Origin of the sequence: Arthrobacter sp. AK01 (assembly GCF_021109375.1) — a bacterium.
Lineage (GTDB): Bacteria > Actinomycetota > Actinomycetes > Actinomycetales > Micrococcaceae > Arthrobacter.
The window spans coordinates 1-85,157 of record NZ_JAJOHP010000016.1 but is presented as its reverse complement, the minus strand read 5'-3'; the positions used below and the strand labels follow the sequence as shown (position 1 = coordinate 85,157).

The window sequence follows — 85,157 nt, the reverse complement described above, 5'->3', positions numbered from 1 at the left end:
ACCCCACCCCCCCCTCCCCGCTCCCCCCGCCGGCCCCCGGGCGCCCCCCCCGCCGCCCCCCCCCCCCCCCCCCCCCCCCCCCCCCCCCCCCCCCCCCCCCCCCCCCCCCCCCCCCCACTCCCCCGGGTCGCCGCGCAAAAGTGCGTTAACGCGGGTCAGGCCCCGCACTCTAGAGGGCGGGGCCTGACCGTCAAAGCGCTGACAACCGTTTTTTAGCGGAAGTCGTTGCCGAGATCGTAGTCATCCAAAGGGATGGCGTGGAACTCGGGAGCGCCGTCGCCACCCAGGGCGTCATAGGAGAAGTCGGTGAAAGCGCTGGGGCCGGTGAACAGGCTTGCCTTTGCTTCCTCCGTCGGCTCCACAGTGACCTCTGTGTAGCGGGGCAGACCCGTACCAGCCGGGATGAGCTTACCGATGATGACATTTTCCTTCAGGCCGAGCAGAGGATCGCTCTTGCCTTCCATGGCCGCCTGCGTCAGGACGCGGGTGGTCTCCTGGAAGGAAGCTGCCGACAGCCAGGACTCGGTGGCCAAGGAAGCCTTGGTGATACCCATGAGTTCCGGACGGCCCGAAGCCGGGGACTTGCCCTCGGATACGACGCGGCGGTTCTCGTCTTCGAAGCGGGCACGCTCTGCAAGCTCACCGGGGAGCAGGTCGGAGTCGCCGGATTCGATGACGGTCACGCGGCGCAGCATCTGGCGGACGATAACCTCGACGTGCTTGTCGTGGATACCAATACCCTGGCTGCGGTAAACGCCCTGAACTTCGTCCACGAGGAACTTCTGTGCAGCACGCGGACCCATGATGCGCAGAACCTGCTTCGGGTCCACGGGACCGTTGATCAGCTTCTGGCCGACGCTGACGTGCTCGCCATCCTCGATGAGGAGACGTGAACGGCGCAGCACCGGGTAGGCAATCTCTTCGGAACCATCGTCCGGAGTGATCACCAGGCGCATCTGGCGCTCGGACTCTTCGATGGTGATGCGGCCGGCTGCTTCAGCAATCGGTGCGACACCCTTCGGAGTACGGGCTTCGAAGAGCTCCTGGATACGGGGCAGACCCTGGGTGATGTCGTCGCCACCACCGGCGGATACAGCACCACCGGTGTGGAACGTACGCATGGTCAGCTGGGTACCGGGCTCACCGATGGACTGTGCGGCAATGATGCCCACGGCCTCGCCGATGTCAACGGTCTTGCCAGTGGCCAACGAACGGCCGTAGCACAGTGCACAGGTACCGACCTTGGACTCACAGGTGAGGACCGAGCGGACCTTGACCTCAGTGATGCCTGCAGCCAGCAACTGGTCGATAACGACGTCGCCGCAGTCGGTGCCGCCGGCAGCCAGGACATTGCCCTTGGCGTCAACGACGTCGACAGCCAGCGTACGAGCGTAGGCGCTGTTCTCGACGTTCTCGTCCAGGACGAGCTCACCGTTGGAATCCGGCACGGCGATCGGCGTGAGCAGACCGCGCTCGGTACCACAGTCCTCTTCGCGGACGATGACGTCCTGCGAAACGTCCACCAGACGACGGGTCAGGTAACCCGAGTTGGCGGTACGGAGAGCGGTATCGGCCAGACCCTTACGGGCACCGTGCGTGGCGATGAAGTATTCCAGCACCGACAGGCCCTCGCGGTAGGAGGACTTGATCGGGCGAGGGATAATCTCACCCTTCGGGTTGGCCACAAGACCACGGATACCCGCGATCTGGCGGACCTGCATCCAGTTACCACGTGCACCGGAGGACACCATGCGGTTGATGGTGTTCATCGGAGACAGGCTGTCACGCATCGCCTGGGCGATTTCGTTGGTTGCCTTGTTCCAGATTTCGATCAGTTCCTGGCGACGCTCGTCGTCGTCGATCAGGCCCTTGTCGTACTGGCCCTGGATCTTTGCGGCCATGTTCTCGTAACCGGCCAGGATGGCAGGCTTGGAAGTCGGCACCTCGATGTCGGAGATGGCAACCGTGACACCCGAACGGGTGGCCCAGTAGAAGCCGGCGTCCTTGAGGTTATCCAGCGTTGCCGCCGTAACAACCTTCGGGTAGCGCTCTGCGAGGTCGTTGACGATCCGGGACAGTTCGCCCTTGTCTGCAACAGCCTCAACCCAGGGGTAATCCTCAGGCAGCGTCTGGTTGAAGATGACCTGGCCCAGGGAGGTCTGGACGAGAGCCTGCTGACCGGGCTCCCAACCTTCCGGAGCTTCCCAACCTGCGTAAGGCACAAAGTTGTCCAAACGGATCTTGACCTGGGAGTTCAGGTGCAGATCACGGGCGTCGTAAGCCATGATGGCTTCCGAAACCGAGGAGAAGATGCGGCCTTCGCCGGCAGAGCCGACGCGCTTGGTGGTCAGGTGGTACAGGCCGATGATCATATCCTGCGAAGGCAGGGTCACCGGACGGCCATCGGACGGCTTCAGGATGTTGTTCGAGGACAGCATCAGGATGCGTGCTTCGGCCTGGGCTTCCGGGCTCAGCGGCAGGTGGACTGCCATCTGGTCGCCGTCGAAGTCAGCGTTGAAGGCGCCACAAACCAGCGGGTGAAGCTGGATTGCCTTGCCTTCCACAAGCTGCGGTTCGAAGGCCTGGATGCCGAGGCGGTGCAGGGTAGGTGCACGGTTGAGCAGCACCGGGTGTTCAGTGATGATCTCTTCCAGCACGTCCCAAACCTGCGGACGGTAACGCTCGACCATGCGCTTTGCCGACTTGATGTTCTGGGCGTGGTTGAGGTCAACCAGGCGCTTCATCACGAACGGCTTGAAGAGCTCCAGGGCCATCTGCTTGGGCAGACCACACTGGTGCAGCTTCAGCTGCGGGCCGACGACGATGACCGAACGGCCGGAGTAGTCAACACGCTTGCCGAGGAGGTTCTGGCGGAAACGACCCTGCTTGCCCTTGAGCATGTCGCTCAGGGACTTCAGCGGACGGTTGCCCGGACCCGTGACCGGACGGCCACGACGACCGTTGTCGAAGAGGCTGTCAACAGCTTCCTGAAGCATGCGCTTCTCGTTGTTGACGATGATCTCCGGAGCACCGAGGTCAAGCAGGCGCTTGAGTCGGTTGTTGCGGTTGATCACACGGCGGTAGAGGTCGTTGAGGTCGGAGGTCGCGAAGCGGCCACCGTCCAGCTGGACCATCGGGCGCAGTTCCGGCGGGATCACCGGGACGGCGTCAAGGACCATGCCGAGCGGGCTGTTGTTGGTGGTCAGGAACGCGTTGACAACCTTCAGGCGCTTCAGGGCACGCGTCTTGCGCTGGCCCTTGCCATTCTGGATGGTGTCGCGCAGGGACTCAGCCTCAGCCTGCATGTCGAAGGTCTCAAGACGCTTCTTGATGGCTTCGGCACCCATGGAGCCTTCGAAGTACAGGCCGTAGCGGTCACGCAGTTCGCGGTAAAGGCCCTCGTCGCCTTCAAGGTCGGCGACCTTGAGGTTCTTGAAGCGGTCCCAGACCTGCTCAAGGCGCTCGATGTCGGCGTCGGCGCGCTTGCGGACGTTCGCCATCTGGCGGTCAGCAGAGTCGCGGGCCTTCTTCTTGTCGGCAGCCTTGGCACCCTCGCCTTCAAGACGGGCAAGCTCGTCTTCAAGGTCGCGGGCGATCGTGGCGATGTCGCTGTCGCGGTTGTCCACCATCTGCTTCTTCTCGAGGTCATGCTCAACCTGGAGGTTCGGCAGTTCGGCGTGACGGCTTTCGGTGTCAACGCTGGTGATCATGTAGGCAGCGAAGTAGATGACCTTCTCAAGGTCCTTCGGTGCCAGGTCCAACAGGTAGCCCAAGCGCGAGGGAACGCCCTTGAAGTACCAGATGTGGGTTACAGGCGCAGCCAGTTCGATGTGGCCCATGCGCTCACGGCGCACCTTGGCGCGGGTGACTTCAACGCCACAACGCTCGCAAATGATGCCCTTGAAGCGGACGCGCTTGTACTTGCCGCAGTAGCATTCCCAGTCGCGGGACGGGCCGAAGATCTTCTCGCAGAAGAGGCCGTCCTTCTCGGGCTTGAGCGTGCGGTAGTTGATGGTTTCCGGCTTCTTGACCTCACCGTAAGACCATCCGCGGATGTCTTCCGCGGTGGCGAGGCCGATCTGCATGAGGCCGAAGGAGGATTCGCTGGACATATGGTCCCTGTTCTCTCTTGTTCTCTAAATTCTGAAGTCTTGGTTACGGGAAGAGGGAGTTGTTCCGACGGACAGCTGTTCAGGCGGTCCGTCGGAACAGCTGCTAGACCTCTTCTACGGAACTGGGCTCTGCACGAGACAGATCGATGCCCAGTTCTTCCGCAGCCGTGAAGACTGCGTCATCAGAGTCACGCATTTCGATCGTGGTTCCGTCGGTGGAAAGGACTTCCACGTTCAGGCACAACGACTGCATTTCCTTGATCAAGACCTTGAAGGACTCGGGAACGCCAGGCTCAGGGATGTTCTCGCCCTTGACGATGGCTTCGTAGACCTTCACACGACCATGGATGTCATCCGACTTGATCGTGAGGAGTTCCTGAAGGGTGTAAGCGGCACCGTAAGCTTCGAGCGCCCACACTTCCATTTCACCGAAGCGCTGGCCACCGAACTGAGCCTTACCACCCAGCGGCTGCTGCGTGATCATGGAGTACGGGCCGGTGGAGCGCGCGTGGATCTTGTCGTCCACCAAGTGGTGGAGCTTCAGGATGTACATGTAGCCGACGGAGATCGGGTCCGGGAACGGCTCGCCGGAGCGGCCGTCGAACAGACGGGTCTTGCCGGAGGAATCGATCAGGCGGTCGCCGTCACGGGTCACATTGGTGGAGTCGAGCAGGCCCGTGATTTCTTCTTCGCGGGCGCCATCGAACACCGGGGTGGCAACGGTGGTCTGTCCGGTTTCACGGGGCAGGTTCGGGAGGTTCTTGACCCACTCCGGCTCGCCTTCGATCTTCCAACCGGTCTTGGCAACCCAACCGAGGTGGGTTTCCAGGACCTGGCCAACGTTCATTCGACCCGGAACACCAAGCGGGTTCAGGACGATGTCCACCGGGGTACCGTCTGCAAGGAAGGGCATGTCCTCGATCGGGAGGATCTTGGAGATAACACCCTTGTTGCCGTGACGGCCGGCGAGCTTGTCGCCGTCGGTGATCTTACGCTTGGCTGCTACGTAGACGCGGACCAGCTGGTTCACGCCCGGGGGCAGTTCGTCGTCGTTGTCGCGATCGAAGACGCGCACGCCGATGACCGTACCGGACTCGCCGTGGGGCACCTTCAGGGAGGTGTCGCGGACTTCGCGGGACTTCTCGCCGAAGATAGCGCGGAGAAGGCGCTCTTCCGGGGTCAGTTCGGTTTCACCCTTCGGGGTGACCTTTCCGACCAGGATGTCGCCGGCTTCAACCTCGGCACCAATGTGGATGATGCCGCGCTCGTCCAGGCCTGCAAGGACTTCCTCGGACACGTTGGGGATGTCACGCGTGATTTCCTCGGCACCAAGCTTGGTGTCGCGGGCATCAATTTCGTGCTCCTCGATGTGGATGGAGGAAAGAACATCCTCAGCAACAATGCGCTGCGACAGGATGATGGCGTCCTCGAAGTTGTGGCCTTCCCATGACATGAATGCCACGAGCAGGTTCTTACCGAGGGCGAGCTCACCCTGGTCCGTTGCGGGACCGTCAGCGATGATGCCGCCAACTTCCAGGCGCTGGCCTTCGTTGACCAGGACACGGTGGTTGTAGCAGTTGCCCTGGTTGGAGCGGGCGAACTTGTTGATGCGGTAGTTCGTCTCGGTGCCGTCGTCGTTGATCATGACAACCAGCTCGGCGGAAACCTCGGTGACCACACCTGCCTTCTTCGCGATGACAACGTCACCGGCGTCGACGGCTGCTGCGCGCTCCATGCCGGTGCCCACGAAAGGAGCCTCGGAACGGACCAGCGGCACGGCCTGGCGCTGCATGTTGGCACCCATGAGTGCGCGGTTTGCATCGTCATGCTCAAGGAACGGGATCAGGGCAGTTGCCACGGACACCATCTGGCGCGGGGAAACGTCCATGAACTGGACTTCGCCGGCGGGAACCAGAACGGGCTCGCCTCCACCACCACGGGCACGGACAAGGACGGTCTCTTCGGAGAACTTCTTGTCAGCATCCAGCGGAGCGTTGGCCTGTGCGATCAGGACCTCGGCTTCGTCGTCGGCCGTAAGGTACTGGACCTCGTCGGAAACGACACCTTCGGACACCAGGCGGTACGGCGTCTCGATGAAGCCGAACGGGTTGATGCGGCCGTAGGAAGCCAGCGAACCGATCAGACCAATGTTCGGGCCTTCAGGAGTTTCGATGGGGCACATACGTCCGTAGTGGGACGGGTGAACGTCTCGAACTTCCATGCCTGCACGGTCACGGGACAGACCACCCGGGCCAAGTGCCGACAGGCGGCGCTTGTGGGTCAGACCCGAAAGCGGGTTGTTCTGGTCCATGAACTGCGACAGCTGGGACGTTCCGAAGAACTCCTTGATGGCTGCGACAACGGGACGGATGTTGATCAGCGTCTGCGGCGTGATGGCCTCGACGTCCTGCGTGGTCATGCGTTCGCGGACGACGCGTTCCATGCGGGAAAGACCGGTGCGGACCTGGTTCTCGATCAGTTCGCCCACGGCGCGGATGCGACGGTTGCCGAAGTGGTCGATGTCGTCGACGTCGACGCGAAGTTCGTGGTCTTCGCCGTCGCGCTTGCCCATGAGGGTCTTCTCGCCGGCGTGGAGCGCAACGAGGAACTTGATCATGGCAACGATGTCTTCAACGTGCAGGACCGAAGCTTCCTTGTCGCCAAGGGAGCGGTCGATGCCGAGCTTGCGGTTGATCTTGTAACGGCCAACCTTGGCAAGATCGTAACGCTTGGCGTTGAAGTACAGGTTGTCCAGCAGGGACTGGGCAGCCTCGACTGTGGGCGGCTCGCCCGGACGCAGCTTGCGGTAGATATCCAGAAGCGCGTCTTCGCGGGTCTCGGTGGCGTCCTTCTCCAGCGTCGCACGCATGGAGTCGTACTGGCCGAACTCTTCCAGGATCTGGCCTTCGGTCCAGCCGAGGGCCTTCAGGAGAACCGTTACCGACTGCTTGCGCTTGCGGTCGAGGCGGACGCCGACCTGGTCGCGCTTGTCGATTTCGAGTTCGAACCATGCACCACGGGACGGGATGATCTTCGCAGTGAAGATGTCCTTGTCACTGGTCTTGTCAGCGGTGCGCTCAAAGTAGGCGCCCGGCGAACGGACCAGCTGGGAGACAACGACACGCTCGGTGCCGTTGACGACGAACGTTCCCTTTTCAGTCATGAGGGGGAAGTCGCCCATGAACACGGTCTGCTGCTTGATTTCGCCCGTGTTGTTGTTCATGAACTCGGCCTTGACATACAGCGGTGCCGAGTAAGTGGCGTCACGGTCTTTGCATTCGGCCATGGTGTACTTCGGGTCAGCGAACTCCGGCTCGGAGAAGCTCAGGGACATGGTGCCCTGGAAGTCCTCGATAGGGGAGATCTCTTCGAAGATGTCGGCAAGTCCGGAGGTAGTGGCGACGCTGAGGTCGCCCTCCTCGACAGCCTTCGCTACCCGCGCCTGCCAGCGTTCGTTTCCGACCAGCCAGTCAAAGCTGTCCGTCTGCAGGGCGAGAAGATTCGGAACATCCAAGGGTTCGTGAATCTTTGCGAATGAGAGGCGGCGGGTGGCACCATCGGTGCTTGCCGTGTTAGCGGTTTCGTTATTAGAGGTGCTCGAGGCGACCAAGAGGGATCCTTCCACAGACCTTCAGGCGTTTTCAGATCTCCCCCGTTTGCATCCCGCAGAGTGCTCCGCAGGATACTTATTCCGGTTCCGCTATATGACCCGGACCCAGCTTGCTCATGGTTGTGCACGTTGAGGAACGGCACGTCAATGTCGCAGCTGAGAGGTAAAGCCCACCGCTATATGAAGGCTGAAGGTTAACAGGGAAGACGCAAATATCTACAATACGGCAAAGCAGCCTTCCTGTCTACCCCAGATCGTCCGTGATTGCAAGCACCGTTGCTGCAGGCACCTAAGCGGGTACCCAGGCACGGCTCCGGCGTGGAATCGCCCGATGGAATGCGCGGACCGGCACAACCGTTGAATGGGTAGGCTGGCGCATGCCCCGCGATAGCCTTGCAACACCACTCCCGGATCGGAAGAGAGATCATGACCAACTCCGCTGACGACAATGACGTTGTCATCCTTGCCGCTTCCCGTACCCCACAGGGTCGGCTCAACGGTCAATTGGCGGGGTTCACCGCCGTCGACCTCGGCGCGCATGCCATCACCGCAGCCCTGTCAGCCAGCGGCGTCAAAGCAGAACAGGTGGACGCCGTCATCATGGGCCAGGTCCTCCAGGCAGGCGCTGGCCAAAACCCTGCCCGCCAGAGTGCGATCGCAGCGGGCGTTGGCTGGAACATCCCGGCGGTGACCATCAACAAGGTCTGCCTGTCCGGGCTGACGGCCGTCATTGACGCCGCGCGGATGATCCGCAGCGGGGATGCCACCGTGGTTGTTGCCGGCGGCCAGGAATCCATGACCAGGGCTCCCCACATACTGCCGGGCTCCCGTCAGGGTTGGACCTACGGTGCAATCCAGGCCCTGGATGTCGCCGCCCACGACGGCCTCACGGATGCCTTCGATGGACAATCCATGGGCCTGTCCACGGAAACCAAGAACGTCACCCTCGGTATTGACCGCAAGGCCCAGGATGAGGTGGCGGCTGCATCACACCAGCGCGCCGCGGCCGCCATCGCAGACGGAACGTTCGACGTCGAAATCGCTCCGGTGCGCGTCAAACAGCGCAAGGGCGATCCGCTGGTCCTCACCACGGACGAAGGCGTTCGACCCAACACCACAGTGGAAACCCTGGCCCCGCTGAAGGCAGCTTTCGCCACGGACGGCACCATTACCGCGGGAAACTCCTCTCCCCTGTCCGACGGCGCCTCCGCACTGGTGCTGACCAGTCGCCGCTTCGCCAAAGACAATGGGCTGGATTACCTGGCAGTCGTGGGAAAGCCCGGCCAGGTTGCCGGGCCTGATAACTCCCTGCACTCCCAGCCCTCCAACGCGATAGCCCAAGCATTGAAGCGGGCCGGCTGGACCGCAGAGGACTTGGACTTCATCGAGATCAACGAGGCCTTCGGTTCGGTTGCCGTCCAGTCCCTCAAGGACCTGCGCTATCCCTTGGAGAAGTGCAACATCCATGGTGGAGCCATTGCCTTGGGCCACCCCATCGGGGCGTCCGGCGCACGGCTAGCACTGCACGCAGCCCACGAACTCAAGCGCAGGGGAACGGGTAAGGCCGCAGTTTCCCTGTGCGGCGGTGGCGGCCAGGGCGAAGCCCTCCTCCTGTACCGGGACTGACGGGGAACTACCGCGACTGATGGGAAACGACGTGGATGAACCTGTAATGGACGGCGCCGAACGGTTCCTGGCCGACGCCGCCGCCCGCGGACTGGCCGTAGACGTCGTCGAACGTCCTGCAGCCCGCAGCCTGGAAGAGGCTGCGGGCATCCTGGGCATCAGCCCTGCCGACATTGTGAAGTCCCTGGTGGTCAAGCACCGCGACGGCAGCTTCCTGTTCGCGCTCATCCCCGGGGACCGCCAGATCTCGTGGCCAAAGCTGCGCGGGTTGGTGGGCGTCAACAAACTCTCGCTCCCCCACGCCGATGTTGCTTTGGCTGCCACCGGCTACGAACGCGGCACCATCACGCCCTTGGGCAGCACCACCCCTTGGCCGGTCTACGCTGACGCCAGCATCACGGGGCGACGCATCTCCATGGGTGCCGGCGCCCACGGCCGCAGTGCCTTCGTGGACGCCGATGCACTCACCGCCGCACTGGGCGCCGTGGTAGCTGACATCAGCGAACCCAACTAAGTAGCGGTTGAGTGCGTAGTGAGCCCTTAAAACGCACTCAACTGCGATCTACTTGGGGGCCGTTAAAGGCAGGAAGCCCCGCCCGGTTCCTTTGACGGAACGGGGCGGGGCTTCCACAAGCAAGTCGAGTTACTTGAGGGTAACCGTTGCGCCAGCTTCTTCGAGCTGAGCCTTTGCCTTCTCTGCGGCTTCCTTGGTGGCGCCTTCGAGAACAGCCTTCGGTGCACCGTCAACCAGGTCCTTGGCTTCCTTGAGGCCGAGGGAGGTGATGGCGCGAACTTCCTTGATCACTGCGATCTTCTTGTCGCCAGCAGCTTCGAGAACGACGTCGAATTCGGTCTTCTCTTCAGCAGCTTCAGCAGCACCGCCGGCAGCGGGGCCAGCAACTGCAACAGCAGCAGCCGTAACTTCGAAGGTCTCTTCGAAGAGCTTGACGAACTCGGAGAGCTCGATGATGGTCAGTTCCTTGAAAGCTTCAATGAGCTCTTCGTTGCTGAGCTTCGCCATGGTGGCGTCCTTCCATTAGTTGGTGCAGATGCGGACCATGCCGCTCCATGCACCAGAGTTTGATTGGGGGGAGAACTTAGTTCTCTTCGGTTGCAGCTTCAGCGGCTTCGGCCGGAGCCGCAACCTCTTCGGCAGCAGCCTCAACAGCAGCTTCTTCGGCCGGAGCTTCTTCAGCGGCCGGTGCAGGTGCGCCGCCCTCTTCTTCAAGCTTGAGGCGCAGAGCATCGATGATGCGTGCAGCAGCGGATGCGGGAGCCTTGAGGACACCAGCAACACGTGCGAGCTGCAGCTCGCGGGACTCGAGGGCTGCCAGTGCGGCAACTCCTGCTGCGTCCAATGCCTTGCCTTCGAAGACGCCGGTCTTGATAACCAGATGCTTGTTGGCCTTGGCAAAGTCCGTCAGGCTCTTGGCAGCAGCAACAGCGTCACCCTTGATGAAGGCGATTGCAGTGGGGCCGGCAAGCTGATCGTTGAATGCTTCAACACCAGCTTCCTTGGCTGCAATTGCACTCAGGGTGTTCTTGACGACCGAGAACTTGGTGTCCTGGCCGAGCGCAACACGCAGTTCCTTGAGCTGTGCAACAGTGAGCCCGCGGTATTCGGTCAGGACAGCCGCGTTCGATTCCTTGAAATCGTTGGTGATCTCTGCAACTGCGGAGATCTTGCTAGGCGTTGTCATAACCCTCCTTCCGGGGAATAAAGCCGGTCTTCCGGGTCCCCGCTCACGAGAGCTAAAACTAAAAAACGCCCCGCGCAGATGTACGGGGCTTGGCTCAACACAGTGTGATCCGTGGAGACTTGCTTCGTTCACCTGCGCCGGCCGCCCTACGTTCAGGGTCCTTCGTCAAGGAATTCACTGTGGCCTCAGGGGCGTAGCTGCAGAATTGAGCTGTGCTCGAAAGAGTGGATTCCCATCAACCGACGGTCTTTGGTACTTCAAGGTTACGGGACAGTGTTCCCCAAACCAAATCGAGGGCCGGGCTAGTCAGATGACGTCGTGCCCGTGCTCCGGCCCGGAAGTTCCTTCTGCCACAGTCCCGTGACCCCCGCGGTGGTGAAACCGAGCTGCTTGTTCACGGTGAGGAGGTAGCGGTTTTCAGGAGCGTTCCACGTGTAGATCACCCGGGCATCGGGAAACTGCTCGCTGAGCCGTTCCATGTTCGAGACCTTGATCAGCAGACCAAGCTTGTTGCCGCGGTGTTCCTGCAGGACCAGCGTGTCGTCCTGGAAAACCACGTCCTGGCGGTGGGCCAGGACGCTGATGGTGGTCAGGCCCACGAGCCTTCCGCTCTCAACATGCTCGACGGCGGTGACCACCGTGCGTCGGCCCTGCGCCAAGGCCGCGTCTTCCGTTTCGCGAAGGACAGCGGGGTCAAAGACCATTCCGCTGGCCTCCACTTCAGGGGCCTCGTCCTCCCCCTCGTCCCGGACAACTTCACCAGCAGCGTTCTCCAACGCCGCCACGGCCTCGAGCCAGGGTTCCGGGCAGCGGTCAGTCCAGTGGTGCAGTGCGTATCGGCCGCCGTTGGCTTCCTCGGCCTCAAGCTGCAAGTCACCCACGAGCTTGGAATCCAGCGGCAGCGCGCAGGAACTGAACTGTTCAATGTGCTGGAGGGTATAGCCGGCGCGCTTGGCGAAGTCCACCTCCCTGCTGCTGACGGGAACAAAGCCCGCGCCGCTGCCGGGAATCAGCTGGTCCTCGGGTACCTCGGTCAGCGATGTTGCCGGATGGTTCGTGTCCACCAGGATCATGGTGCGGCCTTCTGCCCGGGCCAATTGTTCGGCCGCTTCAAGCAATTGGCGCCCCACCCCTTGGCTTTGGAACTCGGGCAGGATGTCCAACGTGAACTCGGCCAGGTCCATGTTGTCTGCCAAAGGCAAAGCAATGTCCACGGTGCCCACAATCGCGCCGTCCACCTTGGCCACCAGGATGATCTGGCGTTCATAGGGGTCTGAGAACTCAAGCAGCTTTTCCAGTGGCGTGTAGGCGAGGTCGTCGCTCCCCCACGTTTCCATACGTACCCGGCGGCCTACTTCCACAGCATCCAGGAAGTCAGTGGCGTCGGGGCTGTCCAGGGTGTCAGGCACCCACAGCTGCTCGACTTGAACGGTCTTCGCCTCGTCTACAGTCATTCCAGCCGTTTCTGCCATTCGCCTTCAAAGCCGGAAGGCTTGAATCCAAGGGCGATATTTATGGCCAGCATATGCCGGTTTTCATTGGCGTTCCACGTCATCACCGACGTGGCGTCAGGCCACAGCTCCTTCGCACGACGAAGATTGGCGATCTTGACCACCATCCCCAGGCGATGGCCCCGGTGTCCTGGCGCCACCAACGTGTCCTCCTGGTAGATCACGGCAGGCAACGCCCCCCGGTGCGTGAGGACCGTGTAGGCCGCCAGTTCACCTGTGGCATCGTGACGCGCAACCGCCACCACCGAGTCAACACCGCTCGCCGCCCAGGTGGACTCCTCCTGACGGACGCGTAGGGCATCCCATTCCTCGCCTTCCCAGCCAAGGCCAGCAATGGGAACCTCGGTGCTCATGAGGCTCTTGAGGCGTGCGAACACGTCGACAAGTTCCTCTGGGCACTTGTCCTGCCAGGCAATGACGCTGTAACCGCCAGCCCGCCGTGTTGCCTCAACATCGAGCACCCGCAGGACTTCCTCCTCGACGGGGAAGGGCAGCGTGCTGTTGGTTTCGACTTGTTCCAGGGAATACCCATGATGAAGGGCGAACTGTGTGGATGCGGAATCCACGGGGACACCGCCTGTTCCTGACTTCGCATCCAATAACGCGGCGCCTTCCAACACCGGCGCGATTGGCTCCTCGCAATACGCGTCAAAGGAGATACGGCCCCGCCCGCGCGCCAGCTGTTCCAGCACCCCCAGTATCCTGGACCCGAAGCCGCGCCGCCGAAAAGGTGAGTCGACAAGGACGTCCACGCCCGCCGTCGTCGTGTTTTCGCTCAGTGGCAGGGTCAGCGTTCCGCTGCCCACCACGGCGCCGTCACGATACGCCAGAAAAACCTGCCGCTCTTCGTACGCGTTGCCCTGCCAGAAGTGGACAGCCTCGGCCAAGGTGGGGCTGCGGTCCTGATTTCCCCAGAGCTCACGTTGGTGGGCCACGAGCAGCCCGTGAAATACCCGGAAGTCGGATGCATTACCTGCGTCAGGACTTTCGGGGACGGCAATCCGCTTTACCGACAACCCGCCATTGACGGAAGAGTTCGACGACGACACGCACCACAGCCTACGGCGCTCCTTCTCCTGCGAACAGGTCAGGACAAGAAAACCAGGCAAGAAAAAAGGACCGCCCGGCAATGCCGGACGGTCCTTCCCTCAGAGCCAGTGCTCGCGAAGCTTACGCGTCGGTGAGAACCTTGGTGACGTTCGGGTCCACGGTGATGCCCGGGCCGAACGTGGTGGCAACAGTTGCCTTCTGGATGTAGCGGCCCTTGGAAGCGGAAGGCTTCAAACGAAGCACCTCTTCCAGTGCAGCTGCGTAGTTCTCGGCCAGCTTGTTGGCGTCGAAGGAAACCTTGCCGATGATGAAGTGCAGGTTCGAGTGCTTGTCGACGCGGAAGTCGATCTTGCCGCCCTTGATGTCGTTGACAGCCTTGGTGACATCCGGGGTAACCGTACCGGTCTTCGGGTTCGGCATCAGGTTACGCGGGCCGAGGACCTTACCGAGGCGGCCAACCTTGCCCATGAGGTCAGGGGTTGCCACTGCGGCGTCGAAGTCGGTCCAGCCGGCTGCGATCTTTTCGATCAGGTCATCGGAACCAACGAAGTCGGCGCCGGCAGCGATTGCTGCTTCAGCCTTGTCGCCGGTTGCGAAGACGAGGACGCGGGCGGTCTTACCGGTGCCGTGCGGCAGGTTGACGGTGCCACGAACCATCTGGTCGGCCTTACGCGGGTCGACGCCCAGGCGGAAAGCGACCTCAACGGTTGCGTCGAACTTGGAAGGGTTGGTGTCCTTCGCGAGGGTGATGGCTTCGATCGGGGCGTAGACCTTGTCTGCCTCGATCTTGGCTACGGCTGCCTCATATGCTTTGCTGCGCTTTGCCATGCTGCTGTTTCTCCTTGTGCAGTTGTGGTCTGCGGACCGCGCTGGGCCCTGCCACAGTCGTGGATCCGGCAAGGATCCTGCGACATTTCAATGTTTCAGATGCCGGTTGCCCGGCGGGTGAAGGCTGGAATTAGCCTTCTACGGTGATGCCCATGGAGCGGGCGGTGCCTGCGATGATCAGGGCGGCTGCCTTGATGTCGTTGGCGTTAAGGTCTTCCATCTTGGTGGAAGCAATTTCCTCGACCTGTGCCTGGGTCAGCTTGGCAACCTTGACGGTGTGCGGGGTAGCCGAACCCTTGGCAACGCCTGCAGCCTTCTTGATGAGCTCTGCAGCCGGCGGGGTCTTGGTGATGAAGGTGAAGGAACGGTCTTCGTAGACCGTGATTTCGACCGGGATAACGTTTCCGCGCTGGGATTCCGTTGCGGCGTTGTACGCCTTGCAGAATTCCATGATGTTGACACCGTGCTGGCCAAGTGCAGGACCGATCGGCGGAGCCGGGTTAGCGGCACCTGCCTGGATCTGCAGCTTGATGAGGCCGGTGACCTTCTTCTTGGGAGCCAATGTAGGGTCCTTCTCTCAATAGCTTCCTGGGACACAGGAGCGCGTCCCAGGTTTTTGGCCGCCATGGCGAGGCGGCCGGCCGCTCCCGAACTGCTAAGCAGGCAGGACTGGAGCGAAATTTTGGAATCAGCTAGATCTTGGTGACCTGGTTGAATGCGAGCGTCACCGGGGTTTCGCGCTCGAAGATCGAGACCAAGACCACCAGGGTCTGGGACTCGGGCTTGATCTCGGAGATCGTTGCCGGAAGGGTCTCGAACGGACCTTCCTTGACGATGACCGACTCGCCGACCTCGAAGTCGACGGCCACGGGAGCCTGGTTCTGCTTGTTGACCGGCTTGCCCTGCTCTGCCTGCTCTTCTTCGAAGACCGGGGCGAGCATGGAGAAGACCTCGTCAAGGCGCAGCGGGACGGGGTTGTGGGCGTTGCCCACGAAGCCGGTGACGCCCGGGGTGTGGCGGACGGCGCCCCAGGAGGCGTCGGTCAGGTCCATACGGACCAGGACGTAACCGGGAATGCGAACGCGGTTGATCACCTTGCGCTGCGCATTCTTGATCTCGACGACTTCTTCCATGGGGACCTGGATTTCGAAGATGTAATCTTCCATGTCCAAGGTCTGGATACGGGTCTCGAGGTTGGCCTTCACGCGGTTTTCGTAACCGGCGTAGGAGTGGATGACGTACCAGTCACCTTCCTGGCGGCGCAGCTTGGCCTTGAATTCTTCAGCCGGATCAGCCGGCGCTGCAGCAGCAGCGGCTGCCAGGTCGTCGCCGTCGGACTCTTCCGAAGCGTCGTCTTCGTCTGCAACATCGCCGGACGCGTCATCAGACTCATCGTCAACGTCAGCTTCGAAGTCCTCTTCGGAATCGTCGGCGTCGGCAGATTCGGGCGCAGCAGAATCAACCTCGGACTCTTCCGCAGCCTCAACTGCAGCGCCCTCAGTTTCTTCCAGCTCAGTCTCGTTTACCTCGAGCTCCTGCTCAGACACTTGGTCTCCTGCTTCCTCATTGCCTAACATGCCTATTTAAATGGCTCAATTCCGCAAACCCCGCAAAATTCCTGAACTACCAAGGAATTTCGCACAGTTTGCGGACAGATCCGCTTAGCGGTCCGTAGCGCCTGACCCACCGAAGACCCAGCTGACTCCCGTGCCGAAGGCCAGGTCCAGAAGGGTGACGATGAGCATCATGATGGCCACGAACACCAGCACCACGAGCGTGTAATTGATCAGTTCCTTGCGGGTGGGAGCAACGACCTTCTTGAGTTCACCAATGACCTGGCGGACGAAGAGAGCAATACGGGCGAAGAAGCCACGATCGGCTTTCTTGGCGGGACGGCCCTTCGAGCTGCTGGCAGCTGTTTCGGTCACCTGGTCCTCACTCACCTTGCAAAGTCGTTGACCCGACTCTGATCAGAGCCATGGTTGCTGCGCTTGTCCCGGCGTTTCCGCCGGGACAGCTTGCGCAGGGCAGACAGGACTCGAACCTGCAACCTGCGGTTTTGGAGACCGCTGCGCTACCAATTGCGCCACTACCCTATGGATCAAATCCATGTTTCAGGCCGCACTTCAGCCTGTGGTGCTTTTCAACACCGGTGAACCAGTCTACGCAAGAATTTCGCGATAGTCGAACCGGCTCAATTCCGGCCCTCCCAGCGCCAAAAACCTGTGACCAGCATTATCAGTCACAAAGTCCGGCAGTCGCCCGGGAGGTCCGCAGAACAGCATAAGGTAGTTTACGTCGAATCCCATCATCCAGCCCACGAGCTGCCTGCGAAGAACGGTACATAGATGTCTGCCGGAACAACTACCGCCCGCATTTCACAGCGAATCTCCGCCATTGCCGAGTCCGCCACCCTTGCCGTTGACGCCAAGGCCAAGGCACTGAAGGCCGCGGGACGTCCCGTGATCGGTTTCGGTGCCGGGGAACCCGATTTCCCCACCCCGGATTACATCGTCCAGGCTGCCATTGAAGCTGCGGGCCAGCCGAAGTACCACCGCTACTCCCCCGCCGGTGGCCTCCCTGAGCTGAAGAAGGCCATCGCGGAGAAGACCCTCCGGGACTCGGGCTACCAGGTTGACCCCTCCCAGGTCCTGGTGACCAACGGTGGCAAGCAGGCTGTCTACAACACCTTCGCTACTTTGGTGGATCCGGGCGACGAGGTCATCATTCCCACCCCGTTCTGGACCACCTACCCGGAAGCCATCCGCCTCGCCGGCGGCGTGCCCGTTGAGGTCTTCGCCGGCCCGGAACAGGGATACCTGGTGACCGTCGAGCAGCTGGAAGCAGCCGTGACCGACCGGACCAAGATCCTGCTGTTCGTTTCCCCGTCCAACCCCACCGGTGCCGTGTACAGCCCGGAACAGGTAGCGGAGATCGGCAAGTGGGCCGCGTCCAAGGGCCTGTGGGTCGTCACGGACGAAATCTACGAGCACCTGACCTACGACGGCGTGGAGTTCACCTCCATCGCCACCGCCGCACCGGAACTCGGCGACAAGGTTGTCATCCTCAACGGTGTGGCCAAGACCTATGCCATGACCGGTTGGCGTGTGGGCTGGATGATCGGCCCGGCTGACGTCATCAAGGCTGCCACCAACCTGCAGTCCCATGCGACGTCCAACGTCTCCAACATCATGCAGGTCGCCGCCGCCGCTGCCCTCACGGGTCCGCTGACCGCCGTCGACGAGATGAAGGTGGCCTTCGACCGTCGCCGCAAGGCGATCGTTGCCGGCCTCAACGCGATTGAAGGCGTTGAATGCCCGACGCCGACCGGCGCCTTCTACGTGTACGCGGACGTCCGCGGGCTGCTGGGCAAGGAATTTGAGACCTCCAACGGTCCTGTCCGTCCTTCCACCTCTGCTGAACTCGCCACCCTGATCCTCGACGAGGTTGAGGTGGCCGTGGTTCCGGGCGAAGCGTTCGGTCCCTCTGGCTACGTCCGTCTGTCCTACGCATTGGGCGACGAGGACCTCGCCGAAGGTGTCCGCCGCATCCAGGAATTCCTGGGCAAGGCCAAGTAGCAACAAGCGAACGAAAACGCTCTTCCACCGTGACAGGTGGAAGAGCGTTTTCGTTTAAGGCGCGGGAGGTGGGAGAGCGATCGGGAAAACGCGACGGGAGGTGGGAGAGCGTCAGAGGAGGCGGCGCTCGGCCGCCCATTTGGTGAGTTCGTGGCGGCTGGAGAGCTGGAGTTTCCTGAGGACTGCGGAGACGTGCGTTTCCACAGTCTTGATGGAGATGAACAACTCCTTGGCGACTTCCTTGTAGCTGTATCCCCGCGCAATGAGCCGCATGACTTCGAGCTCACGGGCAGAGAGTTTATCCAGCTCATCGTCCGCAATATCTGCCGGGGCGGTGCCAAAGGCGTCCAGCACGAAACCGGCCAGCCGGGGCGAGAACACAGCGTCGCCGTCGGCCACCCTGATGACGGCGTCGGAGATCTCCTTGCCGGAAATGGTCTTGGTGACGTAGCCACGTGCACCGGCACGGATCACGGAGACGACGTCCTCGGCCGCGTCAGAGACACTAAGCGCCAGGAAGCTGGTGGTGCCCAGCAGCGCGGCCGAGCCGGCAATGACCTCCCGGCCGCCGCCGCCCAGTCCACCTGGAAGGTGGACATCCAGGAGCACCACCTCCGGACGCGCCTCCGCAATGACGGCAATGGCCTGTTCCACCGTCCCGGCTTCGCCGACCACATTCATGCGGGCATCGAGGTCGGCCTTAAGCCCGGACCGGAAGATCGTATGGTCATCCACGATCACCACACGCACGCTGCGTCCTGGATCACCGTCGGGGTTGGTGTTCATTGCTTCGCATCTCCATTCCGCGATTCGTTGTTCCGCTGTTCACCGGCGTCGCCATTGGCCGACGGCAGTGCCAGGCGTACTTCAGTGCCGTCGTCGCTGCTGTTGATGGTTGCAGTGCCGCCATGCCGCTTCATACGGCCAATAATCGATTCCTTGACGCCCAGCCTGTCGTCCGGGACAGCTTCGGGATCGAATCCGGGCCCCCGGTCCTTGATGAAGATCTCCGTGCTGCCGGCCGTACTTTCCAAATACACCGACACCGTTCCGCCGCCATGCCGTGCGGCGTTGAGCATCGCTTCCCGCGCCGCCTGCACCATGGCCTCATGCCGGTCCGTCATCTCGGTATCGCCGACAGTCACCACCTCCACAGCATGGCCGTGCAAGTCTTCCACCTCTGCTGCGACGGCCTTGATCCGATCGGCCAGGAGGCCCGATTCCTTGGCGGCATCGCTGAAGAGCCAGGCCCGAAGTTCGCGTTCCTGCGCCCTGGCCAGGCGGACCACGTCCTGCTCGGAACCGGCCCTGCGCTGGATCAGTGCCAGGGTCTGGAGAACGGAGTCATGCAAATGCGCCGCGATTTCAGCGCGTTCAGTCTCGCGGATGCGGCCTGCCCGCTCGGTTTCCAGGTCCTTCCAAAACTTGAGGCCCCACGGCAGCAGGACCAGGGCAACGCCGCCAAGGACGGCCACGGACGCCAGCAGTGCCAGCCATGTCTGCTCCCAGGATCCCGAACCGGACACCATCACCAGAACCCCTGCCACCACCAACGCCAGGCCGGCCGCCAGGCGGACCCATCCGCCGGCTTGGTCGGCCTTGGTCTTGTCCACCAGGCCGGCCCTGCGGGTTTCGTCGAGCTGCATCCAGGCAATCGCGGCACCCCCCAGGATGGCCGCCGCCGGAATGAGGGTACCCAAAGGAACGTCGACGCCGAACTGGCGGGCGATCAGTATGGCCGCCACCAGGAGCAGTGCCGCGCCCAGCAGTATTTCCTTGCCGTACTGGATCCGCCGGAAAGAGAACCACGAAGCCAACGAATTCTCACCGCCACTGGCGGCCCAGTTCCAGGAGGAGGAAGCGTTGCCAAAAGCTGCAGGCCCAGCGGGAGGAACCGAACCCGGGCCCGGGACGGAACCGCCGCCTTGGACCGGCGCACGGGGAGGGACAAAGCCGCCGCCCGCAACAGAACCATGGACCGGCGGTGGGCCGGCCACCGACGGCGACGTTCCGGCGTCGTACGCTTGCGGGGCCCGACCGCCTCCAACGCTGGGAACCGACACACCAGCGGGCCCACCAATGGGCGCCGATACGGGCGGCAGGCTCACCGCAGGAGCAATGGGCGACGCCGGCCGGCGGGCGTTGCGCTTGGCGTTCTCATCCGCCGTAGGAACCATGGTCCAAAGCCATGCATAAAAGGCCACGCCTGCCCCGCCGGCGAAACAGGCGAGGATCATGCCGAGCCGGACGAACTTGACCGGCCAGCCCAAATGATCGGCCAGCCCGCTGCAGACGCCCGCAATCATGCGGTCGCTGCTGCGGACCAGCACTGGGCGTTGTACGGCGGTTGTCATGTACCAATCCAAACACGGATCAGGGTGACCCGGACCGGAAACCAGCGTTGTTCGGGGGTCGCTCAGGGAACATTCAGGGTATCCCCCAGTAGAGGGAAGGGGCGGCCGGGCGGCAGGATCGAAGTATGAACGCGAACAGCATGAATCCAGAGGAACCTGGAACGCCAGGCACGGCCGGCAGCTCCGGCTCCGGCACCACCACAGGCGCTCCCACCGGCGCCGCCGGTTCCGCTTCCGGGGCACCGGGAGAGCCTACTGCCGGCGCTTCTGCGGGGACTGGTCCCGCGGCCGGCAGCTACCCGCCGGCCGGCGACGAACCGGCCGCCTCCCAGCAGAACTTCTTCGACTGGATCCGCAACCAAGGCATCCGCCGTGGACCGGACCGCTGGATCGGCGGCGTGGCAAGCGGTGTAGCCCACCGCTTCGGCATCGACCCCCTGATCGTCAGGGGCATCTTCATCGTCCTGGCACTCTTTGCCGGTGTGGGCGTACTGCTCTACGGCATTGCCTGGGCGCTCCTGCCCGAACCGGACGGCCGAATCCACGTCCAGGAAGCTGCCGCGGGCCGCTGGTCCGGAGGCATGACGGGTGCGTTGATCACGTCGATCATCGGACTGCCGAGCCTGGGCCGCGGATTCTGGGGCTGGGGTTGGGATGGCCTTCCCGGCCTGTTCTGGACCCTTTTCTGGATGGGCGGCGTCTTCTACCTCATCTACTTCCTGGTCCAACGCAGCAAAGCCTCGAAGGGAACTCCGCCCGTGAGCCAGCAGAACTATTCCCCGACACCCGGCCAAGCGGCTTACGGGACGCCTGCTTCCTACGGGACGCCTACCGCCTACGGGTCTACGGCGACGGCCAACACTGGCGTGCCTGCCTACGGTGCAGCGGCACCCGGCACCAAGCACCAGGGACGGCCCAACCCCACTGGCGGCTACGGTGCCCGGCCGGTTCCGTCGTCGGGACCCTTCAGCCCCTCAGGACCCTCCGGTCCCCGTCCGCCGTACGGCCCCACTCCCCCGCAAGGCTGGCAGCCAAAGCCTGCCGTTCCCAAGCGCAAGGGCCCGGGACCCGCAATCGTGGCAGTCTCTGCCGGCGCAGCATTGCTGGCCGGCGGTACCTTGAAAGCGCTCGACGCCGGCAATGTCATTGACCTGGGTAACTCCGCCAACGCCGTTGTCTGGGCTACCGGTGCGGCCGTCCTGGGCCTGGGCATCCTCGTCGCGGGGTTGCGGGGCCGGACGTCAGGGTTCCTTGGCTTCCTGGCAGTGGTTGCCCTGATCATTGGCGGAATCTTCAACGTCATCCCCAGAGACGGAGACCGCTTCACCTTCCACGACGTGAATTGGGCGCCAACGAGTCTGGAACAAGCACGCCTGGGCATCAACGTCACCGGGGCCAAGGGCTTGGTGGACTTGAGCGAAATGACCATGACGCCCCCCTTGGTTTCCGAAGTCACGATTCCCGTTGACGCCACCGCCAGCAACGTCACGGTCATCATTCCCGACGACGTCCCGGTGGAAGTCAGGGCGGACATGACATTCGGCAACCTCAATGAACGCGGCGCCGACCGCGGCGGCCGGCTACAGGATGAGACCACCCTCTACAACACCGAAAAGCCCGGAGCCAACCTTGTGGTGGAGATCGACGGCACGTTCAGCAACGTGACCATCCAGGAAGGAAACTGACCATGAGCACGAACGAGCCAGGCAACGCGCACGAAACCCAGCCGACAACGCCACTGCCCAGGGAAACCCATCCAACGGAAGCGCTGCCCAGGGAAACCCGTCCCACCGAGGCCTTGCCCAAGCCCAGCCTCCAGCAGATCCCGCTGACGCCGCCGTTGGAGCGCACCTTCCAGGCGGAACATACGGACGACGACGAGCCCCGGCAGGCACGTATCGGCACCGCAGTGTGGGGTCTGATCGTGATTGCACTCGCAGCCTTGATCGTCATCTCGACTCTCGGGTGGGTGACGCTGAACGGCACCTATGTGTTGATTGGCCTCATGATCGGCGCCGGAGCGGCCCTGGTGGTCGGAGGACTCCTTTCGGCCCGCAAGGGTTCCAAGAAAGTGACCACCACGAAGTGACAAAGCAACCACAACAGGGAAGTCTGTAGCCATGGACAAGTTCTTCAGCATCGTCAGGGGCTTCGGCCTGAAGCGTGGACCACAGCGCTGGTTGGGCGGTATCTGCGGAGGAATCGCGGCAAAGCTCCGGGTGGACGTTGCCTACGTCCGCGTGGCCTTCCTGCTCTTCTGCTTGCTGCCAGGGCCGGCGTTCGTGGTCTACATCCTGGGCTGGCTTCTTCTGCCGGACCAGAACAACAAGATCGCGCTCGAGTCGTTCATCAGCCAGCGTTCCCGGTAGTTCCCGGTCATAAAGAGACGTGAAGCGCCCCGCCTGCTGGCGGGGCGTTTCCTTTGTTTTCAGCCACGTTTCCAATACCGCACGCCACGGGTCAAAAGTAACCGTTTGTGTCCCACCCCACATGCCCGTCTACAATCATGGGGAGCTCAGCGTGGCGCTCTGCACGTATTCCTCCAAGCCATGAGTGAGCAAACATGAAAATTGGCATTCTTACCAGCGGTGGCGACTGCCCCGGCCTCAACGCAGTGATCCGGGGAGCAGTCCTCAAAGGCATCGCCATCCACGGCCAGGAGTTTGTTGGCTTCCGTGACGGTTGGCGTGGTGTGGTTGAAGGCGACGTCATCGACATCCCCCGCACCATGGTCCGCGGTATTGCCAAGCAGGGTGGCACCATTCTGGGCACCTCCCGCACCAACCCGTTCGAAAACGGCGGTGGTCCGGATGTCATCAAGGCCCACATGGAGCGGCTGGGCATTGACGCCATCATCGCCATCGGCGGCGAGGGAACCCTCGCCGCAGCCAAGCGGCTCACCGACGCCGGCCTGAAAATCGTCGGCGTCCCCAAGACCGTGGACAACGACCTCGACGCCACGGACTACACCTTCGGCTTCGACACGGCGGTCCAGATTGCCACGGAAGCCATCGACCGGCTCCGCACCACCGGCGAGTCCCACCACCGTTGCATGATCGCCGAAGTCATGGGCCGCCACGTCGGCTGGATCGCGCTCCACGCGGGCATGGCGGCGGGCGCGCACGCCATCCTTATTCCCGAGCAGAAGGTCAGCATCGAGGAAATCACCGAATGGGTCCAGGAAGCCCACGACCGTGGCCGTGCTCCGCTGGTGGTGGTTGCTGAAGGCTTCGTTCCCGAACACATGGAATCTCCCCACTCCGAACGCGGCCTGGACACCTTCGGCCGGCCCCGCCTGGGTGGCATTGCCGACCAGTTGGCCCCGGAAATCGAGGCACGAACAGGCATCGAAACCCGCGCCACGATTCTCGGCCACATCCAGCGCGGCGGCGTCCCCACCGCCTACGACCGCGTCCTGGCAACCCGCCTAGGCATGGCCGCCATCGACTCCGTAGTGGATGGCCGCTGGGGCACCATGGTGGCCCTGAAAGGCACTGACATCTCCCACGTGGGCTTCGAGGAAGCCCTCGGCAAGCTCAAGACCGTGCCCCAGCACCGCTACGACGAAGCGTCGGTGCTCTTCGGCTAGTCGGCTAGGCTGAATCCATGACTCTCGAGCCCACGTCCGCTGCCATCATCCAGCTGGCGTGGGCTCGCCATTTGGGGCTCGACGACGACGCTTTCGCCACCGCCGCGGCACGGGTCACCGCCTCACCGGCGGACCCGGGCGACCCCGCGCACCGCATCACGCTCGTGGACGACTCTGCGCGGGCCGTGGTCTTCCTGAGGCTCTTCGGGGTTTCGGCCTTGGTGGGCCCACAGTGGGCACTGGACGCGGCCGCCGGACTGCCCGACACCGAGCTCGCCCAGCACGTCACGCTGCTGACGTTGACCCGCTCACACGGTGGGCACGGACTTGGATCAACCGCGTTGTTCTTCGCTGACGATTTACCCCTGCAGCAACCTTCGGAAGACCTCACCGTCTCGCGGGGAAACCCCGAGGCGATCAGCCTGGAAGCGCTGTGTCCTCCTGACGACGTCAATGAGGTGGGGCTGCAAGGGCTCGAACACCGTTTCACCATCATGCACCCGGACGAGGAACTGCCCACCCCCGTGGCCTGCGGTGCGTACTCCGAATGGGAAGGCATCCTGGGCAACATGGGCGTCTTGGTGGCACCGCCGTGGCGTCGGCGCGGTCTGGGCACCTTGGCCGCGTCCATTGCAGCGCATGAAGCCTTGGCAGCCGGGCTGACACTCCAGTGGAAGGCCGACGTCAGCAACACCGGAGCGCTCGCAATGGCCCGCAGCCTTGGCTTTGCCACGGGCGGGCTCCACGCGAGCGTGCTCCTCGGCTGACTCCCCCGGAGTTTTTGTACAGATAATGCCCTTTAGGAGCCTTCTTAAGGGCATTAGGTGTACAAAAACCCTAGGTGTTGAGATCAGCCTTGGCGGTTTCCGCAGCGGAGCTGGCATTACCGCCCCACCCGCTGACGGCCTTCGGCTTGCCGAAGAACAGCGCCACAACCGCGCCCAGCAGAATCGCACAGGCGGGCAACAGGATGGCTTGGCTCATCGCCGTCGAGAATCCTGCATGAAGCGCTTCCGGCAGCACGCCGCCCATGGACGCCTCGCCGACAGGAGCACCGGCGGGAGCTGCGGGCAGTTCCGCTGCCAGCCGCGACTGGATCAGGGCAGCAATGGCCGCCGAACCCAGGACAGCACCGATCTGGCGCGTGGTGTTGAAGACTCCCGAACCTGCCCCGGCTTGGCGCGGTTCCAGGTTGCGGGTGGTCGCATTGGACACCGGTCCCCAGATGAAGGCGTTGGCTACGCCCTGCAGTGCGCTGGGAAGCAGAAACATCCAAATAGGGGTGTCCGGTCCCAGCAACGCCGCCGTCCAGAACAGGGCTCCGGCCATGCACACGAGGCCGAAGGCGGCAAAATACCGCGGGTTGGCTCGATCAATGAGCTTGCCCACGAACGGCGCCAGCGCACCCGAAATAACGGCCATGGGGATCATGAGCAGCGCCGACTGGGTGGGCGTCAGGCCGCGCACGGTCTGGTAATAGAAGATGGTGGGCAGCGGGAAGGCCGTCACCGTGAAGCCGACAGCCATGATGGTGCTGTTTCCCAGGGAGAAGTTGCGGTCCTTGAACAGGCCAAGGGGCAGCAACGGTTCCCCGCCACGGCGTTCGAGCAGCCACTGCCAGACGACAAAGAGCACCAGGACCACCAGCCCGGTGACGATCAGGCCCCAGACCGAAATGAAGCCGGTGACAGTCCCCCACTTGTACGTTTGGCCCTCCTGGATGCCAAAGACCAGCAGGAACATGCCGACGGCGGACAGCACCACGCCAACGACGTCGAACGTGTGGCTGTGCGTGGTCAGTTTCGGCACGAACCGGGTCACCAGAATGAACGCCACAATGCCGATGGGCACGTTGACGAAGAAGATCCACTCCCAGCCCAGGCTGTCCACCAGCACACCGCCGAGGATCGGACCCACCAGGACAGCCATGCCGGCGGTAGCGCCCCATAGGCCCATGGCAGCACCGCGGCGGTCCGGCGGGAAGATGCGCGTGATGACGGCCATGGTCTGCGGGGTCATCATGGCCGCTCCCAGGCCTTGAACGGCGCGGGCGGCGATGAGCATGGTGACGTCACCGGAGAGGCCGCACCACAACGAGGCCAGAGTGAAGACCACAAGGCCGATCAGGTAGAGGTTCTTGGGACCGAACCGGTCCCCCAGCCTGCCGGTGATGAGCAGGGGCACGGCATAGGCCAGCAAGTAGGCGCTGGTGACCCAGATGACGGCGTTGATGTCCGTATTGAGGCCCTCCATGATCCGCGGATTCGCGACGGACACAATGGTGGTGTCGATGAGGATCATGAAGAAGCCCACCACGAGTGACCACAGCGCGGGCCACGGCTTAGCTACGTTTTCCAAGGGATTCCTTTGGCTTGTTTGAAAGTTCGGAGGGAGTTGTCAGGGGTTCGTCCCAGGGCAGCTGCCCGTTGCCCAACTCCTCAAGGAGGCCGCGGATCCACGCGATCTCCGTTCGGCGCATTGCTTGTTGGTACGTGATGTCTATCCAGTATTTGCGGTCCAGTCCCTTGGCTGTCACAGCAGCCTCAGCACGGACGAGGAAGTCCAGATCAGCGCCCAGGGCCACCACCCGTTCCGCCAGGAGTTCCATCACCACGTCAGCACGAAGGTGATGCGCCTCGGCAATGGCATGCGGAAAGAGGGGGTATTCGTTGACGGGGGTAGAGAGCATGGCTTGGAGCCGGGCATCGAGCGCTTGGTGCCCGGCGGAGGTGATCCGATACGTGGTCCGTTCCGGGCGGTTTCCTTCCCGTTCGGTTCCGGTTGCCTCAACGAATCCGTTCTCCTCCAGCCGGCCGACGGCGTGGTACAGCGTGCCGGGGCGTACTTTGACCAGCCTGTCTTCGTGGCGGGCCATCAGCACCTGGTACATCTCGTACGGGTGCATGGGTTCTTCTGCCAGGAGCGCAAGGGATGCGACACCGAGGGGCGTCAGGTCGGAAGCTTTGGGCACAGCTCACCCCTTTCCACGTCATATATTCCACCACAACTATTCCATGTGGAATATTAGGGCGCAAGTAAGCCCGGCCGCCTCAGCGACCGGGCTTGCCCGGCGATTGGTGTGCTTAGCCCAGGAGCGCCAGAATCTCAGACCGGGCAAACATGGCCGCGGCATCGCGCGCCGAGGGCGTTCCGGCGTCGGGGTCCGCTCCTGCGTCCAGCAGCACCCGGGCCACGCCCGTGTACCCCTTGAAAACAGCCCCTGCGAGGGGCGTCTGCCCGCGGTCGTTGGCGGCATTGGCATCAGCCCCGTGGTGGAGGATCAGCTGCACGGCTTCCTCGTGCCCGTGGTAGGCAGCGAGCATCAGCAGGGAATCACCCGCGGCATTGGTCAGCGTGGCGGGTGCCCCGGCGGCCAAATAGCCGCGCAGCAACTCGGTATTGCCTTCACGGGCGGCATCGAAAAGGGCGTGGGCAAGCGCCAACGTTTCCTCGTCGGCGCCTGCATCGGGGCTTGTGGGCTCGGAACCTACAGGCTGGTTCAGTTGGCTCATCGGTGGGGTCCCTTCAGGAATCCGGTCTGGCGCCCGACGACCTGGCCGGCGTCGGGGGCGACGATCACTTCCTGGGCAGCGACGTAAGGCTCCTCGCCGTCCATCACCGTCAGGGTTTCCTCCGCTGAAACGGAACGCTTAACCACGGCCAGAGCCACAGGTCCCATTTCGAAGTGCTGCGCCACCGATGTCAGAGTACCCACCTTGCGTTCCCCGGCAAATACAACACTGCCAACGGCGGGAAGCGTGTGTTGGGAACCGTCCAACTGCAGGAAGACGAGACGGCGCGGCGGGTGCCCGAGGTTATGCACCCGGGCGATGGTCTCCTGGCCCTTGTAGCACCCCTTGTTCAGGTGCACCGAGGTCCGAAGGAGATCCAGCTCGTGGGGGATGGTCTTCTCGTCCGTCTCGGCACCGAGGCGGGGTCGCCACGCCGCAATCCGCAGGGCATCCGCCGCCAGGGAACCGGCCAACGGAAGACCTTCGACGGCGCTTTCCAGTTCGGCCGTCGGGACCAGGTATTCGAACCACGGACGTTCAAGTCCCGGGTGCGACTCCTCCGCGACGATGCTGTAGGCATAGCCGCCCGGGCTGACATGGGGCCACGGATCCTCCCAGACCAGGCGGGACGTCAGTTGCTCCACCGGCTTGGTCGAGCCGAGCACGGCCCACTGCTCCGAGACATCGGCGATCTCGACACGGAGCATGAACTTCATCCTGTTCAGCCACTCGGCCAAGGGCGCCGCTTCCGCGGTCTCCACGATCAGCCAGGTGGTATCGCCGTCGTCAATCACCCGGGCATCAAACTCAATGCGCCCCTGGACACTCAACAACAACAGCTCGCTGGCTACCCCGGGCTGCAGGTTGGTGAGCTGCTGCGAGGACAAGGTGTTGAGCCAGCTCAGCCGGTCCGGTCCGGACACTGTCACCACACCGCGGTGCGAAAGGTCGACGACGGCGGTGCCGGTCGCCAGGGCGCGCTGCTCACGCAGTGGCTCGCCGTAGTGGGCAGCGACGCCGGCGTCCAAGCCGGTGTCCTCGACGGCGCCAGGGCGCGACAACAGAGGGCTCTTGTAAGTCATATGTAGTAGAAGTCCTTGGGGCTCAGCGGTATTCCGCGGGTGGCAATATTTCAGTTCAGCGGTATTCCGGGTTCTCGAAATCAAACCGGGTGCCCGCTTTCCATTCCTCAGGCAGGTTGCCGTAGGACGGAATGCCCCCTGCGTCGCGAAGGAGCTTGGCCATGTGGAGCAGGTTCCACGTCATGAAGGTGGTGTTTCTGTTAGTAAAATCACTCTCCGGGCCGCCGGATCCTTCGTCCAGATAGCTGGGCCCGGGACCTACTGGACCAATCCATCCGGCGTCGGCCTGCGGGGGGATAGTGAATCCAATGTGCTGGAGGCTGTACAGCACATTCATGGAGCAGTGCTTGATGCCGTCCTCGTTGCCCGTGATGAGGCAACCGCCCACCTTCGGGTAAAACGCCCATTGGCCCTTGCTGTTCAGCTCGCCCGAATGGGCATACAGGCGCTCGATGAGTTTCTTGGTCTGGGACGAGTTGTCGCCCAACCAGATCGGTCCCGCGATCACCACGATGTCGGCGTCGCGGACATCCGGATAGATCTCCGGCCATTCGTCGCTCTTCCAGCCGTGCTCGCGCATATCCGGATATACACCACTGGCGATGTCGTGATCGACGGTCCGCACCAGCTTGGTAGTGACACCCTGCTTCTCCATGATGTCGCGGCTGATCCTGATCAGGCCATCAGTGTTGCTCAGCTGCGGCGACGGTTTCAGCGTGCCATTGAAGAAGACGGCCTTAAGGCCCTCGTAGCCCTCAGGCTTGAGGTGGTTGTTCACTATCTGCTCCTTTGCTGGTTGCGTACGGAACGAAAAGTGAGGCCTCGAGGTCAGGACACCTTATGGAGGAATGCCGAGGCGTGGGCTTCGAGTGCCTTGCCGCTGGCTGCAACGTCCCAGCGCCACAGGAGGTTGCCGTCCACCAATCCGAAAATCCGGGTGGCAGCGGTGTACTCCTTGGAGTGGCTGCCGCGCATCACCATGTCGGTGCTCAGTTGGATCTGCGGGCCCTTGATCTGGCCGTAGTAGAGCTCGGTGATGCCGCCGGGGTGGGCGATCGACACAGAGATATCGAAGCCGCCGTCCTTGTTGCGGCGCTCCTCAACGTCATCGGCCGTCTTGAGCACCGGAACGATATCGGCCGGGATCAGCCCGGGGCCGCCGTCGCCCTCCTGGAGCTTCCGCTCCAAAGCCCAGAACCCGGTCTCAACCGTCAGCGGTCGCAGCTTTGTACCGGCGTCGTCAGCGAGCCAGGTTTCGGCCCGGTACTGCAGGTACGGAAGACCGTTATGGGTGAAGGAGGCATGCTGGACAAAATGCTCCGAATCCTCGTCACCGCTGCCGAGCCGGCCGCGGCCCTCCCACTCACCAATGAGCCAGGAAAGCGGGACGAGTTCAGGCGTCAGGTCTGTTGGGATCTCAATAGGCACAACGACTACCTTGCGTGGACTGCAGGATCAGAAGGTTTACTTCTGGCCCTGGAAAAGGCGGTAAACGACAAATCCTGCAAACCAGGCCATGGCAACGCTGGCCAGGCCAAGGAGAACGAGGAAGAAGATTTCAAATGCGAGTACAGACATGATGCAATCCTAACCGCTAGTAGATGAGTAGTTTGTCTATGAAGTACGCCAAGGCGCCCACGGCCCAGACAGGGGCCACGCCCATGCCCACGGCTGCAGGAATGTTAAGCCGTCCCCGCCGGAGAGTGGTCATCCGCCGGAAGCACACCAGGACCGAGCCGACCACGACGCCCACCAACGCTGCGGGAAGTACCGCGATATCCGAAAATACCAGGCCAGCCAGCGGACCCATGAGACCAGCCATCACCACGCCCAGGGGAGCAACGATACGGTCCGGCCAACGGATGATCCCCACCAGCAGTGCCACCGCTGCGCTCAGGCCGGCCACCAGGACCATCTCCTTGACTCCGTTGAACCGGGCGCTGGCAATCCAGCCGGCGCCAAGGCAGTTCAGCAGAACGCCTGCGCTGCATCCGAGCGTTGATTCCAGTCGTTGGGCCTGGCCCGTGCCCCGCACGAGTTGGACCACGAACACCGCCATCACGCCCAAGGCAACAAAAGCAGGTGTTCCGTCCAGGAATCCGGGAGCAGGCAGGTAGGCGGCTGTGACAGCCGATCCCGCGCCGGCCAGTCCAATGACGGACGCCAACGTCTTTTTGGCCGGGACGCCAAGGAAATGTGGCCAGCCAATGCCTACGGCCGCGGACGCCGCGATGCCAACGCCCACCATGGCCTCCCGGGAAACGAAGGTGCTGGACACGATGGCTGCGAGCGCCACGAGTCCAAATACCCCGATACTCCAAGACTTCACTGTGTGCCGACCTCAATCCGATGTGCCTTACGACCTCTCGACAATCCTGCCTTAAGCCGGCCCAATATGTCGTAATTCCAGCGCCTGCCTGTCACGAATCCATGTGTCGTAAGGCACTGATGGGTATACTCAGACTTCAACAGCGCACTGTGTTCGCCGCGATCCCCGTTACAACGGTAGAGACGGACCATGCGCTGTGACCGACCGGTGAGACTCCGGTTTCGACGCCCGATGATGCGCGTACAGCCCATTGGAGGAACTATGTCGCACATCCTGCTCCTAACGAACAGCACCGGCTCTTCGGTGGACATTTTGCCTGCCTTGGAGTTGTTGAACCACCGTGTGCACATCCTCCCGGCAGAACCCACTGCATTGCTCGAAACCGATCCCACGGACATCGTCTTCCTGGATGCCCGCAAGGATCTGGTGGGCGCCCGCTCACTGACGCAATTGCTGAAGGCCACCGGTCTGAGCGCGCCCCTCATGCTGATCCTCACTGAAGGCGGCATGGCTGCCGTCTCCTCCGCGTGGGCCGTGGATGACATTGTCCTGGACTCCGCCGGTCCTGCAGAGGTGGAAGCGCGCATCCGCCTCGCCATGGCGCGAGCTGTCACCGGGGAAGAAGAGACCCAGACCGAAATCCGGGCCGCCGGCGTCGTGATTGACGAGGCCAGCTACACCGCACGCGTCAACGGCCAGCCACTGAACCTGACGTTCAAGGAATTCGAACTCCTGAAGTACCTGGCACAGCACCCCGGCCGGGTCTTCACCCGCCAGCAGTTGCTGACCGAGGTCTGGGGCTATGACTACTACGGTGGCACCCGGACCGTGGACGTCCACATCCGACGCCTTCGCGCCAAGCTTGGCGTGGACCACGAAAACTTGATCAGCACGGTCCGTAACGTGGGCTACCGGCTCACCCTTGTCCGGCTCCCGGACGATGAGCTCTCTGAAGCCTGAGTACCCGGCTTACTGAACACAAAGTGAAGAGGCCGGAATCCACATGGATTCCGGCCTCTTCATTTCTTGGTGGAGGACATACGGGTCGAACGTATCGAGGCCACCCCACTGGTGGATCCCCCCAATGCCCGGCCACGTGGACAAACCACAAGCCGAACGAGATAACGAGACTACCTCCCTTCCGCGGGGACATCAAATCACGGGGCTTGCCTCGGACGTATAGCCTTGCATCATGAGTCACGCGCACCCGGAAAACTGGCCCGTCCTGATCATTGCCGGCGCCTTGGACCCCGAAATCCTCAAAGACGTCAGGACCCTCGCCGCTGCTGCGGAGGAGTCCGACGGGAACCCTCCCTTTTCGGAGCAAACGCTGGTGATGCTGCGCGGCGCCGATGCCGGCGATCACTCCGTCTTGTCTTTCGTCCTCTACGCTCCCGATGAGGACTCGGATCCCGCCACCGGTGAAGACCTGGCCGGAACCGCCGTCGTTATTGAAGACGGGGATGGAAGCGGCGTGCTGGAGCTGGCTGTGCACCCGAGCTACCGCAACCAGGGCGTGGCAGGGAGGCTGCTGGACTCCTTGCGGGGCAAACGCAGCCTGGACGGACTCAGCGCATGGTCGCACGGCAACCACGAAGCCGCTGCCGAACTCGCGAAGCGCTTTGAATACCGGCCTGTACGGGAACTGTGGAAGATGCGGCTGATGTCGTCTGCCTCCTCGCTGCCCGACGCCGGGCTCCCGGACGGCGTCTCGCTCCGCGCCTTCGTGCCGGGCCAGGATGAGCAAGCCTGGCTTGCCGCAAACCGGGCAGCCTTCTCGCACCACCCGGAGCAGGGTTCGATGACCCTTGCGGACCTTGAGGCGCGGAAAACCGAAGAGTGGTTCGATCCCGAGGGCTTCCTGCTGGCCGTCAACGCCGACGGGGAACTGCTGGGGTTCCACTGGACCAAAGTCCATCCCCGCCAGGGGCAGCACCCTGCCATCGGCGAGGTGTACGTGGTAGGCGTCACGCCCGCCGCGCAAGGCCTGGGCCTGGGCAAAGCGCTGACGGTCGCGGGAATCCAGCACCTCCAGGACAAAGGCCTGCATGCTGTGATGCTCTACGTGGACGCCGACAACCATGCCGCAGTAGCCCTTTACCAGAAACTCGGCTTCGTTCGCTGGGACACCGACGTGATGTATGGCCCGATGACCAAAAAATAACCATGTGGGATCACTTGGCCCAAAGCCGGTGACATCTTGGATTCGCGCACTGGAATTGCTTGTAATGTGGGAGGAAACCCCCGTCCTGAGCTTAGGAGAACCCCATGCAGCCGGACCCCGTCGGCACCGCCGGATCCACCTCTAAGGGCGCAACACTGCCCCCGCGCTTCGGGTCCTCGGAAGTGCCGGCCTCGCGGGCCACCCAGGACCGCATCGACATTCCGGAGTTCGCCCCGAGCCTTGTGCCGGAGGGGGATATCTCCCCGGACCGCTTCCTGGACCGCGAACTCAGCTGGCTGGCGTTCAACTCACGTGTGCTGGAGCTCGCTGAGGATCCGGACCTTTTCCTGCTGGAACGCGTCAGCTTCCTGTCGATCTTCGCTTCCAACCTGGACGAGTTCTTCATGGTTCGGGTGGCCGGCCTCAAGCGGCGCATCGCCACGGGTTTGGCCGTACCCTCCCCCGCAGGCCTGAGCCCCATTGAGGTGCTGGAGCAGATCAGCGAGGAAGCCCACAGGCTTCAGGAGCGCCATGCACGGGTCTTCGCCGAGCAGATCCGTCCGGCCCTGGCCTACGAGCACATCCACCTCATGCACTGGCATGAGCTCGATGAGGATGCCCGCCACCGGATCAGCATCATGTTCCAGGAGAAGGTCTTCCCCATCCTGACACCGCTGGCCGTGGACCCTGCGCACCCCTTCCCCTACATCTCGGGGCTGTCCCTGAACCTTGCAGTGATCGTGAGCAACCCGATCAGCGACAAGGAACTCTTCGCCCGCGTAAAGGTTCCGGACCAGCTCCCGCGCCTCATTTCCGTGGATGGACCGCGCGCGGGTGCCATCCCGGGCCGGGTTGCCAGGTTCATTGCGCTGGAAGAAGTCATCGCCGTCCACCTGGACAAGCTCTTCCCCGGGATGGAGGTCCTGGAGCACCACACCTTCCGCGTCACCCGCAACGAGGACCTGGAAGTTGAAGAGGACGACGCCGAGAACCTCCTGCAGGCTTTGGAAAAGGAACTGCTGCGCCGGCGCTTCGGTCCTCCCGTGCGGCTTGAAGTCACCACGGACATCAACCCGAACATCAAGGCGCTGCTGATTCGGGAACTTGGCGTCGAGGAGTCCGAGGTCTATTCCGTTCCGGCACCTCTTGACCTCCGTGGGCTGTCGGCGATCAGCGGTATCGACCGCGCCGATCTCCACTACCCCAAGCACGTACCCCACACCTCCCGGTACCTGAACGAGTCTGAGACCTCCAAGGCAGCGAACGTCTTTGCCGCCATGCGCCGCAGGGACATCCTGCTCCACCACCCATACGACTCCTTCTCCACCTCCGTTCAGGCATTCCTGGAACAGGCGGCCGCGGATCCCAAGGTGCAGGCCATCAAGCAGACCCTGTACCGGACCTCCGGCGACTCCCCCATCGTGGATGCCCTGATCGATGCCGCCGAGGCAGGCAAGCAGGTCCTGGCCCTTGTGGAGATCAAGGCGCGCTTTGATGAGCAGGCCAACATTTCCTGGGCCCGCAAACTGGAACAGGCCGGCGTTCACGTGGTGTACGGCATCGTCGGCCTGAAGACCCACTGCAAGTTGTCACTGGTGGTCCGGCAGGAAGTGGACGGCCTGCGCCGCTACTGCCACATCGGCACCGGCAACTACCACCCGCGTACGGCCCGCTACTACGAAGACCTCGGCTTGCTGACGGCCAATGAGCAGGTGGGCGAGGACCTGTCCAAGCTGTTCAACCAGCTCTCCGGCTATGCGCCGAAGTCAACGTTCAAGAGGCTGCTTGTAGCGCCCCGTTCCGTCCGTGCGGGTTTGGTGGACAGGATCGAAGCTGAGATCCGCAATGCACGCGCCGGCATCCCGGGCCTCGTGCAGATCAAGGTCAACTCGATGGTGGACGAAGCCATCATCGACGCCCTCTACCGCGCTTCGCAGGCCGGTGTGAAGGTTGACGTCGTGGTGCGCGGCATCTGCTCGCTGCGGCCGGGAGTCCCGGGACTCAGCGAGAACATCACCGTCCGCTCCATCCTCGGCCGCTTCCTGGAGCACTCACGTGTCTTTGCCTTTGGCAACGGCGGCGAGCCCGTGGTGTACATCGGTTCCGCCGACATGATGCACCGCAACCTGGACCGCCGCGTGGAAGCCCTGGTTCAGTTGGCCAGCAAGGAAGACACCGCAACGGTCATGGACCTCATGCGCCGCTACGTCGATGACGGGACCGCCAGCTGGCACCTGAACGATCACGGACACTGGACCAGGCATCACCAGGACGAGGACGGCAAGCCGTTGCTGGACATGCAGTCCTGGCTCCTGGAGTCGCGTTCACGCCAGCGTGCATCGGCCCGGCGGTAGAGGAAACACTTGAACAGCGATACACCCGTGGCGGATCAATCAGACCACCCCGGCGAGCCGGTGGCCGTGATCGCGGCCGGCGCCATTCCGTGGCGGATCAACAAGGGCACCCTTGAGGTCCTCCTCATCCACAGGCCCCGGTACGACGATTGGTCCTGGCCCAAAGGAAAGCTCGACGCCGGCGAAACAGTTCCGGAGTGCGCGGCCCGCGAAGTGTGGGAGGAGATCGGTCTCCAGGCCCCGTTGGGCATACCACTCCCGCCGATTCACTACCACGTTGCGGCCGGCCTGAAAGTGGTGCGGTACTGGGCTGTCAAGGTCAATGGCGCGCAGCTGAGGCCCGACGGCAAAGAAGTGGACAGCGTTATGTGGTGCAGCCCTGACCGGGCTGCCTCATTCCTGAGCAACCCGACGGATGTGGAGCCACTGGAATACCTGGAGAAAGCCCACGTCCGCGGCGAGCTGGACACATGGCCCCTGGTACTGATCCGCCATGCCAAAGCCAAGCCCCGGTCCTCCTGGACCAAGGCCGAGGGCGACCGCCCATTGGCAGCGACGGGCCAGCGTCAGGCAGTTGCCGTCCAGCGCCTTCTGGAGGTCTGGAAACCGCAACGCGTGGTGACAAGCCCGTGGACCCGCTGCGTAGCGACCATTGCCCCCTATGCCAAGGCCAGCGGTGCCAAGGTGAAACTGGTGGAGGCCCTCACGGAGCACCACCACCAGCGCTCTCCCAAAAAGACTGCTGCAGCCGTTGAGGCCTTGTTCGACAAGCAGGTGCCCATCGCGGTCTGCACACATCGTCCGGCCCTACCCACTGCCTTGAAGCAGCTGGGCCAGCACATGTCGCAGGGCCTGAAGGCGCTCCTTCCTGCCTCAGACCCGTATCTGACGCCCGGCGAAGTGATTGTCTGCCAGGTTGTCCGGGGATCCGAGCGGAAGATCGTCTCCGTGGAACAGGTCAAGCCCTTCGACGACTAGTCGTTTTCGTGCGCCCCAGGTTTTTGTATCAAATGGTTGATACAATGATCGCACTGTTCGATACAAAGAACTGTTCGATACAAAGACTTGGGGGTCTTCGACGTGTTTTTAAGCCTGCCACCGATGTTCTTCCTTGGCCCGGTTGTGGGCGCCGTCATCGTGTATCTGTTCCTTCGGATGCAGGTGTGGTCCACGCCGGACTCCCAATCCGTTGCGTCACACGGGCTATGGGTGGGCATCATTGGTTGGATGGCCAGCTCCTTGCAAGGGGCCATGAACACGGGGATCCTTCGCGTGAACCCCTCGGGGGCCAGCGCCCCAACAACTCCCGAGCAAATCTCCGGCGCACTCGCCTGGCCCATTCTCGCCTGTCTCGCCGTCCATGCCTTGGGGCAGCTGAGCTACCCCGCGCCGAAAGCGCCACGCAGGTACGCCGAACTGACCGTCCGCAGGATCAGGGACTTCCTCCCCCGAAAACTTGCTTGGACGACCGCCGCCATTTTTGCATTCGCGGCCCTGGTCATTGCCTGGATCGCCACGCTCCCCGGCCACACCCCGGTGCTGCCTGCTCCACCGAGCCAGGCGACGCCAACCGACAACGGGTATATGGGACAAGGACAGGAAGGCCGGATACCCGGGTGGGAACTGGCCGCGTGGCTGGGCGGGGCGCTGCTGGTTCTCGCCGTCGGGACCCTCCTGGTGCTGGTGTTGATTGCCCGCCGCCGGCAGCTTGAAACACTCGACGGCGACGATAACCGGACGCTCCGGGTGATAGCCACCAACCGTTTGCTCCGGACAGTCGCTACAATCTCGGCCGGCTTGGCGAGCATCGCCGGGAACTTCGCCGCGCAGCCCGCCCCTGGCGCCCTGTGGCAGTCGTCCTGGTTCAATTACGTCGGCATGGTCAACATGGCGGTACTGCTGCTCATGTGGTGGTGGCAGGTTCCCGAGCTGCCATCGCTGCTCAATTCGGTCAAGACCACCAGCACTGCCGCACTCCGCGCCGATCCACGAACCCATGGGGCCGCCCGGCTCAGCATTTCCGTTGGAGCGGCGCTGGGCGTACTGGGCGTTGTTGCGCTCATTGCCGGCTACGCGATAATCCTGGTGCCTGCCCGAACACCTGAGCCCTGGGCTTTTCCGTCGATGACCGGCGTGGTCGCCGTGATCCTCTTGGCAGCCATCGCCGCGGGCGATCTCATGATCGGCCGCAATTACGGTACAACCGATGCTCCCCTCCAATGGCCGCGGCAGCCCGTCTCCAAGGGCTTGCTCTCTTTTGCCATAGGCAGCGCCCTGGTACTGGCCGTCGCGCTCGTTTTCGCAGTGGCCGGCGAGGTGCAGCCGTTCGGTCCCGGGACGTGGACGGCCGCGGTTCCCGTCTCCTTGGTGGTCGCGTTGGCCGGCACCGCAGCCGTCCTGACGGTGCGCCGGCGTCGAGGTATCCCGGAGACAGACGGCAACGCAGGACTGGACGCCGCCCTTCGCGCCATCAGCATGTACCGGATTGTCAGGACCCTGGCAGCGTATTGCCTGGGGCAGGCCGCCGCGCTGCTGATCAGCGCGGGCAACGCCTGGTACGGAATGTTCCCTCCCGCCGGAAGCCTTGATCCGATCGGCCCCAGCCCCCTCCCCGTGATCGGCATTGTCCTGGCAATCATCGCGGTCATCGTGGCCATCACACCTGTCCGCAGCCTGTTGCGCACCCTCCCCCGGGGGAACTCCACCAAGCAAGGGGAACACGCACAATGACCGCCGGGATCACAGTCGACCTGGCGGATCCCGTCCCGCCGTACGAGCAGATCCGCCGCCAGCTCAGTTCCCTGATTGCCGTCGGAGTGCTGGAGCCTGGAAGCCGCCTGCCCACGGTCCGCAGCCTGGCAGCGGACCTGGGCATTGCTGCAGGCACCGTGGCCCGTGCCTACAAGGAACTCGAGCAGTCCGGGCTGATTGAATCACGACGACGGAACGGGACTGTCGTCGTCGGGCCACCCCACGCGCCGGACGGCGCTGTTCGCGCGGACGCGGCGGTGATCTCCGCCGTCGACGGTTTGATCCGGACGGCGCGGGCCGCGGGCATTGGTGACGACACTCTCATTGATCTTCTCCGAGGACGGCTGGCAAGTAAGCTTGAGGAGTGAGCATCCCCACCCCTTATGAAGACCTTCTGCGCGACGTCATGGCCAACGGCACGCACAAGTCGGACCGCACCGGAACCGGAACGCGCAGCGTTTTTGGCCGCCAATTGAGGTTCGACCTTGCCGAAAGCTTCCCGCTCATCACTACCAAGCGGGTCCACTTCAAGTCCGTGGCAGTAGAGCTCCTGTGGTTCCTGCGAGGCGACTCGAACGTGAAGTGGATGCAGGACCAGGGCGTCTCCATCTGGGACGAATGGGCTGACGCAGATGGCGAACTCGGCCCCGTCTATGGGGTGCAGTGGCGCAGTTGGCCTACTCCCGACGGTGGCCACATCGACCAAATCTCCGAGCTCATGGCCAACCTGGCCGCCAACCCCGATTCACGTCGGCACATTGTCTCTGCCTGGAACGTTTCCGAGCTCAAAGACATGGCACTGCCACCTTGCCATGCCTTCTTCCAGTTCTATGTGGCCGACGGCAAGCTGTCCTGCCAGCTGTACCAGCGCTCCGCGGACACCTTCCTGGGCGTACCGTTCAACATTGCTTCCTACGCGCTGCTGACGCGCATAGTCGCGCAGCAGCTTGGCCTCGAGCCCGGGGAATTCGTCTGGACCGGCGGCGACGTGCACGTCTACGACAACCACGTGGACCAGGTTGCCCAGCAGCTCAGCCGCGAGCCCTACGAATACCCGCAGCTGAAGATCCTTCGAAAGCCCGACTCGATCTTCGACTACACGCTGGACGACTTCGAAGTTGTGGACTACCGCCACCACCCCACCATCAAGGCGCCGATCGCCGTATGAGCACTCCTTCCTCCGGGACTCCTTCCCAGCTGCCCGCCGTCATCTTCACCCAGGAAACCGCTGGCCGCATGACGGGCATTGGGATGGTGTGGGCCCAGGCAAAGTCCGGCGTGATCGGCAAGGACGGCACCATGCCGTGGCACCTGCCCGAAGACCTGAAGCACTTCAGCCAGCTCACCACGGGTCACCCCGTCATCATGGGGCGCAAGACGTGGGAGTCCTTTCCCGAAAAGTACCGTCCGCTCCCGGGCCGTACCAATATCGTGGTGACGCGCAGCGCCGAGTGGGCGTCCACCCCCGAGGCGGAGGGCGCCGTCGTGGTTTCTTCGCTTGACGATGCGTTGCTGGAATCCCAATTTGCGCCCGGCGGCCAGAAGGTCTGGATCATCGGGGGCGGCGAGATCTTTGAGCAGTCCATGGGCATCGCCAACCTTGCGGTCATCACCATCATTGATACCGATGTGGAGGGTGACACCTACGCGCCCCGGCTGGGTGATGATTGGACCTTTGACACCGTGGCGCCGCCCGAGGGCTGGCTCACCGCCAAGAACGGCACAAACTACCGGTTCACAACGTGGCGCCGGACCGAAAGCTAGGAAAGTCCGCATGCTGAAGAAACCTGAAACCCTGTTCGTGCTGGGCTATATGCTGCTGCCGCTCTTCGCCCTGATCTCCGCCATTGTGGGACTGACCATGATCCTGGGGGGCAACAAAATTGCCGGGATCATCGTGCTGGTCGTTCTCACGCAGGTGTTCACGTTTGGTGCCTTCTTCGCCCTGCGCAAGCGCAAGGCCCTTTTGCTGCAAGGGCACGACGCCGGCCACTAGCCATTGCGGGCGGCGAGCCGGGCCGCGTCGACGGGTGCCGGCGTCGCGCGGTGCCTGCGTGACGTAACCAACAGCGGCAGTTTGCTCCGAAAGTTTAGACTTGGGGAATGACTACAGCAGCTAATCCGTCCGTTGGACTGGTCGGTTGGCGTGGCATGGTCGGCTCCGTCCTGATGCACCGCATGCAGGAAGAGAACGACTTCGCCAACATCAACCCGGTATTTTTCTCCACCTCGAACGCAGGAGGTGCCGCCCCTTCCTTCGCTGATGGGGCAGGCAAGCTCGAGGACGCGTTCGATATTGAGACCCTGGCCAAGCTGCCGATTATTGTCACCGCCCAGGGCGGCGACTACACCAAGCAGGTCCACGGCGAACTGCGCAACCGTGGCTGGGACGGCCTCTGGATTGACGCTGCCTCCACCTTGCGCATGAATGACGATTCGATCATCGTGCTGGACCCCATCAACCGCGACGTCATCGATGCCGGCCTCTCCGGCGGAGTGAAGGACTTCATCGGCGGAAACTGTACGGTCTCCTGCATGCTCATGGGCCTCGGTGGCCTGTTCAAGAACAACCTCGTGGAGTGGGGCACCTCCATGACGTACCAGGCTGCCTCCGGTGGCGGCGCACGCCACATGCGCGAGCTCCTGAACCAGTTCGGCACCCTCAACAACGAGGTCAGCAGCGAACTGGAGGATCCCGCGTCGGCGATCCTGGAAATCGACCACAAGGTCCTCGCTGCCCAGCGCAACGGTGTTGACGCCACACAGTTCGGCGTTCCGCTGGCCGGGTCCCTGATTCCGTGGATCGATGCCGACCTCGGCAACGGCCAGTCCAAGGAAGAGTGGAAGGCCGGCGTCGAAACCAACAAGATCCTCGGCACCGGCAACGGCTCTGCCGGCAAGGACCACATCGCCATGGACGGACTGTGTGTCCGCATTGGCGCCATGCGCTCCCACTCCCAGGCCCTCACGCTCAAGCTGCGCGAAGACCTGTCCGTGACGGAGATCGAGAACCTCCTGGCCAAGGACAACGAGTGGGCCAAGGTTGTTCCCAACACCAAGGAAGCCTCCATGGCCGACCTGACCCCCGTGGCTGCATCCGGCACGCTGGACATCCCCGTGGGACGTATCCGCAAGCTCGAAATGGGTCCGGAATACATCAGTGCCTTCACTGTTGGCGACCAGCTTCTGTGGGGTGCCGCCGAGCCACTGCGCCGCATGCTCAACATTGTCACCGGCAAGCTCTAGCCATTCTTGTTCGAAAACCCGCTGCTCCGTTGCCGCCCAGCCACGGAGCGGCGGGTTTTCCTCGTTTTGGTGGGCATTTCAGCGGGCCGGTTTTCAGCTGTTCATGAACTTCACGTACGCCCTGCCCTGAGCTTGGAACGAACGCTCAGCTGCCGTGCCCAGCTGACCGGCGAACGGCTCCGGAACCACACTCACCGCTTTCCCCGTGACCGGCCTGGCCCACGTTCCCACCACTTCACCCCCGGACACCATGATCCGTTTGAACACACCGTTCTTTCCCGGGACAACACGCTCCGCGAACTCAGGGGCCAGGACCAGGCTCCGGTCCTGGTAACCGAGCAGGAACTCGTCGAACCCGGGAAGTGCCAGCAACGAGCGTGAGCCGGGGACGCCGTCGTCGAGCATTGCTGCTGTCTCCGACGACAACCAATAATTGGTTCCGCCGAGAGGCAACTCGACCAATTGGTCCTGCAGCGTCTTGAGGGCTGCGCGTGCCTCGATGAGCGGCACTTGGCTCCACCACGAGAAATCCTTGATGGTCGCAGGACCGTGGCTCCGGAGGTAGCGGTACAGCAGCTCCGCAATGCCCTCCTCGCGCCCGAGGTCCCGCGACTCCGGAATCCAGTCCTCGAACGGCACGAACACTTGCTGTACGCCCGCTTTACCGTTTGACGCAGCCATAGGTCCCTGCACCAGCCACGCCCGCTGGCAAAGACTCCCGAGCAAGTGGATTCCCCGCTGCGCCTTGGTGATCTGGCCCGCGTCCTCGAACGCCTGGAAGAGTTGCTCCCGGGTTGCGCCGTGGGCGCCCCCGGCTGACGTGAGGACCTCCATGGTTTTGAAGGCAATGTCGCGGCAATGGCTGATGTCGTCCGGCGTGATCGCCAGTTCACGGTGGCGGCCAGCCACCATATTCATGAGGCGGTCGCTGGTGATGCCCAGGATCCAGCGGAGATCTTCCGGTGCGAGTAGGTGGAGCGTCCCGCGCATGGGCCACGAACGGACCACAGACCCGGCATCGAGGGCTGCCCTGACGTCCGAGGCGCGGCTGCCGGGCACACGCTGGCCGACCGCCCAGAGGGCCGAGCCCAGGTCCTGGGCCTGCATGGCCGTCATCCAACGGACCGCGCCAGCAACGGTTGGAAAGCCGCCGCCCAACAGTCCTTGGCTGGCCAGGCGCAGTCGGCCCATAACTCGCGGAGTTGGATCGGTGTGGGCTGAAGGCATGCTTCATCCTAAAAGGGCCAACGTGCACAGGGAACATTGCCGCCTCTCCCAGCCCTCACCCAGCAGCGGATCCTACGATGAATCCATGCTTTTTGGCGATCTTGCTCCGTTCGTGCGGCCGATGAGCCGGTGGTTGGCTACCGCCGGCTGGTTCTGCACGCTCGTCGGGCTTGGCGCCGGACTGATCGTGGCAGTGGGGACGGGCGTGAGCCTTTCCTCATCGATGCAAGCCATCCAGACCGTGAGTCTGGTGGCGACCGCCGCAGCAGCGCTCCTCATCGGTACGGCAGCAGCGACCCAGCCAGTAGCAGACCGCGACGACGATGCCCCCGAGCCATGGTTCTACCCGACCGCCGCCGCGCAGGTCCGCAGCTTCCTGCTGGGAGCCCTCGTCATGTTGCTGGGCTTGGTGGGGTTCGCAACTGCCGGGCTTTTCATGCCCAGCGGGCCATCGCCGCAGAGTATCGCCTTCAGCCAGATCTTCCTGTTGGGCTCGGTCAGCTGCGGGCTCACGTTCCTGCTGCTCAACAAGATCCTGCCGATCGCAGAACGTCGTACCCGCTAGGAGAGGTCCCGGGCGGACACGCTAGAGACTGACACCGATCAATAACGGTTCCGGGTGCAACTCAATACCAAAACGTTCGACGACGCCGGCCTGCACCTCACGTGCGATGGCAACCATGTCCGCAGCCGACGCAGAACCCCGGTTGGTTATGGCCAGTGTGTGCTTGGTGGACAGGGAGGCCCTGCCACCCGAAACGCTGGACGTCTCGAGTCCGAAGCCCTTTCCGAATCCTGCCTGGTCGATCAGCCACGCAGCGGAGAGCTTCACCATTCCATCCGTTCCCGCGGGGAACTGTGGAGCGTTCTCCGGTAACTCCGCGGCATGCCCGGCGGCCACGATCGGGTTGGTGAAGAAGGAACCGGTCGAATAGGTGTCCCGATCCGCAGCGTCCAAGACCATGCCCTTGGATGCTCGAAGCCGCAGGACTTCCCTCCGGACATCGTTGGAGTAGGCGCGTTTTCCGGCCTCAACGCCCAGCACCCTGGCCAGTTCGGCGTAGCGGATGGGGGCGCTCATCCGTCCCAGCGGCAACTGGAACTCGACCGTCAGCACCACATAGCGGGGCGAGCCCTCCACCGTGGTCTGCTTCAGGATCGAATCGCGGTACCCGAACGTGAGCTCGGAGTTGGTGAAGGTCTGCACCGCATTGCGTTCGCGGTCCCAGGTGCGCACAGCGGCAATGGTTTGTGAAACGTCCGCACCATAGGCGCCCACGTTCTGTACTGGAGTGGCTCCCGTGGCTCCCGGAATTCCGGATAATGCCTCCAACCCGGACCAAGCGTGCAGCACGGAGTGTTCCACCAGTGCATCCCAGTTGTGGCCCGCCTGCACCACCACCGAAACGCCGCCGCAGCTGTCCTCCGAGTTCACGGTGAAGCCTTCTGACGCGATCTTCAGGACGGTGCCGGGGTAGCCTTCGTCGGAAATCAGGAGGTTGGAGCCGCCTCCGATGATCAGGAGTTTCTCGTCGGCAGCGTCGGCGGACCTGACGGCGTCGATAATTTCAGCCTCGGTGCGGGCCTCAACATAGTTCCCTGCGGGGCCGCCGACGGCGGCTGTGGTCAAGTCGGAAAGCAGTGTTTGGGTCACCATTCAAGCCTAACGGGCTTCGTCCGGCTGGACGGACGTGGCCTTCTGCTGCCCGGACAGCGGAGCCAGGAAGAAACTGACCACCAGCAGCACCAACGGCGCCAGCAATGAATGCAGGATGCCGAAATGTTCGGCCAGCAGTCCCAGGAGTGGCGGACCGCAGAGGAAGGCTCCGTAGCCGATGGTGGAGACCACCGAAACCCGGGCAGCCGCGTGGACGGGGTCATCGGCAGCCGCGGACATCCCCACCGGGAAACCCAGCGAGGCGCCAAGGCCCCAAATCGCCAAGGCAACAAACGCGAGCCACGGAACCGGTGAGAAGACAAAGAGGGCAAGACCCACGACGGCGGTGGCCGAGCACCACCGCATCACCACCACGCGGCCAAAACGGTCCAGGATGGCGGTTCCGGCGAAGCGTCCGATGGTCATGAACGTGACGAACAATCCGTAGCCAACAGCGCCGGCGGCATCGGACTGCCCATGACCGTCGGCCAGTGCCAAAGCCACCCAATCCCCCGCGGCCCCCTCAGCCAAAGCCAAACCGAGGACCAGGACGCCGATCAGGAGGGTTCGGCGATCACGCCATGCAAGTGCCACCAGCCGTTTGCTGTCCAGCGGAGCGGCAGCCTTGCCTTGTTGGGGACCCTGCTCGGGAGAGGCGGCATCGATGATCGGCAACGGACCGGTGGAGGGGTCCTGGAAAGTGTCCGTCTCATCCGGCCGGTACGTGTGCGTAGCTGCTGCTGTCCTTTCGGCGCGGAACCAGAATCCGGCGGTTACCACGGACGTGGTGACCACGACGCCCGAGATCAGGAAATGCCAGAACACCGGCATGTGCACGGCGGCGGCCCAGGCACCGAACCCGGCGGCGGCCACGGTACCAAGGCTGAACGCTCCATGGAGATGCGGCATGATGTGCCGGTCCATGGCGCGTTCCAGCGCGGCTCCCTCAACATTGGACGCGGTGTTCCAACTTGCCGTGCCGAGACCGAGCACCACCAGGCCTGCTGCCACCACCAGCGGACTCGCTACGATGGACGCGCCGAATCCCACAGTGACCAAGCCGGCGCCCACCATGCAACTGCCGATCCTTGTGGTGAGTTTCGGCCCCAGCCTGAGCACGATCAGCCCCGAGGCCGAGATGGAGATGAAGGAGGCCACGGTCATGCACATCAGCAGAAGGCCAATGCCGCCCGGCGTGAGATTGAGTCCGTCGCGGATGGCCGGCAGGCGGGAGACCCACGTTGCGAAAGCGATGCCGCTGGCCGCGTAGGAAGCAAGAACAGCGGCGCGCCACCGCGACATTTCAGTCGGTGTGGCGCGCCGTTGGAAGGTGTTCAGTTGGTTCAAGAGACCTTCACGACCGCCTGCGACTTCATGAGGACCTTCAGTCCAGCGGCCACTACGGTGAGGTCGATGCGCGCGGTGCGGGCATCGGCGTCGAGCGCTCCCACCACACCGGTGACGTCGATGACAGCGCCGGCCTCATCGGTTCCCGTGGTGTCGGTGACGAGGACGGGCTTGGTGAAACGGGTCTGGTAATCGACGACGGCGGCCGGGTCGCCTGCCCAGTCGCTCACCAACTGCACTGCCGCACCCATGGTGAACATGCCGTGGGCGATGACGCCCGGCAGTTCCACGGAGGTGGCGAAGGCTTCGTTCCAGTGGATCGGGTTGAAGTCACCGGAGGCTCCTGCGTACTTGACCAGGTCCTGGCGGGTGACGTCAATGCTGCGGGTGCCGATTTCCTGGCCGACAGTCAGTTCTTCGAATGTGGGGCTCATGGTTACTGTCCCTCTCCGCGGACCAGGATGGATGAGGTGGTGGTGGCGACCTTTTCGCCGTCCACTGTGGAAATCTCGGAGCGGGTGGTGATCATGGCTCCCCCGCCCATGGCACGGACGCCGTCCACATGGAGTTCAGCTACGAGCTTGTCACCGGCGACGATGGCGCGGTGGTGCGTGAACCGCTGGTCGGCGTGGACTACGCGGGAGAAGTCGATCCCCGATTCCGGGTCCTCCACCAGCTGGGCATCAGCACGCTGGGCCACGATGATGGCGAACGTTGGCGGTGCGACGAGGTCGCTGTGGCCCAGGGCCTTGGCTGCCTCAACATCGAAATGTGCGGGGTTGTTGGCTTTCACAGCCTTGGCAAACTCGCGGATCTTTTCGCGCCCGACGTCGTATACCTCTGCGGCAGGGTAGCTTCGGCCCTGCAGGTCCGGATTGATACTCATGCTCCAACCCTATCGGGCTGCGGGAAGGTGGCGGCGCTTTCGCTTGGGCGTTACTTCTTGTAGCTCTTGCGGATCTTCTGTCCGCGGATGACCAGCCCAGTGACATGCAGCACCAGCCCGACGCCAATGACGGGAAGCGACGCCATGGCCAGCCCTTGGTTGCCGGAGGTGTTCCCCACGATGGACAGGATGAGCCCGACGGCGATCAGCCCCATGGCACTGAAAACGAGCACTTTATAAGACGTAGAGGCCGTAGCCCAAAATTGTTCCAGCACCGTCCAAGTCTACGGGGGCTCGATGGAAGGTGTTGCCGAGGGGTTGGATCTCAACTGAAACAGGGGCCCTTACTGCCGAGATGTCGCCCCTAGCCGCACAGCAAAAAGGGCGTTAGAAGAGGGAGTCCTGCAACGCCGGGATCTCCGTGGTGTGGGGGCCGAACTCGATCTTGCGGCCTTTCAGCGCGCCCAGGTCAGCCACGAAGCTGCCTTCCACTTCAATACCCGATGCGTCGGGAAGTCCGGCCAAGGCGATCGCCCCGGACAGCGAGCGGACCCGCAAACCGTGCCCGCCGGCGTCGAACGTTGCCGGGTACGGGTGGCGTCGGCCCGCTTCGCCACCAGCGACACAGAGAAGCTCAGACAAGTCCGGCCGGTCCCACTCGTCCTCCACCACGGAGTAGCCGGTCATTGCCAGGCCACCCAACAGCTCGCGCACCTGTGCGGCGTGCTGGCGGTTCAAGGCAGAAAGCTCGACGGCGGCACGCGGCTCTACCAGCCCCGCCACTTTGGAAGCGGAGCGGACTTGCTGGACGAGACCGAGTTCGCGGGTCACCAGATCCTCAAGCAATCGGACGATCCGACCGTCCTCGGCATGGGCCACGTACGAAGCATGTACGGCACCTTGCTCGGCAAGCCGGTTCCATTTGCGCTGCGCGGAGGCAGTGCCAACCTTCGTGGCACCGTTGGCGAAGGTAGCCACATAGAGCCAGTGCGGCTGCATCAGGTAAGCACGGAGTCCGGTGGGCACCGAACCGCCCCGGTGGAAATCGTGCATCAGCCGGGAGTCGTCGCGGGCAAAACATGTCCCACACTGTTTGCCCCGCTCGGCCATGGATCCGCTGCGGCACGGAACATGTGTGCGGTCTCCCGGCCCGTGGACCTTGGTATGACCAAGGCACCATAATCCGGGGATAACACGCAGGCCCAGGGCTGAGCCCTGGGCCAACGCAATATCAGTGAACTCCGTGTCCGGCGAGAACAACCTCAACGCCGGTGACGAAGAGTCCCAAACGACTCCGTGGACCAGCATGCCTACAGTGAAGGCTGGACTCCGAAAGCGACTGCGAGCTTCATGATCTTCTCGGCGCGGCCCAAACGCGGGAGGTCGGAACCATCGCGGATCACGCGGCCGTTGGCCTCGAAGTCGTTCATGAAGTCGGTGGCCCAGGCAACGTCAGACGGCGTGGGGCTGATGACCTCGTTGATCACGGTGGTCTGGTCGATGGCCAGGCAGAGCTTGCCGGTCATGCCCATGGTCACCGTGATGCCGGTCTGCTCGCGCAGGATCGGGTGGTTGGTGCCGACGGTGGGTCCATCGATGGGGCCCGGCAGGTTGCCCACGCGGCTGGCGACAACCAGCTTGGCACGCGGGTAGGCCATGGCCTCCGGAGTGGCGGCCATTCCGGTATCGCGGCGGAAGTCGCCGGAGCCGAAGGCAAGGCGGAAAGCTCCCTGCGCACGGGCGATGTGGTTGGCTTCCTCGATGCCGAGGGCGGACTCAACCAGTGCAATCACGGGAGTCTTGCCGTCCATGCGGTGGTAGGACTCGGTGACCTGGTCAGCGGATTCGGTCTTGGCGAGCATCACGCCGAGCAGGCCCGGGGTGCCACGCAGGCCTGCGAGGTCGTCGGCCCAGAACTTGCTGGTTGCGTCGTTGATACGTACCCAGGCCTGGCCACCTGCGGTCAGCCAGTTGACCACATTCTCTCGCGCTGCATCCTTCTGGGAAGGGTCCACGGCGTCTTCGATATCAAGGATGATGGCGTCTGCCCGTGAACCCGCGGATTCGTCAAAAAGCTCCGTTTTCATGGCATTCACAAGGAGCCAGGAACGGGCGATGTCGGCGGGAATGTTGCGGGTAGGCCGAATGGACTCGGCGGCGATGCTAGACGTCATGTATCTACCGTATCCGTCCTGCGGGCCGCAAGGCGAAGAAATGCGCCCGGTTGTGAGGATCAATACGAACTAAACCCCATATGACTGTGGGGTCCAACAGTATGAATGCCCGACGGCGGTACTCGCCAGTCACGGCGGGCCCACCAGTCGCTGTTGTTCACAAGGCTCAACGCGGCGACTTGTGTCCCCCGGTTGCCGGGAATTGCCCAGGATTTCCTCACGTGTCGGGCTGTTTCGCAGCGTTTCCAGGCGTTACCCCGGCGCTTCCCAGCCACCGCCGAAATGGGCTTTCATCGTTCCCAAGCCGTTGCGGAAGTTCCCAAGCCCTTACGTAGACCGGCCCACCCAACACATCACCACTCATCGAAAGTAGCTCCCATGAAACTGCAACTGCCCCTGCTGAGCGTCGCGGCCGCCGTCGTACTAGCGCTGACGGTGAGCGGCTGCGGCGGCGCTGCCGAAGCCGGACAAGCCAATCAGGCAGGCACCGAGGTCAAGGAACTCCGTTACCAAGGCTCGGCCAACAACGTGACTTTCCCGGAACTGGCTGCGGACCTTGGATACCTGGGCGACCTGAAGCTGAACTGGGTTGGCAACACCACCAGCGGGCCGCAGGACATCCAGTCGGCGGCGACCAACCAGACTGACTTCGGCGGCGCATTCTCCGGAGCGGTGGTCAAGCTCATTGAAGCCGGTGCACCCGTCAAGGCAGTGACCAACTACTACGGCTCGGACGAAAAGACGTTCAGCGGGTACTACGTCAAGGCAGAGAGCACCATCAAGGAACCACGTGACCTGATCGGCAAGAAGATCGCCGTCAACACGCTGGGCGCCCACCATGAAGCTGTCATCAACACCTGGCTGACCAAGAACGGACTCAGCCAGGACGAGATCAAGCAGGTCCAACTGGTCCCGCTGGCACCGAACGACACCGAGGAAGCCATCCGCCGCGGACAGGTGGACGCCGGGACACTCGGCGGAGTGCTGCAGGACAGGGCCATCGAGGCCGGCGGACTGCGGTCGCTGTTCAGCGATGTGGAGCTGTTCGGAACTTTCGCGGGCGGCCAGATCGTGCTCCGGAACGACTTCATCGAAAAGAACCCGAACACCACCCGCACGTTCACCACGGGCGTGGCCAAGGCGATCAAATGGGCCGCTGAGACCCCCCGCGATGAAGTGATTGCCCGCTTCACCAAGATCATCGAGAGCCGCGGCCGGAATGAGAGCACGGCCAACCTGAAGTTCTGGAAGAGCCCCGGGGTCCCGGACTCGGGCGTGATCAAGGACGAGGACTTCACCCGTTGGGAGGCCTGGCTCAGCTCAGCGGGCATCGTCAAGGACAAGCTCACGCCCTCCAAGTACTACACCAACGAGTTCAACGAGCTCGCCACAGCGAAGGGATAGCCATGACAGCGAAAATCAGCCTCCGGAACGTCACCAAGGAATTCACTGTCCGGGCCACCAAGACAACCAGCGCCACCCGGCTCACCGCGATCGATTCCCTCAGTCTGGACGTCCGCGACGGCGAATTCCTCACTTTGGTGGGTCCCAGCGGATCTGGCAAGACCACGCTGCTGGACCTGCTGGCCGGACTCTCCACGCCGACGTCCGGTGAGGTCCTGGTGGATGGCAAAGCCGTCACAGGGCCCGGCAAGGACCGCGCCGTGGTGTTCCAGCAGTACGCGCTGTTCCCGTGGCGGACTGCCTCGGCCAACGTCTCCATCGGACTCGAAGGCGTAGGCCCGGACGGCAAGAAGCTCAACCGGCGCGAACGGGCAGCCAAAGCCAGCGAATACCTGGCGTTGGTGGGGCTCGCGGGTTTTGAGGACCGGTACCCCCATGAGCTCTCAGGCGGTATGAAGCAGCGCGTCGCCATCGCCCGGAGCCTGGCCTACGAGCCTGACGTACTGCTCATGGATGAACCATTCGCCGCCTTGGATGCCCAGACCCGCGAGCAGTTGCAGGATGAGCTCCTCCGGATTTGGAAGGCCACGGGCAAGACGATCGTCTTCATCACGCACGGCATTGACGAGGCCGTCTACCTCGGCGAGCGCGTCGCTGTGCTGAGTGCCCGCCCCGGCCGGCTCAAGGAAATCGTGGACATCACCATCCCGGACCGCGACGGCGACGAGGACATCCGTTCCCATCCGGCCTTCGTGGAGCACCGCCATCAAGTCTGGACGCTCCTGCACGACGAAGTACGCCGCGCCCAGAACGCCGGCCACCGCAAGATCCTCCCGGACGGAAGCGCCCCCGACGAGCCCGCCACCACCATCACTGAAAGGAGCGCGGCCTGATGACCACCACACTCACGCAAACTGAAGAGGCGCCCGCGGCGGGCAATACACCCGAAGCGAGTACCGCCGTCGAACCTTCCGCCGTAGGCCCTTCCGCGGCACGACAGGCAGTTGCAGAGACGACGACGGCGGCACCTGGCATAGTTCGACGCCTCGCCGGAGCCGTCGGGTCGGGTCTGTGGAAGTCCGCAGCGATCCTGGCGTTCCTCGCACTGTGGGAGCTTGGACCGACGTACTTGGCCAGCCCGTCTACGCGGGTGTTCCTGCCGCCGCTTCACGAAGTGCTCCTCGCCTGGGGCAAGCTGTTCGAGGCTGGAACCATCCAGGGCCACATCGCGGCCAGCCTCACCCGATCCGTGGCAGGATTCGGCGCAGCGCTGGTGGCGGGTGTTTCACTTGGCTTGCTCATCGCTTGGTACGGACGGCTGAACTCGGTCCTGAACCCGCTGCTGGAACTGTTCCGCAACACTGCTGCACTGGCCTTGCTACCCGTGTTCACGTTGCTGCTGGGCATTGGCGAGGAGTCAAAGATCAGCATTGTTGCCTACGCTGCGTTCTTCCCGGTTCTCCTGAACACCATTGCCGGCGTGAAGACCGTGGACCCGCTCCTGATCCGGGCTGCGCGCTCGCTGGGCCTCAACAGCTTCCGGCTCTTCCAGAAGGTCATCCTGCCCTCCGCCGTGCCCACCATTTTCACGGGTATCCGTATGGCCGGCACCGCGTCCATCCTGGTGCTGATCGCCGCCGAAATGGTGGGAGCCAAGGCCGGCTTGGGATATCTGATCGTAAACGCGCAGAGCAGCTTCCTGATCCCGGACATGTACGCGGGCATCCTCACGGTGTCCTTGCTGGGGCTCGGCGTGAACTTCCTCCTGGTAGCCCTTGAACGGCACTTCTCCCGCTGGCGCACTGCCGTTGGCGCCGCCGCTTCCTGACCCACCCACGCGGCACCCGCCGCAATCACCATCACAACAAAGTAAGGAACAACGTCATGACCGTCATTACCGAAACCAAACTCGAGTTCGCCAAACTAGGTTCCCGCATCGGCGCCGAAATCCGCGGACTGGACATCAGCGGCGACCTCAGCGAAGACACCGTGGCCCAGATCCGGGCTGCGCTCAACGAGCACAAGGCCCTGGTGTTCCGCGAGGCCAACATCCTCAGCGACGAAGCCCAGGTGAAGTTCGCTTCGCACTTTGGACCACTGACCAAGGCCCACCCAACCGTGGCCTCGGTGGAGGGCGAAGAGAACGTCCTGCCCGTGGACAGCGAAAACGGCTCGGCCAACAATTGGCACACGGACGTCACCTTCGTGGTCAACCCGCCGCAGGCATCCACGCTGCGCAGTATCGATCTCCCGGCCTACGGTGGCGAGACCCTGATTGCGTCCTCGGCCGGTGCTTACCAGGACCTCCCGGAGGAACTGCGCAGCTTCGCGGACAACCTGTGGGCCATCCACACCAATGACTACGACTACTCCGTGCCGAAGAACCTTGAGCACCAGAACGCCGAGGAACGCCGCAAGGAGTTCACGCGCCTGAAGTTCGAGACCGCCCACCCGGTGGTGCGGGTCCACCCGTTGACCGGCGAGCGCGGATTGTTCATTGGGGGCTTCGCTCAGCGGCTCAGGATCGTGGGGCTGTCCAACACCGAATCCAAGGACATCATTCGCCTGCTGCAGGCCTACGTGACGCGTCCGGAGAACGTGGTCCGGGTGAACTGGGAGCCGAATCAGGTGGTCCTGTTCGACAACCGCATCACCCAGCACTACGCACCGGACAACTACGATGGCCAGCCGCGCAAACTCAACCGGGTGACCATTGCCGGCGACGTCCCGCTCAGCATCGACGGCAAGCCCAGCCAGGCAATCCAGGGCGATTCGAGCACGTACTCGGTGGTGGCCCCGATCAGCCACGCATCGTAGGCGCACCTCATGTGTTGCTGTTGCCGCCCAACTGAGTCGCAGTTCAGGCCGTATGGAGACGTCTTAACGGCCTCAACTGCGACTCAATTGGGTTAAAACCAGTGTTAGGGAATGTTGCTGCCCCGTGCTGCCACCCACAGTCCGTACCACTCGGCACGGGACATGGTGCCAGCCACGGATGCGGCATCAGCGCACGCCTGAATGCGTGCGGGGTTCGTGGTTCCCACGACGGGCGAAATCCGCGCAGGGTGCTTCATCAGCCAGCCAAGCAGGATCGCTTCAGGTGTGGTGTCCTTCTCCCCCGCCAGCTGTTCCAACAACGAAGCCGTTGCCGACTCGGCTGGTGACAGATCCCCGGACTTCGCACCCGTGTAGCGTCCCTGGGCCAAAGAACCGTAGGCCTGAAGTTCAATCCCTTTGGCCATGCAATGTTCCAGCGTCCCCTGCGGGAAGCTGTATCCCAGCCCCTCCGCATGGTTGACCAACACTGTGCTCTCCAACCAGTCCCGGTGCAACAGGCTCATCTCCAACTGGTTCGCCACAACAGGCATCGCCAGCTCGTCCTGCAGGAACGCGATCTGCGTGCCGGACATGTTGGACACACCCAGCTGCCGCACTTTGCCTTCCGCCACCAATTGCCCGACGGCGTCCGCTACCTCGCGCGGGTCGGCTAAGGGATCGGGACGGTGCAGGAGCAACAGGTCAACGTAGTCTGTTTGGAGCCTTTTCAGGCTCCCATTGACCCGTTCCAGGATGGCTTCCTTGCTGAGATCGTAGTGTGTGTCCAGCCCACGCTCCCCCAGCCTGATCCCGCATTTGGTTTGAAGCTGGATCTTTGCGCGCAAACCCTGCGAACGGGCGAGGACTTCACCGAAGACGGCCTCCGACTTTCCGCTGCGGTAGATATCCGCATGGTCGAAGAGCTCAATGCCGATGCCCCGCGCGGCATCTATCACAGCAGCAGCTTGATCAATCTCGGCCGCACCGTACGACGAGCCGTCCCACGGGCCGCCGAGTCCCATGCAGCCATAGATGAGGCGTCCCCGCCCGTTCGCAATAGTCATACTTACAGTCCTACCCGGCGCCTTAGGCGCTGCGGACAACCCACGCAGTGGTGTCGGAAGGCAGCTTGCCGCCTTCCAGCGGGCCGCTGGTTACCACGACGTCGCCCTCGGGAAGCCCAACAGTATCGCTCCCGAAGTTGGTCACTGTGTGCCAGCCGCCGGGGCGGCTGAAGTGCAGCACGTCCTGGTTGCCGGTTTCCACCCATTCGAGTTCCTCATCGGCCTGGAGTTCGCTGCGCAGGCCCAAGGCCTTACGGTAGAGCTCAAGAGTGGAGCCCTCCACGCCGTCCTGCGTGGACACTGCGTAGTCCTTGAACCACCCCGGCTGCGGAAGGTGTGCTTCGCCCGCACCAAAGCCGAACGACGAGCCTTCCGCGGTCCATGGCAGCGGCACACGGCAACCATCACGGCCAATCTCCACACCCGGGTTGCGGAAGAAGGACGGATCCTGGCGTTCGGAGTCAGGAATTTCCGACACCTCACGCAAGCCAAGCTCCTCACCCTGGTAGAGATACGCCGAGCCGGGGAGCGCGAGCAGCAAGAGCGTCGCGGCGCGCGCACGACGCAAGCCAAGTTCGACGTCGAGCTCTTCAGCCGGACCGCCGGCCAGCAGCCAGCCCTTGCCGTCCTGGCCCTTGGGCTTGCCCCCGGTGACGTCCTGGGCCGCGTTGGTGCCCTGGGCTACCGAACCGCCCTTGGGCAGGCCGTAGCGGGTGGCGTGGCGGACGACGTCGTGGTTGGAGAAGACCCAGGTGGAAGAAGCACCTGATTCCTTCGCCGCCACCAGGTTGTCTGTGATGATCTTCCGGAACGATGCAGCATCGAAATCGGACTGCAGGAGATCGAAGTTGAACGCCTGGCCCAGTCCTTCGGGGCTGGCATACCGGGCACGGCGGGACTCGTGGACCCAAGCCTCGGCAACAGCGGTGCGGGGCGGGTTGTACTCGTTGAAGAGCTTGCGCCACTCGGCGTAGACCTCGTGGACTTCGTCGCGATCCCAGAACGGGTGGGACCCATCAGTGAAGCCATCGGTACCGTGGGCCTTGGCCTCCAGGTCGGCCTTCATGGGCAGTGGCTCGGAAAGATCCTTGGCCATGCCGTGGGCGACGTCGATGCGGAAACCGTCCACGCCACGATCCGACCAGAAACGGAGGGTCTTCAGGAAGTCCTCACGGATCTCCGGGTTCTCCCAGTTGAAGTCCGGCTGCTCCTTGGCGAAGATGTGCAGGTACCACTGGCCGGGCGTTCCGTCCGGTTCGGTGATGCGATCCCAGATGGGACCACCAAAAACCGAGTCCCAGTCGGACGGCGGCAATTCGCCGTTCTCGCCCTTCCCATCGCGGAAGATGTAGCGCTCGCGGGCAGCAGAGCCCTTGGGTGAAGCCAAGGCTTCCTTGAACCACTCATGGCGGTCGGAGGAATGGTTGGGGACGATGTCCGCCACAATCTTGATCCCTGCCGCGTGCAGCGCTGCGGCCATCTCGTCGAAGTCCTCAAGCGTCCCCAGCTTCGGGTCCACGTTGCGGTAGTCATCCACGTCGTAGCCGCCGTCTGCGAGGGCCGAGGGGTAGAACGGGCTCAGCCATACGGCATCGATGCCCAGTTCCTTGAGGTAGGGAACCTTCGCGGTGATGCCCTTGATGTCTCCGAGTCCGTCGCCGTTCGCGTCGTGGAAGCTGCGGGGGTAGATCTGGTAGACAGCCGCTTGGCGCCACCAGTTGGGGTCGGCCATGCGGTCTGCGTCGGTACGGTGGGCCTGAGCGGCGGAGGTGCTCACGAAACTCCTTTGATTTAGAATCTAAATTTATATCCCGGACCAGTATGAAACGCCCGGGCGTCGAAGGTCAACAAGGTCAGCCCTTGACGGCTCCCTGGGTCACGCCCGCCATGACCCACCGCTGCGTAAACAGGTAGGCAATGATCGCCGGCGCCATCGCCATCAGGTAGGACGCGAAGGACACATGGTAGTTGTTACTGAACTGGGTCTGGAACAGGTTCTGCCGCACTGGCAGAGTCTGCAGCGCCGGGTCGGAAATGATCAGCGAGGGCATCATGAAGTCGTTCCATGCATAAAGGAACGCGAAGATTCCCACGGTCGCGCTCATGGGCGCCAGCAAGGGGAAGATCAGCTGCCAGAAGGTCTGCCAGGTTGTAGCGCCGTCGATCCTGGCGCTTTCCTCCAGTTCCATGGGAATGGAGCGGAGGAACGCCGTGAACAGGAGAACGCTGAAGCTCAGCTGGAACATGGTGGCCAGCAGGATGACGCCGAATGGGTTGTCGAGGCCAAGGCGGCCTGTGAGCTGGATCTGCGGCAGCGCTACTACCGGGAACGGAATGAACATTGCCCCCAGCAGATAGAAGAACGAGTAGCGGAACAGGCGGCGCTCCCAGTTGCGCACAATCGCGTACGAAGCGAAGGCCGCCAGGATGATCGTGGCAACCACGGCCCCCGCGGTCACCAGCAACGACATTGCTGCGCCCACAGGGAAGTTCGTCAGCGTCCAGGCCTGCACGAACCCGTCGAGGCTGAACGGGGCCGGGAAGGAGAAGGCATTGCCATCCACTGCCTGCCCTTGGGTCTTGAACGCCATGGAAACCGTGACATACAGCGGTAGGAGCACGGTCACCGCGCACAGGACCAGGACGGTTGTCGCCGACCAGTTGACGCGCTCGACTTTGAAGCTGGATTTGTTGGTCATCGATCCGTTCGTCATTACAGTGCATTCCGTCCGCGAGTCAGCGAGAGCTGTACGAGAGAGATAACGATGGCCACCACGAAGAAGATCGTCGCATTGGCCATCTGATAGGCGTAGTCGCCGCCGTTGAAGCCCGAGATGACAGTCATTGCGATGCTACGGGTTGAGGTTCCCGGACCACCGTTGGTCAGGCCAACGATGATGTCGTACGCATTAAGGAAACCCTTGAAACCGAGAATGATGTTGATGACCACATAGCCCGACACCAGGGGAAGAGTAATCTTCAGCAGTTGCTGGAATTTGCTGGCGCCGTCGATTTCCGCTGCCTCATAGACATCCCCGGGCACTGCCACCAGGCCGGCGATGTAGATGAGCAGGGCGCCAGGTACAGCCTGCCAGGCCGTCACCAGCACAATGGCTACCCACGCGAAGTCGGGGTTCGCCAGCAGGCTGCTCTCCAACCAAGGAATACCGGCCGCAGCACCGAGCGACGGCAGCGAGTTCGAGAACAGGAAATTGAAGACGTAGGCGATGATGATTCCGGAAACCACCATTGGAATCACGAAGATGGTCCGCAATGCCGACTTCATCCGGATGCGCGACGTCAGGCCGACGGCGAGGAGGAAGGCGACTACGTTGACCGCGATCACCGTGACGATGGAAAACCCGAAGGTAAACAGATAGCTCTGCAGGATGGCGGGGTCGCTGAAGATCGCGATGTAGTTGGTCAGGCCGACGAACTCCCAGTCACCGATTCCGATGGAATCCGTGAAGCTGAAGAAGATGCCGACGATGCCGGGAATGGTGATCGCCAACGTGAACAGGACAAGGCTCGGCACAAGGAAGAGATAGAAGATCGGTTCGACCCGACGCCTGCTGCCCCGCCCTTGGGGACGCTGTTTCTGGGTTGCTTGCTTAGGGCCGCCGTGCTTTGGGCCGCCCTGCCCGGACGGGGTGGATGTGGTGATGATGGACATGATGTTGACTCCCTGGTTCGGCGCTACTGGCGGAACGCCAGGCGCGCCCAATCTGCGTCGAGCGTGCTGAGGGTGGATGCCGGGTTTGCGCCGAACACGAGCGCTTGGGTGTAGTTCATGATCGGAATGGTGCGCGGCACCAGCACCGACGGGCCCTGGTAGACCTGGGATTTGTCGTAGTACTGCACCATCCCTTCAATCCGGGGATCAGCAACAACGGCCGAATCCTTGGTGGGCGTGAAACCCAACTGCGATTTGTTGTAGGCCTCAATTACTTCCGGCTTGTAGAGGTGCTCGAGGAAATCACGGGCAGCCTCCTTGTGCTTGGACGCCTCCGGTATCCACGCCGCGAGGTCAACGTTGACGCGGACCCGCAAGTCCTGGGGATCCTCGGTCATGGGCAGCGGAAAGGTGCCCAGCTTGAGGTCAGGGGCGGTCTTGGCAATTTCGCTGAAGGCCCACGGGCCCTGCAAATACATCGCAGCCTTGCCCTGTGAGAATGCCAGGTTGCCGTCACCGTATGCCCGGCTGGCAGCATCCTTGTTCACATAGTTGGTGGCGAGCTTCAGCATCTTGGCTACGGGCTGTTCGAAGTCCTTCTGGAACGAAACCGAGGACCCCGGCCCCACTTCCGTGCCTTCCACAGCCAGCTTGTCGAAGAAGTCGAGGGTGTCCACCTGGCCGCCTACCGAGTAGTCGAACCACCCTTGGGCGATGGTCCAGTCGTCCTTCCACGTGGCGTAGAAGGGCGTCACTCCCGCAGCCCTCAACTTCTCACACGCTGTGATCAGTTCGCTCCAGGTGGTGGGCACCTTGATGTTGTTGGCAGCGAAGATCTCCTTGTTGTAGATCACCGATGACGCCATGACCGAATACGGAAGGGCGCTGGTGCGGTCCTGGTACGAGCCGTACTGGTCCATCAACGGCTGCAGATCCTCACGGATCCGGGATGCAGCGTCCGTGCCGGACAAGTCGCTCAACACCCCACGCTGAACGAAGCGCGAGGTCTCCATGTTGTAGTTTGCCAGCGCGATGTCCGGCGGATTACCGCGAACGAAACTCGCGGACACCACATCCACACCCGAAGTGTCCAGCACAACCTCGGTGTCGTTCTGCGAGGCGTTGTACTCGGCAACGAGCTTGGTCATGAAGCCAATGGCTTCACGCTTGCTGAACGTAAACCGGATGGTCTCCTTGTCCGGCTCCCCGGTGCAGCCTGAGAGAAGCCCCGCCAACAAAGCCAGGCCCAACCCCATTGCTGCGAAGCGTTTCCTGCGTGTCAGTTTTACGGACACCGTAGACCTTTCGTCTTGCGGACCTCAGTGGCCGCATTCCCATCGCGCGGCGGGTCCTGCTCATCGCCACCCGAACTTTAGATAGGAGCTAAATTTACGACCTATCGCTAACCATGGTGAGTGATGCGCGCCACAGCGTCAAGCTTTGGGTGAAATGCGTCGTCATCTAAATTTATGTACTAAATTTAGAGAGATCGTTCTATCATTCCCGCCGAGCGGCCTGAAGAGTTTGGAGTACCCATTGCAGACCGGTACTGCGCCGTCAACACAGCTGGTCCGCCGCGTCAACGCCAGCGCAATGCTCAAGGCAATGCGCGGCGCCGGCGTCCTCACTGGTACGGAGCTGATGGATTCCACCGGACTCTCGCGTGCCACCGTCATCTCAATCTGCGATGAACTCGTCCGGCTCGGGTGGCTCCAGGAATTGGAAAACCAGCGGGGCACCGGAGACTACGTCAAGGGACGGCCGGCACGCCGCTTTGTTTTCGACGACGGCGCGGCCAGTGTGCTCGGAATAGACATCGGCGCCACCAAGATCACGGCGATCGTGGCCAACATGGCAGGAACGTCACTGTCCAAGGTCACCATGCCGTTCCGTACCTACAATGTCCCGGCCGACGAGCGTGCCGACGTTCTGGACCGCATCGCGGCTGACGCCTTGAAAAAGGCCGGCGTTTCCGCAGATTCCGTTCTGGCCGTGTCCGTGGGTGTGGCCGCTCCTGTCAGCCGTGACGGCGAAGTCCTCACTGCCCAGGAGTTCTGGAAATCCTTCGACGTCCGCCGGATTGTGTCCGAACGGCACGGCTGGCACGTCCTCCTGGAAAACGATGCCAACCTCGCAGCCCTCGCAGAACGCTGGCAGGGCACTGCACAGGGAGTCGACAACCTTGTGGTTATGCTGGCCGGCGACCGGTTGGGTTCGGGCATCCTCGAATCGGGGCGGCTGCTCCACGGGCAGCTTGGTGGCTTTGGGGAATTGGGGTACCTCGAGAACGTGGACGGTGTGGGTGACACCTACGGCATCGCCCATTATGCAGTCCTGTGGGGACGTGAAGCCCTTGACGCCAGCGCGACGACGACGCTGCATGAACTCTGTGGCGGCGACCCGGCAGCCCTGACGTCGGAGATGGTTTTCAACGCCGCGGCTGATGGCGACCGCGCGGCTATCAAGGCCATTGATCGGTTGGCCCACCGCATGGCCCGGGCCATCGGTTCGATCAGTACGCTGGTCAACCCTGAACTGGTGGTTATTGCCGGCGCCGTGGCAGCATCAGCACACGCCCTGATACCCGGAATGGAAAAGCAGATGCCCGAGTTCACCTTTACTCCCCCGCGGCTGGCGACCTCCACGCTGGGCGACGGCATCGTCTCGCTGGGCGCGGTCCGGCACGCACTGGACTATGTCGAAGACCATGCGCTGGACCTCTACCCCGCATCAGTGCCGAAGCCAGTGTCGACCTAGTCCGGCATCGACATCGTGCGCAGGTCCAACTGCCTCAGGACGCGATCGGCCACTTCCGGGTCCGTTCCGAGCTCGTTACGGGCAGCCACCACTTCCTGGCGCGCGGCGTCGAGGGCGATGGTCTGTACGGCGATGGACAGCTCCCGTCCGCGCTTCCGCTTTTCGGCAACGGACTCGTTCTGCAGGGTGCCATCCAGCAACTCCGCGTGAAGCCGGCGCATCTTTTCCTTGACCAGCGCCACTTTCTCTGCCGGAAGTTCCTTCATCAGGTCGTGGTCCTTCAACGCCGCAACTGCAGCAGACTGGGCGCGCTTGGCCAGGACTTTGGCGGCATCCTGTTCGTGCGAACCGTCCTCCGTTGCATTCAGTACGCGCATGAGCCAGGGCAAGGTGAGGCCGGGGAGCACCAACGTTGCCAGGAGGACAGCGCAGGCAATCACCAGGATCTCGTGCCGGGCAGGGAAATCGCTGCCATCAGGCAAGGTCAGCGGAAGTGCCAACGCCAGCGCCAAGGTTGCAAGGCCACGCATGCCGCACCACGTAAGGATCAGCACTTCCTTGGGCGAGGTGGGCTGCAGCAGGTTCCTGCGCTTCCGGGCTGTCAAGGCAAGCAGGCCAAGCCACAGGAACCGGACAACGAAGACCAGGATGCAGATGACCACGGCCATGCCGATCATCCCGAAAATCGCCGTCCCCTCATCCCGGATGACGTGGCGGATCTCCAGCCCTACCAGGCCGAACGCCAAGCCGGTCGCCAGTAGCTCCACCACATCCCAGAACGCGGTCCTGGTGACGCGTTCGGCGGCGTCCTGCGGCCGAGCATGGCGCTGCAATTCCAAGGCAGTCACGACGACGGCCACCACACCTGAGGCATGCAGCTCTTCGGCGAGGATGTAGGCCGCGAACGGTACCACCAGCGTGACAGCACTCCGGGCCACCATTGAGGTGACGAGCTTGGTGATGGCCTTGGTCAGCCAACCCATCGCGATGCCGATCACCACGGCCAAGCCGGCGCCAATAATGAACTGCGGGATGACTTCCGGTCCCACTTCGCTGCCCGAGACCGTGGCAGCAACGGCGGCCTGGAAGATCACGATGGCCGCCGCATCGTTGAAAAGTCCTTCGCTCTGAAGGACCGTAATGAGCCTGCGTGGCATGTGGACACGTCCCGCCACTGACTCAACGGCAACAGGGTCCGGCGGCGCAACCATGGCTCCCAAGGCAATGGCTGCCGGGATTCCGATACCCGGGATCATGAGCCACGCAGCACCGGCCACCACGGCGGTGGACACCACCACCAACGCCACCGCCATCAGGAGGAGCGTCCGCCATCGCACTCTGAAGACCGCCCAGGAGCTCTTCTGCGCCGTGGCGAACAGCAGTGGTGGAAGGAAGATCGGCAGGATCAGTTCAGGCGAGATCTCAAACTCGGGGAAACCAGGAATGAAGGTGAGTGCAACGGCCAGGAGCAACATCAGGACCGGATACGGCAGCCGGAGCCGGTCTCCCAAACCCACGGCCACTACCGTCGCAAGCAGCAACCCGATGATGAGCGCCAACTGATCCATTTTCCTGCTTCCCCAGATGTTGTACGGCTCTTCCCCCGCCGAAGCCGAAAAAGTTCCCTACCAACATATCCCGGGCTGAAGTCAGTCCCTGGTCAGTCTTGCGTGAGGGCGTCCACGACGTCCTCTGCTCCATCCTTGAACGTGATGGTCCGGCGGATGGTGCCCGGCAGTTCCAGGACTGCCGCGGTGACCAGGGCAACGTTGGCCCGCGAGGTCTGCGTGCCGTCGCCGGGGTTTTCCGGGTCCGTCTGGATCAATCCCGTGGCCGGCTCATCCGTCAGGGTTCCCGGACCTAGGACGGTCCAGTCAAGGCCGGTGCTGCGCAAGTAATCGTCGGCGGCCGCCTTAGCCTCCGCATAGGCGAAGAACGGGTGGTCCGACGGGACGCCGTGGTCTTTGGCGGCGCCGATGTAGGACACCATCACATACCGCCGCACTCCGGCCTGGGCTGCGGCATCCATGGAGCGGATAGCGGCATCCCGATCCACCGCATAGGTCCTGTCCGGATTGCCGCCGCCGGCCCCCGCAGACCAGACAACGGCGTTGTGTCCGTTGAGCGCCTGGGCGAGTTCCGCCGTCCTCGAGTTTTCGACATCCAGCACCTCGGCTGTGGCGCCGGTGTCCGTGACATCTGCCACATGATCGGGATTCCGGATGAAGGACGTGACATCGTGACCTTCGCCACTGAGGATGCGGGACAGATGCAGGGCCACTTTCCCGTGGCCGCCAATGATTGCGATTCGACTCATGAACCCATTCTGTCCCACGGAATGAAAAAAGACCCCGCAGGCGAAAGCTGCGGGGTCTTGCTCTGTAGCGGTGGGGAGGCTCGATCTCCCGACCTCACGATTATGAGTCGTGCGCTCTAACCAACTGAGCTACACCGCCACGAATGAGAAAAACCTGTGCCAAGCCGGTCAAAACCGCCTTGACACAGGCCCTCATTCAGAGCCCCCCACCGGAATCGATCCGGTGACCTCGTTCTTACCAAGAACGCGCTCTACCACTGAGCTAGGGGGGCAACGAGTAAATACTCTACCGGACGTTTTCAGAAGCTACAAATCGGCGAAAGACCGCGGAAAAACAACGCCGACACAATTTGCGAAGACGCTGTTCTGCTGATCTATTTCCTGCTGTTTCGGCACCTGATTTCAGGGCAGCCGGAGCACCTGTCCAGGGTAGATCCGGTCCGGGTTGGGAACGGTATCTGCGTTGGTTGCGATCAGCGCGCCGAGGTCCACCCCGAACTGGGCAGCGATGCCACCCATGGTGTCGCCTTGTTCCACAACTACCTCGGTGACCCGCGGGGCCACAGGTCCTGGCTGGCCGGACCCTGCTGCGGCCTCAGAGGCCGCCTCCTGCGCCTGCGGCCGGACTTCCGGGGCCCCGGGTTCCAGGCCCTCCTGTTCGGCCTCCTGCGCTGCTGCGGCGTCAGCGGTCGCCTGTTGCTGGGCGGCCTGCGCTGCTGCAGCCTCGGCTGCCGCCTTATCCTGAGCTGAAACCTCGACGGCGGCCGCATCCTCCGCTGCCTGGCTTACGGCCGTTTGGTCGTCCGGGGCCGCTTCCGGAGCGGCATGGTCCCTGTGATCATTTTCACCATGGACTTTGTTGCCGAAGCCCAGGTTCTTCCTCACGTTGTCCAGCAATCCCATGGAGCACCCTCCTGTTTCCTGTGGCAAGTCAGCCAGCCCCTTGATGGTACGGCGGGGCACGGGCGCATGTAACCCCGTTAAACACGTCGGGGGGCCGGCTCGAAAGCCGACCCCCTGACGGGAACTACTTGGTGTTTACCACCAGGAAGTGTTTACCACTTGCCCTTGCGGTTGAAATCGCGGTGTCCGCCTTCGCCGCCACTGCGGGGCTTGCGGGCGCCGTCACCGTGACCGCCGAAGCGGGACCCGCTGGCCTGGCCGCGGTCGCGGTCGCCGAAGCTGCCTGCGGTGCGCTCGGAGCGGTCGCTGTAGGAGCGGCCACCACGGTCAGCGGAGGTACGCTCGCCACCTTCGGACTTACGGAAGTCCTTCTTGAAGCCACCGTTGCCCTTGAAGTTGCCGCCACCACGGTTCTCGCGGTCGCCATAGCCACCACGTCCACCGGCGCCACCACCGGAGTAACCGCCACGGTCGCCGCTGGGCTTGCGGCCGTTATCCAGTTCGAGGTGGATCAGCTCGCCACCGATGCGGGTGCGGGACAGTGCACGCAGCTGCTCGGGGCTCAGGTCTGCCGGGAGCTCCACCAAGGAGTGGTCCGAGCGGATGTCGATGCCGCCGATCTGTGCCGAGGAGATGCCACCTTCGTTGGCAATGGCGCCAACAATGGAACCCGGCATGACGCGCTGACGGCGTCCGACGGCGATCCGGTAAGTAGCGTTGCCCTCGGTGAGAGCACGGGTCGGGCCACGGGAACCGAAGCCGTCCTTGGAGCGCTCACGCTTCTGGTACTCAGGAGCTGCGGGCAGTTCCTTGACCAGCAGGGGCTGTCCACCCTGGGCCATGACGGCCAGGGCTGCTGCGATCTCGGAAGCCGGAACGTTGTGCTCTTCCTCGTAGGAGGAGATCAGGTCGCGGAACGCTGCCACGTCTTCGGACGCGAGGGTCTCGGTGATGCGCTCAGCGAACTTGCCCAAACGCAGCGTGTTGACGGTCTCGGCAGTCGGGAGGTGCATCTGCTCCACCGGCTGGCGCGTGGCCTTTTCAATGGAACGCAGCAGGTACTTCTCCCGCGGCGTCATGAAGAGGATCGCGTCACCGGAACGGCCTGCACGGCCCGTACGGCCGATGCGGTGCACGTAGGACTCGGTGTCATGCGGGATGTCGTAGTTGATGACGTGGCTGATGCGCTCCACGTCAAGGCCACGGGCAGCGACGTCGGTGGCCACGAGGATGTCGATGCGGCCTTCCTTCAGCGCGTCAACAGTGCGCTCGCGCTGCTGCTGCGGGATGTCGCCGTTGATGGCGGCAGCCTGGAAGCCGCGGGACTTCAGCTTGTCGGCGAGGTCCTCGGTAGCCATCTTGGTGCGCACGAAGGCGATAACGCCGTCGAACTCTTCAACCTCGAGGATGCGGGTCAGGGCGTCCAGCTTGTGCGGGCCCATGACTTGGAGGTAACGCTGCTTGGTGTTGGCACCGGTGGTGGTCTTGGACTTCACCGAGATTTCAGCAGGGTTGTTCAGGTACTGCTTGGACATGCGGCGGATCTGGCCCGGCATGGTGGCAGAGAACAACGCAACCTGGCGGGTCTCGGGAGTCTGCTGGAAGATCTGCTCAACGTCATCGGCAAAGCCCATGCGCAGCATCTCGTCAGCTTCGTCCAGAACCAGGTACTGGAGCTCGGAAAGGTCCAGCGAACCCTTGGCGATGTGGTCGATCACACGGCCGGGGGTACCGACAACAACCTGTGCACCGCGGCGAAGGCCGGCCAGCTGCGGGCCGTAGGCCGAGCCACCGTAGACCGGGAGGACGGTGAAGTCGTCAATGTGCTTGGCGTAGGAGGTGAAGGCCTCGGCAACCTGGAGGGCAAGTTCGCGCGTCGGGGCCAGGACCAAAGCCTGGGTCTTGCGGGACGGGCCATTGAGGTCATGGAGCTCAGCCAGGCGGGACAGGGCCGGAACAGCGAATGCTGCGGTCTTGCCGGTACCGGTCTGGGCCAGGCCAACGACGTCGCGGCCTTCAAGCAGCAGCGGGATGGTGGCGGCCTGGATGGGAGACGGCTTTTCGTAGCCGACGTCCTGCAGGGCGGCCAGAACGCGACCGTCGATGCCAAGATCGACGAAGCGGACGCCTTCTTCTTCCTCTTCTTCTGCCTTGGGGGCAGGAGCTTCGGTGAAGGCGGGAGCTGCAGACTCGGCTGCAGCATTCTCGACGGGGGCAGCGGCAGCAGCCGGTGCTTCAACTTCGGCGGGCGCGGTGGTCTCCACTGCATCAGCGGACTCTACGGTCTGGGCGTCGAAGTTTTCGTTGAGATTTTCGGTCATAGGGGGAAATTCCTCATCCATAGGGCAGTCGGCGCGGCCCGGTTGGGCTTGGCCGCAGTACTCGTCGCGAAGGCAGGCAAAGTGCCCTGCTCCCGCAAGAAGTCCGGCGCTATCGCAATCCCATGGCAGGACTTCCCGCTGCATCTCTTGGCTGCTATCCCAGCAGTCTGTACAGCGTTTTCTTTAGCCGGCTCTCCCTATGAAAATGCCCGCACACAATTGCGGGCCCCAACACTTACCAGTCCTGCCTCAAGAATTGGGCAGGATAAAGGGATTTCCGGAGTGGGGGATATTTCAAGTGTAGGGCAAGGTGCGGCGTCACCGCGACTTAAGGCCCCATGATGGCCGGTGAGCTTGTTCACACTCGGCTTCCACACCCGCCCCGAGGCCATGAAAAGGCCCTAGAGGCCGTGGCGGCGAAGGACCTTCTCGAACTTTGAGTGGTACTCATCCTGGAGCCGGATTTCGCCGTCGGCTTCCGCGTCGAGCAGGACCTGGACGATGTCCGGCGTGGGCTCGTTGAACCACTGGCCCACCGTAATGCCGTGCTTGGGGACGAACGTGCGGTGAATGTGGTCTCCCGCCGAAATGGTCCCTGTCCTGATCACCCTCAGGTACGTCCCCACGCGGCCTTCCTGCGTGAAGCGCTTCACCCACTGCGGCTCCCCCAACGCCCTTTGGAACGTGGCGCACGGAACACGGGGAGACGTGACCTCCACTTCCACGTCCAGGCCAATCTTCCATCGTTCGCCGATCACTGCACCCGTGGTCTCGATTCCTGCAACGCGCAGGTTCTCGCCGAAGAGGCCAGCCGTTACCTCGCGCAGCAGCTCACCTGACCAGAAGTCCGCGTCCGCCTGCGAGTAGGCGTACAACGCTTGGTCTTCCCCGCCGTGATCGAGCCGGCTTGCCTGCACATCCCCGTGAAGTCCCAGTTTGTGGACCTTGACGGGACCTTCTACGGGGCGCTTGTCAATGGCCGTGACTCCCACGCTGCCGGTATCGGGCAGCAACTGGTGGACACGGCAGACGGCAACGAGGGAAGCGGTGTTCATGGGACCAGTCTACGGACGGCCCCAGGAAGGTTTAAGGATCAAAACGGTAGCCCATGCCTGCTTCCGTGTGCAGATGGCGCGGCTCCGCCGGATCCCGCTCCAGCTTCCGCCGCAGCTGGGCAATGTACACGCGAAGGTACTGGGTTTCCTTGGCATAGGCCTGTCCCCAGACCTGGGTGAGAATCTGCTGCTGGCTCACCAGTTTCCCCTTGTTCCGGACCAACAGTTCCAGGATGTTCCATTCCGTGGGCGTCAACCTGACTTCCGAGCCATCCTTGACAATCCTCTTGCCGGCCAGGTCCACCATGAAGTCGGCAGTGGCCAGGGTTGGTTCCTCATGTTCGGTGACGACACGGCGGGAGGCGACCCGAAGCCGGGCAAGCAGCTCATCCAAACCGAAAGGCTTGGTCACATAGTCGTCCGCACCGGCGTCGAGCGCTTCCACTTTGTCTTCCGACGCGTGCCGGGCGGACAGCACGATGATGGGCATGCTGCTCCAGCCACGGATGCGGCGGATGATCTCCACGCCGTCCATGTCCGGCAGCCCAAGGTCCAGGACCACGATCTCCACCGGCTGCTTGGCAGCGGCCTGGAGGGCCTCGGCCCCCGTGCCCACCGACAGCGCCTGGTAGCCGTGCGCCTGAAGGGTGATCTGCATGGCGCGGGCAATCCGGGCCTCGTCCTCGACGATCAGAACCAGCGTCATTGCGCGTCACCTGTCCACAGCGGCAGGGTGACCACCATGGTCAGGCCACCACCCGGCGTCGGCTCGGCGGCGAGCCTGCCGCCCATGGCCTCGCTGAACCCTTTAGCCACTGCCAGTCCAAGGCCGATGCCACCGCCGGAGCCGATTCCGCCCGCCGCGGTCTGTGACGGCGAATCACCAAAGCGTTGGAAAGGCTGGAACATGGTGAGGACTTCATCGTGGCCCATCCCCCTGCCGTGATCCACGATCCTCAATTCACTGGCGGGCCGGTCGCCCAACGTGATGCCGGCCCCGGCCCGGGCAGTCAGGACCACATCAGAGTCAGGCGCGTACTTCACGGCGTTCTCAACGATGTTGGCCACCACGCGCTCCAGCATGCCGGCATCAGCCTGCACCGGAGGCAGGTTGGCCGGAAGTTCATTGCGGAGGTGCTCCGGTGGAACACCCCGCAACGCTTGGGGCAGCACGTCAGCCCACACGATGCCGGTCAGCAACGGGTTGACCGCATCGGCCGTAATCCTGGACATGTCCAGGAGATTGTCCACCAAGTGATCCAGGCGGTCTGCGTACTCCTCAATGGTTTCCAGCAGTTCCCGCTCGACCTCCGGCGGAAAGCTCACGTCCTCCTGGCGCAGGCTGCTCACCGCGAGCTTGATGCCCGCCAACGGGGTCCGCAGGTCATGCGACACAGCGCGCAGGATGGACGTCCGCATTTTGTTGCCCTCCGACAGCCGCAGGTTGTCCCGGCGGCTCTTGACCAACTGCTGGCGTTCCCGCACGGCCACGACGAAGGCCCCGAAGGCGGCCAGCAGACGCTGGCGTTGAGGCGATAACGGACCGCCGCGCAGCAGCAGCGTGTAATGCGGATCGACGACGGCGGCGTGGTCGGCGGCGGCATGGGTCACCGGCGGATTGTGGCCGGCGCTCGCCAGCACCTGCCACGAAGGAGCCGCACCTGGCATTGCCGGCCCACCCGGTCCCGCGGAGCCCAGCAAGGTCACCGCTTCCATGCCCAGATTGCTGCGGACCTTCTCAAGGAACGTTTCCAGGCTGCCGTCCGAACTCAGGATTCTCAGGGCCAACTCGCTCAAGGCCGTGGCCTCGGCTCCGGAGCGAGCTGCCTCCTGGGCGCGCCGGCTGGCCAGGCCGACTGCCAGTGCCACGCCGCAGGCAACAGCAAGGAAGACCACAAGTGTGAACAACGTGGTGGGGTCGGCGATGGAGAGCGAGCCGACAGGATCTGCCGAGAAATAGTTGAGGAGGAAGCTTCCCAGCACGGCGGCCACCACCGCCGGCCACAAACCACCGATCGCGGCGACGGCAACCGCCACCGCCAGTTGCAGCAGCATGGTGATCGCGAAGTTACGGAAATCGAGGACCGTCACCAGAAGTTCGACGGCGGGCGGCAGCAAGAGCGCAAGGACCAAACCGGTGACCACCCGGCCTTGGCCGATGCCGCGAACCGGCGGCAGCCGCAGCAGCACGCCGTCGTCGCCGTTGCCATGTGCCTCTGGTGCCGCCATGGCTACATCCTTACATGGTTGGCCCGCTGGGTAGTTCTCCCCATTTACGCCCGTCACCGGTGCCGACGCCGCCTGCAAGGACTAGGCTTGCTCTGAGCATTCTGGTCCGGCGTGGCGCCGGACACTTCAACGGTCTATCCAGGGGGATACACATGGGCCCGAAAGACAGCCCTGACGCAGCCGGCAACGACGGCGGCAGCAGGGACAACAACGCCGACTTCGGAGCGGGCAACAATCCGCCCAAGCCCCCACCTTGGCAGGTGCCAAAGCCCGAACTCCACCCCGAGCTGTTTACGCCTGTCGAGGGCGGCCAGGAGCCGGCGAAAAGTACAGGCAAGGGCAAGAAGCGTCCGGTGCCTGCCGGTGCACCCCAGACCGGGAATGGCGCGCCGCAGCCCGGCCAACCCCTCCCCGTCGTGGACCCGTTCGCCAAGGAACGCGAGCGAGGAGCAGCTGAGGCAGCGAAAAAGAAGAAGCGTTCCCAGCGCCGCACCGTCGTCGTGGGCTTGGGCGTGACTGCCCTGCTGGCTGGAACCATTACCGCGATCGTTGCCAGCAATGAGCAGGAAGCGGACTACGCGCAGGTCTGTTTCAACGAGGAAACCGGCGAACGCGTTGACGACAACGAGTGCAACAACAGCAGTTCGGCCGGCCGCAGCTCCGCGGTCTATGCCTGGTACTTCTACTCCCGGGGAGCCAGTGTGCCCGCGGTGGGGCAAAACCGCAGCTCCTACCCGAGCTACACCAAGAACGTGCCTACGGGAGCAAAATCCTCTACCGGCTACAGCACCAAGGGCGGCACTGTCAGCCGCGGCGGTTTCGGCAGCAGCTCCAAAAGCGGCGGAAGCTCGGGAGGCTAGGCGTGCGTCGACTCTCCTCCGTGCCCAGGCCGGACTGGAAGCAAAAGATCGAAGAACAGGGCCTGGTATTTTCCACCACCACCATGCCCAATGGCCGCAAAATCGAATACTGGAACGAATCGGCCTATTACGAATTCACCATGGACGAGGTGGAAACCCTCGAGAAGACCGCCGAGGACATGCACATCATGTGCCTGGAGGCCGCGAAGTACCTGGCCACCGGAGCCATGGGCGATATCGGCATCGGGCAGCAGGCCCTTGAACTGGCTGGCGAGTCGCTGCTGGCTGCCGACATGGATATCTACGGCCGCTTCGATTTCATCTATGACGGCAAGGGCGGTCCGGCCAAGATGCTGGAGTACAACGCCGACACTCCCACCGGGCTCATCGAAGCCTCCGTTGCCCAGTGGTTCTGGCTCCAGGACGTTTTTCCGGACAAGGACCAGTGGAACGGGATCCATGAGGCCCTGATCCGGCAATGGAAGAAGCTGCAGTTCCGTACCGGCATGAGCACCCTGCACGTGGCCCACTCCGAAGCAGAGGAATCCGGCGAGGACTGGATGACAGCGGCTTACATGCGGGATGTCGCGAGCCAAGGTGGCTGGACCACCATCGGCATCAATATGTCCGACATCGGCTGGGACCCCAACCTGAACCGGTTCGTGGACCTGGACAACTTCATGATCAGCACCATGTTCAAGCTGTACCCGTGGGAACTGATGATGAAGGAGCCCTTCGGGCACCGCCTCCTGCAGCGCGCCCACAACCCGCGCTGGGTTGAACCGGCGTGGAAGATGCTCCTGTCCAACAAGGCACTGCTGGCCGCGCTGTGGCATCTCTACCCGGACCACCCGAACCTGTTGCCTGCATATCTTGGCGACCCGGGACCCCTGAAGGAATGGGTGGCCAAGCCGCTGCATGGGCGCGAAGGCGACAACATCCGCATCCACGCCCCCGGCATCGAGATCCAGCAACCCGGCGGCTACGGCCGTGAAGGCTGGTGCTTCCAGCAGTACCACTCCCTCCCGGACTTCGACGGCAATCATCCCGTCCTGGGTCTGTGGGTGGTGGATGGCGAATCCGTCGGCTGTGGAATCCGCGAATCCGATGGCCCCATCACGGACTACTTCTGCCGCTTTGTACCCAACACCATTGACTCCCCCGCGCCTGTCGCGCCCACTGCTACTTCCTACGGAGCCGCACTATGAGCACTGAAACCTCGACGCCGGGTGGCGGCCAAGCGGGCGGCGACCGTACCGCCGTCGTACCTCCCAAAGGCCTCCACGCCGGGATCCTGGACCTTGGCGACTCCGTCATGTTGGGCCTGGCATCCACCGCACCCGTCTATTCGTTGGCCGCGACCCTGGGGCTCATTGTTGCCGTCAACGGCAACTACACGCCGCTGATCCTGATCCTTGGCTTCATCCCGGTCCTGTTCATCGCCTACGCCTTCCGTGAACTCAACAGCGCAATGCCGGACTGCGGCACCACGTTCTTCTGGGCCCGCAAGGCCTTCGGCCCCTGGGCCGGCTGGCTGGGCGGCTGGGGTGTGGCATTGGCTGGCATCGTGGTCCTGGCCAACCTGGCGCAAATTGCGGGCAAGTACCTTTGGCTGCTGATCGGCGATGGTTCCCTGGCTGAGAACACATGGCTGGTGACGGCAACCGGCGTGCTGTTCATCGTGTTCATGACGTACGTGAACCACCGTGGCATCCGGCTGGGTGAGCACGTCCAGCGCACGCTGACATACATCCAGTACATTTCGCTGGGCATCTTTGCTGTGGCCATCATCGTCCGGATCGCCGGCGGAGCACCCGAAGGCCAGGCCTTCGACTTCGAATGGTTCAACCCTGCCGGCGCGTTTGCCGATCCCGGTGCTGTGGTCCACGGTGTCTTGCTGGCGCTGTTCATTTACTGGGGCTGGGACACGTGCCTGGCGCTCAACGAGGAAACAGAGAACCCGGCCAAGACTCCCGGTCGCGGCGCGGTCATCTCAGCCTCCGTCCTGGTGGCGATCTACGTTTCCGTTGCCCTGCTGGTGATGATGTACGCCACGATTGGTACCGACGGCATCGGCCTGGGCAACGAAGCCAACCAGGACGACGTCTTCCTGGCCATGAAGGACGTAGTGCTGGGCCCATGGGGCTGGCTGATCATTGTGGCTGTGCTGGCATCGGTCCTGTCATCGACGCAAACCACCATTCTTCCCACGGCACGCGGGACATTGTCCATGGGCGTGCACGGTGCGCTTCCGGCGCGGTTCGGTAAGGTCCACGAACGGTTCATGACCCCGGGCTTCTCCACGCAGGTCATGGGTGCGGTGGCCGTTGTGTACTACGTGGCCATGAGCTTCCTCAGCGAAAACCTGCTGTCCGACTCCATCAGCGCCATCAGCTTGTTCATTGCGTTCTACTACGCCCTGACCGGGTTCTCCTGCGTGTGGTTCTTCCGCTCCACGCTCCGGGACTCCGCCCGGAACCTGTGGTTCCGTGGCATCCTGCCGTTCCTGGGTGCGCTGTCCCTGACGGCTGCGTTCTTCATCTCGGCCGTCCAAATGTGGGACCCGGCCTACGGGGACACCCGGATCTTCGGCATCGGCGGGGCTTTTGTCAGTGGCGTGCTGCTGTTGGCCCTGGGCGTTGTGCTGGCTGTGGTGTGCCGCTTCGCGCCGTCAACCCGTGGCTACTTCACAGGTGAGCGTGCCCAGGTTGGCGTAGTAAGCGGCGAGTAGGCTGCGGTCCGCGGGCTTAGCGCTGCCTCAGGGCCCATCGATGGAGGCGGGCAGGCACGTCCACGTCACGGATGGAATTACGCCTGAAGGCGCCGAACCAGCAAACCAGGATTGCCACAGCGCAGAACACACCCGCGCTGGACGCCATGATCCAAAGCCCGGGTGTCTGGACGTTGAGGTCAGTGGACCCCAGCGCCAGGCCGATGGTCTTGGGCGAAGAGAAGAACACCAGCGTCGATACCGCGAGGACTGCGCCCATCACCATCCGCTGGGTCCTGTAACGGGCAGGCGTTTCCTTGATGGTCCATGCGAATGCCGGCAGGACCACGGCCATCCAGACCCAGTGGTGGGACCATGAGACCGGGCTGATGAGCAACATGGCAAGTGCCGTCGTCGAAATTGCCGTCACGCGTGCGCCTTGGACGCTGGCGGCCCTGATGAGCAACGCAGCCAGGACAATGGTGGCAAGGCTCAAAGCGAGCCAAGGCACGGTCACAGCATCGTGTGGAACACCGAAGTGCAAGAGGGCACCCTTGATGGAGAGGTTGTCGACGTACCCCGCGCCGCCAATACGTGATGTGTCGGGGAGGATTTCCAGCCAGAACTGCAGGGATTCTGCGGGTCGCAACAGCCAGCCGAGCAGCACTGTGCCAGCGAAACCGATGGACATGTTAACCAGCCCACGCCAGTCCTTGCGCATCAGGAAGTACAAGCCAAAGACCAGCGGCGTCAGTTTGATGCCGGCGGCGACACCCACCAGGAAGCCGCTGCTCCGGAAGCCGCGGCGTTTGGAGAAACCGCCCAGAAGGTCGATGACCATCAGGCCCATGAGCAGGATGTTGATCTGCCCGAACGCCAGGGTTTCGCGCCACGGCCCCAGGAGCAGGACCGCCAGGAACAAGCCAGCTGCTACCCAGCAGCTCTTGGTGGAGGCGAGCGCGCTGCGCAGGTCAGGCTTGGACGACCAGTACCTGACGATCGTGACAGCTACCCACGCAGCCAGGGCCACACCGGCAATGTTGAACAGCATGAGCGCGGCAGTTTGTGGCAATCGCGCCAGCAGCCCGAAGACAAGGGCTGCGAAGGGCGGGTAGGTAAACGGGAGGTGCGGCCCGCCGGCAGAAGCGACGCTGGGACCGTAGAGGTCCGAAGGCGAACCGCCTGCCTGGTTCAGGATGCTCCCGCCGAACCAGTAGACGCTGAAGTCCAGGCCCTGCTTGGCCCAGTCCGCGAGCATCATCCAGACGGGAACCACTACCACGGCCAGTGGCAACAAACGCAGCAATACCGAGGATCGTGGTTCATCTTTGCGCGGCGTTGCGGCATCCGCCGTGGTCCGTAAATCGACGTCAGGCAGTGCCATGCAAATTCCCCCAAGATAACCGAACAGCAACGGGGGAAGTGTGCGACCCCCGCACCCATACTACTGAGGCACTCCCCCGGCCTGCCTGCCATGTGCGACAGCACACATGCCGGCGGCCATAGGATGCTGGCATGAGCGATTCAACGACGAACACCTCCGACGTCCTGGCCCTCGACTCACTGCTGACCGCGGACGAGCTTGAACTCCGCGAAAAGGTCCGCGACTTCACTGCCCACCGCATCCGGCCAAACATCGCCCGCTGGTACGAGGACGCAGTTTTCCCGCGTGATATCGCTCCCGAGTTGGGCGAGCTCGGCGTCCTGGGTATGCATTTGGAGGGTTATGGCTGTCCCGGCCGGACCGCCGTCGAATATGGTGTGGCAGCGATGGAACTGGAGGCCGGCGACTCCGGGATCCGCACCTTCGTTTCCGTGCAGGGCTCACTCGCCATGACAGCTATCCATAAGTGGGGCTCGGAGGCGCAGAAGCGGCAGTGGCTTCCACGCATGGCGGCCGGCGAGCTGATTGGATGCTTTGCCCTGACGGAACCGACAGCGGGTTCGGATCCTTCGTCCATGACGACCTTTGCCCGCGAAACGTCCGACGGTTGGGTCCTGGACGGTGCCAAGCGGTGGATCGGGCTCGCGTCGATTGCTGACGTCATAGTGGTGTGGGCCAACACTGAGGACGGTATCCGCGGCTTCCTGGTTGCCGCTGGAACCCCCGGGGTAGCGGCAACACCGATCGAGCCAAAGCTATCCATGCGCGCGTCCGTTCAGTGCGATGTGACGTTCGACGACGTGCGGCTTGGTCCAGATGCCATCCTCCCGGGTGCCATGGGACTTCGGGGACCATTCTCCTGCCTGAACGAGGCGCGCTACGGAATCGCGTGGGGTGCCATGGGAGCCGCACGCGACTCCTACGAGGCTGCGTTGGACTACGCAGGCAACCGACTCCAGTTCGGACGCCCGTTGGCGGGCTACCAACTGACGCAGGAGAAACTGGTGAACATGCTGGTGGAAATCCAGAAGGGCACCATGCTGGCCCTGCACCTGGGCCGCCTGAAGGATGCCGGACACCTTCAGCCACAGCAGATTTCCCTGGGCAAGCTGAACAACGTCCGCGAGGCCATCAAGATCGCCCGCGAAGCGCGGACCATCCTCGGCGGGAACGGCGTCACCCTCGACTACTCACCCCTGCGGCATGCCAGCAACCTGGAATCCGTGCGGACCTATGAAGGCACGGACGAGGTCCACACCCTGATCCTGGGCCAGCACATCACAGGCATCGGGGCTTTTCGCGGCTAACGCACCCAACCAGGTTGCAGCACATGTCGGTTTGGGCCCCCAACGGGACATGTGCTGTTACCTGGTTGGGTCAGGCCTCGGGGAGGACCAGGAGCTTGAAATAGCCGCGAAGGCCCTTGACCACGTCCACGTCGTCGGGAGCCAGCAACCACTGGGTCTGGAGCCCGTCCCACAAGGCAACCAACGACATGGAAGCTTCATCAGGATCAACTCCGGGGCGGAGCCTGCCCTCGGCCGCCAGTTCAGCGAAGCGGCGGCCGTAGCTCCTCCGCAAGCGTTGGTAGCGCTCCGTGAAGTACTCCCGACCCGGGTGGCCATCAGTGACGGACTCGGCGCAGAGCACCGTGTACAGCTCGATGACGCCCGGAATGTCCTCGTTGAAGAGCGCTGTCCGGATCACGGAGTCCACCAGGCCTTCCTCCATGTCATCGGGGAATGAGCCGCCGGTGATTTCATCGCGGCGCTTCAGGACTGCCATGAGGAGGTCGCTCTTGGACGGGAAGTAGTGCAGCAGGCTTGTCTGGCTCAGGCCTACGCGATCGGCAACGTCCTGCAGGGATCCCCCGCGGTAACCACGGGCAGCGAACACCGCATGGGCAGCGTCGAGGATGGTCCGACGCCGTTCCTCGGATTTCGCGTACGGGCCCCGCCTCGCTGCGCGGCCCACGTCCTTTGTGGTCATGGCTAGTCAGTGTACATGCGTGTTACATCCTCGAATATGAAATTCGAGTAAGTACTCGAATTTTCTGTTACCGTGGTCACACTTGCCGCTGCCGGGACCCACGAATCCGCGCGCCGGCATAGTCAACCTGACACGAAGAGGTGAAGGCTCATGACCCGTTTCACGCGAAGACAACTCCTGGGCGCAGGCCTGGGTACAGCAGCCATGGGCCTGCTGGCCGGGTGCGCTACTCCAGGAACCCAGTCCGTCAACGCTGCCCCAACCATCCCCGCTGCCGGCGGGCCTGTGCGGCTCACCTACTGGGCTTGGCTCAAGGATTTCCAGAACGTTGCCGACATCTGGAATGCCGCCAACCCGAACATCCAGGTGGACGTGGTGTGGATTCCAGGCGGCAATGCCGGCGGATACCAGAAGCTCTACTCGGCCCTCGCTGCAGGCGGCGGACCGGACCTCGCCCAGGTTGAACTACGCTCCATTCCCGAGTTCATGCTGGTCAACGGGCTGGTGGATCTCTCCCGCTACGGTGCCGACCAGCACGCGCACCTTTACGACCCCACGCTGTGGAAGCAAGTCAGCTACACGGGCGGAATCTACGGCATCCCCCAGGACTCCGGACCAATGGGCATGTTCTACCAGCCCGCCATCATGGACAAAGTGGGCGCAAGCACCCCGGAAACCTGGGATGAATGGGCCGGCGTTGCCACGGAGCTAAGGGCGGTTGACACCTATCTGGACTGCTTCCCCATCAGCGATGCCTCGCCGTTCGCTTCGTTTGCCGCACAGGCCGGGGCCGCCTGGTTCCGTCCCGAAGAGGACGGCTGGGTCATCAACATGACCGACGACGCCACGCTGAACACCGCGCGTTTCTTCGACAAAGCGATCGACGACGACCTCGTCACCACCGCGTATGGCGCCTTTTCGCCGGGCTGGTTCGCTGCGGCAGGCAAGGGCGGCATTGCCTCGACCATTACCGGAAGCTGGGGCGATGCCCTGGTTCAGGGCGTCAGCGGCTCCGAGGGAAAATGGCGGGTTGCGCCCATGCCCACGTGGGGCGGCACCGGGTTCGGTTCCACCTACCTTGGCGGTTCCACGGCTGCCGTCCTCGCCAACAGCAAGCACCCCAGGGAAGCCCTCGAGTTTGCCGTGTGGCTGACCACATCCAAGGAGGGAATCGACGCCGAGATCAAGAACAGCGGCATCGGCTGGTCCCCCAATCCCGACTTCATCGGATCGGACCGCCAACAACCGTCGGCGTTCTTCGGCGGTCAGCGCTACAACGAGGAAGTCTTCGTCCCTGCCACTCAGCAGCAGAACCCTGACTGGTCCTGGTGGCCGGTGACGCAGCAGTCCTTCAACATCCTCAGCGACGGTTTCCGCAAGAAGGCGTTTGGGACCTCGTTGGTGGATTCCATAGCCGCCTCGGAACAGCAGATCATCACCGTTTTCAAGAACAAGGGCCTCACCATCCGGAAGGAAACGGCATGACGACTACCCGCACTGCACCCACTGTGCAGCGTCCCGCTACAGCGGCCCGGAGTGGCAAACGTACGGGTGCTGCCGGACGCGCACCCTGGCTCCTGCTGGCACCGTTCCTGGGGCTCTTCATCCTCACGTTCCTGCTCCCAATTGTTGTGGCCATCATGTCCAGCTTCACCAAGGTGACGCGCAGCGGCCTGTTCGGCGAAGCCGGCGTGACCAGTGAGTTCGCCGGTTTCAGCAACTACGCCCAAGCATTGGCAGACGGCAGCTTCGTCGCCTCGATTGGCCGCATGCTGCTGTTCGGCATCGTCCAGGTGCCCGTCATGATTGTCCTATGCACCGCGTTGGCACTCATGCTGGAATCGGCCTCGGCAAAGTGGCCGGGTTTCTTCCGCGCCGCCTATTTCCTCCCGTACGGTGTGCCCGGCGTCATCGCCACCATCCTGTGGTCCTTCTTGTACGTGCCCGGACTCAGCCCACTGTTCGACGCAGCCAAGATCGTAGGCCTGACGCCCGATTTCCTGGGTGCCAACAGCGTGCTGTGGTCAATCGCCAACATCGTCACGTGGAGCTACACGGGCTACAACATGCTGATCATCGTGGCGCAGCTCAAAGCCATCCCGGTGGAACTCTACGAGGCCGCCAAGGTGGACGGGGCCTCCACGTGGCGCGTGGCCCGCAGCATCCAGCTCCCCCTGATCCGCCCGGCCCTCATGCTCACTACTGTCTTCTCCATCATTGGAACCCTCCAGCTCTTCGCCGAGGCCCAGGTCCTCAAGACTGTAGCCCCTGCCATCGACAGCCAATACACGCCGAACCTCAGCGCCTACACCACGGCCTTCGCCTATAACGACTACAACGTCGCAGCAGCCCAGTCGGTCATCATCGCCGTGGCCGCGTTCGCCCTGTCCTTCGCCTTCCTCGCACTGACGAACAGGAAGTCATCATGACCGTCACAGCCACGAAACCAACCACCGCACCGGTACGCAGCAAGCCTTCTTCCGGTCCGGACCGCTCAGCCGGACGACGACGGTCATCCACCATCATCGTCACCGCACTTTTGGTGGTGGTGGCCCTGTACTTCCTGATTCCCGTGTACTGGGTCTTCGTTGCCTCCACCAAGTCCACGGCGGATCTCTTCTCCACCAACGGCTTTTGGTTCGCGCCAACGTTCTCCTTGTGGGAAAACATCGGCCGGGTAGTCAGTTACGACAACGGCATCTTCGGCCGCTGGTTCCTGAACTCCGCGATCTATGCCGGCGTTGGTGCGCTCCTGGCCACGTATTTCGCTGCCGCTGGAGGCTACGCACTGGCCAAGTACGAATTCCGTGGCCGGAATCTGGTCTTCGGCACCATCCTGGGTGGCGTGCTGGTTCCCGGCACGGCCACGGCGTTGCCCCTCTTCCTGCTGTTCAGCCAGATGGGCCTGGCCAACACATACTGGAGCGTCCTGTTGCCATCGCTGGTCTCGCCGTTCGGCCTGTTCCTGTGCAGGATCTACGCGCAGGCCACCGTGGACACCTCGCTGATCGAGGCCGCCAGGATCGACGGCGCCGGCGAACTCCGTATCTTCCACACCATCGGGCTCAAAGTACTGACCCCGGCACTGGTGACCGTTTTCCTGTTCCAGCTGGTGGGTATTTGGAACAACTACTTCCTGCCGCTGGTCATGCTCTCCGACTCAGAGCTCTACCCCATCACCCTGGGGCTGAATAACTGGCTGAGCCAGGTTGACCGCTTGCCCGAATTCTATGAACTGACCACCGGTGGAGTGTTGCTCTCCATCATTCCGCTCAGCATCGCCATGGTTGTCCTGCAGCGCTTCTGGCGCGGCGGACTGACAGAAGGAGCCGTTAAATAATGTCCGACGCCAGCTACATCACAGACACCGGACCGGGATCCGGGAACCGCCTCCCTGCCCGCTCCTGGCTGCACACAGATGCTCCGACCCTCTCCCTGAATGGACAGTGGCGTTTCCGGCTCCTCCCGGGCGCACCGGGAACCCCGGGCGGCCGCGGTGTCCTCCCTGCGGGCGAGGCAATCGAAGGCATCGCTGAGGAGACCCTGGACGATTCCGCGTGGGACCGGATTCCCGTTCCGGCGCACTGGGTCCTGGAGGGCGACGGTAACTACGGACGGCCCATCTACACCAACGTCCAATTCCCGTTCCCCACTGATGCTCCCCACGTCCCGGACGATAACCCCACAGGCGACTACCGCCGGAGCTTTGAGGTACCGGAACACTGGAGCGCCGCCGGGAAGACAATCCTGCGTTTTGACGGCGTCGAATCCCGGTACAAAGTGTGGGTCAACGGCCTTGAGATCGGCGTTGGCACGGGCAGCCGGCTGGCACAGGAATTTGATGTCACCGAAGCAATCCGTCCAGGACACAATGTGCTCGCGGTCCGCGTTCACCAGTGGTCAGCCTCCAGCTACGTCGAGGACCAGGACCAGTGGTGGATGCCGGGCATCTTTCGGGACGTCACGCTCCAAGCACGTCCGGAAAAGGGCATCGACGACGTCTGGCTGAGGACATCCTTCGCCAATGGCGCGGGCACCATCGACCCCGAAATCACGGCCGATGCAGCCGCCTACCCCATCCGGTTGTCCGTCCCCGAGCTGGACGTCGACGTCGTATGGTCCTCCCCTGCCGACGTCGCCCCGGTGGCGATCACCGCCGTCGAACCCTGGTCCGCGGAGGTTCCGCGTCTGTACAACGCGACGGTGGCAAGCGAAGGCGAGACCATCTCCCTGCGCCTGGGATTCCGCACGGTGGAGATCAAGGGCGACCAGTTCCTGGTGAACGGCCGGCGCGTGGTGTTCCACGGCGTGAACCGCCATGAAACGCATCCGGACCGCGGCAGGGTCTTCGATGAGGACTTCGCCCGGGCCGACCTTGCCCTGATGAAGCAGTTCAACGTCAACGCCATCCGCACCAGCCACTACCCGCCGCACCCCCGTTTGCTGGACATCGCCGACGAGATGGGCTTCTGGGTGATCCTGGAATGCGACTTGGAAACGCATGGCTTCGAACGGCATGGCTGGGTGGGCAATCCCAGCGACGACCCCGCCTGGCGCGAAGCATATGTGGACCGGATGGAGCGCACGATGGAACGGGACAAGAACCACCCGTCCATCGTCATGTGGTCCCTCGGAAACGAGTCCGGCACAGGTTCCAACCTGGCTGCCATGTCCGCATGGGCCCACGCCCGTGACACCGGCCGGCCCGTCCATTACGAAGGCGATTACACCGGCGCTTACACGGATGTCTACTCGCGCATGTACTCCTCCGTTCCTGAGACTGAGGCGATTGGCCGCGACGATTCCGGCTCGCTTTTGCTGGGCTGCTCCGCGGCAGAGTCCGCACGGCAGCGCACCAAACCGTTCATCCTGTGCGAATACGTTCATGCCATGGGCAACGGCCCGGGCGCGATCGACCAATACGAGGACCTGGTGGACCGCTTCCCGCGGCTGCACGGCGGGTTTGTCTGGGAGTGGCGGGACCACGGTATCCGCACCACCACCGCCGATGGCACGGAGTTCTACGCCTACGGCGGCGACTTCGGCGAGGTTGTCCACGACGGCAACTTCGTGATGGACGGCATGGTCCTGTCGGACTCCACGCCGAGCCCGGGGCTCTTTGAGTACAAGCAGATCGTCGCTCCCCTGCGCCTGAACTTCAGTGCGGAGACGCACGACGGCGGCACTCGCCGCTTCGTCTCCGTCGCCAACCTGCGGCACACGGCCGATGCGTCCGACGTCGTGCTGCGCTGGCGCACCGAGGTGGACGGCCTTGTGCAGGTCTCCGGAGAGCTCGACGTCGTCACGTCAGCGGGCACGCCCCTGGCCGCCGGCGATACGACCCTGATCGAACTGCCGGAGTTCGCGGGCGCGGCATCCGGTGAGTACTGGCTCACGGTGGAGGCCGCCCTGGGGAAGGACACTGCGTGGGCCGAGGCCGGGCATGTGATCTCCGCGGCGCAGCTGGATCTGACCGAAACCCGTCCCCTGAGGGGACCCCGTCCCCTGGCATCATCCGAACGTAAAGCCGACATTGCGGAAGGCACCGTCTCGCTGGGCCCCGCCGTCTTCGAGGACGGCCGGTTGGCCTCCCTTGCCGGGCTTTCGGTATCCGGACCGCGGCTGGAGTTGTGGCGGGCACCCACGGATAACGACGCCGGGGCTGGCCGCGGCAGCTACGACCTCGCCGATCCATGGCTCAACAACGGCAACGGAACGCCTGCCCCGTCCATGGAATCAGTGTGGCGTGCTGCTGGCCTGGACCGGATCACCGCCCGGGTTGAGAAGGTTTCCGCCGACGAAACCGGCGTGGTGGTCCACACCCGCTACGCCGCCGCCGACGCCGCCCGTTGGGTCTCTGTGGAGGAGAACTGGCAACTGTCCGGCGGCGAATTGTGGCTTCGTGTGGAGATTGTTCCCAGCACCGGCTGGGACATGATCTGGCCACGCATCGGCGTCCGATTCGATCTGCCGGGCTCCGTGGACGGAGCTTCATGGTTCGGCGCCGGGCCCCGTGAATCGTACCCGGACAGCATGCACGCGACGCTGGTGGGCAGGTATTCGGCAGGCATTGACGAGCTCACGGTGCCCTACGCCAAGCCACAGGAATCGGGTCACCGGAGTGCTGTGCGGTCGCTTGACCTGCAGCAGGCAGGTACTCCTTGGCTGAAACTCGACGCCGCCCCTGACTCCGGTGGCCGCCTGCCGGGCTTCACTCTCGCCCGGCACACGGCACAGGAAATCTCAGCAGCCGGCCACCCGCATGAGTTGGCGGCGAGCCAAGGCAGTTACCTGTACCTCGACGCCGCCCAGCACGGCCTCGGATCCAGGGCTTGCGGACCGGACGTGTGGCCGGACCATGCACTGCGCCCTGAGGCCCGTACCCTGACGTTCCGGATCACCGAAGCGGGCTAGGACTCCCGTTGTGGGGCCCGCTATGCGCGCTTTCAGGCACAAATAGCGCGCAGAGTGGGCCCCGCAACCGGCCTCAGGCAACGTCTCATCAGGCGACCGCGACCGGTTCCTTCTTTGCGGCATCCTTACGAATGGTGGCGCTGATGACTGCGGCCACTGTGCACATGGCTGCCGCTCCGAGCCAGGCGTAGTTGTAGTGCCCGGTGGCGTCGCGAATGAAGCCGGCGGCGAGTGCGGCTGCCGCGGCGCCGAGTTGGTGGGCAGCGAACACCCAGCCGAACACCACGGAACCGTCAGCGCCGAACACTGAGCGGCAGATCGCCGCAGTCGGAGGCACGGTGGCAACCCAGTCGAGCCCGTACACCACTACGAAGATGATCATGCTCGGCTCTACGGATGAGCCCAGGAGCAACGGCAGGACCAGCAGCCCGATCCCACGGAACTGGTAGTACACGGCCAACAGGATCTTGGGGTTGAAGCGGTCGGTCAGCCAACCGGATGCGATGGTCCCCACGATGTCGAAGATTCCGACGACGGCCAACAAGCCTGCCGCCGTGGTTTCGGGCATTCCGTGATCGTGGGCGGAAGGTATGAAGTGTGTCCCGATAAGCCCGTTGGTGGTGGCTCCACAAATGGCGAAGCCTGCGGCCAATGCCCAGAACGTCCGGACCTTGGCCGCCCGCTTGAGGACCTGCAAGGCACGGATCGCGGCATTGGCGGAGTCCTTCGGAGCAGACGAGGCAACCTCAGCGTCAGGCTTGCCTGCCGACGTCGCGGGTGATCCGGCGTCGGCGGCCTTCACCTCAGGTGCCTCGGCGCCGTAGGGCAAAACCCCGACGTCGGCCGGTGAGTTCCGCAGCCAGCGCAGCACCAGCGGGACAACCGCGAGCGCACCCGCGGCGATAAGCAAGGAGGCGCCCCGCCAGCCCGGGTTCTGGGCCAGGGCGGCAATGAAGGGAAGGAACACCAGCTGCCCGGCGGCACTGCCGGCAGTCAGGATCCCGATCACGAGCCCACGGCTCTTGGCGAACCAGGTGTTGGCGATGGTGGCCGCGAAGACCAGGGCCATGGAGCCCGTACCGAGTCCGATCAGGAGCCCCCAGGTCAGCAGGATCTGCCAGGACTGGTTCACGAAGACAGTGAGGGCCGAGCCGAGGCCGATGAGGCACAACGCGAGCGAGGTGACCTTGCGGATACCGAAGCGCTCCATGAGGGCCGCCGCGAAGGGTGCGGTCAAGCCGAAGAGGACCAGATTGATACTGACGGCAAGCGACAACACCGTGGTGGACCAGCCGTACTCCTGCTGCAGCGGGACCATGAGCACGCCGGGCGCTGCACGGAAACCGGCTGCTCCCACGAGGGCAAGGAACGCCACCGCGGCGACAATCCAGGCCGGATGCAGTCGCCGTCGTTTGCCGGTGGGAGCGCCGGTTGTTCCGGGCGGTGTCCCTGTGACGTCGGGAGCGGTCATGCGGAGATCTCCGTTTCGATGGTGCGGGTGTTCTGTGGCGCGATGGCCAACGGCAGTGGATGGTCGCTGCGTTTGAGGCTGTGCCAACTGGTGTTTGCCGCGGTGAGTCGAGTGCCGCAATGCGTGCAGGTGTCTGCCGAGGACGTGGCCTGTCCGCAGTCTGTGTGGATGACCTTCATATGGGACACCTCGCTGGGTGCATCCAGGTGCTTTTCGGCCCAGATGATGATGGCGTTGAGGACAGGCAGCGCGTCCTCGCCCTTGGGCGTGAGGATGTACTCCTGCCGGGTGCGGCTGCCGTCCTGGTAGGGGCGCTGGGCCAGGAGGCCGGACTCGAGCAACCATCCCAGCCGCTTGCTGAGGACGTTGTCCGCAACCTCGAGGCGCTTTTTGATCGCGTCGTACCGGCCGTTGCCGAAGAAGATTTCCCGCAGGACCAGGCTCCCCCAGGGATCGCCAAGGACGTCGAGGCCGCGGGCAAGGCTGCACGTACGGGCGGACCAGTCGGAACGAAGAGGCATGCGGTCAACGTAGCTGACTTTTCTAAAGAAAGCTAGGTTGTTTCTACTTCCCGGCCTTGTTTGACGCCGGCGGGACGCTACATCCAAGTAGCGCCCCGGAAAAAGACGAGTATCCCCACAAGGTTCACATCGGCCGGGGAGTTCCTACAATCGAAAGTGTCTGGGGATTCTGAATATCCGTTCCGGCTTTCCTAGCGGATCCACTCCCGCTTGGAGTTCCCATGGCTCTGCAGGGCGATCCACAATTGCACATTCCCCCAGCGTCGGAATCACCCTCCCGCTTCAGGCGGGCAGTGCCGGGCGTCACCCTCAAGGCCCTTGTGGTGGCTGGAACCATGATTGCGGCCATCGCCATGACCCCGCAGCTCCCGGGCATCGATTTGCCGCAACCTGCCGATCCGTCCGCTGCCCGCGACTCCATGCCCTTCGCGCGCCAGGCTTCACCCGCCGTCGTCAGCGCAACCGTGGAATCGGCCGCACCGGCCCAGCCGCCTCCAGCCGGGCCACCCGCCGAAGCACCTGAACCGCCACCGGCCGCACCGGCCCCACCCGCCGTCGTGGTTCCCCCCGCAGAGGCGGCC

At 63.3% G+C, this 85,157-nt stretch carries 75 protein-coding genes, 3 tRNA genes and 1 pseudogene; 33 read left to right on the top strand and 46 right to left on the bottom strand.

The genetic code is table 11. From position 1 onward, the window contains the following. Positions 1–212: 212 nt before the first annotated feature. Positions 213–4,112 (bottom strand): DNA-directed RNA polymerase subunit beta', encoded by a 3,900-nt coding sequence (locus LN996_RS07855; RefSeq protein ID WP_231339854.1) that lies wholly within the window; start codon positions 4,110–4,112, stop codon positions 213–215. 103 nt (positions 4,113–4,215) lie between these two features. Then, positions 4,216–7,722: a DNA-directed RNA polymerase subunit beta gene (gene rpoB / locus LN996_RS07850; RefSeq protein ID WP_231339853.1), complete on the bottom strand. Its 3,507-nt coding sequence runs from the start codon at positions 7,720–7,722 to the stop codon at positions 4,216–4,218. A 426-nt stretch (positions 7,723–8,148) separates the two neighbouring features. On the opposite strand from rpoB, the gene LN996_RS07845 reads away from it, so the two are divergent. Continuing rightward, positions 8,149–9,348, top strand: a complete 1,200-nt coding sequence (locus LN996_RS07845) for an acetyl-CoA C-acetyltransferase (protein ID WP_231339852.1) — start codon at positions 8,149–8,151, stop codon at positions 9,346–9,348. Between the two features lie 19 nt (positions 9,349–9,367). Then, positions 9,368–9,862, top strand: a complete 495-nt coding sequence (locus LN996_RS07840) for an aminoacyl-tRNA deacylase (protein ID WP_374110815.1) — start codon at positions 9,368–9,370, stop codon at positions 9,860–9,862. 129 nt (positions 9,863–9,991) lie between these two features. Here LN996_RS07840 and rplL read toward each other — a convergent pair whose 3' ends face one another. The 9 genes from rplL to LN996_RS07795 form a co-directional block, all read right to left on the bottom strand. Further along, positions 9,992–10,369: a 50S ribosomal protein L7/L12 gene (gene rplL, locus LN996_RS07835; protein ID WP_090817745.1), complete on the bottom strand. Its 378-nt coding sequence runs from the start codon at positions 10,367–10,369 to the stop codon at positions 9,992–9,994. A 76-nt stretch (positions 10,370–10,445) separates the two neighbouring features. Beyond that, positions 10,446–11,048 carry a 50S ribosomal protein L10 gene (gene rplJ / locus LN996_RS07830; protein ID WP_231339851.1) on the bottom strand — a complete coding sequence of 201 codons (603 nt, stop codon included), beginning with the start codon at positions 11,046–11,048 and terminating at the stop codon, positions 10,446–10,448. A 302-nt stretch (positions 11,049–11,350) separates the two neighbouring features. Then, positions 11,351–12,520: a GNAT family N-acetyltransferase gene (locus tag LN996_RS07825; protein ID WP_374110816.1), complete on the bottom strand. Its 1,170-nt coding sequence runs from the start codon at positions 12,518–12,520 to the stop codon at positions 11,351–11,353. Continuing rightward, positions 12,499–13,608, bottom strand: coding sequence for a GNAT family N-acetyltransferase (locus LN996_RS07820; protein WP_231339849.1), 1,110 nt, complete (start codon positions 13,606–13,608; stop codon positions 12,499–12,501). The genes LN996_RS07825 and LN996_RS07820 overlap by 22 nt, the downstream gene beginning before the upstream one ends. 121 nt (positions 13,609–13,729) lie before the next feature. Continuing rightward, a complete protein-coding gene (gene rplA, locus LN996_RS07815; RefSeq protein WP_090817733.1) occupies positions 13,730–14,437 on the bottom strand; it encodes a 50S ribosomal protein L1 in 708 nt (235 codons plus the stop codon). A gap of 130 nt (positions 14,438–14,567) precedes the next feature. Then, positions 14,568–14,999 (bottom strand): 50S ribosomal protein L11, encoded by a 432-nt coding sequence (gene rplK, locus LN996_RS07810; protein ID WP_011775609.1) that lies wholly within the window; start codon positions 14,997–14,999, stop codon positions 14,568–14,570. A 130-nt stretch (positions 15,000–15,129) separates the two neighbouring features. Then, positions 15,130–15,984, bottom strand: a complete 855-nt coding sequence (gene nusG, locus LN996_RS07805) for a transcription termination/antitermination protein NusG (protein WP_231339848.1) — start codon at positions 15,982–15,984, stop codon at positions 15,130–15,132. A gap of 114 nt (positions 15,985–16,098) precedes the next feature. Next, on the bottom strand, positions 16,099–16,380 hold the full coding sequence (secE, locus tag LN996_RS07800; protein ID WP_024817604.1) for a preprotein translocase subunit SecE: 282 nt from the start codon (positions 16,378–16,380) through the stop codon (positions 16,099–16,101). An 80-nt stretch (positions 16,381–16,460) separates the two neighbouring features. Then, a tRNA-Trp gene (locus LN996_RS07795) sits at positions 16,461–16,533 on the bottom strand. Between the two features lie 252 nt (positions 16,534–16,785). Here LN996_RS07795 and LN996_RS07790 point away from each other — a divergent pair. Further along, positions 16,786–18,015: a pyridoxal phosphate-dependent aminotransferase gene (locus LN996_RS07790; RefSeq protein ID WP_231339847.1), complete on the top strand. Its 1,230-nt coding sequence runs from the start codon at positions 16,786–16,788 to the stop codon at positions 18,013–18,015. 111 nt (positions 18,016–18,126) lie between these two features. Here LN996_RS07790 and LN996_RS07785 read toward each other — a convergent pair whose 3' ends face one another. Further along, positions 18,127–18,801, bottom strand: a complete 675-nt coding sequence (locus tag LN996_RS07785; RefSeq protein ID WP_231339846.1) for a response regulator transcription factor — start codon at positions 18,799–18,801, stop codon at positions 18,127–18,129. Then, entirely contained in the window at positions 18,798–20,369 is a 1,572-nt protein-coding gene (locus LN996_RS07780; protein ID WP_231339845.1) for an ATP-binding protein, read from the bottom strand. The genes LN996_RS07785 and LN996_RS07780 overlap by 4 nt, the downstream gene beginning before the upstream one ends. A 125-nt stretch (positions 20,370–20,494) precedes the next feature. Here LN996_RS07780 and LN996_RS07775 point away from each other — a divergent pair, with 125 nt between their 5' ends. The 5 genes from LN996_RS07775 (at position 20,495) to LN996_RS07755 (ending at position 24,725) form a co-directional block, all read left to right on the top strand. Further along, complete coding sequence (locus LN996_RS07775) at positions 20,495–22,054, top strand: PspC domain-containing protein (RefSeq protein ID WP_231339844.1); 1,560 nt, start codon at positions 20,495–20,497, stop codon at positions 22,052–22,054. A gap of 2 nt (positions 22,055–22,056) precedes the next feature. Further along, positions 22,057–22,458, top strand: a complete 402-nt coding sequence (locus LN996_RS07770; protein WP_231339843.1) for a hypothetical protein — start codon at positions 22,057–22,059, stop codon at positions 22,456–22,458. Between the two features lie 31 nt (positions 22,459–22,489). Beyond that, a complete protein-coding gene (locus LN996_RS07765; RefSeq protein WP_026539791.1) occupies positions 22,490–22,738 on the top strand; it encodes a PspC domain-containing protein in 249 nt (82 codons plus the stop codon). 194 nt (positions 22,739–22,932) lie between these two features. Then, positions 22,933–23,958 (top strand): ATP-dependent 6-phosphofructokinase, encoded by a 1,026-nt coding sequence (locus LN996_RS07760; protein ID WP_159706941.1) that lies wholly within the window; start codon positions 22,933–22,935, stop codon positions 23,956–23,958. Between the two features lie 17 nt (positions 23,959–23,975). Continuing rightward, positions 23,976–24,725: a GNAT family N-acetyltransferase gene (locus LN996_RS07755; RefSeq protein ID WP_231339842.1), complete on the top strand. Its 750-nt coding sequence runs from the start codon at positions 23,976–23,978 to the stop codon at positions 24,723–24,725. A 70-nt stretch (positions 24,726–24,795) separates the two neighbouring features. On the opposite strand, the gene LN996_RS07750 is transcribed toward LN996_RS07755, so the two are convergent. The 7 genes from LN996_RS07750 to LN996_RS07720 all read right to left on the bottom strand — a co-directional run bounded on the left by LN996_RS07750 (position 24,796) and on the right by LN996_RS07720 (position 30,881). Further along, a complete protein-coding gene (locus LN996_RS07750; RefSeq protein WP_231339841.1) occupies positions 24,796–26,316 on the bottom strand; it encodes a DHA2 family efflux MFS transporter permease subunit in 1,521 nt (506 codons plus the stop codon). Then, entirely contained in the window at positions 26,300–26,929 is a 630-nt protein-coding gene (locus tag LN996_RS07745; RefSeq protein WP_231339840.1) for a PadR family transcriptional regulator, read from the bottom strand. The genes LN996_RS07750 and LN996_RS07745 overlap by 17 nt, the downstream gene beginning before the upstream one ends. A gap of 112 nt (positions 26,930–27,041) precedes the next feature. Next, the gene (locus LN996_RS07740; RefSeq protein ID WP_231339839.1) at positions 27,042–27,470 is read right to left on the bottom strand and encodes an ankyrin repeat domain-containing protein; all 429 of its coding nucleotides are present in this window, start codon (positions 27,468–27,470) and stop codon (positions 27,042–27,044) included. Next, entirely contained in the window at positions 27,467–28,552 is a 1,086-nt protein-coding gene (locus LN996_RS07735; RefSeq protein ID WP_231339838.1) for a folate-binding protein YgfZ, read from the bottom strand. Before LN996_RS07735 ends, LN996_RS07740 begins: the two co-directional genes overlap by 4 nt. Before the next feature lie 55 nt (positions 28,553–28,607). Next, positions 28,608–29,330, bottom strand: a complete 723-nt coding sequence (locus tag LN996_RS07730; RefSeq protein WP_231339837.1) for a flavodoxin family protein — start codon at positions 29,328–29,330, stop codon at positions 28,608–28,610. A 50-nt stretch (positions 29,331–29,380) separates the two neighbouring features. Further along, positions 29,381–29,980, bottom strand: coding sequence for an FABP family protein (locus tag LN996_RS07725; protein WP_090817694.1), 600 nt, complete (start codon positions 29,978–29,980; stop codon positions 29,381–29,383). A gap of 166 nt (positions 29,981–30,146) precedes the next feature. Continuing rightward, entirely contained in the window at positions 30,147–30,881 is a 735-nt protein-coding gene (locus LN996_RS07720; RefSeq protein ID WP_231339836.1) for a permease, read from the bottom strand. Between the two features lie 261 nt (positions 30,882–31,142). Here LN996_RS07720 and LN996_RS07715 point away from each other — a divergent pair, with 261 nt between their 5' ends. From LN996_RS07715 to asd, 10 genes are all read left to right on the top strand, one after another. Then, positions 31,143–31,841: a response regulator transcription factor gene (locus tag LN996_RS07715; protein ID WP_090817688.1), complete on the top strand. Its 699-nt coding sequence runs from the start codon at positions 31,143–31,145 to the stop codon at positions 31,839–31,841. 232 nt (positions 31,842–32,073) lie between these two features. Beyond that, complete coding sequence (gene mshD / locus LN996_RS07710) at positions 32,074–33,045, top strand: mycothiol synthase (RefSeq protein ID WP_231339835.1); 972 nt, start codon at positions 32,074–32,076, stop codon at positions 33,043–33,045. Between the two features lie 104 nt (positions 33,046–33,149). Then, positions 33,150–35,399, top strand: coding sequence for an RNA degradosome polyphosphate kinase (locus tag LN996_RS07705; RefSeq protein ID WP_231339834.1), 2,250 nt, complete (start codon positions 33,150–33,152; stop codon positions 35,397–35,399). A gap of 9 nt (positions 35,400–35,408) precedes the next feature. Beyond that, a complete protein-coding gene (locus LN996_RS07700) occupies positions 35,409–36,377 on the top strand; it encodes an NUDIX hydrolase (RefSeq protein ID WP_231339833.1) in 969 nt (322 codons plus the stop codon). Between the two features lie 123 nt (positions 36,378–36,500). Next, complete coding sequence (locus tag LN996_RS07695) at positions 36,501–38,129, top strand: hypothetical protein (RefSeq protein ID WP_231339832.1); 1,629 nt, start codon at positions 36,501–36,503, stop codon at positions 38,127–38,129. Next, positions 38,126–38,518, top strand: coding sequence for a GntR family transcriptional regulator (locus tag LN996_RS07690; protein ID WP_231339831.1), 393 nt, complete (start codon positions 38,126–38,128; stop codon positions 38,516–38,518). Before LN996_RS07695 ends, LN996_RS07690 begins: the two co-directional genes overlap by 4 nt. After that, positions 38,515–39,318 carry a thymidylate synthase gene (locus tag LN996_RS07685; protein ID WP_231339830.1) on the top strand — a complete coding sequence of 268 codons (804 nt, stop codon included), beginning with the start codon at positions 38,515–38,517 and terminating at the stop codon, positions 39,316–39,318. The genes LN996_RS07690 and LN996_RS07685 overlap by 4 nt, the downstream gene beginning before the upstream one ends. Beyond that, complete coding sequence (locus LN996_RS07680; protein ID WP_231339829.1) at positions 39,315–39,914, top strand: dihydrofolate reductase; 600 nt, start codon at positions 39,315–39,317, stop codon at positions 39,912–39,914. The genes LN996_RS07685 and LN996_RS07680 overlap by 4 nt, the downstream gene beginning before the upstream one ends. 10 nt (positions 39,915–39,924) lie before the next feature. Further along, a complete protein-coding gene (locus tag LN996_RS07675) occupies positions 39,925–40,146 on the top strand; it encodes an NF038396 family protein (protein WP_231339828.1) in 222 nt (73 codons plus the stop codon). A gap of 107 nt (positions 40,147–40,253) precedes the next feature. Continuing rightward, a complete protein-coding gene (asd, locus tag LN996_RS07670; protein WP_231339827.1) occupies positions 40,254–41,396 on the top strand; it encodes an aspartate-semialdehyde dehydrogenase in 1,143 nt (380 codons plus the stop codon). Positions 41,397–41,489: 93 nt separating this feature from the next. Here the strand turns inward: asd and LN996_RS07665 are convergent, their stop codons facing one another. Next, positions 41,490–42,623, bottom strand: a complete 1,134-nt coding sequence (locus LN996_RS07665; RefSeq protein WP_231339826.1) for a winged helix DNA-binding domain-containing protein — start codon at positions 42,621–42,623, stop codon at positions 41,490–41,492. Between the two features lie 85 nt (positions 42,624–42,708). Here LN996_RS07665 and LN996_RS07660 point away from each other — a divergent pair, with 85 nt between their 5' ends. Next, positions 42,709–43,188, top strand: a complete 480-nt coding sequence (locus LN996_RS07660; RefSeq protein WP_231339825.1) for a hypothetical protein — start codon at positions 42,709–42,711, stop codon at positions 43,186–43,188. 21 nt (positions 43,189–43,209) lie between these two features. Here the strand turns inward: LN996_RS07660 and LN996_RS07655 are convergent, their stop codons facing one another. The 7 genes from LN996_RS07655 to LN996_RS07625 form a co-directional block, all read right to left on the bottom strand. Then, positions 43,210–44,277, bottom strand: coding sequence for a UDP-N-acetylmuramate dehydrogenase (locus LN996_RS07655; protein ID WP_231339824.1), 1,068 nt, complete (start codon positions 44,275–44,277; stop codon positions 43,210–43,212). Between the two features lie 9 nt (positions 44,278–44,286). Continuing rightward, on the bottom strand, positions 44,287–45,582 hold the full coding sequence (locus LN996_RS07650) for a sugar MFS transporter (RefSeq protein ID WP_231339855.1): 1,296 nt from the start codon (positions 45,580–45,582) through the stop codon (positions 44,287–44,289). Positions 45,583–45,623: 41 nt separating this feature from the next. After that, positions 45,624–46,061, bottom strand: a complete 438-nt coding sequence (locus tag LN996_RS07645; protein WP_159706876.1) for a MaoC family dehydratase — start codon at positions 46,059–46,061, stop codon at positions 45,624–45,626. 2 nt (positions 46,062–46,063) lie between these two features. Then, the gene (locus LN996_RS07640; protein ID WP_231339823.1) at positions 46,064–46,513 is read right to left on the bottom strand and encodes a MaoC family dehydratase N-terminal domain-containing protein; all 450 of its coding nucleotides are present in this window, start codon (positions 46,511–46,513) and stop codon (positions 46,064–46,066) included. 50 nt (positions 46,514–46,563) lie between these two features. After that, positions 46,564–46,788 (bottom strand): DUF3188 domain-containing protein, encoded by a 225-nt coding sequence (locus tag LN996_RS07635; protein ID WP_231339822.1) that lies wholly within the window; start codon positions 46,786–46,788, stop codon positions 46,564–46,566. 112 nt (positions 46,789–46,900) lie between these two features. Then, positions 46,901–47,821 carry a DUF2797 domain-containing protein gene (locus tag LN996_RS07630; protein WP_231339821.1) on the bottom strand — a complete coding sequence of 307 codons (921 nt, stop codon included), beginning with the start codon at positions 47,819–47,821 and terminating at the stop codon, positions 46,901–46,903. 2 nt (positions 47,822–47,823) lie between these two features. Beyond that, positions 47,824–48,687 (bottom strand): CoA ester lyase, encoded by an 864-nt coding sequence (locus tag LN996_RS07625; protein WP_144648636.1) that lies wholly within the window; start codon positions 48,685–48,687, stop codon positions 47,824–47,826. A gap of 378 nt (positions 48,688–49,065) precedes the next feature. On the opposite strand from LN996_RS07625, the gene LN996_RS07620 reads away from it, so the two are divergent. The 4 genes from LN996_RS07620 to LN996_RS07605 are packed head-to-tail and all read left to right on the top strand — an operon-like array spanning position 49,066 to position 52,908. Then, positions 49,066–50,091 carry an ABC transporter substrate-binding protein gene (locus LN996_RS07620; protein WP_231339820.1) on the top strand — a complete coding sequence of 342 codons (1,026 nt, stop codon included), beginning with the start codon at positions 49,066–49,068 and terminating at the stop codon, positions 50,089–50,091. A 2-nt stretch (positions 50,092–50,093) separates the two neighbouring features. Then, positions 50,094–50,984, top strand: coding sequence for an ABC transporter ATP-binding protein (locus tag LN996_RS07615; protein WP_231339819.1), 891 nt, complete (start codon positions 50,094–50,096; stop codon positions 50,982–50,984). Beyond that, positions 50,984–51,919, top strand: coding sequence for an ABC transporter permease (locus LN996_RS07610; protein WP_231339818.1), 936 nt, complete (start codon positions 50,984–50,986; stop codon positions 51,917–51,919). The genes LN996_RS07615 and LN996_RS07610 overlap by 1 nt, the downstream gene beginning before the upstream one ends. A 56-nt stretch (positions 51,920–51,975) precedes the next feature. Further along, entirely contained in the window at positions 51,976–52,908 is a 933-nt protein-coding gene (locus LN996_RS07605; protein ID WP_231339817.1) for a TauD/TfdA family dioxygenase, read from the top strand. A gap of 104 nt (positions 52,909–53,012) precedes the next feature. On the opposite strand, the gene LN996_RS07600 is transcribed toward LN996_RS07605, so the two are convergent. From LN996_RS07600 to LN996_RS07580, 5 genes are all read right to left on the bottom strand, one after another. Continuing rightward, positions 53,013–53,972 carry an aldo/keto reductase family oxidoreductase gene (locus LN996_RS07600; RefSeq protein WP_231339816.1) on the bottom strand — a complete coding sequence of 320 codons (960 nt, stop codon included), beginning with the start codon at positions 53,970–53,972 and terminating at the stop codon, positions 53,013–53,015. Between the two features lie 22 nt (positions 53,973–53,994). Continuing rightward, complete coding sequence (locus LN996_RS07595) at positions 53,995–55,749, bottom strand: glycoside hydrolase family 13 protein (protein ID WP_231339815.1); 1,755 nt, start codon at positions 55,747–55,749, stop codon at positions 53,995–53,997. A 76-nt stretch (positions 55,750–55,825) separates the two neighbouring features. After that, positions 55,826–56,686, bottom strand: coding sequence for a carbohydrate ABC transporter permease (locus LN996_RS07590; protein ID WP_231339814.1), 861 nt, complete (start codon positions 56,684–56,686; stop codon positions 55,826–55,828). After that, positions 56,686–57,645 (bottom strand): carbohydrate ABC transporter permease, encoded by a 960-nt coding sequence (locus tag LN996_RS07585; protein WP_231339813.1) that lies wholly within the window; start codon positions 57,643–57,645, stop codon positions 56,686–56,688. The genes LN996_RS07590 and LN996_RS07585 overlap by 1 nt, the downstream gene beginning before the upstream one ends. Before the next feature lie 23 nt (positions 57,646–57,668). Continuing rightward, positions 57,669–58,940, bottom strand: coding sequence for an extracellular solute-binding protein (locus tag LN996_RS07580; RefSeq protein ID WP_231339812.1), 1,272 nt, complete (start codon positions 58,938–58,940; stop codon positions 57,669–57,671). 241 nt (positions 58,941–59,181) lie between these two features. On the opposite strand from LN996_RS07580, the gene LN996_RS07575 reads away from it, so the two are divergent. Further along, positions 59,182–60,402: an ROK family protein gene (locus tag LN996_RS07575; protein WP_231339811.1), complete on the top strand. Its 1,221-nt coding sequence runs from the start codon at positions 59,182–59,184 to the stop codon at positions 60,400–60,402. Here the strand turns inward: LN996_RS07575 and LN996_RS07570 are convergent. The 9 genes from LN996_RS07570 to LN996_RS07530 all read right to left on the bottom strand — a co-directional run bounded on the left by LN996_RS07570 (position 60,399) and on the right by LN996_RS07530 (position 69,227). Further along, the gene (locus LN996_RS07570) at positions 60,399–61,970 is read right to left on the bottom strand and encodes a Na+/H+ antiporter (RefSeq protein ID WP_231339810.1); all 1,572 of its coding nucleotides are present in this window, start codon (positions 61,968–61,970) and stop codon (positions 60,399–60,401) included. The two genes, LN996_RS07575 and LN996_RS07570, sit on opposite strands and share 4 nt — an antisense overlap. A 92-nt stretch (positions 61,971–62,062) precedes the next feature. Further along, positions 62,063–62,719 carry an NAD(P)-dependent oxidoreductase gene (locus tag LN996_RS07565; RefSeq protein ID WP_231339809.1) on the bottom strand — a complete coding sequence of 219 codons (657 nt, stop codon included), beginning with the start codon at positions 62,717–62,719 and terminating at the stop codon, positions 62,063–62,065. A gap of 65 nt (positions 62,720–62,784) precedes the next feature. After that, positions 62,785–62,858, bottom strand: a tRNA-Met gene (locus LN996_RS07560). A 61-nt stretch (positions 62,859–62,919) separates the two neighbouring features. After that, positions 62,920–62,991 (bottom strand) — tRNA-Thr (locus LN996_RS07555). Between the two features lie 130 nt (positions 62,992–63,121). After that, entirely contained in the window at positions 63,122–63,622 is a 501-nt protein-coding gene (locus LN996_RS07550; RefSeq protein ID WP_231339808.1) for a LysM domain-containing protein, read from the bottom strand. A gap of 152 nt (positions 63,623–63,774) precedes the next feature. After that, a complete protein-coding gene (locus tag LN996_RS07545; RefSeq protein WP_231339807.1) occupies positions 63,775–65,943 on the bottom strand; it encodes a DEAD/DEAH box helicase in 2,169 nt (722 codons plus the stop codon). A gap of 401 nt (positions 65,944–66,344) precedes the next feature. After that, positions 66,345–66,998 (bottom strand): MOSC domain-containing protein, encoded by a 654-nt coding sequence (locus LN996_RS07540; RefSeq protein ID WP_231339806.1) that lies wholly within the window; start codon positions 66,996–66,998, stop codon positions 66,345–66,347. Positions 66,999–67,029: 31 nt separating this feature from the next. Beyond that, entirely contained in the window at positions 67,030–67,704 is a 675-nt protein-coding gene (locus LN996_RS07535; RefSeq protein ID WP_231339805.1) for a response regulator, read from the bottom strand. After that, positions 67,701–69,227, bottom strand: a complete 1,527-nt coding sequence (locus LN996_RS07530; protein WP_231339804.1) for an ATP-binding protein — start codon at positions 69,225–69,227, stop codon at positions 67,701–67,703. Before LN996_RS07530 ends, LN996_RS07535 begins: the two co-directional genes overlap by 4 nt. Before the next feature lie 152 nt (positions 69,228–69,379). Here LN996_RS07530 and LN996_RS07525 point away from each other — a divergent pair, with 152 nt between their 5' ends. The 3 genes from LN996_RS07525 to LN996_RS07515 are packed head-to-tail and all read left to right on the top strand — an operon-like array spanning position 69,380 to position 72,818. Continuing rightward, positions 69,380–70,087, top strand: a complete 708-nt coding sequence (locus LN996_RS07525; RefSeq protein WP_231339803.1) for a Tat pathway signal protein — start codon at positions 69,380–69,382, stop codon at positions 70,085–70,087. 2 nt (positions 70,088–70,089) lie between these two features. Further along, positions 70,090–71,295: a glutathionylspermidine synthase family protein gene (locus LN996_RS07520; protein WP_231339802.1), complete on the top strand. Its 1,206-nt coding sequence runs from the start codon at positions 70,090–70,092 to the stop codon at positions 71,293–71,295. After that, a complete protein-coding gene (locus LN996_RS07515; protein WP_231339801.1) occupies positions 71,292–72,818 on the top strand; it encodes an APC family permease in 1,527 nt (508 codons plus the stop codon). The genes LN996_RS07520 and LN996_RS07515 overlap by 4 nt, the downstream gene beginning before the upstream one ends. Positions 72,819–72,834: 16 nt before the next feature. On the opposite strand, the gene LN996_RS07510 is transcribed toward LN996_RS07515, so the two are convergent. After that, on the bottom strand, positions 72,835–74,181 hold the full coding sequence (locus LN996_RS07510) for a glycosyltransferase 87 family protein (protein WP_231339800.1): 1,347 nt from the start codon (positions 74,179–74,181) through the stop codon (positions 72,835–72,837). A 131-nt stretch (positions 74,182–74,312) separates the two neighbouring features. On the opposite strand from LN996_RS07510, the gene LN996_RS07505 reads away from it, so the two are divergent. After that, positions 74,313–75,488, top strand: coding sequence for an acyl-CoA dehydrogenase family protein (locus LN996_RS07505; RefSeq protein WP_231339799.1), 1,176 nt, complete (start codon positions 74,313–74,315; stop codon positions 75,486–75,488). A gap of 70 nt (positions 75,489–75,558) precedes the next feature. Here LN996_RS07505 and LN996_RS07500 read toward each other — a convergent pair whose 3' ends face one another. Beyond that, on the bottom strand, positions 75,559–76,170 hold the full coding sequence (locus LN996_RS07500; protein ID WP_231339798.1) for a TetR/AcrR family transcriptional regulator: 612 nt from the start codon (positions 76,168–76,170) through the stop codon (positions 75,559–75,561). A gap of 150 nt (positions 76,171–76,320) precedes the next feature. Here LN996_RS07500 and LN996_RS07495 point away from each other — a divergent pair, with 150 nt between their 5' ends. Genes LN996_RS07495 through LN996_RS07480 form a run of 4 tightly spaced genes read left to right on the top strand, consistent with a single transcriptional unit; the run spans position 76,321 to position 82,584 of the window. Next, positions 76,321–77,655 carry an ABC transporter substrate-binding protein gene (locus LN996_RS07495; RefSeq protein WP_231339797.1) on the top strand — a complete coding sequence of 445 codons (1,335 nt, stop codon included), beginning with the start codon at positions 76,321–76,323 and terminating at the stop codon, positions 77,653–77,655. After that, positions 77,652–78,599 carry a carbohydrate ABC transporter permease gene (locus tag LN996_RS07490; RefSeq protein WP_231339796.1) on the top strand — a complete coding sequence of 316 codons (948 nt, stop codon included), beginning with the start codon at positions 77,652–77,654 and terminating at the stop codon, positions 78,597–78,599. Before LN996_RS07495 ends, LN996_RS07490 begins: the two co-directional genes overlap by 4 nt. Next, positions 78,596–79,510 (top strand): carbohydrate ABC transporter permease, encoded by a 915-nt coding sequence (locus tag LN996_RS07485; protein ID WP_231339795.1) that lies wholly within the window; start codon positions 78,596–78,598, stop codon positions 79,508–79,510. Before LN996_RS07490 ends, LN996_RS07485 begins: the two co-directional genes overlap by 4 nt. Next, on the top strand, positions 79,510–82,584 hold the full coding sequence (locus LN996_RS07480) for a glycoside hydrolase family 2 TIM barrel-domain containing protein (protein WP_231339794.1): 3,075 nt from the start codon (positions 79,510–79,512) through the stop codon (positions 82,582–82,584). The genes LN996_RS07485 and LN996_RS07480 overlap by 1 nt, the downstream gene beginning before the upstream one ends. A gap of 88 nt (positions 82,585–82,672) precedes the next feature. Here the strand turns inward: LN996_RS07480 and LN996_RS07475 are convergent, their stop codons facing one another. Next, positions 82,673–84,055, bottom strand: coding sequence for an MFS transporter (locus LN996_RS07475; RefSeq protein ID WP_231339793.1), 1,383 nt, complete (start codon positions 84,053–84,055; stop codon positions 82,673–82,675). Beyond that, positions 84,052–84,576, bottom strand: a complete 525-nt coding sequence (locus tag LN996_RS07470; RefSeq protein WP_231339792.1) for a helix-turn-helix domain-containing protein — start codon at positions 84,574–84,576, stop codon at positions 84,052–84,054. Before LN996_RS07470 ends, LN996_RS07475 begins: the two co-directional genes overlap by 4 nt. Positions 84,577–84,797: 221 nt before the next feature. Here LN996_RS07470 and LN996_RS07465 point away from each other — a divergent pair. Beyond that, a pseudogene (locus tag LN996_RS07465) lies at positions 84,798–85,157 on the top strand (hypothetical protein); the annotation flags it as partial.

Coding starts and splice junctions, on each gene's coding strand:
- LN996_RS07855 (WP_231339854.1), bottom strand. CDS start 4,112: ATGTCCAGCGAATCCTCCTTCGGCCTCATGCAGATCGGCCTCGCCACC.
- LN996_RS07845 (WP_231339852.1), top strand. CDS start 8,149: ATGACCAACTCCGCTGACGACAATGACGTTGTCATCCTTGCCGCTTCC.
- LN996_RS07840 (WP_374110815.1), top strand. CDS start 9,368: ATGGGAAACGACGTGGATGAACCTGTAATGGACGGCGCCGAACGGTTC.
- rplL (WP_090817745.1), bottom strand. CDS start 10,369: ATGGCGAAGCTCAGCAACGAAGAGCTCATTGAAGCTTTCAAGGAACTG.
- rplJ (WP_231339851.1), bottom strand. CDS start 11,048: ATGACAACGCCTAGCAAGATCTCCGCAGTTGCAGAGATCACCAACGAT.
- LN996_RS07825 (WP_374110816.1), bottom strand. CDS start 12,520: ATGGCAGAAACGGCTGGAATGACTGTAGACGAGGCGAAGACCGTTCAA.
- rplA (WP_090817733.1), bottom strand. CDS start 14,437: ATGGCAAAGCGCAGCAAAGCATATGAGGCAGCCGTAGCCAAGATCGAG.
- LN996_RS07790 (WP_231339847.1), top strand. CDS start 16,786: ATGTCTGCCGGAACAACTACCGCCCGCATTTCACAGCGAATCTCCGCC.
- LN996_RS07785 (WP_231339846.1), bottom strand. CDS start 18,801: ATGAACACCAACCCCGACGGTGATCCAGGACGCAGCGTGCGTGTGGTG.
- LN996_RS07780 (WP_231339845.1), bottom strand. CDS start 20,369: ATGACAACCGCCGTACAACGCCCAGTGCTGGTCCGCAGCAGCGACCGC.
- LN996_RS07775 (WP_231339844.1), top strand. CDS start 20,495: ATGAACGCGAACAGCATGAATCCAGAGGAACCTGGAACGCCAGGCACG.
- LN996_RS07770 (WP_231339843.1), top strand. CDS start 22,057: ATGAGCACGAACGAGCCAGGCAACGCGCACGAAACCCAGCCGACAACG.
- LN996_RS07765 (WP_026539791.1), top strand. CDS start 22,490: ATGGACAAGTTCTTCAGCATCGTCAGGGGCTTCGGCCTGAAGCGTGGA.
- LN996_RS07760 (WP_159706941.1), top strand. CDS start 22,933: ATGAAAATTGGCATTCTTACCAGCGGTGGCGACTGCCCCGGCCTCAAC.
- LN996_RS07755 (WP_231339842.1), top strand. CDS start 23,976: ATGACTCTCGAGCCCACGTCCGCTGCCATCATCCAGCTGGCGTGGGCT.
- LN996_RS07740 (WP_231339839.1), bottom strand. CDS start 27,470: ATGAGCCAACTGAACCAGCCTGTAGGTTCCGAGCCCACAAGCCCCGAT.
- LN996_RS07735 (WP_231339838.1), bottom strand. CDS start 28,552: ATGACTTACAAGAGCCCTCTGTTGTCGCGCCCTGGCGCCGTCGAGGAC.
- LN996_RS07715 (WP_090817688.1), top strand. CDS start 31,143: ATGTCGCACATCCTGCTCCTAACGAACAGCACCGGCTCTTCGGTGGAC.
- mshD (WP_231339835.1), top strand. CDS start 32,074: ATGAGTCACGCGCACCCGGAAAACTGGCCCGTCCTGATCATTGCCGGC.
- LN996_RS07705 (WP_231339834.1), top strand. CDS start 33,150: ATGCAGCCGGACCCCGTCGGCACCGCCGGATCCACCTCTAAGGGCGCA.
- LN996_RS07695 (WP_231339832.1), top strand. CDS start 36,501: ATGTTCTTCCTTGGCCCGGTTGTGGGCGCCGTCATCGTGTATCTGTTC.
- LN996_RS07690 (WP_231339831.1), top strand. CDS start 38,126: ATGACCGCCGGGATCACAGTCGACCTGGCGGATCCCGTCCCGCCGTAC.
- LN996_RS07680 (WP_231339829.1), top strand. CDS start 39,315: ATGAGCACTCCTTCCTCCGGGACTCCTTCCCAGCTGCCCGCCGTCATC.
- LN996_RS07675 (WP_231339828.1), top strand. CDS start 39,925: ATGCTGAAGAAACCTGAAACCCTGTTCGTGCTGGGCTATATGCTGCTG.
- asd (WP_231339827.1), top strand. CDS start 40,254: ATGACTACAGCAGCTAATCCGTCCGTTGGACTGGTCGGTTGGCGTGGC.
- LN996_RS07665 (WP_231339826.1), bottom strand. CDS start 42,623: ATGCCTTCAGCCCACACCGATCCAACTCCGCGAGTTATGGGCCGACTG.
- LN996_RS07660 (WP_231339825.1), top strand. CDS start 42,709: ATGCTTTTTGGCGATCTTGCTCCGTTCGTGCGGCCGATGAGCCGGTGG.
- LN996_RS07650 (WP_231339855.1), bottom strand. CDS start 45,582: ATGTCGCGGTGGCGCGCCGCTGTTCTTGCTTCCTACGCGGCCAGCGGC.
- LN996_RS07645 (WP_159706876.1), bottom strand. CDS start 46,061: ATGAGCCCCACATTCGAAGAACTGACTGTCGGCCAGGAAATCGGCACC.
- LN996_RS07640 (WP_231339823.1), bottom strand. CDS start 46,513: ATGAGTATCAATCCGGACCTGCAGGGCCGAAGCTACCCTGCCGCAGAG.
- LN996_RS07630 (WP_231339821.1), bottom strand. CDS start 47,821: ATGCTGGTCCACGGAGTCGTTTGGGACTCTTCGTCACCGGCGTTGAGG.
- LN996_RS07625 (WP_144648636.1), bottom strand. CDS start 48,687: ATGACGTCTAGCATCGCCGCCGAGTCCATTCGGCCTACCCGCAACATT.
- LN996_RS07620 (WP_231339820.1), top strand. CDS start 49,066: ATGAAACTGCAACTGCCCCTGCTGAGCGTCGCGGCCGCCGTCGTACTA.
- LN996_RS07615 (WP_231339819.1), top strand. CDS start 50,094: ATGACAGCGAAAATCAGCCTCCGGAACGTCACCAAGGAATTCACTGTC.
- LN996_RS07610 (WP_231339818.1), top strand. CDS start 50,984: ATGACCACCACACTCACGCAAACTGAAGAGGCGCCCGCGGCGGGCAAT.
- LN996_RS07605 (WP_231339817.1), top strand. CDS start 51,976: ATGACCGTCATTACCGAAACCAAACTCGAGTTCGCCAAACTAGGTTCC.
- LN996_RS07600 (WP_231339816.1), bottom strand. CDS start 53,972: ATGACTATTGCGAACGGGCGGGGACGCCTCATCTATGGCTGCATGGGA.
- LN996_RS07590 (WP_231339814.1), bottom strand. CDS start 56,686: ATGACGAACGGATCGATGACCAACAAATCCAGCTTCAAAGTCGAGCGC.
- LN996_RS07585 (WP_231339813.1), bottom strand. CDS start 57,645: ATGTCCATCATCACCACATCCACCCCGTCCGGGCAGGGCGGCCCAAAG.
- LN996_RS07570 (WP_231339810.1), bottom strand. CDS start 61,970: ATGGATCAGTTGGCGCTCATCATCGGGTTGCTGCTTGCGACGGTAGTG.
- LN996_RS07565 (WP_231339809.1), bottom strand. CDS start 62,719: ATGAGTCGAATCGCAATCATTGGCGGCCACGGGAAAGTGGCCCTGCAT.
- LN996_RS07550 (WP_231339808.1), bottom strand. CDS start 63,622: ATGGGATTGCTGGACAACGTGAGGAAGAACCTGGGCTTCGGCAACAAA.
- LN996_RS07545 (WP_231339807.1), bottom strand. CDS start 65,943: ATGACCGAAAATCTCAACGAAAACTTCGACGCCCAGACCGTAGAGTCC.
- LN996_RS07540 (WP_231339806.1), bottom strand. CDS start 66,998: ATGAACACCGCTTCCCTCGTTGCCGTCTGCCGTGTCCACCAGTTGCTG.
- LN996_RS07535 (WP_231339805.1), bottom strand. CDS start 67,704: ATGACGCTGGTTCTGATCGTCGAGGACGAGGCCCGGATTGCCCGCGCC.
- LN996_RS07530 (WP_231339804.1), bottom strand. CDS start 69,227: ATGGCGGCACCAGAGGCACATGGCAACGGCGACGACGGCGTGCTGCTG.
- LN996_RS07525 (WP_231339803.1), top strand. CDS start 69,380: ATGGGCCCGAAAGACAGCCCTGACGCAGCCGGCAACGACGGCGGCAGC.
- LN996_RS07515 (WP_231339801.1), top strand. CDS start 71,292: ATGAGCACTGAAACCTCGACGCCGGGTGGCGGCCAAGCGGGCGGCGAC.
- LN996_RS07510 (WP_231339800.1), bottom strand. CDS start 74,181: ATGGCACTGCCTGACGTCGATTTACGGACCACGGCGGATGCCGCAACG.
- LN996_RS07505 (WP_231339799.1), top strand. CDS start 74,313: ATGAGCGATTCAACGACGAACACCTCCGACGTCCTGGCCCTCGACTCA.
- LN996_RS07500 (WP_231339798.1), bottom strand. CDS start 76,170: ATGACCACAAAGGACGTGGGCCGCGCAGCGAGGCGGGGCCCGTACGCG.
- LN996_RS07495 (WP_231339797.1), top strand. CDS start 76,321: ATGACCCGTTTCACGCGAAGACAACTCCTGGGCGCAGGCCTGGGTACA.
- LN996_RS07490 (WP_231339796.1), top strand. CDS start 77,652: ATGACGACTACCCGCACTGCACCCACTGTGCAGCGTCCCGCTACAGCG.
- LN996_RS07485 (WP_231339795.1), top strand. CDS start 78,596: ATGACCGTCACAGCCACGAAACCAACCACCGCACCGGTACGCAGCAAG.
- LN996_RS07480 (WP_231339794.1), top strand. CDS start 79,510: ATGTCCGACGCCAGCTACATCACAGACACCGGACCGGGATCCGGGAAC.
- LN996_RS07475 (WP_231339793.1), bottom strand. CDS start 84,055: ATGACCGCTCCCGACGTCACAGGGACACCGCCCGGAACAACCGGCGCT.
- LN996_RS07470 (WP_231339792.1), bottom strand. CDS start 84,576: ATGCCTCTTCGTTCCGACTGGTCCGCCCGTACGTGCAGCCTTGCCCGC.